The sequence below is a fragment of the Paenibacillus sp. FSL M7-0420 genome, from assembly GCF_038002345.1.
Classification (GTDB): domain Bacteria; phylum Bacillota; class Bacilli; order Paenibacillales; family Paenibacillaceae; genus Paenibacillus_AQ.
Window position 1 is genome coordinate 2,018,116 of the sequence record NZ_JBBOCJ010000001.1, and the last position, 115,343, is coordinate 2,133,458.

Below are 115,343 nucleotides of genomic sequence, written 5' to 3' on the forward strand. Positions count from 1 at the left end.
CTGAGCTGAGGGGCCGCGAGGCGGAGGCCCGGTGTGCGTATCCTGAGGCACACGGGTCGCAGTGGAGCTGGGATGCTGTGAAAGGCAGCTTGACCGTTACGCTGCCCGCAGGCAAGATTGCCAGGCTCTTTGAGCTTCGTTCATAGGGCCGGCTTCGCACACCTAGAAGAGGCTGAACAGCTGGTACGGAGTGATTCGCATACAAACAGGGGTATTTCTGCACCGGAGAATGGCTGCTGAAATACCCCTTTTTTGCTACTTGTTTAGGAAATTATGATTTTCTTCTGATGTGGATAAGTGGCACATAGGCGCATGGCCCGAATGTATGCGAAAAACAGCATACATTTGCTGGCACGCAGGCGCATGGCCCGAATGTATGCGAAAAACAGCATACATTTGCTGGCACGCAGGCCATGAGGCCCGAATGTATGCGAAAAACAGCATACATTTGCTGGCGCGCAGGCATGTGGCCCGAATGTATGCGAAAAACAGCATACATTTGCTGGCGCGCAGGCATGTGGCCCGAATGTATGCGGAAAACAGCATACATTTGCTGGCGCGCAGGCAAGTGGCCCGAATGTATGCGAAAAACAGCATACATTTGCTGACGCGCAGGCTTGTGGCCCGAATGTATGCGAAAAACAGCATACATTTGCTGGCACGCAGGCCATGAGGTTCGAATGTATGCGAAAAACAGCATACATTTGCTGGCGCGCAGGCAAGTGGCCCGAATGTATGCGAAAAACAGCATACATTTGCTGGCGCGCAGGCATGAGGCCCGAATGTATGTGAAAAACAGCATACATTTGCTGGTACGCAGGCATGTGGCCCGAATGTATGCGAAAAACAGCATACATTTGCTGGCGCGCAAGTAATCTCATTCACCCGTAAGGGAGATTTGCTACCTGATGAAGCTTAGGCTTTTCAGCAGCAAACGGCGGGTGTAATAAAAGGATAAGAGAAGGAGGAAAGCCAGAACTAGGCTGAAGGGCAAGCTGAGAAAGACCGGGACCGAATAGGACGGGGTCAGATTCATCCCTATGGCACTGACTCCGAAGGTCCGCAGCAAGCCGGCTATCGGAGCGATGATGGCACAGATGAGGCTCCCGGCGACCCAGACGCCCAGCACGGGCAATGCAAAGAGGATGACGAATCCTTTTGCCAGATAGTTCAGCAGTATAGGCATTGCACCAGAAGAAGAAGATTTCATGTCGTGTACCTCCAACGTTATGTATTCATCTGAATAATCTTGCCTACCTGGGAATGTGGATGAATCGTCAGCGTCTCCCGGTAACGGATCTCCCGGATGGAGCATCCCGGCCCGAGCGTAACCTTCTGTCCGCACACAAGGTCTGCCTGCGTCCGGTATAGGGTGAGGTCAGCCCCCTCAATGATCCCGCAGCGCAGCTTGCGGAAAGGGCTCAGCGGAATAGGGAGCAGCCTGGAGGAGGGCGACACGATAATATCACCTTCTGAGGTCATGTGCCTGATCTTGCACAAGGCCCCCGGCTTGATGCGGATGGTTCCCGTGCAGGACAAGCGGTCTATACGTACGCAGCCCTCAGCTTCGAATTCTTCTGCGGCAACCTCACCCGTAACAGACAGGTATCCATTGGCTGTGATGCTCACGCCCCTGAGTTCAGGAACGCGCAGACTGCCGAAGCTGCTCAGCTCCTGCGTATTGCAAGATAACCCTATGGAGCATTCTCCTCTAAGCCTCAGGCGTGCTGTGGTCAAGCTCCCGCTGACATGCAGGTGGCCCAGCACCTCCACATGGGAGGCATCCAAATCCCCCCGGCAGATCCGGGAGCCGTTGATTTTAAGAGGTTTATTGGCCGCAGGTGTCGGGTTCAGTGCAGGCATAGATTCAATCACCACCGTTATATATTATTTAAGTAACTATAATATATATTAAATGAAATGCTTAATCAATATATGTTCTTTAACAAAAAAACTGCACTCCCCGATGGGAAATGCAGTCTGTGCTTATAGGATAGCCGTTGATGCTACTGTAACATTCCGCCCATCAGCTCATCGATACTCTGCAGTGCTGCCGATATTTTGTCAAGGTCAGTCAATGCAAAGGTGTCGAAGAGAGAAAGGATGTGCTGCTTGCCTGATCCGGTGAGAACAATATTGACGACTCTGCGGTCTTCCTTCGTGCGCACTCTCTCGATGTATCCCAGATCCTCCAGCTTATCGCACATGAACGAAGCGGCTCCCGGCGTAATGACTAGTCGCTCTGAAATATCCGTAATATTAAGAGAGCCGGTGAGCTGCAGCAGGAACATCAGCATGATCTGGTTCTGCGAGAGTGACCCTTTTTTCGTAATCCGGTCTATGAACGCCTGTGACTTTTGCTGCACGCTGGCCATATGCTCCATGACGGTATAGACGGCTTGCTCTTTCTCAGCTTCTTTGCTCATGGAAACACTCCAATATAGTATATTACGTAAAATATATAGATTGTATATCTTTCTTGTCAAGTAAAGGAAGAGCATAGTTCCTAAGGAGCAGCCGTAAGTTAAGGGGAGAACTGCTTCAACCATACCCCTACAGTATTTCGGGCAAAAATTGAATGAAAAGAATAAAATGGATATAAAACGCTTTCGGTTATAGATTTGTCGAAAAAACTCTAAACTTTGTCGAATTTTTTGTCGATAAATATCAAAAGATGTAGAAATAAAATTGACAGGAAAGAAATAGCACTTTACAATGCAATTATAGAGTAATCATTTCTACTTATTAGAAGCTTTGATAGCTTTTAACACCGAATGATGATCCAAGTGTTATTTCAAGGGAGGATGCATAATGATGAAAGCAACTGGCATAGTAAGAAAAGTAGATGAACTGGGACGTATTGTGATTCCGATTGAGCTGCGCAGAACAATGGGAATTGACATAAAGGATCCGCTCGAAATTTTTGTGGACGGCGAAAAGATCATTCTCAGAAAATATGAACCTACTTGCATCTTCTCCGGAAGTTCCGAGAACCTGATCAACTTCAAGGGTAAAATGGTCAGCAAAGATGTTCTTGATGAACTGATCTCAAGCTTCGACAACGTATAATTTAAGATTCTGAGGCAGCAGGCAGTATGAACAGAAGGGATCGCAGTGTAAGCACTCCATGTGTTTGCACTGCGGTCCCTTTCTGTAATTAGGGGTTCGTAGACAACATCTGCTGCTTCCTATATCATTAGGGCGTGTGACCGAAGAACAATTGGAAGGGATGATTCACCTCATGAGCAACGAAGAACAGACACAGGCGGGGAACAGACCGCTGCCGAACTTAAACCAGCCGGAAGCCATCGTATTTGATATGGATGGTACGCTGTTCCAGACAGAAAGCCTGTTATTGCCCGCCTATCATAAAATGTTTGATATCCTGCGGGAAGAAGGCCTGCATTCCGGCCCGACTCCGCCGGAGGAGCGCATCCTGGGCAGTCTAGGCATGCTGCTTGCGGATATCTGGAAGAACGTAATGCCGGAAGCGGATGAGGCGGTACACCGCCGGGCGGATGAACTGCTCCTGCAGCTTGAGATTGAGGGGCTGGAGGCCGGAGGGACGGTACTGTACCCTAAGGTAGTCGAGACGCTGAGTGCGCTTCACGCACGCGGAGTGAAGCTGTTCGTCGCCAGCAACGGGCTGGAGGATTATATCCATAGCATCGTAGTCGTACACGAGCTGAAGGACCTGTTCGAGGGGCTGTACAGCGCGGGCGGCTCGGGCACGGCAACGAAGACCGAGCTGCTCGGCCTTCTGCTGGACAATCACAAGATCGGCAGTGCCTGGATGGTCGGGGACCGTTCCTCCGATGTACAGGCGGGCAAGGGCAACGGACAGACCGTGATCGGTTGCGCCTACGCCGGCTTCGGACGGCAGGATGAGCTGAAGGGCTCGGATGTCATTATCTCATCATTCGATGAATTGATTGCGCTGTATGATAACAGCACAGCGCAAAGCCTGTAATCAGCCAGGCCAGAAGCGGGCTGTGTATATACAAGCAAGCAGAACCGGATGTCATTTCAGCCGTACTACAGGCGTGAAGGGCATCCGGTTTTATATCTTGCGGAGCGGAAGCGGATACATCTCGAAATTTCATACCTTTTCTCGAATGAGGACCGTTTCATTGCAGGTGCTCAAATTTTATACTGGTACTGTAAGCGTTTCACCAGGAATGAGCCTCAGAAGCTTGGCGAAGCGCAGCGGCGGCCAGATACTGTATTTGGAGGGATAGGGTTGCACAAGCTGTTTCTGGTTGAGGATGAAGCCCTGATCCGTACGGGCCTCAAGCATTTGATTGAGGAGGTCATCGGCGGCTTTCAGGTGGTGGGTGAGGCAGAGAACGGAAGACTTGCACTGGAGGCACTCAAGAGTGTGAAGCCTGATGTCCTGATCTCGGATATACGGATGAATGAAATGAACGGGCTGGAGATGATCCGGCGGGTCCGTGACCAGTACCCTGAATTGTATATCCTGATTCTGAGCGGGTATGCCGATTTCGAATATGCAAAGCAGGCCATCAAATACGGCATCAGCGATTATCTCCTGAAGCCGGTTGACCGCACGGAGCTGGCCCAGGCCTTAGGGGAGTTCAAGCGCAAGCATGGAGCCTGGAATGCTCTGCCGGGCCAGCCGGAAGAGGGGGAGACCGACCAGAAGGGCAGGCAACTGATCCGCAAAGTGAAAGAACTGGTTGCCCAGCGGCTGGATCAGGAAATTTCGCTGCAATATATGGCGGAGCAGGTGCATCTGAATCATCAGTACCTGTCGGTGCTGTTCAAGACGGAGACCGGACAGAACTTCACGGATTATGTCTCCCGGTGCCGGATGAACCGGGCCAAGCAGCTGCTGAAGGAGACGAATCTCAAAATCTATGAGGTTGCCAAATTATCCGGCTACCTAAGCTCGAAGCATTTCATGGCGGTATTCAAGGACTATACCGGCTGCACCCCAACGCAATACAGGGAGCAGCAGTAATTTAACCGTTCACTTTAGAAGAAGAAGGAGGAGCAAGGATGCGGAAATATGAAGTGGTTGTGGCGGGAGGCGGGGTGTCCGGCTCCATCGCGGCTATCGCAGCAGCAAGAGCAGGCGCCCGGACGCTGATTATCGAGGCGGGGGGGTTCCTGGGCGGGACCCTGACTGCTGCGGGCGTAGGACCGATGATGACTTTTCACGCGGGGGATAAGCAGGCTATCCAGGGAATCACCGATGAGCTGATTCAGCGGCTCCGGGCGCTCGGCAAATCGCCGGGGCATATCCCGGATGCGACGAATTACACCTATTCGGTGACACCGTTCGATGCCGAAGCGATGAAATACGAGCTGGATCTGATGCTGCAGGAGAGCGGAGGCGAGGTGCTGTATCATACGATGCTGGCCGGTGCTGAAGTCTCCGGCAGACGCATTACATCGCTTACCTTGTGCAATAAAGCCGGGCTTAGCAGGATCTCGGCGGATGTATTCATTGATGCTACGGGGGATGGCGATCTGGCGGCCTGGTCCGGCGTCCCGTTCACCAAAGGGCGCGAATCCGACGAGCAGTCGCAGCCGATGACCCTAAAGATGAAGATGAGGGGAGTAGACACGGAGAAGATCAAGGCGTATATCCGCGAGCACCGTGAGGACTTTCCGCGCATGAATCTGGATATTACGGTGATGGACTCGGCGGCCAGACTCTCTGTCGTCGGCTTCGACAAGCAATTCCGTGAAGCGAAGGCGCGCGGCGAGATCAGTATTCCGAGAGAGGATGTGCTATTCTTCGAGACGAGCAATCCCGGTGAGATTATCATGAATACAACGCGCATTCTCGGCAAGGACAGCACAGACCCGTGGAGCCTCAGCGAGGCCGAGATTGAAGGCCGCAAGCAGTGCCGGGAGCTGGAGCTTTTTCTGAAAAAGTATATTCCCGGGTTCGAAGATTCAGTGGTCGTCTCCACAGGCCCGTCTATCGGCGTACGCGGCTCCCGCCAGATCAAAGGAGTGTATACACTGACTGCGCAGGATATTCTCTCCGTGAAGCCCTTCGAGGATGTGATTGCCCACTCCGGGTATCCGATTGATATTCACAGCCCGGACGGCGAGGGAACGGCAACGGATCATCTGGAGTGGGGCGCGATGTACGGCATCCCTTACCGCTGTCTGATCACCAGCGAGATCGACAACCTGATCGTGGTCGGACGATGCCTCTCGGCTACCTTTGAAGCCCAGGCGGCTGTGCGGACAACGCCAACGGTAGGGGCCATCGGGCAAGCTGGCGGTACGGCGGCAGCGCTGGCTGTCAAAGAGAGAGTACCTGTGCAGCAGGTGGATTATAAGAGCTTGCAGGAGATGCTTGTGGCCAATGGCGCTTATCTGGAGGTGTAAATTAATTCGTATAACAACGATAATCAGAGTAATTGTATCAGGGAATATTCATTGATTTAGGATGTATCACTCACACGATTTTAGGAGGAATTGGTTTGGAAACCGTGCAAATTATCGGGATTTTACTTGTATTCATTGTGTTTGTGGGTCTGATGATGACCCGCAAGCTGACCACGCTGCTGGCTTTGCCGATGATGGCAATTCTGCTGGCGGCGATCGCGGGTATCCCGCTCCTGTCTGATAACCCGGATACCTTCACCATCACGAAGGGTGTGCTTGCAGGTGGAGCCATGAAGCTGTCTACTGCCATCGCCGGACTGATCTTCGGCGCCTGGTTCGGCCAGATTCTCAGCAAGGTCGGCATCACGAAGACCATTATCCGCAAGGCAGCAGAACTGGCGGGGGATAAGCCGCTGGCGATTGCCATTATCTTTTTCCTCGCCGCCTCTGTAATCTTCTCGGCTGCGAATGGCCTGGGTATGGTTATTCTGGTCGGGACCATCGCTATCCCTATTATGCTGACAGCCGGGCTTAAGCCCTTTGTAAGCGGCCTGGTAGTATTGCTGGCCAATGCGGTCGGCGTGGTGTTCAACGTCTCCACCTGGGCGATCTATACCGATGTGCTTAAGGTACCGACGAACACGATTGCTTCTTATTCGCTGGTCTGTGCTGTCCCGCTGATTGTGATTGCCCTGATTATGATCGTCTATTATACCCGCAAAGACGGCAAGGTCCGCCGTGCCTGGGCGATGCCGCTCAAGCCGGAATTCCAGGCTCAGGACAACAAGAATGTAAGAGCGGTTGCGCTCATCAGTCCGCTTGTTCCGGTGCTGCTCGTGTTTTTCCTGAAGGTGGATATTGTCTCGGCGGTCTTCATGGGGGCTCTGGTCACCCTGCTGCTCGCCACCCCTAAGCGTCCATTCCATGTGTTGTCGAGTGCGCTGGTAGAAGGCATTCAGGATGTAGCCGGTGCGCTGGGTCTGATGATCGGCATCGGGATGCTGCTCAGTGCGGTAACCGCACCTCAAGTGGCTTCATTGATTCAGCCGCTGATCGAAGGCATCATTCCAACCAGTCCGCTGATGTATATTCTCATCTTCACACTGTTGTCTCCGCTGGCGATTTACCGTGGACCGCTCAACGTATGGGGACTGGGCAGCGGTATCGCGGCATTGATCGTGGCTGGTGGTATGGCCCCTGTGGCAGCGATGCTCGCACTGCGTATTGTGAGCAATCTGCAGGCCGTCAGTGATCCGACCAACTCGCATAATGTCTGGATCGCCGATTACACGAAGACGGATATTATTGAAACGCTGCGCAAGACGCTGCCATGGATGTTCGTTGCGGTGATGATCTCGATGATTATTGCGGGAATGATTGCCTTTTAGAGACTCTTAGAGACCTAAGCTTCATGGAGAGGAGAACCTGCTATGAGCAATAAACAAATCAGAATCGGCATCGATGTCGGAGGAACCTTCACGGATGCCGTGGCGATAGATAACGAGACCTTTGAGGTGCTGTCCAAGGTCAAAATGCCCACCACGCACCACGATAAACGCGGGGTAGCCAGCGGGATTGTCCAGATTATCCAGCGGATTATGAGCGAGAACGGGATTCTTCCCGGCGATATCAAGTTCATCGCCCACGGGACGACGCAGGCCACCAATGCGCTGCTCGAAGGCGATGTTGCCCGTGTCGGCATCGTAGGGATGGGGACGGGGCTGGATGCCCGCAGTGCCCGCTCGGAGACCAATGTGGCGGATATCGAATTGGCCACGGGCAAATTTCTGAAGACGTATCACAAGTTCATCGACTCCAAAGAACTTACCGCAGAAGCCATTGATGATGCCATTGATCAGCTGCTGGCCCAGGGGGCAGAGGTTATTGTAGCCTCGGAAGCTTACAGCGTCGATGATCCGGCCAATGAGCTGAGAGTGATGGAAGCGGCGCGCAGCCGGGGCGTGTACGCCACCGGCGGACATGAAATCTCCCAGCTCTACGGGCTGAAGACCCGCACCCGCACAGCGGTCGTCAATGCGAGCCTGATTCCGAAGATGATGGAGACGGCTAATATGACCGAGCAGGCGGTCAAAGAAGCGGGAATTACCTCCCAGCTGATGATCATGCGCTGTGACGGCGGGGTCATGAGCATCGACGAGGTGCGCAAGCGCCCGATCCTGACCATGCTGTCGGGGCTGGCGGCCGGCGTGGCTGGTGCCCTGATGTATGAGAAGATCTCGGACGGCATCTTCTTCGAGGTCGGAGGCACCAGTGTAGATATTTCTGTGATCAAGAACGGAAAGGTCATGATTGAGAACGCCCAGGTCGGCGGGCACAAGACGTATCTGCGCTCGCTGGATGTGCGGACGCTGGCCGTTGCCGGGGGCAGCATGATCCAGATCGGCGGGGGCAAGATTACGGATGTCGGACCACGCAGTGCGCATATTGCCGGACTGGAATACGAATGCTTCACCGGCAAGGAGAATCTGGAGCAGCCGTCTATCGGCCTTGTCCGTCCGCGCGAGGGAGACCCGGATTATGTCACGGTCCGCAGCGCCGGAGGACAGGAATATGCACTGACACTGGCGGGAGCGGCGAATCTGCTGAACCATGTGCCGGAGACGGATTATGCGCGCGGGAATCTGGAGAGCACCCGGATCGCCTGGCAGGCACTGGGTTCCCATCTCGGGATGTCAGCGGAAGAGGCGGCCAAGGCAGCGATGGATATTGCCACCCGTAAGGTAATGGCTGTGGTAAACCAGATGATCAGCGATTATGAGCTGGACACCGGCTTCATTACGCTGGTGGGCGGCGGCGGAAGCGGAGCGGTTCTGGTCCCGGCCATGGCGGCGAAGGAGGGCTTCAAGCACCAGATTGCGAATAACGCACCGTATATCTCCACGATTGGCGTCGGAATGGCCATGGTCCGCGAGCAGATCGAGAAGACCGTCGTGGGTGCCACCGAGCATGACATCAAGCTGATCCGGGCAGAGATTATGGAGAAGATCGTCCAGTCAGGGGCGAATGAAGCCACAGTCGATGTCACGATCGAGATTGACTCCCAGCGCAATATTCTGCGGGCGATCGCCACCGGCTCCACCGAGCTGCGCTCGAAGGATCTGGCCAGCCGTGAGGTGCCGGTGAACGAGCTGATGCAGACGGCAGCGGAGGCGCTGGGACAGCCCGCGGACAAGACGGAGCTGAAGGCGGCCTCCGGCAGATGGTATCTGTTCGAATCCAGCGAGATTAAGAAGTCGATGTTCGGGCTGGTGAAGAAGAAGCTCAGCCATGTCGGTGTGCTGGACCGCGAGGGTGTGGTGCGCTTCAAGAAGAGCAATGCGTATCATCTGGCTTTTTTGAAGAAGAATATGGCCGACCGGTTCGCCTCCTTCCTGGAGGAGAATACGATCTATTCGGACGCCAATGCCACGATCCCCAAGACCTTCATCTTCTATAAGGAAAAAATGCTCGATCTGACCGGGATGCAGACCAAGGAGCAGCTGTTCTCCATTCTTGAAGTGGAGACGCAATTGCTTGAGGACAACAGCGAATTGCTCGCCGTCGTCTATCAGTAGGAGGTGGACAGGAGGATGAAGACGGCTGTAAAGACAGTGCCCGGCGATCATGTACTGGGGTATGCCGAGCTGAAGAACGACCTGTTGTTTCACAGAATACCGCACAGCAAACGGCGTTATTATGTGGAGCAGCCGCTTGCCATTGGCAGGGAGCAGGCACTGGCCTTCAAGGCCCGTTATGGCACGGATGTCGGAGCCATCTGCAGGGACAGGGGCATCCAGGTGAACCTCAATGAACGGCAGGGCACCATCGGGCAGATCCGCTTCCGCGCCCAGATTGAGCTGTCGGCCAAGGAACGCGTCATTACGCTGTACCGCTCCTCCATGGAGGAGCTGCGGCAATGTGCCGGTGTGCTGCTTCCCGGCAGTTCCTTCAGCCTCAAGGAGGTTACAGACATTCATCTTGCCCATGAGCTGTTCCATGATCTGGAGTTCACGGAGCTGGGCTACACCAATAAGCGGCTGGATGACATCAGCAGCCTCTCCCTGGGGCCGCTGCGCATCTGGGCGGGCGTAACGAAGACCTCGGAGATCGCCGCGCATGCGTTCAGCCGTTATCTGCTGGACCTGCCCTGCTTGCCGAATCTGCTGGATTACGCATATATGATTCACAGCGGGACACTGACAGCCGCCGAATTCTGGAGGCAGACGGAGGTCTGGTCAAGCGAGCTTGAGAATAGCTGAGCCGGAATCTCCGGGCAGCTGCCTTTTGCCAGTAAATACCCATGGTGAACTCCTCTGACTTGATACTCAAATTATGCTATCTTTGTGTAAGAAACCAGAGTCCGGGAGGCTGTTCCGCATGTTATCCGGTAAAAGATTCAACCGGTCCGCTTATGTGCCGCTGCGCACGAAGTTTATCATTTTATTCTGCCTGCTGATTACCATTCCGTTCCTGATCATCGGCACTATCAGCTATAAGAAATATATTGCCGGAGTAGAACGCAGCACGGTGGAGCTGTCCAATCAGGTTGTCAGCCAGATTAATATTAATCTGGAGCATTATATTAAAGAGCTGGACCGTCTGACGCTTGCACCTCTGTATGATGAGGATATGATGCACATTCTCCGCAAGCACAGGGACCCGGAGAAGCCCGGCACCTATCTGAGCACGGATGAGACGCTGAAGATGAACCTGTTTATCTCTTCGCTGGCTTTTGACAGGGGGGAAATCGAGAGCATTCTGGTATTCACCAATGACGGCGGCATCTTCAGCAATCTGGACCAGAGTGTAAGGAAGCGGTGGGACCGCAGCATGGCAGACTGGATGGATACCGTAGAACGGGAGGACGGGGGCCTGACCATCCTTCCGCCGCATGCCGCAGCCTATTATACAGAACGGAAGCAGGGAATTATCTCTGTGGCCAGGGTTATCCGTGAGCCGTACACCAATGCAATGCTGGGAATCGTCAAAGTGGATCTGACGGCGCGGGGCTTCGGGTCTATTGTATCAACGGTACGTTCCAGCGGGAGCGGCCTGCTGCAGATTACGGGCAAAGATCAGGTGGTCCTGTACTCGGAAGCGGACAAGCTTCCCGACTCGCGGGAGTCTTACATTACGGCTTCTGCGCAATCTTCGTACACGGGACTTAAGGTGACCTCGCTGATGCCGCGGGCGCAGCTCCGGGAGGATGCCCGTGAATTAACCAACTCTACGCTGGTGGTGTCCATTATTGCCTTGATGGCGGCTTATGCGGCAGCTATTCTGCTGTCCAGCCGCCTGATTAAGCCGATTGCCCATCTCCAGTCGAAGATGAGGCAGGTGAAGCGGGGGCTGTTCCTGGAACGTGCGACAGTCACCACCAGCGATGAAATCGGGCAGCTGACCGAAGGGTTCAATACGATGATCGGCGAGATCGACCGTCTGGTCAAAGAGGTCTATGAGACCCGGCTGAAAGAGCGGGAGGCAGAGCTGCTGGCGCTGCAGAGCCAGATTCATCCGCATTTTCTGTACAATACGCTGGAGATGGTGAACATGCTGGCCCTTCAGGGCAATACCCGGGAGCTCTCTGGTGTGGTAACTAGTCTCGGCAAGCTGCTGCGTTATACCGTAGGCCACCGGGAACAGATGGTGTATGTGCTGGATGAGGTGAAATTCGTGGAAGCGTACCTGCGCATTCAGGGCATGCGCCTGGGGGACAAGCTGCAAGCTGTAATTCACATTGATTCTTCCTTCGATTACTGTATGGTGCCGAAGCTGATTCTGCAGCCGTTGATCGAGAATGTCATTGAACATGCGATGGGACCGGATACGCTGCATCTTACCTTGGCCGCTTCTGTGGACGAAGAGGATCTGGTCCTGTCGGTCAAGGATGACGGCCTTGGCATCGACGGCGCACGGATGCTGGAGCTTGAAGAACAGCTATATGGCCGTCAGCCCCGGGCCGCAGCCGATGCGGAGCAGGGAGGATTTGGCCGGATACTCAAGGGGTTCGCGCTGCGCAATGTCCATCAGCGGCTGCGGCTGCTCTATGGAGAGCCTTACGGCCTGACACTGGATAACACGGCAGAGCGCGGTGTAACGGTCTCGCTGCGGCTGCCTATGAACTGGGAAGCGATGAACAATACCGGCCCTGACGGGGACAGACAGGAGGAGGCATAAGGATGCGGACAAGGCTGCTAGGTCTGATTGCTGCAGTGCTGCTGGCTACAGGGTGCTCCTCAGGTGCAGGGAGCGGAGCGGCTGACGGGAAAGCGGGGGATGGAGAAGGAGGGACGGTGACGGCTGCTGTGCAGGAGCCTGTGAAGCTGAAGTTCAGCATCTGGGGCAATGATGCGCAGAAGGCGATGGTCCAGGAGCTGGTGGATGAATTTGAACAGCTTCATTCCGGGATAGAGGTGGAGATCATGACGATTCCTTTTGCTGACTACCAGCAAAAGCTGTCGATTATGATGGCCTCCCGTACCGCGCCGGATGCCGGCTGGCTGGCGGAGCGGATGATTCCGCAGCTCCTGGAATCGGGCCAGCTGGTGGATATTGCAGCGGAGGTGAAGGAAGACGCCGGATATCAGTATGAGGATATCTATCCTTCTACGCTCGACATCTTCAAGCGTGGAGACCAGTTATACGGCATCCCGTTCTCCACGCCCCCGGTGCTGATCTATTACAATAAGGATCTGTTCCTGAAGAACGGCCTGAAGACGCCAACGGAGCTGTACGAGGAAGGGAAATGGAATTATGAGGAGTTCCTCAAGGCGGCGCGAAGCCTCACCGACCCGCAGCGCGGCATCTACGGCGTGAAGCTGGTCCGCGACTGGAACAATTGGTCGGATGCGCTGCTGCCGCTGCTCTGGTCGCATGGTGCAGAGCTGTTCGACAGCAGCGGAGCATCGTTTGCGCTGAATTCCCCCGCAGGGAAGGAAGCGCTGCAGCTCTATAGCGATATGATGTTCAAGAACAAGGTTCACCCGCTGCCCGGGGATGAGATTGCCTTCGACAGCGGCCGGCTTGGCATGTATACGGACCGTTACAGCTATACGTCGAAGGCCCGCGCAGTTACCGATTTCGCCTGGGACATCGCTCCGATGCCGTCAGGCATTAAGGGGACAGGGACTTCCCTCGGCTATGCGGGAGTGTCTGTCTTCGAGACCAGTCATCCGGCAGAGGCTGCAGAATTCCTCAAGTTCATCACCAATGCTGAGTCGATGAGCATCACCGCGCAATATTTCGTCCCGTCACGCAAGTCTGTTCTGGAATCCGATGTCTTCCTGCGGGCAGCCTCCGAGCCTTCACCGGAGAGCATTCAGCGGGCGGTTCTCGATCAGATCGCCACGGCGCGGATCGCGCCCGGGCATAAGAACTGGCAGCAGATAGATACGAAGATCCAGCTGTTAATGGACGGTCTCTACACGCAAACGTCCACCGTTGACGAGTTGCTCGGGCAAATGGAGCTTGAAGTTACCCCGCTTATGAAATAAGCGGGGTGTTCCTCTGTGCTGGTGCTTGTAACTATTCGCTGAGCCATCCCCTGCTGTTTTGGAGGTGGAGGCGGCAGCGCAATTACAATTCCTGCACATAATGCAACATTGCCTCTCATTAAGGATCCATAATCAGAAAATGTTGCACAAAAAGCAGGAATACTCCGCACTTAAGTAACTTCACGTTAAGATTCCTGCATTTCCTGCAACAATTCTCCCGCATACCCCAGTATCTAGATAGCTAAGTTGCAATATCTGCAACATTATTAAGGCTGCTAGCCTGTCAAACCGCTACAATCCCCGCCAAATTGCATACTGTAGATTTACTCATGAAGCTTACCTATGCTCAGAGCGGTTCACCCAAGACTAGTCATCAGCACTTACTGATACAAATCAGGCAATCCCTGCACAGGCTCATAATAACAAATGTATCTGTTTTGTATGACCGGGCGCAGCAGTCCTTTATGGACCAGCTCCTGAAGCTGTTTGCGTGCTGTCCTAAAGCTCATATTGTACTGGAGCATCAGATCTTTGGGCCGTAACCCCTTTTTTTGACTCAAGGAGAGTCTGACAATCTCTCTTTCCCTCGGTGAAAGTGAGGGTCCTGTCGGAACACGGAGCAAAGAAGGGGAAATGACCATTTGCAGCAGCATGCGGCAGATTTCCGGACGATTCTGCACATCATCGAAGGAGAAATGTATAATCCTCCAGCCCAGTCCGTTCAGATAATTCTCCCGATTCAGCGAGTAGCTGAACCTTTCACGGTCCATATCCTTCACATGGCTCTGGTAACCGTCACATTCCAGGCCGAATTTTCCGTACGACGGAAGAAAAGCAACATCCAGAAATTGCGATTTACGGTTCCAGTCGTAGACCTCATACTCCGGATGCAGATCATCCAGATTGCCAAACAGCGGCCACCAGACATTACGCAGAAGCAGCTTCTCTGCATACTGATGCCCCCGTGACAGCCGGCCTCTGCGCTCTCCTGTTCTGATCGACAAATGATGGTCCAAGAGCAGCTGATGCGCTTTTTCAAAATCCATTTCCATTCCCTCCATCTCTCCTTTACGCAAAAAAAAGAACGCCCCTCTGCCAGCGATGGCTTGGGACGTTCTTCGTCTGAGCTAATTATACGCCAGCACACGGGCGAGCGGCAATAAATGGTTTATCGATGTCCGTACATTAACCATTTGTATGTAATCTATAGCAGCCGCCAAGAGGATATTTCCTCCCAGATCGTTTATACTGAGTTTACATACATAACGTAATTTAGTATCTGCACAAGCAAGTGTAGAGATGGAGGTTTGTCCGATTGGAATTATTTGAGTATATTTTGTTGATGCTGGCAGCCGTGTCGCTGTCAAATCTGGTGAACCGGTTCATCCCCTCGCTCTCCGTGCCGATCATTCAGATTGCACTGGGGATGGCCTTGACCTGGCTGCCCCTGCATTTCGAGCTGGAGCTGAACCCGGAGCTGTTCCTGCTGTTATTCATTGCTCCCTTGCTGTTCAATGACGGCAGGCTTGCCGATAAAGTGGCCTTATGGAAGCTGAAAAAGCCGATTTTGCTGTTGGCGTTGGGACTGGTTTTTCTAACGGTAGGGGTGCTGGGCTATTTCCTGCACTGGCTGCTACCGGTACTGCCTCTGGCGGCTGCGTTTGCGCTGGCGGCGGCACTGGCCCCTACGGATGCGATCGCTGTAGGCGCACTGGAGCAAAAGGTGAAAATTCCCCATCAGACGATGCAAATTCTCGAAGGAGAATCTTTGATTAACGACGCATCGGGTCTGGTATCCTTTCAATTTGCAGTCGCAGCTATGGTCACAGGCGCATTCTCTTTCAAAACGGCCAGTCTGAGCTTTATCTCCATTTCTCTTGGCGGTGTGGTGCTGGGTCTTGTGCTGACATTCATTAAATACGGGATCGTCCGCTGGCTGCGCAGGCTAGGGATGGAGAATGTGACGCTACATATGCTGATTGAGATCCTGACGCCGTTTGCTATTTTTATGGCCGCCGAGGAATTGGGGGTCAATGGAATTCTGGCGGTTGTGAGCGCCGGGATTGCCCATTCCTTCGGATATAAGCAGATGAATCCTGAGGTAGCCAAGCTGAATATCGTATCCAAAAGCACCTGGTCCGTCATTATCTTCGTCCTGAACGGACTGGTCTTCCTGCTGCTGGGCACCCAATTGCCGGAGATCATACAAACGGTCTGGAACAACCCGGAAATAGGGAATGTCCAGGTTATCCTGTATACCCTCCTCTTAACCGCTGCTGTCCTCGGTCTGAGGCTGATCTGGATGCTGGTTATGGATATCCCCGAAGGGGAGGAGCCGCGCGGACCCTGGAAGCTGGAGTTCAAGAAGGCACTGATTCTCACACTGTCAGGAGTGCGCGGTACGATTACCCTGGCGAGTACGATGTCACTGCCGTTTTTCCTGGATGACGGCTCTTACTTTCCGGCGAGGGACCTGATTATTTTCCTGGCGGCGGGTGTCATTCTGTGGACCCTGCTGGCGTCTAACTTTCTGCTGCCGCTGCTGCTTGGCTCAGATCATGAAGCGGAGCATAGCGCCGAGGAAGCCCAGGCCCGGATCGAAATTCTGCGCAGCGTGGTTGCGGGGCTAAATGAGCAGGCTACAGACCAGTCCCGCCTGGCTTTGAACCATCTAACCGGCATCTATAACACACGAATCCGCATGCTGAAGAAGAATGAAGAGGCCGAGGAAATGGAACGAAAGCTTGGAGTGAAGGCGCTCAAGTGGCAGAGGGAATACACGATGCTTGCGCTTAAGCAGCACGAGGTGAACCCGTATACGGCATACCGTTATCTGAACCGGCTGAACCGGCAGTTGTTCATCTACACCCGTGATCCGCAGTACAAGAATGATCTGATTCCGTTCAAAAGCTGGGAAGAAATCACCGGTGTCATCCAGCAGGTCCGCTTAAGCGCGCAGGAGCGGCGTGAGGAATCGAACCGGCTGCAATCCGGGATTTTCGCTTACGTTCTTGAGAAGCTGAGAGAGCTGCAAAATACGGGGGAGATGGAGCCTGAAGTGATCAGCGCCCTGATTCTGCGCTATGAGCGGGGAAGAATGCGGTTAACCCGTCCGGAGTCCATCTCTGCTACGAAGCGGGAGTTCGAAGAGTCGCTGCATGAGCTGTCCCGCGCGGGCATTCAGCTAGAGCGTGATAACATTCAACTTATGTTCGAAGCCGGACGGATCTCTAGAGCTAGCATGAAGGAAATGAAACGTGATATCCTGTTCATGGAACATGATTTGCGGGAAGAGATGGGCTATTGAGCCCTATTCTATATGAAGCATTACATTCCATAAGGAGATGAATATTCGGAGTATGAGAAAACAAATCGTGGCGGGTACCTGTGCAGTCATTGCGGCAGTCGGAATCTTTTGGTATGCAGGAAACGAGGGGCGTAAGACGGCTGATCACCGGGAAGTAGCGGTCAGCACCCAGCCGGACACTCAGGCAGCATCCAGTCAAAATATCAAGCAAATGGTGGCAGATTACAGCTCGCGCACCTTGACGGCAGATTCCGCTTCGATTACCTCCACACAGCTAATCGTGGACAGCGGAGGTCCAAACGAAGCAGCTTATGAGCTTCCGGAGGATGAATTCTTCCTGTCGGTTGCTCCATATGTGCAAAATACGCATCCCTGCGCAACGCACAGCCTGACGGGCTGCCAGGGGGAGCTGACGGACCAGGAATTTGACGTATACATCGAAGACGCCGAAGGCAAGGAAGTGATGAACAAGTCCGTGAAATCCCAGTCCAACGGCTTCATCGACCTCTGGCTCCCGCGCGACCGGAAGTACCGGATGACAATCTCCCAAGAGGGCAGAACGGCCCAGTCCGAGATTTCTACCTTTGAGAGCGATGATACTTGCCTGACTACTATGCAATTAACAGCTAATTAGTGCACATTTAGTTATCCTATATAGACTGTGATATAAGGAGAAGATAGTAGTAAATAAAATAAAAATCACATGGATTGTACTTTGCGGCAGGCACCCTGCATATGCAGGAGTACCCCCTTTGCCCGCCAATCTAAGAGAGGGTGAAGGTTGTCTCACGCTGAAGCTTGGAAATCCTGCACATATTGCAACATTCTACTCATTAAAAGAGCCGTAATCCGGAAATGTTGTACAAAAGTCAATATTTCACCCTCATCCAAGCGGCTGTGCAAGTAGATTCTTGCATTTCCTGCAACATTTCTCCCGTACCCCCAAGTCTCTATGAACCAAAGTTGCAAAATCTGCAATATTACGGGTATGCCTTGACCCTTTGGAAGCAGCGGAGGATGAAACCGTACATGGTCTACCGTTATTTGCAGCGGCTGACCATGCAGCTTACTGCAAATTAAGCTGAATCCACTTGTGAGCCCAGGGACGCGTGCCTGAAATGAAAAATCCGGAAGAACTTCCATACAGGGGAGCCTTCCGGATTTTTTTATACATTAATTCAAATACTAATACTGTCCGAAGTCCTGAAAATCATAGTTGATAGCGTTGTTAACGTTCCATTCACACTACTCTGATAATCTCTATAAGTGTTAGGCGGAGGAAAATTATATATAAGATGATGCGGAGGGTAATCATGTTAACACCTAAGAAAAAATGGCGGGACGCTGCTCTGGCAATATTGGCTGTGATGGGATTAAGTGCGGGCCTTATATTTCCCGGGAAACATGCCAGTGCGGAGACAGGGCAAGCCGCTTCACCGGATTCCCGGATTGAATCTCCTGCCAAGCTTGAGGATACGGCAAGTCTGACAGCCTTCGTGGATGGAATGATGGAAGAGTATATGAACCGGCTGCAAATTCCCGGCGCGGTGATCTCCATCGTCAAGGATGGCAAAATCATTCTGGGCAAAGGGTATGGCAGCTCGAATCTGGAGCAAGCGGCTCCGGTTGACCCTGCAACCAGCATGTTCCGAATCGCTTCAACGACCAAGCTGTTTACCTGGACAGCTGTGATGCAATTGGTGGAGCAGGGCAAGATTGATCTGGACACGGACATTAACACCTACCTGAAATCTGTGAAGATTCCTGCCACTTATCCTGAACCCATCACCATGCGCCATTTGATGACCCATACCGCAGGCTTTGAAGAGGGCGGAGTTGGTTATCAGATCGTTACTGATCCTGCCGGATTGCCCGGTTCCATCTCGGAGACACTCAATAAACATATGCTGGCACGGATCAGACCGCCAGGTGAGATGAGTGCCTATTCTAATTATGGAGCAACGCTTGCAGGTATGATCGTGGAGGATGTCAGCGGTATTCCTTATAATGATTATATTCAGATGTATATCTTCGATCCGCTGGACATGAAGCATTCAACGGTAGTTGAGCCTTTGCCGGAGTCATTCATCCCTTACCAGGTGGTAGGGTATAATAGCGGGAACGGCAGCTTTATTCCTGGCACACCTACATTCGAGGGCGGATTTCGTCCTGCCGGCTCGGGTACTGTATCTGCAATAGACATGGCACATTTCATGATCGCGCATCTGCAGAACGGGAAATATGGCAACGGGCAGATTCTGAAGCCTGAGACGGCTGCATTCATGCATTCAACGGCATTCCAGCTCGATAAGCGCCTGCCGGGAGTAGCTCTCGGATTCGCAGAGAAGCGGGTGAACGGGGTGAGATTAATCTCTCATGGCGGCTCCGATCCCATGTTTAATACGGAATTGTATCTCGCACCAGCCAAGCAACTGGGGATTTTCTTATCCTACAATGGCGGTCAAGGCAGCGAAGCTGCGACCCATCTGGTCCAGGCCTTGTTCAACCGGTACTATCCCGCTCCTGAAGTGAAGCAGCCGGAGTTCTCCGCTTCCGCGGAATCCGTACAGAAATATGCCGGCTCCTATCAATTTACACGCCGCAACATAAGTGATATTGACAAGTTCTTTAACTTTTTTGCCCAACTGAATGTTACGATTGTGGATAACAAAATATCCTTGGGAAGCGGCAGTGAACAACAGCTGTACAGAGCAGTCGCTCCTAACCTGTTTCAGCTGGAGGAAGGGACCGATCAGATCGGCTTCCTTACGGATGAGTCCGGCACAGTAACACATATGCTCCTGGACATGGCTCCGGAGATGCCGCTGGAGCGTACGCCGCTTTTGGATCAGAGTAAGTTTTGGCTTATCCTCCTTGGTGTCTCAGGATTCATTTTCATCACGGCTTTGCCCGGCCCCCTCTTCTTCAGACGCAGGTTCAAGGCGATGACGCTCCCGGAAAAGCGGGCTATCCGATTATCTGCGGGAACTGCCGTTTGGGCGCTGTTATCTTTTATGACTCTGTTTATGGTTATTATGTCCATGGACATTATGCAGAAGCTCAGCAGTATCAGCCCTTTACTGTCTGTCAGCTTGGTTATGCCAATCATTATGGCGGGCTTGACCTTAGCAATGCTGGTCTCGGCTATACTGGTATGGAAGAATAAATATTGGACCGCCCTCAGGCGGGTGCATTACACATTAGTGACGCTTTCGGCTGCCCAACTGACGTTCTTCTTCTACTATTGGAATCTGCTCGGCTGGCAGTTTGGATAACGCTTAAGAGAGAAGGATGATCGTGGCTACTATACTGATCGCGGATGATGATGACAATATCCGGAAGCTGATGTCTCTATATCTGCGCAAGGAAGGGTTCGGCCTCGAAGAAGCCGGGGATGGTACCAAGGCGATGTCCATCATTGAGAACTCACATGTCGATCTTGTGATTCTGGATATTATGATGCCGGGACTGAACGGCTGGGAGCTGTGCCGGGAAATCCGGCGTTCGGATGCCAACCTGCCCCTTCTCATGGTGACGGCCAAAGCGGAATCGGCCCACAAAGTGAAAGGATTTCAGCTCGGAACGGACGATTATCTGACCAAGCCCTTTGATCCGGTTGAGCTGGTTATGCGGGTAAAAGCGCTGCTCAAACGCTCACTGGTTGTCACTTCCCAGTCCGTACAGCTTGGCAATGTGGTGCTTAACCGCCGGACTTTTCAGGTTACACGCGGTGGAATGCCGGTCACGTTACCTTTGAAGGAATTTGATCTTCTGTTTTTGCTGGTCAGCCACCCCAGGCAGATCTTCACCAGAGAACAGCTGATCCAGCAAATCTGGGGTTTGAATTATGAAGGGGACGGCAGGACTGTGGATGTGCATGTCAGCCGGCTGAGAGAGAAGTTCAGCGGCAATGGCGAGGGTTTTCATATCGAAACCGCCCGCGGTCTGGGCTACCGCCTGATTCCTGAGTCATGATCAAGACACTGTATGTTCGGGTCATTCTCACATTTCTCGGCATTATTGTCTTTAGTCTGATCTGTTCCTTTTTCATCGGCTTGTATGTATTTCAGAAGCAAATAAGCTATGAGGGACAGAACGAGATGATTACAGTGGGCAGGGAGATCATTCACCGCTATGATGACGCCAGGCCTGAAGATACGGATGAGTTCCTGAATAGTATGGTTAAGGTATCGGCGCATCCTATCCATTTGTACGACCAGTCGGGGGAACATACTTTTTACGGGCTCGCGGATAGTCCGGCTGTTACCATCACTCCCGGGGCTGTCCGGCAAGTGTTGCAGGGGAAGGTCTATCGTTCTTCCACGGAAGATAATGATACGTTTATTGGAATGCCCTTTATGCTCAAGGGAGAGTGGCGTGCGATGTTCCTGCAGTACTCGGCCGAGAACGAACATATTGTCAACCGTCTGGTACTCTTTGTGCTGCTGCTCGTGCTTGTGCTGGGAAGCGGTTGTATTGTTGTGGCTGCCAGATACCTGGTGGAGCCGATCAAGGCTTTGACTAATGCCACCAGAAGATTGGCCAAGGGTGACTTTGAGGTAGATCTTAAGATGAACCGTGTAGACGAGATCGGAGAGCTGACACAGAGCTATGTGGAGATGGCGGGGGAATTGAAGCAGCTGGAGCAGATGAGGCAGGATTTCGTCTCTAATGTCTCCCATGAAATCCAGACACCGCTTACCTCCATTTCGGGTTTTGCCAAGGCACTGCAGAACAATGATTTGATTGCGGAAGAGGAGCGTAAGGACTATCTGGATATCATCATTGCGGAGAGTGGACGTCTGTCACGGCTGAGTGATAATCTGCTGAAGCTGGCTTCCCTGGATTCCGAGCATCACCCCTTCTCGGCAGTCTCCTTCCGGCTTGATGAGCAGATTAGAACCATCGTGGTGACCTGTGAGCCGCAATGGGCAGCCCGAAGCATCGTTATCGATCTGGAGCTGCCGGAAGCGGTCTATATCATTGGCGATGAGGATCAGCTGAAGCAGGTGTGGATGAATCTGCTGGGCAACAGCATCAAGTTCACGCCTGAAGGCGGGAAGATCCGCATCCGTATAGACCACAGTGCAGCAGAAGTTGCGGTCACGATCAGCGATAATGGCATCGGGATCTCCCCGGAAGAGTGGGGTGCGGTATTCCAAAGATTCTATACCATAGACAAGTCGCGGAATGGAAGGAATAACGGGAACGGTCTGGGACTGGCCATTGTCTCAAAAATCGTCTCCCTGCATCAGGGCAGTATTGAGCTGGACGGTGCGGCAAAAGAGGGAACAACGATTATCGTCAGATTGCCCGCACGCCAGCCATAATGAAATCCTTGAATTGCCGGTCCGCTGCCCGGTCTTCCTCCGTAACGGAACCGCCCCGCTGATGAGACAGAATAACGGCTTTTTGTAAATACATGAAATACAGGTGGGTGGACTTCTGCAGAAGATCCAGCCACTTTTTTTGATACTCTGGAGCCACCGCTACTGTCTCAAGGTTTATGTACCGGGAATACCAGACCTCCATAGCTCTCTTGAAATCAGGCAGCTCCGCCGGATTCTTGGACAGGGTGCTGTAGTAGACTCCAAAAATGGCATCATAATAGATCAGTGCCTCGTGATGATCTTTTAATGCCAGATATTGATCCAGAATCTTCTCCAGGGATTGTACAGGCTGGGCAAAATCAAAATCAAACAGCAGCCTGCCAAACATCCGCTCCAGATTATCCACATAGAGCTTAGCAGCTAAGTCTTCCTTGTCCTTATAATGAAGGTACAACGTGCGGCGGGAGACACCGGCTTGTCCGGCGATCTGTGCCATATCCGTGCGTTCGATCCCCTGAGTACAGAATAGGCCCAGCGCGGCCTCCTTAATGAGCTCTTTGGTCATTTGCATTTGCTTTTCACGTAAATTCAATGATCTTCTCTCCTGTCTTCCTGCGAAAATACCGCTGCTGCAGGAGCTACTCCTGAGCAGGTGCTGACGTCCCCAAGAACTTGCTGCCTACCGAATAGCGCTTCTGCTGATTGACCGCATCCCCCAGCCACTTCACAAGCTTCACACCATCCTGCTCTGCCTGATAGAAGGTCTCCCGGGTGGAAAAAGTGTGCGGGGTTGTCCCGTTCTCAGCGTTCAGCCCGTAATCAGTCAGATAGTAATAATAATTAGGAACTGTGGCCGCTAGAGCTGCTATCGATTGCCGCATTTCCTCTGACCATTCCTTAATGAGCTTCTGGTCCAGTGGCCCGTTGTAATCGTTAATCTTGTTCTGGAAGTGGATCAGAATCTCATCATATACCGAGTAGGCTTGTAAAAGCACCGTACCTGCAGGCAGCAGCCGGCCATTCGCCCGAAAGGCAGCCCCGATGATATCTGCCTCCGGCGCATAACCGAAGTTTGCAGTGAAATCCGAGTCCCATTCCTGCTTCATCACCTGCGGCCACTTGTCTGACTTCAGGAAGGAGCTGTCCGCATATTGGAAAATCTCAGAATCCCGGTAATGTGAAGCAATCTCGGGCGCCCAGAAGGCGGACCCGAATCCCCCGGCGCTCTCGCCTGCAATCAGCAGCTTCCCGGGCTTAGCCACGTTCGCATAGATCCAGTCAAGGCTGCTGCGCACATTAGTACGCCCGTTATACCGCATGGTGAAGGTGCTGCCGTCCTCTCGCGGATACGTAGCGGTGCGGTTCCCAATGTGGAAGTCACCTGTTGAATAAGGGAGGTAGACCACATTCCAGCCGTGAAAAGGATTATCCGGGTTGTCTGTATCCATCATCCCGCCCAGCAAAGTCAGCATATAAAACGGAATGTCAGCGAAATAGTTGCCTGTATCTCCACCTTTAATAAAGTTCATGAGCTTAATAGGATGTGCAGCGCTCCGGGCATCCCAGCTGACCCCGCCGCCGGAAAAAAAGATGATCCAGTTGTTGCTCTCACCAGTCTTAGTCCATATGAAATACTCTGATCCATCACTGGAAAGGGTATTCCCGCCCAGCTTGACCTTATTCCACTCGTAGGGCTTCACTTCCGTGATTACGGGAGTAGAGGTCACCGGCCGTTGGATTACGAAGGCGTAGACCGCAACAATGGCAATGACAACAACGCTCAACAATCCAATACCCGTAAATATCGTGATTTTCTTCATTCTGCTCATCTCATCGCCCCCTTAATAGAAGTATACGTCTAGTTAACTCATTGCACAAGGTGTATACTTTTTCCCCTGGCGTAATTCAACTTACTCCTTAATTTTTGGTTTTTCATAAATTACGATATAATTATCCCTAAGATTACCAGTGGAATGATAAGGACCTGGAGGGATTGTATGACACTATCCAAATGCCTCAAGTTTTCAGTCACATTGTTATTTCTCTTAATGTTCAGTACAGCCTGCCAAAGTCATAAGGAGCTAGGAACAAGCGGCTATATTTCGTTAAATGAATTAGAGAGCTTAGTGGATAATGCAGCCGCACTGAATTGGAGCGATTTTGACAAGTATCCGTATGAGGATATCGGTTCAGGAGTGTATATCAGAAAGTACCAGATCGAAGGGGAAGGACAGTTGTTAGTTAGGGGAAAAAGTCTGGAAAATCCGCCTGAGCAAATTTCTGTGGTTGATGCAGAGGGTAAAGAGCGGGAATTTAATCCTGAGAATTTGAGTGAATCCCTTAAGTAAGTGAAAAGCTCAACGAAGGGCGATGAAAGATGAAAGCGTTACAAACGATACTCCAAGCCATTCTCTACGTACTGCTGGTTATTGGACTACACTTAATCCTAATTTATTTTTTAGAGATAAGAATGGAGAGATGGGGAACAGCGAAGATTTTCTCTGAAACCAACCGCGTATTGGTTCCTAATGGAATGGCCAGGATATCCTCGGCAAATATTTTAAGGTAACAACCCAATACGGTTTGAAAATGATATTGTCATACAATCGGCTGCGCCGCTCATTTTATATTTGGCCTCCTATTTTTAGCGAAGACCAGTTACATATCCTGACCGACAGGTTCAATGAACTCTGCGATTATCTACAAGGGACTCTTGAACGTTCGGGAGCACTGCGTATCACCAATCGAAATGTTTTATTTCAATATCAAAGAGTTTAAGGTCTTCACCATTAGACGAAGTGGGTTTCATTAGTTCAATCATAGTAGCAAAATTCTTCGAAACATATCCCATATTCAACATCTGGAGCGGATGTTTTGAATACTCCAGATTCAGGAATGGTAAAAATATTTCTCCCATTACATTCCATAAATGCGGTAAGGGATGAAACTGCATTCGTAGCGAAAAACAGGGGTAAGTGTATTCTTGCAGGAACAGTCTACGCACCGATTAAAAGCATAGTACTTAAACTTGGTTTGCAATATAAACGAGAGTATCAATTTTCACCTCAAATTAATCTAGAGTAGGCCTATGCGTTTATCATCGAATTCACATGACAAAGTGGGTGTCAACAAATGAATTTTCTAAAGTTTCGCCTTTTATATGGGATAATTATGCTGTCTTTAATCTTTTCTGGCTGTACTTATGCGAAAAAAGAGAAGGTTGCTGAAGGTGTGGTTGGAAAGCTAGTTGCGACAAATGAGATAAATAATGTTCACTCCACTATTACATCACGTGAATATATTCTAAAGGACAGCTCGAACTCGGTGCTTACACCGGAAAATATCGGCAGTCTTGATAACCGTATTATGGAGTTTGCGCGCAACGAGATATTTGCAAGGCATGGGTATGTATTCAAGCGGAAGGATTTGCAGGACTATTTTGCCGCCAAGCCTTGGTATCAGCCAGACGCTACTTATAAGGAGCATCTTAACCCGGCGGAGAAACAGAACGTTGCGTTACTCCATGACTACGAAGCCAAATACGCTGACTATAAGCTTGAATCTGCCCATAAAGATGACGTCCATTTACGGAGTTACATAGGCGATTCGAGCTTTAAACAGAAGAAGATGAAAGTGGATCTGAACGGAGATGGCCATGAAGAAGAGATTAAGTTAATCCCTCCTGAAACGGAATTAGGGGCTTTCAAGTTGAAGGTGAAGGACATCACGATGGAGTTGGGCAGTGAGCTGCTTCCTTATCTGGATATTGTCGATTTGAATATTGACGATCCATATTTCGAGATTGCACTTCAAATGGATTCGCAAATGGATTTTCTACGATCAACATCTTTCTATGTCTATGACGGTGAAACGCTCAAGCGGATAGGTGAACTTCCCGGTTTCTCGGCACACAGCTTGATGTTTGATGGCCATGGGCGAGTGGTCAGCGCAAAAGGAAGCAAGGATTTTCAAACCTGGTTCCGTGATTTGGTTTTTCGTCTAAATATCGATCATTCTCTTCAGGAAGAGCACGAGGATTTTTATCCGATGGACCCCCCCAACGCTTTTAACGATTAAAAAGGAAATTACTGTGCAGTTTCATATTGATGATACGGACGAAGCCTTTTCGCTGGAACCCGGAGACAAAGTGAAATTTATGGGTGATGATAAACTCGGCCATATAAAGTTTCAGACCAGCACGGGTAAGGAAGTCTGGTACACAATGGGCGATGAAGATGTAGACTATAGTGATTTTTTTGATGGGTTGATTTTATATGATTAGACGGAGGATGACGTTATGGACCTGTTGTAAAAAGTCGGTTTGAACACTTATTTATTCTCACAGGTGGTAGAATCAACGAGTTAACAATCGTTTTACTAAAGAGGAGCTTTAATACAATAATACGGCAGTCTAGGACTTTTTCAGTTTAAGGCTGTTTTTTATTGGAGTCCATATACTGTTTTTTCTCAGGTTATGATAGTTCTATTATTCATAAATCCGTATAGGTCAGCAACATCAGTCATTAACTTTTCTCCGAACAGAATATATCTGAACATGTTTAAGAAATTCACGAAATGTAACGAAACTATCCAAGGTGCTGTAGTCGGACCAATAATTGGTATTGCTGTAGTAACGGTAATAATAATTATTATTGGACAAAAACGTGCTTAACGTCTGAAGAAGTCAGGGATTGCCGACATAGAAAAGATGGAAGGAGTTCAATTCGAGAGATACTTATGCCAATTATTCCGAACTCAAGGTTATAAGGCCGAAGTAACAAAGGCTACTGGAGATTATGGGGCGGATCTGATTATCCAGAAGGATAATAAAAAGATTTTTATTCAAGCTAAACGCTACAGCAAAAGTGTTGGCATCAAGGCTGTGCAAGAGACGCAGGCATCTATTGCTCACTATGGAGCATCAGAAGCTTGGGTTGTATCCAACAGTGATTATACAACGGCTGCTTATAATCTGGCGAAATCCAACAGGGTAAGCTAATTAATCGCGAAACCCTGATTGAAATGATTCTTGCCATGAATCCGGGAGCAGTACCTTCGCCAAAAGCAGCAATTGCTGAGGTGCCGGTAGATGAATATAATTGTCCAAAGTGTGGTAGTAAACTTGTTCTAAGAAATAGCTCTAAAGGACAATTTTATGGCTGCAGTAGCTTTCCAAAATGTCGTCATATTAAACCAATCGAAGTAGTGCTTTAATTCAATTAATAAGCAGTATATCTAATTAGAAAATAAATTAATCTTCTAAAGATGCTCTCAACTGAGGGTGTCTTTTTTGAGTTGATTTCATATTAGGTCTTGACAGAGTTAAAAACTGTAATAAAACAGAGGTTTTGTCGAATATGTTTGAAAATTGCTTAATTGTGGTTATTAAAATTCAAAATTAAGGAAAGGAGCAGACTCTAATCATTCAAGGTACAGACAATCAAATACAACATATTTAGGAGGAATAGCATGCAGCGTAAGAAGGTAGTTTCATTTTTGCTGGCATTTTTCTTGACCCTTCAGGTATTATCAGGCTCATTGTTTGCTGCAGAGAATGAAACGTTCAGAACAGACTGGTCCAAAGCTGCAGCACTTCCTATGACAAAACTGCTTAGCAAGAGTAATGATCTGGTGAGACCTTCGGATGATTTCTCAACTGTAGCCGATAAGTTGAATGATTTGAGTTCTGGTGTTGCTCCATCAGTAGCTTCAGATTCAGCCTTACCCCCTTCAGTTATCGAAAATGTCCATCTCAAACAACCACTACCAGAGAAGCCTTCACCCTCCCTTGAGTTAATAGACGAACGAACCCCTAATAGTAAAACCTACCAGCTTGAAGACGGTACCTATGAGACCGTAATTAGTACCGAAGCCCTTCATTATCAGGACAGAATAGGGAATTGGCAGGATATCGAGCTGATGCTTACGGATGAGGCGGATATTGCCAAACAGTCCGAAATTCCGTTGTCCAATGACGCGCTTCCGGAGTTGAATCTTCCCCTCGCTAAAGACAGTGCTGCCCGGCTTAATCTGGCTAAGCAATTGGCTAAGCTTCCTAAGGACGCCTACCGCGCTCTTCAAGCGCCATTTGATGTGCGGATCGGCAAGCAATTTACCCAAGGTTATGAAATTGGTAAAGGAGCTGACAGGCTGTCTTTCATTCCCGTTGATGCTAACCCCAGCAAAGCAGTTGTTAAGCAGGATGTGTATGGCAGCTCACTAATTCGTTACCCATCGGCTTGGGAGTCTACTTATGTAGACCTGCAACTTCTGACAGATGGAATCAAAGAGACGATTGTGCTGGACTCCCCATCCGCGCCTTCAACGTTCAGCTACGAGGTTACTGGTGAAATATCCAAGGACCTGAGATTAGGCGACTTGCAAATTGAACCCGCTTGGCTGGTGGATGCTGCCGGAACGTATCGGGAAGTTAGCCAAACCTTGCGCAGCACGGGCGGCACAACCTTTCTTGATCTGCAGCCGGATCTTGGTGGGCTAGAATATCCAGTGACTATAGATCCTACTGTAGTGTTGTGGCCCGAGAATAATAATGATATGAAAGATACCACGCTCAATGCGCATGAGCCAAACCGCAATTATAATTCAGATCCACGTCTGTATACAGGTAAAGATACGAACGGAAATCAGTTCCGTACCCTGCTTTATTTTAACTTGGGTTATCTGCCCCCAGGCGAATATAATGTGCTGGATGCCTATATAACCTTGAATCAGACGGCCGAGAATCAGTACAATTCGAACACGCAGGTTCAAGTGCAGCGGATTACAAACTCCTGGGACGCTAGTACGGTAACCTGGAATACACAACCTTCGTATAGCTCGAATGTAGAGGGCAACCCTTACGGTGCAGCTTATGTTTCAGGTGAAGGTGTACAGATCTTTTATCTTAAAGGACTTGTGTCGGAGTGGGTGAACGGATTGTATCCGAACTATGGGGTGGAATTGCATGCTGACAGTGTTACTGCACCTAATGTGAAAAAATTCGTATCCTCCAACACCAGTATTCCTGCCAACCATCCATCCATTACTTTGCGGTATACGATGCCCAACCAGACCTGGAACGGGACAAGCTCCAGTGTAGATGCATTGACTTCCTTCAATCAAAAGAAACTTGACTATACCTCAGACGGCTATAAATGGCTATTGGTAAGAGACGGAGGCGATTTTAGGCTGGATGGCATGAAGCCTGATGACAGCTCCTGGTTCCACTCAGGTACAAAGCGTCTGGATGCTGAAAATGGCTCCATGTATATTGATCAGGACAACTATCTCCATTTGGCCTATAAGGCAGTAGGTGGAGGAATTAAATATGTTCGAGGGACGTACAATTCGGTCACACACCGCTGGAATCTGAGTACTCCTGTTGTCGTTTCAACGGATGCAACAGTAAATTATCCCGATCTGGTAGCACATCGCGCCTTATCTGGCGGAGGATGGAACGTTCATATTGTAAGCTCTAAGCATAGTGAGCCTGCGGGAACGAACGGGACACTGTACAACCAGATTGATATCTCTTCTTCTGGGGTGGTAGGTGCTCCGGGTACAACCGCAGTATTAGACAGTGGAACTACAGGAGTTCCTACCTGGCCCTCCATTGATTTCCGCCATACTCCATCCTCGGTTTCAAACGGCAAGGAAATTAAAGACAATTCACCAGCTTTGTATGTTTCTTGGAATGCGGGGGCTGCTGGCGCGGGCCTTGGAATCCGTTATATGGAAGCAGCTTACAGTGCAGGAAGTTGGACTTGGGCGGCCGAACAAGCCGTAGATGAGAATCAGTACACAACTTCGCAACGCGACTGGTTCCTCAGTGTGTACGATGGCAGCAGAGCAGTCGTATTCGGTTCCTTACGTAACCTTGCCGATCACAAAAGTATACTTGCATACACAATGCAGTCCGGGAGCAAACGGCTGGATATGTTCTATAGCAATCTGCCGGTCGGCAAACAGGTGCTTTTCGGTTCTGGAAGTTATGACGCACAGGGCAATCTGTATTTCGGCGGAAATGGCGGAGCAGCCAGTGACATCAATAACAATCCAATAACCTTTAAGTGGAGCCGGGCTACCAAGGCCCTTTCTCTTCCTACAATGCTAAACTACCGCCTGCGTGATACATTCCTGACTATGAAGCGCGGTGACAGTTATAACAAAATTGAACTGGCTACCAGTACACAGTCTTGGACTAATGATGCTGTGTATGAAATCGAGCATAGTCTGATCCTGGATACCATTGAACGGCAGTTTACACAATATTCCTATGATGCCGCATCCAGGCTGAAATACATCCGGATGCAGAGTGGGGATGGTATTGAATTTACTTATGATACCGCAGGGAACCTTACTCGCAGAGAGCTTGATCCGCAGCCGGATACCAATGGAACCAATCTTCTAATTAATGGAGGGTTTGAGGTTACGGAGCATACCCCTGGAGTAGAAACGGGGGCACCAGATCCAAATTACGGATGGCAAACGCACTTGAATCCGGACACCTCTTTTTCTGACTATACGCCAGTATCTTCCCCTTCACCTGTCAGCAGAGGAAACTCAGCCTATAAGCTTAGGTCACATTGGTTTACAAGTCCGGAATATATTTATCAGACTATAGAAGTAAACGATAACCGTCCATTTTCTCTTTCAGGAAAAATATTCAGAGCGAAAATGACCGAATCTTCAGCTGTCTTAGGAGTTGAGTTTCTTTCAGAAGATAATACATCTCTTGGAAGCTACGACATAAATGTCGAGAATAGCATGACAACCTACACAACCCTTATGAAAAAAGGCTGGATTCCCAAGGGGACCGTGAACGCAAAAGTACACGTAAAGTTAAATCCTTTAGGGGAATATGCATCAACTGAAATCTTCGCAGATGAAATCAAGCTGGAGTATGCGGAGAGTAACGAACTGTGGAATCCGGGCTTTGAACGTACAAAAAACGGACAGACCATTGACTGGAACACCTATGTTCCAGGGGGGGCGACTTCAACCTTCCTTCCAGTCAGCGAGGCGTACGAAGGAGCTTATGGATTAAAAGTGACGGCATCCGGACTGGCATCCGGCGCATACACGTTTGTTCATCAAACCCAGGGTATTGGAGCAGGTGAAAGCTATAACGTCAGTACCGCATATATGACGGATAATCTCTCCGGTGCAGTGGGCGTGCTGGCTCTGCAGTTCTTCAATGAGAGTGGAGCAAGTGTTGGATGGGTGGAACAGACGGGAACGGGCACCGGTTCATACAACAACCTCAGTCTCAGCGGCATCGCACCTTCGAATGCAGTCTATATCAAGGTTATGGCCGGACTAAAAGGAACTGCTGCAGGCGGGCAGGGCAACGTATATGTGGATGACGTAAACCTTAAAATTACGCAGTAGTAATTATCTGCTGTGAGCCTTACTCAAAGCAAGAATCACCGATACTATTAACCGATAAAGCGAGGGGAAGCTTTTGAAAAAAGAATCTCGAAAATATTCCGGCCTGCACCGCTTGCTTGTTATCCTGCTGTCTGCAGTGCTGTTGGTTCCAACTTTTACACCTGAACCTGAACGGGTATATGCCGATTCGGTTAATAACTCCACAGCACTGAGTAATATCGACACGACCAAGTCCATTTACAATATTAATGCGAATACACTGTCCGGCGATGATGAAGTCTCTGATCTCACCGGTGTACTTCGCTTGACGGCAACGGATCTTGTGTTTCCGGGGCGAAACGGGCTGGATCTGTCGATAACACGGATTTACAGCTCACGGGACAGCAATCTCGCGAATCCGAAGGCGGTCACCACGAATACAGCAAGCCCCTTTTACTATACCAATGACTCTACCACAGATAAGAATACGCATAACGAGAAACGGTATAACTTGGGAGCAGGCTGGTCCTTCGCCTTTCCCTCGGTGGAGATCCGCGGTACTGATCCGTTCCTGCATTTTGCAGACGGCAGCGTCTACCGGATTACAGGAAGCGGAAGTACCCGCACCATTGAAGGCTACCCCCTGCAGAATGTAGTTTTTGCCACTACCACAACAACGATTGGAGGACTTGCGGCTGCCTATCAGCTGACTGACCTGAATCGGACCGTCCAGTATTTTGACAGTACCGGGAAATGGATCGGAACCAGGGACGCCTACAATAATGAGATTTCGGTGGCGTATGTCAACCAGCCTATTTTCGGCGGAACTAGTATTCCAGTCATCCAGTCGATTACAAGTACCGGCAACCGTGTGATCAACTTTGCATACCCGGATGCAAACACGGTCACTGTAACCTACCCAATCGACGGCACCAAGACCGGCAAGCTGGTCTATAATAAGACAGCCATCTCCGGGCAGACCAATGAAATGCAGCTGTCTTCCGTAGACTCTTTCATCTATATTGACACAGCGAATAGCGCAAACAACCAGAAGCTGACGACAGCCTACACGTATACGTCAAAGACTGCTGCTTTTGATTACGAAACAGCAGATACGAGCAAACCAAACGGTTCACTAACCTACCAGCTGCTGACTAAGGTCACCTATCCGACCGGTGCATCCAGTAATTATGTGTATGAAGCTGCCGCGCAGAAAAAGTTCCTTGGGGCAAGCGGATATCTGGAGTTTTACCGGATCGCTGAACGATATGACAGCCTGAAAGGGCCGACCGGAACGGTTCAGAAGACGCAGTATACCAAATACACTTATGAAGCAGGCAAGAACTTCTCTGGCTATGGCACAGCGGGCGAGAGCAATCCAGATAGCCTGACTGCCGGGTTTACTGTGACGAACAGTATGCGAACTTTCACAGACCCGGATACGGCAACGCCTTCTCAGGACCGGCTGGTGGAAAGTAAGACATATAACAACAAGCTTTTACTAACTACCTTCACAGCAGAGAAGCAGGGTGAATACAAAGAAAGTACGGCTTACACCTATGATTCTGCACTTGAGCTTCCCCTGTCTGTTCGCCAGAGCTATTACAGTATAGATGGCAGCGAGGCCTCTTCCTATACGGATGAGTTCTATACCTATGATACGTATGGCAATGTGCTGACCTATACCAATCCCAAGAACTATAAATCGACCTACACGTATCACAGTACATTCCGTAGCATTCCAGTTACGAAAGAGACCACCTATGGACTGGCCACGGGCAGCCCGGTCACGGAAAAATTCGTGCAGACCGTCTCCTCCACCAAACCGGAGGTCTCCAAATCCGAACAGAAATATAAGAATAAACCGGTAGATCTGGCTGAACAGACGGATATCACAGAATACACCTATGATACCTATGGCAATGTTCTGACCGTGAAGCTTCTGCTGGAAAACAGCCGCAATCAGCTGACCACTTACACATATGACAGCAACAGCCTATTTCCAATCAGTGTAAAGCAGAATGTGACCAAGAATGGCACTACGCGTACTGTGGAAGAAAAGTATGAATATACTTCCGGGACAGGCTGGGAAAAAGCCTATCTTGATCCGAATGCAGTCAAAGCTGGTACAAGTACTGCCGCCAGCCGTAAGTACGAAACGGAATACGATCTGATTGGCCGAGTAACCAAAATCAAATCCTCCATGATCGCCGGGGAATCTGCTAAGCCGGAACGGACGTTCACGTATACGTATAACGCTACCGATCAGACCTACACTACGCAAGGCGTGGACGAGGAAGGCAACAAAACTATCAGTCTCTATGACGGTCTCGGCCGCATCCGTGAAGTGAAAGCTCCAGCGGCCAATACCGTCATGGATAGTAATACAGCGACACATACACCGGTGACGAAGCAATCGTACACATATAACGGGCTAGGTGAAGTCATTGGAGTGAAGGATGCTCTGAACCGGACAACCAGCTATGATTATGACAATGTAGGACGTGTCAAATCCACTACTTCACCTATGAATATTGAATTCGGCGCTTCCTATAATGATATGCTACGCTCCGTAACGACGACTTCACCGATCACACTGACCAGCAATGCGACCATGGAAGCGCAGAGTGATGAACTGGGCCGGATGACCAGCACCAAGCAGTTGAACAGCGATCCGACCCAAAGCGATATTTTGCAGCGTTCAGCCGCATATGAAGTTGGATCAGACCCATTCAAGGCCCAAACAACGGATGGTAATGGGAACGAGACATCCTTTCAAGGCAACGGCTTAGGATTGCTCAGTGATCTGACACAGACGGTGAATGGATTACAGCAGACCTCAACGTATGGTTACAACAAGCTGAGGAAGCTTACCAACAAATCCGTCGACGGCCAGATTCAGACCTCCTATGATTACGATGAACTTGGACAGCGTACTTCAAAGGTAGACTCTACGAACGGAACCGAAACGTATGGGTACGATGACAACGGCAATCTGGTCGAAGGAACCGACAGACTGGGCAATCCGGCGGAGCATACCTACGATGAACGCAATCAGCTGACGGCCTGGAATTACGGTTCTACAACAAGTTCTGTAACCGCCAGTTTTACGTATTTCAAGAATGGGCTTCGTAAATCTATGACAGACGAGACTGGAACGACACAATATCAATATAACCGGGACTCTACCCTGCGAAAAGTTACCTATCCGGACGGGAAAACGGTCAGCTATGAATACAATGAGAGCGGTACTCGCAAGAATATGACTGATCCATTCGGAGCGATTACTTTATACACCTATGACAACGATGATCGTCTGACCAAAGTATCGCTCAAAGAAAACAGCACGGCTACAGAAGCTACACAAGCCCAATACACGTATGCCGGAAGTGTGTTGGACAAGATCACTTATGGAAATGGACTGGTCAGCCAATATCTGTATGAGGACGGCTTCGGACGCTTAACTGGACTGAAGCATATGAAAAGCAGCACCCTTCTGAACCAGTACAGCTACACGTACGATAAGAACGGCAACATTACGCAGAGAGATTCGAACGGTCAGAGTGTAACGTTTGGCTACGACGAGCTGAACCGGATTATCTCCAGCAGTGAAGCCAATGAGCAATACAGTTATGACAAGAAGGGCAACCGACTGACCCTGCTGTCCACGGCACCGGATCTTCACACCGATACCATGGAGTACACCTACGACAAAGCTAACCAGCTGAAATCCGTCACCCGCAACAGTACATCAACCACCTATAAATACGACGGCGACGGCCTGATGCGCGAACGGAACAACGGCAGCACCACCCGCTTCTACTACGACGGGCAGAACCTCATCGCGGAAGGCAGCGTATCTGGCAGCAATGTCAGCTTCAAAGCCCGATATGTGCGCGGCTATCAGCTTCTCAGCATGAAGAACCAATGGGGAACCGTAGGTTACTACCTTGAGAACGGTCACGGTGATGTGGTTAATCTCTACAAGCAAGACCAGTCACTCCTGAATACCTACGATTATGACATCTGGGGCAACCCTACAGTGACGGAGGAAGCAGACCAATACGGGAATCCGTTCCGCTATGCCGGAGAGTACTTGGATGAAGGCACCGGCTTGCAGAACCTGCGAGCACGATGGTACGATCCAAGTATCGGAAGGTTCATCACCGAGGATACTTGGGAAGGACGGGTGAACCACCCCGACAGCCAGAATCCGTATATTTATGTCATCAATAATCCGCTGATTTATGTGGATCCGAGTGGCCATTTCGTGGAAACAATAGTGGATATTGCATCTTTTGCATACGATGCATATGAATTTGTGAAGGACCCGAGTTGGTCCAATGCTGGATATGTAGCTTTAGATGTAGCTTCAGCGGCTATTCCATTTGTGCCTAGCGGCAGTTCGGCGATTCGGGCAACGAGTAAAGTGGCTAGCAAAGCGGACGATGTTTCGGATGCAGTGTCTTCTGCTGTTAAGGGTGGGGATGAAGCATTAGTTGTTCGAGGTGGCGAAAGTAGTTCTGAAAATTTACTGAAAAATCAGGCTAAAGATTCTCGAGGACATATTTCATGCAATACTGGATGCAGTGATTTAGATGTATTAGCTACATCGCCGACACCTTTCCAGAATGGTAAAATTTCAGTTACTACTATTGATGATATTAAGAAGTTAGGGCCTGGATGGGATGTCATTCCAGACCCCACAAAAGGTAACCCCTATCACGGTTCAATAATTCCACCAAATAATCCTATGACCAAAGCGGAATCTGAAGCGTTGTCTAAAACATTTAATACCCAACCGAATAAATGGAAACAATAAAGGGGTGATTTCATAAATATAGTTTTGATTTATGGGTATAACTCCCCGCAGTTACCTGCGGGGAGTTTCATTTCTCTTGATCAAGTATGCTCGTATTATCTCAGAGGAAACAGCATATAAAATTAAATATAAAAGAATATGTAAAGAGTCATAATATTATAAGATGAAGCATTATGTGAAATGCTAAATCGAGTTTTGAGGTGAACCTATGAAGAGAGAAAATCCAGTAGATGAGTTTCAACGAGTATATTTTATTACTGATTGGTGGGACGGTCCCAAAAACGGATTTGCTGATTTTAATGGTACTGTTCATTGTTTTGGACGATCATTTGATGACCTGAACGATGAATGGTCAGATTTGTATTTGCTAAGACCTGTTTCAATTGAGGAATACTCATTACAGATTGAATCCTATAAATTATTTTTAAATTGGAAAAATGATAAGGATACAACAAGAACACATCCTTCTTCAGACATGGAGAACAAAAGGTATCATGAAATAGAGCACCTTTTATCTCAATTTAAACATCAATTTTATAGTGAAAAGTACATCGGAGAATTCATATCAATAGCTAAAGATGAAAAAGGAAATGCAAGCATGATACATGACTTCAATTATAAGGTGAAGTGGAAAAGGGCTAATATAGGAGGAATTCAGGAGCGCTGAAAGTTTGCATATTCTGAAAATCTACTTTGACGAATATATAGAATTCTGCCCGCTTTAGGAGATCAGGCAGAATTCTATTCTTTAAGATTTAGCCTTTATGTCAATTCGCACTGAATACCCATATTCTTTAAAAAGGTGCATTAAATTTGAACCATCTAATAATGTGATGGGTTTATCCTTCACGAATTCTCTCGAATCATTACCGAAGTGACTGGTAGTCACTAAGATACCTTTTACTGCACCTTCATTGATCATGGTTCCATAGAGATCGCGGACAGCAGATACCCCAACTACATTATTGTATCGCTTAGCCTGTATTACATATTTTCCTCCACGAATAGGATCAGGGTCAAAGGCAATAGCATCTACGCCCCCATCACGACTTGCCCTCGTAACATTTACCTCTCCCCCTTCTTTTGAGAATATTTTGGAAAATAGTTCCCTGACTAAATGCTCAAAATCTTCCCAGGGCATTTCAGCCAAATTATCTGTGGAGTTTAAATCGGCTAATACTGACTTGGATTCAACAAACCGAGTATCTTCCTTATTAATTTGCATTATTGGTTTTACTGGAGCCATTTGAGATAAACTTCCTGCAGTGAGTCCTTTTAACTTGCGTACACACTCTTTGGGGGAGACACGGGATAGGGTAAGGTCTGCAAATTCTGCGTTATTTGTCTGTAAGGATATAATGCAGGAGGTAAAGTCATTTCCTGTTGACTTATCTATACCTTTTACCCACCCATTAAATATGATAGATTGGAATTCTTCAATATAAACATTAGTGAAGATTTCGTAGATGGTCCTTAATGCTAGTTGATAAATAGTATCTTCGTAAAATTGGTTAAGCTCTTTAACCTTCATATCAATGGAAGTGATTACTTTTCGAGTAGCGATGTATTTGTATTCTATGACTTTTGGGATTTCATCGATATTTGGTAAGAAATAATCAATAACTGCTATTCCTGAATGCTGGTCATATTGGATTTCAAATGTTTTATTTAGCTCGTTTGGCAAGTTTGAATTATCTAAAATAATGCCAAGATATTGAGTTACTGCATCAGGCAAATTATTTTCGAAATCCCTTTTGAAGGTATCAATATTTCGGTTATGCTCAATTTTATCTTTTTCGAATTCCTCCTTTTTAAGTAGATAATTACTGTAAGCTTTGTTCTTGCTTGAATTAAAGGATTGCAATGCATTTTCGAAATTTTCTATTGATTTTTGAACGTTGTCTTCATGTTTTTGTAAATCTAAATCAAAGGCGTCTCTGGCAATCTGGTGTTGCTTAATTAACTTATTCTTATAATATGGAAAGAGCTTATGCTTCAGACTTTCTTTAGGTACAGAATATTTTATAAGGTAGAATTGAAAGTCCGGAGCAGGTTCTTTATAGCTGAAGGTTTTGAAGTTTGGTTCGGTATCTGGGAATGAAAAATCAATGAAGACATCAGTGTTATACATTAAGTCCCAGTTAAAAAGAGGTCCTTTTTCAAGAGCAGAATTTAATAGGGACCGAAAACTCTCTATTACTGTAATCGCCTCTGACGTTAGAATCTCCGCTTTCAGTTTCAAGTTCGCCTGACGTTCTCTTGACCGGGCTTTTTTCTCCTGTTCTTTCCATCTATTAAGCTGATTTTCTACTTTAATCCTTACATCAAAAGGACTGCTTCCTTTAATTTCCTTACTGCATCCCAAATAAGAATTCTCTATGTATTTTGAATAATTATAACGAGTCAATTGTCTTCACCTAATCTAGATTCTCCATCGGATGGAGTAGTTGCTGTATAACTTGTGTAAAGAACTTAAGTCCTTATTTGATTAACCATTCTCATTTTAACACATTCCCTCAATCGCTTGAACAGCCAGCCTCAAAGCCTTAATTCTCCGCTCCAAAAGCGTTCTTTGTGGACTGCCCGCCTTTGACTTGGCATAACTGTTCTCCACTGAAGGGGTTAAACCAGTGAGAACCTTGCCGGCCTCAGCTAAATCTTCATGTGTATATGAATACATTTTCCATGTGTGCACTATCCTTTCTTTGCTTCTGAATTTATAATTCATGCCAGTTTTTATTTCATATGCTCATCGTGATAACTCGGACTATTAACCGACTCGCCGTCGCCTATAGGGTGAACGTGGATCATTGGATAGACATCTATTTTTTGTTGTGTGTGTTTCCCATTAACCTGCTTGAACGAACATTCCCGAAAGATGTGCTTGCGAAGGACGTAACGTCACAGTCTAATATAGACATCATGAATGAGATCTTATTTATACAAACCAAAGGAGGGCAAGGGTTGGAGCTTACAATAGGGAAATTTGCCAGCGCAGTCAATACAACGATTAGGACACGTAGACATTATGAGCAACTTGAACTGCTTGTTCCGGGTAAGCGAAATGAATTAAATTGACTTAACTACTGAAGATCTTATGTTACTTATGAATGCTATCCGGTTAGAAGAAGATCAAAGAGTGATATTAAATCAATATTTCTCAGCAAACACGGTAGATACTATAATGCCAAAAGGTAAATCTCAACAATCCGAATTAGATAGGTTGAATATGAGGCTGTTATCTTTTTTCCAAGCAGCAATCCAAAATGAACTACCCCCCGAAAGTCACGAAGTACAGAGAGAATTAAAAGAACTGTTAGAAAGGGTACCTGTATCTATAGATGAGCTGTCTGATTCAAAACAGTACCTGGAACAAAAGCTGGACATCTATAAAAGCTTATTGCCTGTTGATGTGGTGGAGTTTGCAGGACAAGCGATCCAAGTGTTTTATAAAAAGGGTAATGAATAAAGGGGTGACTTTAGGTATGAGTTCGTTAAGTTCGAGACAGCATTATAAGCTATTGCTGCAAATCTTGCTGGGATTAACACCATTTTTAATATTGGGTCTGATCCTTATTGGGATTTTTAGGTGGGGAGAGATCATGCCCTTTATGGTTTCGCTGTTTGTCCCGGATGAGTTCTCTTATCTTTCAGTCACCTTACTGGGCTTGATCGTCGGTACGACTATAGTATTAATTAGCATAGGTCTCATCATAAAAACAAACACAGAGCTTCCTCCATCGCAAGGTGCGGAAATGATCAATAAATTATTGAAGACTCCAAGCGGTATTGCCGTTAGTTCACTGGGGGGAAGCTTTTTTGAAGAGTTTTTCTTCAGGGGTGTATTAATAGGGTTGTTTATTGGTTATAGCCCGATCATCGACGGAGTCGTCATTCTTATAAGCTCCTTTCTATTCTGGATCATACACGTACCGCAATATAAAGGCATTTATGTAGCCTACGCTATCGTATTTATTAATGGGCTGGTCTGTGCTTTATTGTTTTATTATACAGGTTCCTTGATTCCTGCCATCCTTGTACATGCGATTTACAATCTTGGAATAGGGATTTATTTTATAAAAAGAAGCTATTAGGTTTACCATTCATTCTCCTCTTCAAATTCCCTTTGATTACATTAAAAGGATGTTTAGTAGGGTTAGAGATTAAATAATCCATTACATAAAAGAAACACATTTATAATTTAGAAGGGCAGGTGAATTAATGCGGAACCTCATATGCTCATTGCCGGAAGCAGAGTATGATCTTGAAAGAACGCTTTTTGATACTATTCTCGAAAGGTGCCGTGCAGATTAATGAACAGGGATGAATTATTTTCTCATGTCCAAAAATTTTCTGAAGACCAATACTCCAATGAACACCGCTTGAATGCAAGAATACAGTTGTATCAGTATTGTGAACATAAGAGGGATTGGCATGAATGGGTATTTGAGCATTTGGGACTTACCGAGGGTCTGAAGATTGCAGAAATCGGTTGTGGGACCGGTGTGTTGTGGGAAAAAAACATGAGTAAATTACCATCCAAATCGGAAATTGTCTTGACTGATGCTTCAAGAGGAATGGTAGTGACGGCAAAAGGGAGTATCAATGATCCCCTAAATCGGTTTCACTATGAAGTCGTTGATGCTGAGAAGATGCCTTGGCCGGATCATTCATTTGAGGTTTTGATTGCGAACCACCTGCTGTACCATTTTCAGGACCACAGGAAGATTTTCTCTGAAATCAACCGCGTATTGGTTCCTAATGGAACGGCGTACGCCTCAACTGTAAGCGCGAACAATTATAGAGAACTATTGCAGCTCATACTGAAGTTTGACGGCAGACTGTCTTTTTTTAATGAAGCCGTTAAGAACTTCAACCTGGAGAATGGCCAGGATATCCTCGGCAAATATTTTAAGGTAACAGCCCAATACGTATTGCAAAATGATATTGTCATACATTCGGCTGCGCCGCTCATTTTATATGTGGCCTCCTATTTTAGCGAAGACCAATTACATATTCTGACCGACAGGTTCAATGAACTCTGCGATTATTTACAAGGGACTCTTGAACGTTCGGGAGCACTGCGTATCACCAATCGAAATGTTTTATTTCAATATCAAAGAGTTTCAACAGGATAGTCAGGATTAGGAGTGTTTTTAAGCTCAGCTTCTGTTCCTACGAAAAAGCTCTGCACCGTAGGTCCCTCGATTGTACCGGAACTACTAACCGACTCGCCGTCGCCTATAGTATGACCATGGATCATTTGATCGACATCTAATTTTTGCTGCTTATTTTGTTCATCATAGTAATAAAATTCTTCGAAAGATATCCCATATTCAACATCTGGAGTGGATGTTTTTAATACTCCAGATTCAGGAATGGTAAAAATGTTTCTCCCATGATCCTGTTTGATAGCGTTAAACCCCTCTTGATTATAAATAATCTGTACCCAGCCCACATAATTATTTGGAATAAGATATGTATTTAGTTTGCTTTTATTAGAGTTGCAGGATGCAAGGAGCAGCACCAAAGGAACGAATAGTAATAGTAACTTTTTCATGTACTATAACCTCCGTGAATTTGAATTGAAATATGTAGCCTGCGAAGGATGTAACATCACAATACAATATAGATATCATAAGGGGGTCAAATTATAAAAAAGTAAAGTCGGGTGTTGACTGGAACTAGAGAAATGAGCTGCTCCGGATGCCGCATCAGTATAGTAGGGCTCAATATTCCAGTACGAATCGTCAAGTTGATAGCGGAAAAGACAGCCGCTCTCCACAAGGCAGGGACGACTGTCTTATCTAGATATTAACCTACTCCTCAACCACCTTAGAAGAACTAGGCGTGTTCTTATTCTTATACACCCACATCGCGTACTCCAGCGGGCGGACCAGCGCTTTGCGGTAGGTGCTGTTGTCGCCGGAGCGGGCGAAGACCTCGCGGGCGGGCTTAGGGTTGACTTCCAGCACGTAGATCCGGCCCTCGCGGTCGATGGCGAGATCCAGGGCCAGCTCGCAGAGGGCGCCGAAGCTGTCTTCAAGATAGGCGGCTGCCTCGATCCCCAGCTTCTCGGCAGCGCGCATGGCCTTGTCGGCCCGATCTTCGCTGCCGAGCCACTGCTTCAGCAGCGTCTCGGCCTTCATGGCATGCCCGCCGCCATGAAGGTTCGAGGTGACGCTGCGGGCGGCGCCCACCCGGCCGGCCATGCCGGTGAACTCCCAGTCGCCCTGGCCGTTCTTCTGCACCAGCATCCGGTAATCGTGGAACCGGCCGCTGGGCAACCGCAGCGGGATGCCCTGCTGCACGAGGAATTTACCGCTGATGCACCACTGGCGGACGATGGTCTCCAGCCGGTTCAGCGACACCTTGCGCGGGGCGATGATCTGGCGGCTCTGGCGGCGTCCCTGGATATCGAAGAGGGACTTGCCTTCACGCTGGCGTTCGATCCGCAGGATGCCGCGCCCCCCGGTGCCGTTAATCGGCTTGACGTAGACGACGGGGCTTACTTTCAGCATCCGGTGCAGATCGGCAGAGGACTGGTAGAGCAGCGTCTCCGGCATATGGGTCCGGAAGCGGCTCCGCTGGGAGAAGGTCTGATGCACCGTCCATTTATTGCGCAGCGGACGGTTCAGGAAGGTCAGATGGTCGTACCGCGCACGGAAGCGCAGCAGCTGCTGGAAGCGCTGGCTGCGCTGAATCCGGCAGCGGTCATAGATCATATTCGGGAAGGAGCGCCATTTGCGCGACCATACTCCGCTTTTGACATCATAGACCATGGCATTGATCAGGTCCTTGCTGACATGTACATCTGCCGGGGTGAACACAAAGACATCCAATCCAATCCGGCTGCCTTCGATAATCATCCTCCGGTATACACTTTTCTCTTCGAGCTGCTTGGCGTCGTTCATATACAGGGTGAGGATGCCTAGGACGGGCTCTGGCACAGGAGTTCACCTCCTTGCGGGAGAATGGCGGGATCAACTTCGCTCCTCGGGGAACGCAAGAGCAGGGTGGGCTTGCCTGTAGGTCCGGTGACCAGATCAACAGCGGAAAGGCCGATGTTGAAGCACATCTTGAGGCTGGCTGCATTGTCGCAGGCGACTTGGCATTCCAGCTGCCCGAGGCGCTCCAGCTGTGCAGCAAGCAGGGCTGTGCCCGTATGCCTGTTCCGGTACAGGGGATGGACGGCGACTACACAGGCCTCCTTGCCGAAGCCGGACACGAAGCTGACGCCTGCGAGCTGGCGGCCGTTCTGACCCCGCACCGTGGCAACGAGCAGGGAGACCCCCGGCAGGGCGAGCTGATCCGTTGTCAGCCGGGCCAGCCTCCTGCATCCGCGAAGTGTAATCCGCTGCTCCCCATACTCCCTCAGGAACTCAAGCAATCCGTTTCGCCTGGATTCCCACTGTACGGGATTGCTGTCGTAGAGTGAGGATATCTGCATGGTGTCACTTCCTTTGACGGGTAATGGATTATTTGGATTGTCGGGACAGATGATTGCCGTATTGGAAAATGCGTTCGAGCGACAGCTTGCGGATGGCCGGCTCGTCGAATTTCATCGGGCGGGAATTGGCTTCAAAAAACCATACTCCGCCTTCTTCATCGACCCCGAGGTCCATCGACATCTCGCCCAGCATGCTGGATGAAGCCCGCTCAATCTGCCGGGCCACCAGCAGCGCCGTGGTAGAGACATTCTTCAGGATAACCTCTGCCTGCTCGGGCCCGAAGGTTCCCTCCAGCATGCTGGAGGGGTCTTCAATGCTGCCGCCGCGCGGCACATGGGTGGTGATGCTGCGGGCCCCGGCCAGCCGGGCGCCGATGCCGGTTACCGCCCAGGCGCCCCGGCCGTTCTTCTGCAGCAGCACCCGCAGATCGAAGGGGCGGCCGCGGTGTCCGGCAAGCACGATGGCTTGCTGGACAATATAGCGGGCGGACCCTTTTTCCCGGCCGATCCGGGCCCATAGCCGTTCGACAGACGCGGCTTTGTAGGTGGTGTTTTTTTTGCCGCTCTGAATCTGCAGCCGGTAGGGAAGGAGAGTGTCCGGCCGGTATCCCAGCCGCATGATGCCTTTGCCCGCCTTGCCCTTCTCCGGCTTGAGATAGAGGCTCTCGTGATTCTTCAGCATCGCGGTAAGGGTCGCTGCGCTGCGCAGGCGCCGGGTTTTGGGCACATGCCTCGAGGTTGCTTTGGATTCCTTGAGCCACTCGAAGAGATTCCATTTATTGAAGAAGCTCGGATTGTACAGTGAGATTTCGGGATGCTCCAGACACTCGGCAATTTTGCGCGCGACCGGTGCCTTCTCCTCCTCCTCGCGGTTGGGAATCCGGTTATAGATGACCTGCGGCAGCGGAACAGGAATGGCATACCAGAGCCTTCCGCTGGCGGAGGGCACGTAGCCGGTCACGGTCTGTTCATTCAGCTTCAGGTCACGGACCGTGATGACATAGACCATATAGCCCATTTCTCTGCCGGTACGGATAATGTCGCGAAAGTTATTGCGGTTACCGCGGAACTGCTTAAGCCGGTCACTGGTGGTCAGAATGGCGATTACGGGCTTGCTGGGATCGGGTATCCGGCTGTTCACAAGTCATCCCTCCTGCGGAATTTGCTGAGATACAGACAATGCTCCAGGATGTGCTCAATGGAAGCTTTGCCCTCAGCGCGCAGGGAGGGGTGGCGGAAGATAGAGCGTCCCGGTTTGGCATTGGCCTCGAACATCCAGATATCCTCATCCTGGTCAATGCCGAGGTCGAACCCGATCTCGCCGAGCAGATGGCGGTGCTGGATCTCCAAAGATTCTGCCAGCTTGACGGCAGTGGTCTTGGCGCGCTGGAGGACTTCATCTGATCTGGCCCCGAACACACGGCCGAGGGCCTGCTGCGGGGTCAATAGCGCTCCGCCGTTCTTCAGATGAGTGGTGACACTGCCCCGTCCGGCTTTTTTGGCCCCGATTCCGACGACGACCCATTGATTGCTGCCGTTCTTGTGCATGTGGAAGCGGAAATCAATCGGGCAGTTGTCAATCTCAATAAGGCGGATACCCTGCTGGACCACATAGTTCTGCATGCTCTGCCCATGGCGTCCCCGCAGCATACGCATCAGGCTGTCGAAGCTGGTGAAGCGCAGCAGCACATTCTTGCCGTTCCTGCGGTACCGGGCGAAATACCCTTTCTTCGGCAGGTAGGTCAGGCGGTAGATGCCGTGTCCCAGGCTGCCGGCCGAGGGTTTGTAATAGACGAAGTGGTGACGGTCGAGCATATCCCGCATTTGTTCGGAGCTGGGGTTACTGTGCGTTTCAGGCACGAAGCGGTTCGCTGCCCCGTCATTCTCCAGCAGCCGGTAGACATCCGATTTGTTGAAGAAGCTCCAGTTGAAGTACGGAATCTTCTTGCGTCCGAAGCGCTCGCGCAGCTGGTTGATGTAAGGGGAGGTCTCAGCTCTGCGGCTGGGCAGGCGGTTATAGACTACATCCGGCAGGGGCACCAGCTTGCGCTCGAAGCGGCCGGTTGCCGTCAGGAAATATCCGTTGACCTGTTCCTGCTGCCAGTCGATATCGCGCGGCATGAAGGCGAAAATGTAGCATTTGTTGCTGCCTTCGCGCAGCAGCTGCTTGATGAAGCCGGTGCGGGAGCCGAAGGGCTGCGCAGCAGAAGAGGGTCCGTCTGAGAGCACACCGACCAGCGGTCCGAGCTGCACCTCGTCATTCTGCAGATTGCGCAGGTAGATGCCGCCGGACTTCGGGACCTTGATGGCGCTTTTGACGCCCGAGGCCAGGAAGAGGTGCTTGCCGGCACGCTTGATCGGTTTGATCGTGGCCGGAATGGCATCTTTTCCGAGGCGCAGGCGGATATTTTTCTTGCCGGATAATTTCAGGCTTCTCATCAGTTCACCCGAGACATATACTACTCGATCAGGCTGCTTGGTGAAATGTACATTGCAAAAAGTGAGACCCATTTATGAATCCTCCTTTGGAACCATAGATATCATTCTCCCGTGTGAACGGAGCTGCCCGGGAGGCAGCTTGTGATGGCTGCTTGAGGTAAGCAGCAGATGGCGCGCATAGCGCAGCGGGTTCTCGGCGGCGAGTCTAGCAGCCCGGCGGTCGCCCGTCAGCCGGAACACCGTGCGCCCTGGCTTGGAATTGGCTTCCAGCAGATAGATTCTCCCTCCGGCATCGATGCCAAAATCCAGGCCCAGCTCTCCGAGTCTGCCGCAGGATTCTTCCAGCAGCGGAGGCAGGAGCGCAGACGCCAGGGTCAGCTCCTCCAGCAGGTCTCTTCCTCCCGCGCCGTATTCGTCCAGCAGGAAGGGGAGAGCAGGAACGGCCGTGCCTCCGCCGTGCAGATTGGAGGTCAGTGATCCCCGGGTGCCGAGCCGGACGGCCATGCCGGTCAGGGTCCAGGCACCCGTGCCGTTCTTCTGCATCAGAACACGTACATCGAACGGCTGTCCTCCGCTGCCGGTGAGATGCAGGTAAGGCTGTATGATATAGCGGTGCTGGCCGATGAAGCGGCCGATCCATTCCAGACCTTCGTCCAGCGTACCGAAAACATATTGAAAAGGTTTGTTATCCCGGTCTCTGCCCCGCACCTTCACTCCGCCGCCTTCGCTTCTGCCGAGCAGTACGGCGTGCAGGGTGCGCTTGCCGTGGGAGCCGGTCCGGGGCTTCAGAAAGACGCCGTATTCCCTTCCGGCGAGCATATTGCCAAGCGCTTCGCGGTTGCTGTATAGCTCAGTTTCCGGCAGCAGGGGGGCGGCAGCGGGGCTGCGCCGCAGAATCTCGTAGACTCCCCATTTATCAGGAAGCCCGCGTGACCAGGGCAGACAGCGGGTCAATACAGACAGGGCAGCCGCTGCTGCTCTTTTCTCCTCCGGTGTCCGGTAGAAGCAGCGGTTATAGAGAATGTCGGGCGCCGGAGCCTGCACAGGCTCCCATTGTCCGTTCTGCCACTCATATCCGCGGACATAGGAGCCGTCTGCAGCCACACCCTCCGGATGAAAGATCAGGACCTTCAACTCATACAGCGGGGCCGCACGGCAGAGATGACTGCAGAACTCCGGCTCTGCGATGGGAGGAATCCCGTGGCGACGGCCTGTCATAATGCCAAGGAACCCCATTGCTGTTGTGGTCATGATGTCCTCCTTATAACCCGGCCAGATAACGGCAGTATAGAATCATTTGTTTGACTGAGGGTCTGATTTTCTGATCATTCAGGGGGGTGTTGTCGTTCTTGGACGGCTTGGAGTTGACCTCCAGCAGCCAGATCCGGCCGGATTGGTCAAGTGCGAGGTCGATGCCGAGTTCCCCGAAATGGGCGGGAATGTAGGTCTCAACCCCTCTTGCAATGGCCAGCGCTGCTCTGGGCAGCTGAATCTGGGTGCTCTCTTTGACACCGGCCGGAAGACTGCTTTTGCTGACGGCCTCCTTGACTGTACTGAGCGTACCGCCACGGGCAAGATTGGATACGAAATGATTACTTCCGGCGGTCCGGGCCACGATGGAGGTGACGCCCCATTTGCCGGTGCCGTTCTTCTGTACCAGTGCCCGGAAATCGACCGGCCGCCGTCCAAGCTCCATCAGGGAGAGACCCTGCTGGATCTGGAAGCGGGTGGTTTTCATCTTGGGGGCAATGGACTGAAATAGCTTCGCCAGGCTGGAATAGCTCTGCTTGCGTGTACCCATCGGAGTGGTGGACAGCAGCCGGTAGCCGCCGCCTTCCTCCTTGGAAATGCGCAGAATGCCCTTGCCCAGGCTGCCGCGTACCGGCTTCAGGAACACGCTGGGGTAGCTGCTGCACATTTTTTTGAGTATGGCGAAGCCGTTCAGGGCATGCGATTCGGGCAAGTACCGCTGCAGGGCGGGGTCTAGAGCCAGCGCCTCGAATACCTCCGTCTTGTCTAGGAACTTTTCGTTGAAGAAGTGAGTTCCGTAGCGGGATTTTACATCTGCCAAAAAATGCTGTACGCTAGGTTTATTCTCTACCTTTCGCGTGGTCAGCCGATTGTTGATCACATCGGCAACAGGAAGACTCAGCTTCCGCCAGCCCTCATCGTAGACCCAGCCCTGGATGGTAGTGGTGCGTGATTCCAGCGCTTCCGGGGTGAAGAAATAGACATAAGCGCCTTGTGCATGGCAGGCATGAGTCAGCTCCCGGCAGAACATGGTGATCTGGCCGAAGACCCGCTCCGGCTGTTCGGGATGGTCCCGGCTCACCAGGACGCCAATCATCGGCCCCAGACGCAGAATGCGGCTGCCGGTGCTGTAGGAAGCGTTAAGCGTCAAGCGCTGTCTTAAGCCAAGCCGCCGGGCGAGTGCCTCGCTAACGCGCAGACTGTCGGATTTGGGAACAGGAATTACGGTAACCTCCTGCCGGAAAGAGCCGAAGTTCAGCTGAATGGTTCCGTGCGCCGGTATTTTGAGCCTCTTCATGGATTTGTCGCCTAGCATTACAGCATTTTCCTGCAGGATGCCCGAGTGGACCGTTTGAACCGGGATCTTTAGCTTAGACATCGTGAATCTCCTTCCGGTAGGCAAGCATGGTGCCGGCAATATGAATCTTGAGGGTTACATATCATTCATCATATGGAGACATCTGACCCTTGGTGATTGACCTATTCCCGAAAAAGCCGTGCCGGGCGGATTAATATCGCCGGCATCCAGGGGGCTGGCAGGCGCGCCCTGGACCGGAGGGCGGGAGCACAGAAGGAAGTAGGCTTGCCTGGTTGGAACTTGCGCGGCTGTCAAATTTGGGCGCAGACAGCCCCTGGGCTGGCTGCTGAACAGGCATAGATCCGCTGCCTGCTGAATGAGCGGGGGCTTTGGAAGCGAAGCAGAGACGAACATTATTTGGAGGAGGAAATAGAATGAACGTGATTGACAAGGCGCATGAATTGGCGCGTGCCATTAAAGACAGCAGTGAGGTATCTGATATTACCAGTGCAATGAAGGTGATCGAAGCAGATCCGGAGAGCAAGGCGATGCTCGACAACTTCCGCCAGAGCCAGATTGAGCTGCAGCAGCGGATGATGAGCGGGGACATGCCTCCACAGGAGGACATGGAGAAGATGGAGAAGCTCTTTGAGGTGCTTAACCTGAACCTGGGCATCCGCCGTCTGTTCGACGCAGAACGCCGCCTCAGTGTAGTCATCGAAGATGTGAACAAAATCATCACAGACAGCCTGTCCCAAATGTACGGCGCACAATAAGCACCGGCAGCGCATCGGGGATACTCTCTGATACAGAAAAAGGGTGATTTCAGGGCCATACGGCTCTGGAATCACCCTTTTATTAACACTTCGTTAATCCTGCTTGCCCTCTACCAGACACAGTAGAATAGTAGCGGCCATCCCGAGACGGCGGTCCAGCTTGCCGTGGGTGTCCTTTGAGAAATCGGCAGTGATTTTGGTGACAAACGGGTTGAAGCTGTACCGGAAGGCAGGAATCACCATTCCCCCGATCTCCAAGTTATATTTCAGCGGAATGATGGCAACCGCACGGCGCAGCAAAGCGAGCAAGGCGTTATCCTCCTTAATGGTGCCTATCTCGTTATCCTGCGTGTCCAGGATGGCCCATTCGTCCTTGATGAGAGACTTCAGGCCTTTGCGGCGGAGTGCGCCCACCGTTTCACCGGTCTCCATATCATACACATCATAGGTTGAGCTGATATCAAGAATCTTGCGCGCTTTGATCCGCAGCAGCTCCCTCCCCATTGTCTCGTCTGGGTACAGCGTAATGTCCTCCCTCAGCCGGAACGCTTTCATTTCCGAGAACAGCAGCAGCTCCCCCGAATCACCCAAGATATGTAGCTTTCCGCCCGGCGCAGAGAATATTTTTTTGCGGGCGATGTACCGGGTCTGGTTATAAATGGGATTCAAGATCATTCACTCCTTTGCTATATAACATCTCATACCCGAGCCATGCAGGATAGAATCTGCTAACAAGGTGTGATCAGCCTGCTGAAAAATTACGCAGCTTGTCTCATATTTCAGGCCGCAGGTTCATAGAATAGAGATATAGATTCATTCTAACAATCCTGTAGAGCGAAGGAGCGGTCCTGCAATGAGAAAAAGAAGTAAATTCAAACATTCCGTGTATCTGCTGGTTGCCCTGGCCATGCTGTTATACGCGCTGCCGAAGCTGTCTTTTCAGAATGGTTCCGGCTGGGTGCTGGGCTTCGGTCTTGTCTGGTGTGTCTTCGCGTTCCTGGTTATTGCCTCACATCTGCATTTTATTATCGGAGTGGATGAAGAGAAGCAGAAGCGCCTGGATGCCGTCCGCAAGGCCAAGCTTGCACAGTGGCAGGGCCAGTGGAACGAAGAAGGCCGGGTATCGCAGAGATCATAGTTCCGGGATTAAGCTAACGGTGCAAAAGTACCCCCTGTTTGCCTGTGCGGCGGACTGGGGGTTACCTGTGCATGCCACTCCTGCCGGAAGTAAGGTGTGCGGTGTTATATATATATTCCCGGCTGTACTCATTGATGTCAATCCTGGGAAGGCCCGTTCTTTCCGCATATCTCCCATACATTTATAGCTGCTTGTCATAGAGCTGTCATAACTTTTGAAAGATACAGTGTAACCTGTTGTACTCCGGTGTGCCCAGCATGTATAATGGGTACAGAATAGTACAGATCGGGGTATGGGGGTGTAACAGTTGGAAGGTCAAGGCGATAATATCACAAAGCATGAACAACTGCTGCAGCACATTGAAAGTCTGAAGGTGGGAACCAAGATCTCCGTCCGCAAGCTGGCGAAGGAGATGGGGGTCAGCGAAGGTACGGCTTACCGTGCAGTGAAGGAAGCGGAGAACCTGGGAATCGTCATCACCAAGGAACGGATTGGCACGGTCCGGGTGGAGAAGAAGCCGCGCAATATTTCCGAACAGCTTACCTTCGCGGATGTGGTGGATATCGTCGAGGGGCATGTGCTTGGCGGAGCAGAGGGGCTGAACAAGCATCTTCATAAATATGTGATCGGTGCGATGAAGGTCGATGCCATGATTCGGTACATCGATGCGGACAGTCTGCTGATCGTAGGGAACCGCGATGATGTGCACTCGCTTGCACTGGAGCAGGGGGCAGGCGTCCTTGTAACGGGGGGCTTCGGCACCAGCCGCGAGGTCAAAGCGCTGGCTGATGCGCTGGACCTGCCGGTCATCTCGTCCAGGCATGATACATTTACGGTGGCTTCGATGATTAACCGCGCGATCTTTGACCGGCTGATCAAGAAGAAGATTATGCTGGTCGAGGATATCGTGGAGGGCAAGCTGCGCCTGAATACACTCAAAATCTCCAGCACCGTAGGAGAGCTGCGTGAACTGTCGCAGGCCAGCGGCGAGCAGCGGTTCCCGGTCACGGATGAGTGGAACCGGGTCATCGGGATAATAGGCCGGCGTGATGTGGAGGATCTCAGCGAAGGGCAAATTATTGAAAAGGCGATGGTGCGCAGTCCGGTCACCGCTGCACTCCAGACCTCGCTGGCTTCGGCGGCGCAGATTATGATGTGGGAGGGGATCGATTTTCTGCCCATTGTGGACCGCAACCGCAAGCTGGTAGGGTCGGTCACCCGGCGTGAAGTGTTGCAGAGCCTGCGCGACGCCAGCAATCAGCCGCAGCTTGGAGAGACGTTCGATCATCTGATCTGGAACGGGTTCGCGGATGAGCGGGATGAGGAGGGAAGATTATTCTTCCACGGCTTCATTACCCCGCAGATGGCAACTGATCTGGGGACGATCTCGGAAGGGGTTCTGTCCACCCTGATGACCCTGTCCGCCTTCAAAGCAGCCAAGGACATCACCGGGAACGACTATGTACTGGACAATATGTCCACCTATTTCATCCGTCCGGTACAGATCGAGCATTCCATCACCGTCATGCCGAAGCTGCTGGAGATCAGCCGCCGCACCTGCAAGCTGGAGATCGAGATCAGCTATATGGATACCATTGTAGCCAAGGCTGTTCTGATGCTCCAGTCGATTGACCATGGGTAGCGGGATAAGCGGGTAATGCTGGGTGAATAACGATGAGAGTGACGATGAACGAGGATTCATTTTCGGAAAAATATTAATTAGACCAGGGCTGTCCTGCAGGCGATCAGGAGGGGCAACTGGTCTATTTGTATGGGCGGCGGCTGAACCCTCAGCTTCCGCTGCGCATCCGGCTGTAGTAGCTGAAGCTGCGCAGTCCCGAGAAGATATTGAACAGGCCCAGCAGCAGAAAAGCAGCCTCAATGACCACGTTAAGCGTCGAGCCGCGGAAGATGAACATCGACATGAGTGAAAGCGTGACCAGCATTCCGCCCAGCAGCATATTCATGATCGAGCGTCTGGTGCCTTGTATGAGCGGGTCGGCGGTTCTGCGGGAAGAGATGCTGTACGCGGCGGCGCATACCATGAAGATAACGAGCAGGGCAAACAGCAGATACTTAATGAACATAATCATGAACGGACAGCTCCTTTGTGGAAGACCGGGCAGTCAGCGTAGCCTCAGCCGGGCACTCTGTATCCTGTGATTGTGATTTGTCCACTATTGTATCATGATTTGCGCCTCAGCTGCGCTTATAAGGGCTGATTTCCACCCAGATTTGCAGCACGCCCTCCATCACCAGCATGGTGCGGATTTTGACGGTGTATTCCTTCTCGCGGGCCAGATAGATTTTGCTGTCCAGCAGCAGGCGCGCCAGCTTGCCGTCGGAATCGATATCGAACATGCTGCGCCCGCGCAGCGGCTCCAGATCGCCCGACAGCTTGCTGAGGACCTCCTTGGCTATCACCGGGTCCAGTGTCGCCGTATTGTCCTTGACCTTGCTGCCCTCGGTACGCACCTTAATCTCACGGATGACGGTGGAGGTGTTGTTGTATTTTTTGAGCGTCAGAATGTCTTTCCGGTTCTGTTCAATCTCCAGCCGTAGAGCCTGGTTATTGACCCAGAGTATGTTATAGCCCATATGATAAATGGCGTTGTACAGGGCGGCTCCCACAATCATCCCCAGCACAAACACAGCAGCAATCTGCGAGAAACGGCGGTAGCGGTCAAACGGCGGAAGTCGCATGTATCTTTTCACCCCTTGATCTATAGGCATTTGGTTGGAGGCGTGATGGTTCTACTTGCCGCATACCCACTTGACCAGCTCGCTGCCCATATGAGCGCCCAGGAAGGCGAACACCAGATAGAGAATCTGCTTGATCGCCGGGGAGAGATTGCCTCCCAGCATATTGCTCTCAATGACCCGCATCGGGTCAATGGTTCCGCCTACAGCAGCAGCTAGTGCCCATATCTTAATCCGGTCTGCGATTTCCACCATGGTATCGGTTGGCGGCTGAAGAGAGACGACGGCGCCGATTCCGCCCAGCATCGCTCCGCCCAGCACTATGCCGAAGGCGATGAAGAAGTCGAGGACGGCCTTGCTTAAGAAAATATCCATAAAAAGCTCCCTCCTTAGATCAGGCGGCGGCCTGGCTTTTGCCTGTCCATATGCTCTTAATCCATTCTATGGGCGGCTCCCCCTCTAATATGATAAAATAGTTTCATCTTATGTTTTGATTTGGAGCTGAAGGGAAGTGGGGAATATGAGCCCATTCGTGCATTTGCATGTGCACAGCGAATACAGTTTACTGGACGGGGCGGCGCGCATTACAGATCTCGTGCGCCGGGCCGGCGAATACGGCATGACATCGCTGGCGCTGACGGATCATGGTGTGATGTACGGGGCCATCCCTTTCTATAAAGCCTGCCGGGCGCAGGGAATCAAGCCGATTATCGGCTGTGAGGCTTATTTGACCGCAGGCTCGCGCCGTGAGCGGGGGAGCCGTAAGGATCAGCCGATCTATCATCTGATTCTGCTGGCGAAGAATATGACCGGCTACCGGAATCTGATGAAGCTGATCTCCATCGGCCATCTGGAGGGCCAGCATTACAAGCCGCGTATTGATATGGAGGCGCTGGCAGCACATGCCGAAGGCATTATCTGCCTCAGTGCCTGCCTGGGCGGTGAAGTACCGCAGCGCCTGCTGCACGGCCGGGAGGATGAGGCGCGTAAGGCGGCGCTGCGGTATAAGGAGATTTTTGGAAGCGACTTCTATCTGGAGCTGCAGGATCACGGGATTGCCGAGCAGAAGCGGGTGAATCCGCAGCTGATAGCACTTGCTGAAGAGCTCGATATTCCGCTGGTGGTGACCAATGATGTCCACTATATGGACAAGGAGGATGCCGAGGTCCAGGATGTGCTGATCTGCATCGGCACGGGCAAATCCGTAGACGATGAGGACCGGCTGAAGATCGGAACGGACCAGCTGTTCTTCAAAAGCGGAGAGCAGATGGCTGCGCTGTTTCCGCATGTGCCGCAGGCGATAGAGAACACGCAGCGGATCGCCGAAGCGTGCAATCTGGAGCTGACGTTCGGCCATCATATTCTCCCGGAATTCTCGCCTCTGCCGGAAGGGCTGGATGCCGCTGCTTATCTGCGCGAGCTGTGCCGCAGCGGGCTTGCGCAGCGCTACGCGGATACTCCGCTCTGGGAGTCGCCGGAGCAGAAGGAGACGGCCGAGAAGCGGCTCGACTATGAGCTGGGAGTCATTGAGAGCATGGGGTTCAGCGATTACTTCCTAATCGTGTGGGATTTTATCGCTTTTTGTCACCGCAGCGGTATTGTTACAGGTCCGGGCCGTGGTTCCTCCGCAGGGAGTCTTACCGCGTACACGCTGAAGATTACCGATGTGGACCCGCTGAAATATAATCTGCTGTTCGAGCGGTTCCTGAACCCTGAGCGGGTCACGATGCCCGATATTGATATCGACTTCAGCGACGAACGCCGCGATGAGGTGATTGCATATGTGGTGGACAAGTACGGTAAGGAGCATGTGGCGCAGATCATCACCTTCGGTACGATGGCGGCCAGGGCTGCTGTCCGTGATGTGGGCCGGGCGCTGAATCTGCCGTATAACGAGGTGGACAAGGCAGCGAAGCTGATTCCGGGCCAGCTCGGCATCAGCATCACCCGGGCGCTGGAGAGTACGCCTGAGCTGAGGGCGCTGTATGAGAGTAATCCGAAGACCAGAACGCTGCTGGATACGGCCATGAAGGTGGAGGGCATGCCGCGCCATGCTTCAACACATGCGGCTGGCGTGGTCATCTCCAAGGGGCCGCTGACCGACGCGGTTCCGCTACAGGCGGGTAATGAGAGCACGGCGCTGACGCAGTACTCCATGGAGCATCTGGAGAGCGTAGGCCTGCTCAAGATGGACTTCCTCGGGCTGCGGACCTTGTCGATTATTGAACGCTGCATGAAATGGGTGAAGGAGATGACCGGGAGCGTGCCGGATTTCCGCTTCATCCCGGATCATGATCCGCTCACCTATGAGATGCTGGGAGCAGGTGAGACCACCGGCGTATTCCAGCTGGAATCGGCAGGCGTACGGCGGGTGCTGAAGGACCTGAAGCCGAGCGGGTTCGAGGATATTGTCTCGGTGGTAGCGCTATACCGTCCGGGTCCGATGGAATTCATCCCGAAATTCATCGGGGGCAAGCACGGGGAGTTCGAGGTCGTCTATCCGCATGCGGATCTGCAGCCGATTCTGGCCGATACGTACGGCATTATCGTCTACCAGGAGCAGATCATGCAGATTGCCTCCCTGATGGCCGGCTTCTCGCTTGGCGAAGCAGATCTGCTGCGCCGTGCAGTATCCAAGAAGAAGCGGGAGACACTGGATCAGGAGCGCAGCCACTTCGTGGAGGGCAGTCTGAAGCAGGGCTACAGCGAAGCGGATGCCCATGCGGTCTATGATATGATCGTGCGGTTCGCGAACTACGGCTTCCCGCGCGCGCATGCGGCTGCTTACGGGGTGCTGGCCTTCCAGACCGCTTATCTTAAGGCGCATTATCCGGTGCAGTTCATGGCCGCGATGCTGACTGCTGTGATGGGGAGCCACCGCAAGGTGGCGGAATATGTTCTGGAATGCCGCCGGTCCGGGATTGGCGTACTGCCGCCGGATGTTAACGAGAGCGGGGTGCTGTTCACTCCTGTGCCCGGTGAAGGCCGGGGGCATATCCGCTTCGGGCTGGCTGCGGTGAAGAATGTCGGCACACAGGCTGTAGAGAATATTATAGCAGTCCGCAAGGAGCGGCCGTTCGACAGTCTGCTCGATTTCTGCCGCCGGGTCGATCTGCGGGTCTGCAACAAGCGCGTGATCGAATCGCTGCTGCAGACCGGAGCGTTCGATGCGCTGCCCGGACACCGGGCGCAGCTGCTGGCGATGCTGGATGAGACGGTGGATGCGGCGGCCAAATGGCGCAAGGAGCGCGATGAGCTGCAGATCCAGCTGTTCGATGACCTCATTGAGACGCCGAACTGGGAGATCCGCTACCCGGATATTCCGAGGTTCAGCGGAACCCAGCAGCTGGAGCTGGAGCGAGAGCTGCTCGGGCTCTATCTCTCCGGCCACCCGCTGGATGACCATGCGGGGCTGCTGGAGGAGCCGGGAGTTCAGAAGCTGATGGATCTTGGCGAAGCAGCGGATGAGAGTATGACCGTGACGGCCGGTATGGTCGTGTCGCTGAAGGAGATCACGACCAAAGCCGGTAAGGCGATGGCTTTTGTGGAGTGGGAAGACCAGATCGAGCGCTGCGAGGTCGTACTCTTCCCGGAGGTGTGGAAACGCAGCCGCGCCCTGATTGAGAAGGGCGCGCTGCTGGCCCTGCGCGCCAAGGTGCAGCAGGAGGACGAGGGCTTCAAGCTGCTGGCCGAGGAGGTAGCTCCGCTCACCTCGGACAGCGTGCGCGGCCTGCTGCAGCGCCGCAGCGCCGGGTCCCGGCCCGCCTACGGCGCGGGCCGCAGTGCCCCCGCAGGAGCGCCTGCGGCCGCTCCTGCAGCCCGCACGGGCGCCGGTGGCCCCGGCGCCCGGCCCGGCGGTGCAGCTGGCGCCGCCGCTGCACCGGGCACGCGCACACCGGCGGCACAGCCGCCCGGTGCGCGCGCTTCTGCGGCCGCTGCAGACGCGCGGCCGGGCAGCCCTGCCCCGCTGCGGACGGGGCAGGACCCAGCCGCTGAGCGCGATGCAGGCTCAGCGCAGAGCGCCCAACGTGTCTTCATCAAGATCACGCCGGGCGCTGAGCTGAAGGGTCTGCTGCCGCGCCTCCAGGCGCTGCTGCAGACACATCCGGGACCCGCAGCGACGCTGCTGTTCTACGAGCGTAACCAGAAGGTGCTGGCGCTGAGCGACAGCTACCGGATCGAGCCCTCGGAGGAGCTGTTCGCAGCCATTGAAGAGATGCTGGGTGCCGGAACCGTCCGCCTCAGATAGGAGCAGCCTGACTAGCCTAGTGCAACGTCAGAATTTAATTTATATGGGTTGGATTAGTAAAACGATACCACCTACAAATGTGTTCGGTTTTCCGCATACATTTGTCCCAAGCAATGCACTCTTTTAGTCGTTCAGGCCTCATCATGCCGACCCGCTATTTTTAATCTGATGCGCTACAGGAGCTTGTTCGAAGTGAACATTCACATAGATGTATTATGTGCAATTAAAAACCGTGAGCAGGACGGCTTTCCTCTCCTAACTGTAGTCTGTACAACTAAATCTGCCCGAATGGGTCAGAACCCGCATATAGAGGCAGTTTAATTGTATCAATTCCAGCTAAAAGTATATTCGGCGGTAAATCAGACGATCTAGTTGTACAGATTGCACTTAAGCATACCCTTCGCACCATAATCGGGGCATGGCAACACTGATCTTTTTAGCACATTTGCCCCCTCTTCCGCATACATTAGGGAACCAATAGAGTGAACTTATGAATCTGTCAGGCTTCACTCTCAAGTTCAGCTAAATCATAGCGGGGCATTGTCCCGTGCGGAAGGGGAATGACATCATGTCCTATCAAATGGCGGAGGATCTGCTGGAGCGCCGGGGAGTATCACTGGATTCGATCGCAGAGATCGTCTATATCCTGCAATCGGTCTATTATCCCAGCTTAACGCAGGAGGAGTGCCTGAGCAGCGTCAAGTCGGTCCTGAACAAAAGAGAGGTCCAGTATACGCTTATGACGGGGATTGCGCTGGATGAGCTGGCCGAGAAGAAGCTGCTGCCCCAGCCGTTTCAGGCGGTAATGGAAGCGGATGAGTCGCTCTATGGGGCGGACGAGACTCTGGCGCTGGGCATCACGAGCGTGTATGGAATGATCGGTCTGACCAGCTTCGGCTACCTCGATAAAATAAAGCTTGGAATTATCGGCAAATTGAATGATGATAAGGGGAGCATTCATGTATTTCTGGATGATCTTGTAGCCGGAATTGCGGCTGCAGCTTCAGCCCGGATCGCCCACGGGCATGAGGGTGCGAAGGTTTATCCCCATGTGACCGGGACCGAATAACGGCTGCTCCTGATGCGCTGCGATCGGCCTCCCGGGCCTGAGTCCTTCCTGCCGGGCTTGCTTGCGGGAAAAAAGAAAACTGTGTTATCATAATTTCATTATATTCAGGATACGGCTGGATTCGAGATTAGGGAGGCCTTGCAGGGCATGTGGACGGTAATCTATATAGCGCCGACCGCCAAAGTGGCGGAGATGATCGAGAGGAAGCTTACGGAAGAAGGATTTCTGATTAAATGCCGTCCCATCAATATGTCCAAGCAGCAGTTTGAGATTCTGGTTCCTTCGGGAGAGCTTGAAGAAGTGCAGGAGGTCCTCAATCTGATTCTGCATCCCTGAAGAGTATGGCGTAGAGATTCAAGAGCATTCATGACAGCGGCAAGCTGCTATTTACGCAAATAAACGGCTGAAGAGGTGCGACCCTTGTTCAAAGATTTATTTCAGAAAAAACGGAAGTACGCGACTATTCCTTCAGAGCGTCTGGAGCGAAGCGGCGGACCGGCAGAAGGCGAGCGCCCCAAGCGGGAGATTCCCGAAGGCCTAATGAGCAAGTGTGCCAAATGCGGAACGATCCAGTACAGCAAGGAACTGGAGAAGAATTTGAAAGTATGCCCGTCCTGCGGCTATCATATGCGTCTGAATGCAACCGAACGTATTGCGATGATCCTGGATCCGGAAGGTTTCATTGAGTTCGACAGCGAGATGGCGTCCATTGATCCGCTGAAGTTCCCCGGCTATGCCTCCAAGCTGGAACAGCAGCAGTCCAAAACCGGACAGGTTGAGGCTGTAATCACCGGCCAGGGCAGCATCGGCGGACATGCGGTTATTGTAGCCGTGATGAACTTTGAGTTCTTCACCGGCAGTATGGGGTCCGTGGTTGGCGAGAAAATTACAAGAGCGGTGGAAGAAGCGACAGAGCGGGGACTGCCGATGCTGATCTTCTCTACCTCCGGCGGAGCCAGGATGCAGGAGAGCATTCTCAGTCTTATGCAAATGGCGAAGACAAGTGCCGCGCTGGCCCGGTTCAGTGAAGCGGGCGGCCTGTACATCTCCGTCATTACTGATCCGACCACCGGCGGGGTATCGGCGAGCTTTGCCAGCCTGGGCGATATTATTATTGCCGAGCCCGGAGCGGTCTTCGGCTTTGCCGGACGGATTGTCATCGAGCAGACGATCCGCCAGAAGCTGCCGGAGGATTTCCAGACGGCAGAGTTCAATCTGCAGCACGGACAGCTGGATCTGGTCGTGCACCGTAAGGAAATGCGCTCCACACTCACGAAGCTGCTGGAGCTGCATGATGTGAAAGGGGGATTTTAGGTTGGCAGGAGAGTTGCCTTTTGAAATGCCTCTGGTAGAAATGCGCAAAAAAATCGCCGAGCTCAAGCAGTTCGGCGAAGAGAAGGGCATTGATTTCAGCGATGAGGTAGCCCGGCTTGAGGAGCGCTACAGCGAGCTGGAGAATGAGATCTATTCCAATATATCCCCGGCCCAGAAGATGCATCTGGCCCGGCATCACGTACGCCCGACCTCGCTGGATCTGATCGGGCTTATCTTCACGGACTTTATCGAGCTGCATGGTGACCGCCTGTACGGTGACGATCTTGCTGTAGTCGGCGGAATCGCCAAGCTGAACGGCCGGCCTGTAACTGTCATCGGTCAACAGCGCGGCAAGGATACGAAGGAGAATATTCTGCGCTTCTTCGGCAGCGCCCATCCGGAAGGCTTCCGCAAGTCACTGCGCCTGATGAAGCAGGCGGAGAAGTTCGGCCGTCCGATCATCACCTTTGTGGACACCAAGGGGGCTTACCCCGGCAATACCGCAGAGGAACGCGGACAATCGGAAGCGATTGCCCGCAATTTGTTCGAGATGTCCCAACTGGCCGTGCCGGTCATCTGCGTGATTATCGGCGAGGGCGGCAGCGGCGGAGCTTTAGCGATGGCCGTGGGCAACCGTGTGCTGATGCTGGAGAATGCGATCTATTCGGCGATCTCTCCTAACGGTGCAGCTTCTATTCTGTGGAAGGATGCCACCAAGGCGGAGCAGGCCGCAGAGGCCATGAAGATCACGGCCACCGATCTGCTGGAGATGGAAGTGATCGAGGAGATTATTCCGGAGCCCAGAGGCGGTGCGCACCGGGATTACGAGGCTGCGGCGGAGGCGGTTAAGGACACAGTCTGGCGTCACCTGCAGGAGCTGTCCGGCATGGATGCAGCAGCGCTGAAGGAAGACCGTTACCTGAAATTCCGCAAAATCGGCGAGTTTTCCGAGTCGGTACTGGAGCAGGATGCCGATCAGGATGAAGCGCAAATTGTGGAGTAAGCGGGAGATTCTCTCCGGGGAATTAGCGGCAATGCCGGTACCGCCGGTTTGCACTTTTTAGCATATTCCAGCTGATTCCAGGCCGCGAACTGGACAAGACCCATAATACATTTATTCCCATTCTAATCATCCCGCAAGAAGTGCGGGATGGTTTTTCTTTTATCGGCCATCCTATATTATTCGACTTTAATTTACAGCAAAAACAGGCACTAACATTGATTTTGTGTTCAACATGCAGTAATATTCATAAGGGCGCAATAAAACGTGCATGTCTTTACATGTGATAAAGTTCCTATACAAAGAGCAAGCCTTATAGTAGATTTTGTAGTTGGAAAAGATGAGACAGAGAGAACGAAAAAACGGAGGAAAACCTAATGCGGAAAAGTAAAATTGTATGTACGATCGGACCTGCAAGTGAATCGTTGGAGAATATCAAAAAATTGATTTTGGCTGGTATGAATGTGGCCCGTCTGAACTTCTCCCACGGCGATTTTGATGAGCATGGAGCCCGGATCAACACGATCCGTCAAGCATCCAAGGAACTTGGCAAGACTGTTGCCATCCTGCTCGACACCAAAGGACCGGAGATTCGTACAGGCAAGCTGGAAGTAGAACCGATTGAACTGGTTCAGGATGAGTATCTGACATTGACTACGGAAGAGATCCTTGGCGACCACAACCGTATTTCCATCACTTACAACAACCTGCCTAACGATGTTCAAGTAGGATCGACGATCCTGATCGACGACGGCCTGATCGGCCTTACAGTTGTCGACATTCAAGGCACCGAAATCAAGACCCGTATTGTTAACGGCGGTACGATCAAGAGCAAGAAGGGTGTTAACGTACCAGGAGTATCCATCTCCCTGCCGGGTATTACGGAAAAAGATACCAATGATATCATTTTTGGGATCGGACAGGACATTGATTTTATTGCCGCTTCTTTCGTACGCAAAGCCAGCGACGTTCAGGAAATCCGTGAACTGCTTGCGAAGCATGATGCTTCCCACATCCAGATCATCTCCAAGATCGAGAACCAGGAAGGTGTCGATAACCTGGATGAAATCCTGGCAGTATCCGACGGCCTGATGGTTGCCCGTGGCGACCTTGGTGTAGAAATCCCTGCTGAAGATGTACCTTTGGCACAGAAGCTGATGATTCAGAAATGTAACATCGCCGGCAAACCGGTAATCACAGCTACCCAAATGCTGGATTCCATGCAGCGCAACCCGCGCCCAACCCGCGCTGAAGCAAGTGACGTAGCGAACGCAATCTTCGACGGAACCGATGCAATCATGCTGTCCGGTGAGACTGCTGCCGGGAAATATCCGGTTGAATCCGTACTGACTATGTCCCGTATTGCTGAGAAAGCAGAATCTGCTCTGAATCACCGTGAGATCTTCATGAAGCAGCAGATTGCTCAAGAAACTACTGTAACTGAAGCGATCAGCCAATCCGTAGCGATCTCCGCTCTGGATCTGAATGCTAAAGCGATCATTTCTTCAACGGTAACTGGCCACACTGCACGCGTGGTTTCCAAATATCGTCCTAAATCACAGATCATTGCTGTTACCACCCAGGAAAGAACCATGCGTCAGCTGGCGCTGGTATGGGGCGTAACTCCTGTATTCGGCCCTGAAGCTCATTCTACTGACGAATTGCTGGAAACAGCTCTTAACGGCGGTAAGGCTTCCGGTCTGGTTAAAGCCGGCGATCTTGTAGTCATCACTGCAGGTATCCCGCTTGGACGTTCCGGTTCCACTAACCTGGTGAAGGTAGATACGATTCCAGCCGACTAGGATTTGGAAGAGCTTCTGCAGCACGAATAAGATATAATGATAAGAGCAGTGGCGCTTGATTGCCGCTGCTCTTTTTTGATATCGATCATGCAAATGGATATATTGGACCTGAGTGTCTGGAACAGGACGGCAGGTCAGGGAGTCGTATAAATAGGGTTTCTGGAATACACAGCAGGAGGACTTTTATGATAGATTCGTCTGACCGAAAAGGCGCTTCCGCAAGAGCGCGGAGGAGAAGGCACGGCCAGCAGCTTCTTATTCTGGATCATAATGCCGCCGTCTGAGACCTTTAGTCTGGGGCTGCGTCCATTGACTTGGCAACAAGTGAAGCAGACTGTGGAAAACTTGGACAGCGGAGCGATATCGAACCCCACCTGCGGCGCTTCGACAATCCATTCGGCCGAGCTTTGCGGTCCGTTATAGCGCTGTACGGTACGGAAGACCCAGCATTTGCTGAGATTGCGCAGGGTGATGCACCATTTGCCGGGACTCAGCTTCACGATGGAAGCACGCATATGGTTGCCGGGAGAGACGGGAAGAGGAATTACGGTTTCGGAGGCGGGGAGAATCTCCCACCAGGCATAATACCGGACTTTTCCGTTCACCGACTCATGGCCGGTGCCCGTCTGAATCAGGCTGCTGTTCTTGAAGCCGTCGATGCCGATCCAGGCCGAGGAGAACGTAGGTTTTACCGTAGGCTTTACATAAGGGACGATCCAGTCGGCAGATATCTGCCGGTAGCTGCCTTTTTTGCCGGAAATGGCATAACCGCTCCAGTTGCTTGATGTCCAGCCGAAGCCTGAACTGGCGGCTCTGCCCGTATTAAGTTTATCCTTCAGACAGGGTTTGCTTCGTGTTAATCTATTGACTTGGCCCACTTGTCCACCGCCTCATAATAGGTTGTGCTCTATTTAATGCAGCAGGCGGCTATGAAGGTTGGGTATTCTGTTAAAAAGAATGAGAGAGGACTTGTAATCCCCATGGAAAAAATAACAAAGCTGCGCGGGTTCTATCTGTTTCTGGGACTGGCCGGGGGCTCCTTCGGCTCCTACCTCTCGCTGCTGCTGAAATCGAACGGACTTGAAGTCAGCCAGATCGGCGTGCTGATGGCTATGGGTACGCTGATCGCGATCTGTGTCCAGCCCTTATGGGGAATGGTCTCCGACCGGTATAACCAGGCGCGGCTGGTGCTGATTCTGAGCGTGGCGGTTCCGGCGGTGCTTGCGGTTCTGTACCGTTCGGAATATTTCATCGTGCTGATGCTGGTGTATACCGTGTCCACGATCTTCTCCTCTACACAGGCGCCTATAGCCGACTCGTACGCCATAGCGGCTGCGAACAGGGCCGGAGCCACTTACGGCAGCATCCGCATGATGATGAGCATAGGCGCCGCCGTAGGGGCCATTGCGGGGGGGCAGTATGTATCCAAGTTCTCTGTATCGACCATCTGGCTGCCGTTTCTGCTGCTGAATAGCGTCGCTGTAGTGATTGCTTTCACCCTTCCCAAGCAGGCGGAGGAGAATCATATGATGAGCCAGTCTTTCTCCCAGGGGATCAAAAAACTGCTCGGCAACCGCATCTTCCTGGCCTTCTTAGGCGGAAGCTTTCTGGTCAACCAGACGATGACGGCCTTCGGGACCTATTTTGTCATTGCCTTCCAGTCGGTGGGCGGATCGACCGGCACTGCCGGAATTGCCCTGTTCCTGGCCTCGATTACCAATGTGCCTTCTATGTTCTTCGCCTCTAAGGTGATACGCAGAATGGGGATGGAGCGGACGCTGCTGCTCGGTGCGCTAATCTATGTGCTGCGCTGGGGCATCCAGGTGGCCTTCCCGTACCCTTCCGTCATGATCGGCGTACAGGTGCTTCACGGCCTCTCCTTCGGGTTCTTTTATATCGCTGCGGTTGAATATGTATCGAAGATTACCTCAGCGGAGATGCAGGCGACCGGACAAAGTGTGTTTAACATCGTATTCTCCGGGTTAGCCGGGATTCTGGGCAATTTGTTGAACGGGATGCTGCTCAATCAGGGCGGGGTCGGACTGATGAACCTCTCCTGTATGATTAGTGCAGCTGCGGGCGCAGCCCTTCTGTTCTATGTTGCCCGAAGCTCCCGCCGTAAGCTGCCGCTGAAGTCTGCTTCCGGCGGTGTTGGCGCGTAGCGGACTGCTGGCTGCCGGGCAGACTGTATTTTAGAAAGGAGCATGAATATGAATATGAATCCGCATCAACCGGGATGGGCCAGCCGCTGGCATAGTACCTCTATCCGTGTACGTTATCAGGAGACCGACCAGATGGGCGTCGTCTATCATGCCAACTATTTGATCTGGTTTGAGTGCGGCCGTACGGAGATGTTCCGTGAGCTGGGCTTCGACTACAAGAGGCTGGAGGGCCTTGGTCTGCTGCTGCCGGTAACCTCTGCAGATTTGCAATTTAAAAGCCCCGCGCGATATGATGATCTTATTACCGTGTATGCGCGGTTAACCACCTTCTCGGCTCTGAGGGTTGTGTATGAATATGAAATCCGCCGGATGGCGGGGGGTCAGGAAGGGCAGGAGCGGACCGCAGGCGAGCTTCTGGTCAGCGGCTCGACGAGTCATGTCTGGCTGAACGGGGAATGGAGGCCGGTGCGGATCGACAGGGCACAGCCTGAGCTGTTCCATGCCATCCTGGCTGCGCTGAAGGAAGAAGAATAGCGTTAACGTAAAGAAGAAGGAGGAGCAGTATGATCAGGAACAAATGGCTGTGGGCCGCCCTATTCGCAGTCCCGGCCGTGGAATTATTCGGTTTCATCTATGTCTCAAGTTTTCTTGGAGCGCCCAAGACGCTGCTGATCATGCTGGCTACTTCAGTCATCGGTTTGCTAATGATGCGGTTCGAAGGCAAGAAAGTGCTGCAGGACAGCAGAACACATATGCAGGAGGGCCGGGTGCCCGGACGGACCATGCTGGACGGCTTATGTATTTTCTTCGGCGGTCTGCTGCTGATTCTGCCGGGGTTTGTCACGGATCTGATCGGCTTTACTCTGGTATTTCCGCTGACCCGGCCGCTTTACCGGGTTTTTCTGCTGAAATGGATCGAGAAGAAGATGAAGAACGGCACGTTCACCTTTTACCGCAGGTAAGCGGGTAGAGATGCAGAGCAGGCGGGCGGTTGCTGGCGTTAATAAGGAGTTGTAAGGATCGCTTAGGAGTACTATGGAGTAATCAGGCTTGCCAAAGGTGTTCAGTTGCAGGGTGCTGCGGCTGGATGCCTTTTTGGTGTTAGGGAGTGGTGTGGAGCAAAGTTGTTTCGGACGCCCCTAATGCAGCCTGCCGCTGAGGATATAAGTGCGCAGGGCGCGGAATACGCCGGCGCGGGCGAACGCGTCGAGAATAACGAGCAGCACCGGGCCGAGGATCAGGCCGAGCATGCCCATTAGCTGAAGGCCGGCGAACATGCCGATCAGCATGGCGAGCGGATCGACGCCGATGCTGCTGGCGAGTACCTTGGGCTCCAGTACCTGGCGGGTGATCAGGATGATGCCGTAGAGCACCAGCAGCCCGATGGCCAGCGCCATGTTCCCGGTCATGTATGAATACAAGGCCCAGGGCAGAATGACGATACCGACACCCAGATAAGGAATCAGATCGACAATGCCGATGGTCAGACCGATGGCGAAGGCTGAGCTGACCCCCAGCAGCAGCAGGCCGATGATCACAATTACCGCCGTTACGGAGATCAGCACCAGCTGGGCGCGGATGTAGCCGAACAGCGCCTTGCGGAGATCCTTCCAGATCTCCGACACCGGTCTCAGCAGCGGGGCCGGGAGCAGGGCGGTCAGCTTGGCATTATGCCGTTCCCAGCCGGTGCTGAGGAAGAAGGCGGCCAATACGATGACAATCAGAATGGTGCCAAGGCTCGGCAGTGAAGAGATCAGCTTCAGGATGATATTGAAGAATCCGGTGATCATCTGCGTCACGGCTTGGCCGACCGTTTCAGTGGTCCGGTTGATATTGCTGTCAATGGTGGCGTGATAGCCCGGGTTGTCGTGGTAAAACTGGTTGATTTGGTTAATAATATTCTGAATGCTGGCATTGCGGCTCAGGGACAGCAGCAGCTCCCGCCACTGACCGGTATGAATATCGAAGGTCTGGAGCAATCCGATCAGCTCTTTGACCAGCCGCGTGATAAGGGCAGTCAGTACAAGTGCGATGCCTCCGATGTAGAACAGCAGCGAGAGGGATACAGCGAGCCAGCCGGGGAGCTTCATCCCCTTCAGGATCAGTACCAGCGGATGCATAAGATAAGCCAGCAGCCAGGCGATCAGCAAGGGGTATAGAAGCGGCAGCAGTACATATACAGCCAGCAGAATCAGGGCGGCGGCAAGCACGACCCAGAGGCCGCGCAGCATTCTTTTAACTACAAGGGTATCGATCTTGGGTCCCTCCTACTCTGGCAGATTCCAGAAATAACGGCTCGTCTTATATATATTCATAGGGGGTGTGAAAAGACTAGCAGCGCCAGAAAAGGGCAGACAGCGGGCATATCCATAACCTGGAAGCGTGTTCATGAATCAGGTTTTGCGTTCGTTTTTTTCTATCCCTCCGATAAAATCATTTGATGTCCTGTAAAGCTTCCACGTTGTTCACATAACCGTCAAAATCCGGTATGATAATTAAAGGTTAAAGAGCAGAAATTTAGTTGCAATCTTCTGAGCCGGTCCTGAAGCTTTTTTCAGAGAGAGTTGAAATACTTGGAAATGTAAATGTTTACATGAGATTTGAAGCGGCACTATACACTCTTGTTGGCAAAGGAGAGAGATACTATGACAGCTACTAAAGGACTTGAAGGCATTGTTGCAACGACCTCCTCAATCAGCTCTATCGTAGATGGAGTGCTCACTTACCGCGGCTATGATATTGACGATCTTGCGGACCATGCCACATTTGAGGAGACCGCTTATTTGCTGTGGTTCGGCAGTCTGCCGACGGTGCCGGAGCTTGGAGCTCTGCGGCGCGACCTCAGCGCTCACGCTCCGATCCCGGAGCAGGTGCTCACTCAAATGAAGCTGTATCCCAAGGAAGCCAACACCATGGCCGCTTTGCGCTCTGCCGTATCAAGTCTGGCGCTGTACGATGAAGCCGCCGATGATATGAGCAAGGAAGCGAATCAGACCAAGGCGCTGAAGCTGCAGGCGCAGATTCCGACCGTAGTTGCCGCACTGGCACGCATCCGCAAAGGCCTGGAGCCGGTAGCTCCCAAGGAAGGCTTGACCATCGCCGAGAACTTCCTCTACATGCTGTGGGGAAAAGAGCCGGATGCGGTATCCGTCAAGGCGCTGGATACGGCGCTGGTGCTGCATGCCGACCATGAGCTGAATGCTTCGACTTTTGCCGGACGGGTAACGGTTGCGACCTTGTCTGATATCTATTCCGGTGTGACCTCAGCGATCGGGGCGCTTAAGGGGCCGCTGCATGGCGGGGCGAATGAAGCTGTAATGAAGATGCTTGAGGAGATCGGCAGCCTGGACGCGGTGGAGCCGTATATCCAGGGCAAGCTGGAGCGCCGCGAGAAGATTATGGGCTTCGGACACCGTGTCTACAAGAACGGCGACCCGCGCGCCAAGCACCTGATGAAGATGTCCAGCGAGCTGGGCACGATGAAGAATGACACCAGTCTCTATGACATGTCGGTCAAGGTGGAAGAGCTGATCACCAGCCAAAAGGGGCTGAAACCAAACGTCGACTTCTATTCGGCATCGGTCTACACACAGCTGGGGATTGAACGGGAGCTGTTCACCCCGATCTTCGCGATCAGCCGCACTTCGGGCTGGACGGCGCACATTCTGGAGCAGTATGAAGACAACCGTATCATCCGTCCGCGTGCGGAATATACAGGTATGTCCGACATGAAGTACGTCCCTGTAGACGAGCGATAACAGGACGGCAGGGAGGGCGGCCCTTGCGGGCTGCTCTACCCCTTTAGTACAATGAATGATATGAATGCTTATACATCATACTTTTAGGAGGAATATCTACCAATGTTGAAACTGGAACAATACGATCTGCCCACAGAAGGCGAACAAATTACAATCGAAGACGGCAAGCTGCTGGTTCCGGATCAGCCGATCATTCCATTCATCGAGGGTGACGGGACAGGCCGTGACATTTGGAAAGCCTCCAAGCGGGTGCTGGATGCAGCTGTAGAGAAAGCCTACGGTGGTGAGAAAAAAATTGCGTGGTACGAAGTGTTTGCCGGCGAGAAGGCCTTCAATACATATGGTGAATGGCTGCCGAAAGACACGCTGGAAGCGATCCGTGAGTACATTGTGGCCATCAAGGGCCCGCTGACCACTCCGATTGGAGGAGGTATCCGCTCCCTGAACGTAGCGCTGCGCCAGGAGCTTGACCTGTACGTATGTCTGCGCCCTGTGCGCTACTTCGACGGCGTTCCTTCTCCGGTGAAGCATCCTGAGCTGGTGGATATGGTTATTTTCCGTGAGAATACTGAGGATATCTATGCCGGTATTGAATATCAGGAAGGCTCTGCCGAAGTGAAAAAGGTAATCGAATTCCTGCAGAAGGAAATGGGCGTGAACAAAATCCGCTTCCCGGAAACCTCCGGTATCGGTATTAAGCCTGTATCCGAGGAAGGCTCGAAACGCCTTGTTCGTTCAGCAGTAGAGTATGCGATCAAGCACGGACGCAAGAGCGTGACCCTGGTACACAAAGGCAACATCATGAAGTTCACCGAAGGAGCCTTTAAGAACTGGGGCTATGAAGTGGCTGAACAGGAGTTCGGCGATAAGGTCTTCACCTGGAACCAGTACGATGTCATCAAGGAACGCGACGGTGAAGCGGCTGCGAATGCTGCCCAGAAGGAAGCCGAAGCAGCAGGCAAGATCATCGTGAAGGATGCCATTGCCGACATTGCGCTCCAGCAGGTATTGACACGCCCGACAGACTTCGATGTCATTGCGACGCTGAACCTGAACGGTGACTATCTCTCCGACGCACTGGCTGCCCAGATTGGCGGCATCGGTATCGCTCCGGGAGCGAATATTAACTATATTACGGGACATGCTATTTTCGAAGCTACACATGGTACGGCACCTAAGTATGCTGACAAGGATGTAGTGAATCCGGGCTCTGTTATTCTCTCCGGCGTTATGCTGCTTGAGCATCTGGGCTGGCAGGAAGCGGCTGACCTGATCTACCAGGGAATGAGTACGGCGATTAACAACAAGACGGTTACTTACGATTTTGCCCGCCAGATGGAAGGCGCGACTGAGCTGAAATGCTCTGCTTTTGCTGACGAGATCATCAACCATCTGTAAGCAGGCCGGGCCGGTAAATACTACAGATATAAGCTGCACATCCGTGTAGCTTATATCTATGTAGGCCGCCTTCAGACTATCATCAGGTTAGGAGGGCTACCGTGGCGATCAAACGTTCAAAAATCACTGTCGTAGGTGCCGGATTCACCGGCGCGACCACGGCGCTTATGCTTGCCCAGAAGGAGCTTGGCAATGTAGTGCTGCTTGACATTCCTCAGCTTGAGAATCCGACCAAGGGCAAGGTGCTGGATATGCTCCAAGCGGGACCCGTGCAGAATTTCGATGCTCAAATTACCGGAACCTCCAGCTATGAGGACGCAGCGGATTCTGACATTGTGATTATTACCGCAGGGATTGCCCGTAAGCCCGGCATGAGCCGTGAGGATCTTGTCAATACCAATGCGAACATCGTCAGATCGGTCTGTGAGAATGTGAAGCGCGTGGCTCCAGAGTCCATTGTGATCATACTGAGCAATCCGGTGGATGCCATGACATACGTGGCCTATCATGCGCTTGGCTTCCCCAAGAACCGCGTCATCGGGCAATCCGGGGTGCTGGATACGGCCCGCTACTGCACCTTCATCGCTCAGGAGCTGAATGTATCGGTAGAGGATGTGCGCGGCTTCGTGCTGGGCGGCCATGGCGACGATATGGTGCCGTTAGTGCGTTATTCCAGCGTAGGCGGTATTCCGATCGAGACGCTTATCCCGGCAGAGCGCATCGCAGAGATTGTGCAGCGTACCCGTGTCGGCGGCGGTGAGATTGTCGGCCTGCTTGGGAACGGCAGCGCGTATTATGCTCCGGCAGCATCCCTGGTTCAGATGGCGGAGGCTATTCTCAAGGACAAGAAACGGATCATACCGGTAATCGCTCTGCTTGAGGGTGAATACGGCTATGAGAACCTGTTCATGGGAGTTCCTGCGCTTTTGGGAGCGGAGGGCATTGAGCGGATTTTTGAACTGGAGCTTACGGCGGAGGAACAGGCGGCGCTTGACCAGTCCGCTGATTCGGTCCGGGCGGTGACTTCTTCGGTAACTATGTAACCCCGGCAATCTGCCGGAGCCCCGCAAATTGAAATTGGAGGAGATTATGATGGGTCATGTTTTCTTTTTTCTGCATATGATCGGGACACTGGCACTTGGCTTCTATCTGGTGCTGCCGTTTATCTTAAGCGGGACGGCTAAGCTGTCCTCCCCGGCGAAGGAAGGCACGCTCAGTGCAATCGGCGGATTCAACCGTTTTGCCCAATACGGGCTGGTAATTCAGCTGCTGACCGGCGGCTACATGATGACTAAGGGTGAGTATTCTGTACCCTGGATGATCATTGTTACGGTGCTTCTGCTGGCTATGTTCGCGTTCGGCGGGATTATGACCAAGCCTCTGCGCCTTGCTGCGGCAGGCATGAGAGAGAACCGCGATGTCTCTGCCGAGACTGCCAAGATTCGTACCATGAGTCTGCTGCTGATGGTCTCGCTGGTCGTCATGATCTTTTTCATGGTCTACAACACAATTATCTAAATAACCTGCTGCCGGATGGGCAGTATGATAACAGCTCTGGAAGCCTCAGCCTCCAGGGCTGTTTCGCATGTCAGGATGCACATGGTTGGATATTGTTCCCAACGGCTATGTATTCCGCTACACTATGGTTAGGTGCTTGGTTCATTTGGCATCACATACATACTTAGGAGTGAGCGCAGTAATGATAGGAAGAAAATTAGTAACGGTCGGGCTGAGTCTGGGCTTGCTGCTGGGTTCAGCCGGGCATATGTCTGCGGCAGCCGATTATGAAGGACACTGGGCGCAGAAGCAGATGAGCCGCTGGCTGGAACAGGGATGGCTGAAGGGATTCGCGGACGGGTCAGTCCGGCCGGATCAGGCGATCACTAGAGCGGAATTTATCGCGTTAATCAACCAGTTGGCCGGGCTGACGGCTGAGAGCAAGGTGAAGGCTGATTTCAGCGATCTGCCTAAGACGAGCTGGGCATACGAAGAAATCTCGAAAGCGCTGGAAGTGGGCATCATCAAGGGTTACGGAGGCACGATTCGTCCGGGCGATCCCGTTATGCGCCAGGAGGCGGCGATTATGGTGAGCAGAATGATGTATTTTGAGACGGGAAGCACGGAGGTATTATCCATGTTCAGCGATAAGGATCAGATCGCAGGCTGGAGTGAAGCCGATGTCGCTGCACTGATCAATGACGGAGGAATGAAGGGGTACCCGGACGGGCGGTTTGCTCCAGAACAGGCGATGACCCGGGCCGAAGCGATTGCACTGCTGGATTACTACAATGTCACAAGCGGCGGCTTGCAGAGTGTAACTATCAGCCATTCTGAGGGGCTTGGAAGCTTTGAACCAGGAGCCATCAAATACTATAACAATGTCACTGTATCCGGCTATGATGTGCTGCTGCAGAATCTGAAGATTTTTGGAGACCTGGTCCTGGAGGAAGGAATCGGCAACGGAGAGGTGAACTTGGATAGTGTAGAAGTACTAGGCAAGGTCATCATACAGGGCAGCGGAGATCCCTCAGTGCTAAAGAACACAACCATGAACCAAGTGATTGTGCAGAAGAATAGTGGAACTGCCCGCCTGGTCACCGAAGGTACAACCTGGGTGAAGGCATTGTCGGTACAGTCCAGTGTGATTCTGGATGAGGGGGAGGGTACCGGAGAAGGGTTCACAGATATTGATCTGCCATCCGGCCTTGCAGCCGGGATCGTAGTGACGCTTAACGGCAATTTCGGAGATGTGAACATTGAAGCCAAAGGACCCGTCCTCCACCTGCAAAAAGGCTCCATACGCACGCTTAAGACCGCTGCCTCTGCAACAGGGGTTAAGATAGAGCTAGATGAAGGGACAACGGTGACGCAGGCGATTCTGAATATGTCAACAAAGGTTAGGGGTGCGGGTAAGGTTCAGGATGCAATTGTGAAGGAAGATGAATAGAATTCTGAATGAAGGGCTGCTCTCTTCTAAGGGGCGTCATGAGGAGCATTGGGATCAGCATTGCTGTCTGTATAGATCTATATCCCTTTACGCCCCAGGTACTCCCGGTCCAATATCGCATAAAAGTATTGGTCGACCCACTGGTTGTTCCAGTATATTTCTTCCCGGAATACGCCTTCGCGGGTCAGGCCTAAGCGTTCCAGTACCTTGATAGATGAGGTATTGTATTCATTGCACATAGCCACAACTCTGTGGGCCTTCCATTCTTCAAAAGCAAGCTTCAAGGCCAGCTGCGCTGCTTCAGTGCAGTAGCCTTGCCCCCGGTATTCAGGGAAAAGACTGTAGCCCAGCTCCCAGCTCTCGCGCTCTTTCACATACCAGTGTATATGCACTTCCCCTACAGGGGTTGCCTCCGGGGAGGCGAGCCGGATCACGAATTGTTTGTGCCAGTCGCTATAGATTCGTTCCGCCACAGTCTTCCGGACGGCCTCCTTGTCGGTTGGAATCATATCCTCGAAGGGCCAGAGTGAAACGCTCATTTCCAGATCTGTGATGAAATCGATATCGTCCGGGGTGACCGGAGATAAGGTTATTCTTGCATTCATTGTGCCATAGCCTCCTGCTAGTATGATTTCGATACGATCTTGCCGTCTTTCATTACCCAGCTGACCTGACGCAGGTTGCTAATATCCGCCAGCGGATCTCCCCCGACGACCAACAGATCGGCCCTCTTGCCTGTCTCAATGGTACCGAGTTCATGATCCAGATTACAGATTTTGGAACCGGATGAAGTGGCAGCCATAATAATCTGCATCGGAGAGAGGCCGGCCTGGCCTAACAGCTGGATCTCCTTCCACGGCATGCCGGCTCTGTACCACGGAAGAGCTTCTTCGATAAAATCGTCCCCCAGTCCAATCTCCCCGCCTGCCTGAATAAATCTCCGGACATTATCCAGCCCTTGTTCCAGCAGCGGCGCACCGAATTTGTCCTGGAACATCTGGAGTACGGTGAGTGTGGGGACGATACGGATGCTCCCGCTCACCATTTGCCGGATCAATTGATCGTCCAGCCGGTCGTAAATCATATGCGCAGCATCGCTGATCCCAGCATCCACCAGAATCTGAAGATTGCGCGCACTTGTAACATGAGCAGATACGTAAGTGCCCATGCTCCGGGCCTCCCGGCAGATCGCTTCGAGAATCTCCTGATTCAGCTGGGGCAGTCCGGCGGTAGCAGGATCGTAGCCGTCTTCCAGCGCTGTTTTGATGAAATGTATTCCTTGTTCCAGGACTTCACGGACCTTAAGCCGCGCCTCATCCACACTCTCTACGCCGATAGGTTCCTGACCACCGTAACCGCCTGGAGCTGTGAAGACCTTGCCAGACGTAAGAATTCTGGGAAAAGCACCGCTCTCCAGCTGCCGCGTATGTGTGACTACATCGTCAATCGATGCTGCCGTAGTCATTCCCTCATCGCGGATCGTAGTAATTCCTTCTGCAAGGCACGCGGCCAAATATTCCGTATGATATCCGTGCAGCGGCTCATTCTGTATGTACTTGAAGCTGGTATGGGCATGGGTGTGAATGAACCCCGGCAAAACGAACAGACCCTCTAGGTCGATCACTTTAGTTGCGGAGTCAGGCCCGGATCTCCCGTTAATGTCACTTTGCTGTGTTATGGTGCCGAAGCGGCCATTAACAATCTCAATGTTTGTATGATGCAGCGGCGGCCGTCCGGTTCCATCGATTACCGTTCCGTTCACCAGCAAGATGCGCTCATTTCCCATGGTGGAAGCGTCCTCTCCGTTAAGGTAGTTGTCTTTCCTCACAAAGTATAGGGCTTTCCCCCTAGCGGATATAGATAATATTCTTTTTGGAAACGTTCCTTACTTACTGACTATCGTTCTGCTATAGGTATCGTTGAATGAAGATTACTTGTTTGGGCGGCTGTCAAGTGTGGTAAGTAACATAACGTAGAGCCAAGCAGGCACACTGCCTGATGCATAAACACCAGACCTTAAGCCATGCTAACATGATTGATCAACAATACTGTGGACAGCGAAAGGAGAATGGATTATGCCAGACACTAGCAAGCAACCTGTCAAAACTTTACCACCGCAGGTGCAGGATCAGCGCCCCGGAATTGAGAGTGAGATGAACCCGCTTCCGGAGTTTGAGACACCGGCGTACAAGGCAGCAGGCAAGCTGCTGGGAAAGGCTGCGCTCATTACGGGAGGCGACAGCGGGATCGGGCGTGCGGTTGCCGTTCATTTTGCCAAGGAGGGTGCGGATGTGGTGATCTCCTACTTGAACGAGCATGAGGATGCGGAAGAGACCAAGCGCCAGGTGGAGCAGGAGGGCAGAACGTGTATTCTGATCGCCGGGGATATCGGGGACGAATGCTTCTGTCAGAGCTTGATACGTCAAACCGTTGAAGGACTCGGCAAGCTTGACATCCTGATTAACAATGCGGCGGAGCAGCATCCGCAGGATCATATTGAGGACATTACGGCGGAGCAGCTGGAGCGTACGTTCCGGACGAATATTTTCTCCATGTTCTATCTGACCAAGGCCGCTATGCCTCATCTTAAAAAAGGCGCTACGATCATTAACACCACCTCCATCACGGCGTATCGCGGCAGCCCGCAGCTGCTGGACTATTCGTCCACCAAGGGAGCCATTCTCAGCTTCACCCGGTCACTGTCGATGAATCTGGCGGATAAGGGCATCCGCGTGAATGCGGTAGCGCCCGGACCGATCTGGACCCCGCTGATCCCGTCAACCTTTGACGCTAAGAAGGTCAGTGAGTTCGGCGGCACCCAGCCGATGAAGCGCCCGGGACAGCCTGAAGAGCTGGCACCGGCGTATGTGTACCTGGCCTCGGACGATTCCTCCTATGTGAGCGGACAGGTGATGCATGTGAACGGCGGCGAGGTTGTGAACGGATAAGAAGCAGTGTAACCATACGTATTACACAATTTGCTCAGCAAATGTGGAGAAGCCAGCCGGGAGGCTGGCTTTTGTGAGACGAGATAGGTATAGCCCTAACAGAAATAATATGCTAATATACAACAAGCAAGACGAAACAACCGCATAGAACGATCACTAGGGGTGCCGCAAGGCTGAGACGGGCGTAGTTGTCCGGACCCTTTGAACCTGATCTGGTTTATACCAGCGTAGGGAAGTGGAGAACGAATAATGCAGCGGGGGTATACGGCTAATCCCGGTATTCCTGCTTCTATTCCAGACTGCTTCCTTTACGGGGAGCGGTCTTTTTTGTGTTGCGGGGTGGTGCAGAGCGGGCTTGGAGCAGACGGGAGGGGAAAGAGTGTTGTATGAGATTCATGCGGTCTCGGACGGGCGGCTGCCGCCTGAAGCGCTCGCCGAATGGGCCGTGGCGGTACATTCTATAGTGGATTATATCCACCTCCGGGAAAAAGCCATGCCCGCCCGCGAACTGCTGGCAGCGGCGCAGCAGATGCTTCAGGCCGGGGTTCCGCCTTCGAAGCTGGTCATTAATGACCGGATCGATGTTGCCCTGGCCGCCGGGGCAGGCGGTGTAGAGTTAGCCTGGCACAGTCTACCTCCAGCCGCAGCACGCGGACTTGCACCGGGCCTGCGGATCGGCAGATCGGTACACTCGCGGGAAGAGGCGGCGGAGGCTGGAAGGCAGGGAGCCGACTTCTGCCTCTACGGGCATGTGTTCCCTACGGCATGCAAGTCCGGACAGCAGGCACGCGGACTTGCGCAGCTGGCAGAGGCTGTCCGCTGGAGCCGCATCCCGCTGATTGCGCTTGGAGGGATTACCCCGGGGAATGCCGGGGCGGTGTTAGCCCAAGGGGCGGCAGGCATTGCCGTCATGTCGGGGATCTGCGGAGCCCCGGACCCGGTGGCAGCGGCCCGGGCGTACAGGGCAGCGGTTCACAGGGCAGCAGAGCTGGCTGAAACGCTGGATATGGCTCAAGCACAGGGCACAGCAGGAGGTGAACAGGCATGAATGTGACCGTTAACGGGAAGACGCAAAGGCTCGGGGAGAGCTGCCGGACACTGGAGGATCTGCTGTCCCGGCCCGAGTGGGCCGGTAAGCTGGTGATTGTCGAGCTGAACGGTGAGCTTGCCGGCAGAGAGGTTTATGGAGAGACACTGCTCAGCGAGGGGGACCGGGTGGAGCTGGTTCATTTTGTAGGCGGAGGTTAAACAAGAAGACTTATTCCAGGAGGCGTTAACATGCAAGACTCATTGATGATTGGCGGAGTGACTCTAACCAGCAGACTGTTCATTGGCACCGGAAAATACAGCCGCAACACCCTCATTCCCGAGGTGATTACGCGATCAGGCTCACAGGTCATTACCGTTGCTCTGCGCCGGGTGGACCCGGAGAGCAGTGACAATATTGTCAGCCATATTCCTTCCCATATGACCTTGCTGCCTAATACCTCCGGTGCGCGCACCGCAGAGGAAGCAGTACGGATTGCCCGGCTGGCGAGATCGGCGGGGCTGGGGAACTGGGTGAAGATTGAGGTCATCAACGACCAGAAATATCTGCTGCCGGATAATACCGAGACCATCCGGGCGACCGAGATTCTTGCAGCTGAGGGCTTCGTGGTGCTGCCGTATATGAGTCCTGACCTGTCCGCTGCCCTGCGGCTGAAGGCAGCGGGGGCTGCGGCCGTGATGCCGCTGGGAGCGCCGATCGGGTCCAACCGCGGACTGCAGACCAAGGAACTGATCCGCATTCTGATCTCCGAGACGGAGCTGCCGGTGATCGTGGATGCCGGAATCGGCAGACCGTCCGAGGCGGCTGAGGCGATGGAGATGGGGGCCGCAGCGGTGCTGCTTAATACAGCGATTGCCACCGCCTCAGATCCGCTGCTGATGGCAGAAGCCTTCCGTGACGCGGTAGCTGCAGGGCGCAAGGCTTATCTCGCTGGACTAGGGCCTGTAGAGGAGACGGCGGCAGCCTCTTCACCGTTGACCGGGTTCTTGGCCTGACAGATGGAATAGGGAGGAGAGAACGGTTATGAGCTTTTATGAGACGATGACCCGGCTGGAGCAGCTTCCTTACGGAACGCTATGGAGCCGCTATACGGCAGAGGATGTGAAGCGTGCGCTTCGTGCAGAGCGGATCGATGAAGAGGGGCTGATGGCCCTGCTGTCACCGGCAGCGGAGCCTTATCTGGAGGAGATGGCGCAGAAGGCGCACCGGTTAACGCGTACGCATTTCGGCCATGTGATGCAGCTGTTTACACCGATGTACCTGGCTGATTTTTGTGTGAATCACTGCACGTATTGCAGCTTCAGTTCTATCTATGATTTTCCGCGCAAAAAGCTGTCGCTGGAGCAGGTCGCCCGGGAAGCAGAGATCATCGCAGCCACGGGCCTGCGCCACATTCTGATCCTGACCGGAGAATCCCGGAGTGACAGTCCGGCCGGTTATGTGAGGGACTGCGTGAATGTGTTGCGCCGCTATTTTGCCTCCGTCAGCATTGAAGTGAATCCGCTCTCGACAGCCGAATATGCTGAGCTCAGAGAAGCCGGGGTGGACGGTCTGACGCTCTATCAGGAGGTCTACCATCAGGAGACTTATCGTGCGTTGCATGTAAAAGGACCCAAACGTGTCTACCGCAACCGGCTGGATGCTCCCGAGCGGGGCTGTCAGGCGGGCTTCCGTTCGGTAAATATCGGGGCTCTGCTCGGCATGTACGAATGGCGCCAGGAGGCGCTGGCAACTGCGCTGCATGCGAGGTATTTACAGGACAAGTACCCGGAATGCGAAATAGGGCTGTCGACTCCCCGATTCCGGCCTTACTTAGGCGAATTCAACCCGGCAAGCGATGTTACCGACCGTGCGTTGGTGCAGATCATCCTGGCGTACCGCCTGTTCCTGCCGCGCTCCGGCATCTCATTGTCCACACGCGAGCCTGCCGCTCTGCGCGATCATCTGGTCCAGCTCGGCATCACGAAGATGTCCGCCGGGGTATCCACCGAAGTGGGAGGACATTCCCTGGAAGGGGGAACGCCGCAGTTTGAAATCTCGGACAACCGCAGCGTGAACGAGATGGCCGAGATGCTGCGCTCGCAAGGACTCCAGCCGGTATTCAAGGACTGGGATATCCTGTCCGAGCCGCTTGGGTTGAGGTAGGCTGATTGGATCTCGCCTAACTTGATGTAGTTAAACCGAGCCTAACTTAAGCTGACCAAACTAACCTAATTTAACCCGGCCATATGCAAACAACCCGCCTTATGGCGGGTTTGTTTGCATTATATAAGGTACAGGCTTCACGCGCTGACTTCTCCTTTTATCAGGAAAGCGCATGGCCGGATGTATGCGAAAAACTAAACACAATGTGCTGCGCGAAGGCTGATGGGCCAAATGTATGTGTGTACTCTATCTACTCTATAGATTCAGGCTGTCCGGCAGACTGTCCCTGACTCGCACTGGAAGTCAGCTCGTCCAGCGACATCTCGAAGCCCGGAGCCATGTGTTTAAGGAAATACTCCATCTCAGGCATCTCCAGTACATGCAGCTTCGCGGCAGTCTGCTCCCTGGCAGCGGCGAATTCGCGGTTGCCTGCGGCGACCTCCCAGACGCATTTCAGGTAAGCGTCCAGCACATCCGCTGCCTTGACGTAGCGGAGCAGTCCGGCATCCTCGGAGCCGGGCGGGCTGGTGTGCGGCTGCAGGAGCGGCGCATAGACTGCGCTCAGCTCCGGCGGGATCATGGCCGCCAGCCGGTCGGCGGCCACCTGCTCCATCTCGCGGAAGCTGGACAGCAGACGCGAGTTGTTATGCTTCACCGGCGTAGCGATGTCGCCGGTGAAGACCTCGGTGGCGTCGTGGAACAGCGCCATCGTGGATGCGCGGTCGGCGTTCAGCGACCGGCCGAAATGGGCATTGCCGATGGTGCACAGCATGTGCGCCAGCAGGGCGACCTGGAACGAATGCTGCGCCACGTTCTCCGGGGCGGTGCTGCGCATGAGGCTCCAGCGCTGGATATATTGCAGCCGGTAGAGATAGGCGGAGAAATGGTAGTTCAATTTTGAAGTAACCCCTTTCATGAGCAGCTTAATGTGCTATTATAGTAACTAATTGTACCAGAGTTAGGGCCGCTTGAACCAGATGGAGAGGAGACTGAATGAAGATGCAGCATTTTGAAGAGAGCATTTATAATTTGATTGTAGAGACCTCCACGAACCTGCCGGGCGATGTGCGCCGGGCAGTGGCCAGAGGGCGGGCGCTGGAAGACCGGGCGACACGCTCCGGACTGGCACTAACCACGATAGCGCAGAATATCGGAATGGCGGAGCAGCAAATATCGCCGATCTGCCAGGATACGGGGATGCCGACTTTTATAATTCATACGCCGGTGGGCGTGAATCAGATAGAGATGAAGAAGGATATTCACAGCGCAATTACCCGCGCTACGAAGAACGGGAAGCTGCGGCCCAATTCCGTAGATTCGCTAACCGGCGAGAACAGCGGGGATAATCTGGGGGCAGGGACTCCGGTGATTCACTTCGAGCAGTGGGAGGAAGAGAGCATTGACGTCCGGCTGATCCTGAAGGGCGGCGGCTGCGAGAATAAGAACATCCAGTACAGCCTTCCGGCAGAGCTGGAGGGACTCGGCAAAGCCGGACGCGACCTCGACGGTATCCGCAAGTGCATCCTGCATTCCGTGTACCAGGCGCAGGGCCAGGGCTGTAGCGCAGGATTCATTGGTGTAGGCATTGGCGGCGACCGTACCACGGGCTATGAGCTGGCGAAGAAGCAGCTGTTCCGCAAGGTTGAGGATGTGAATCCTAATGAAGATTTGGGCAAGCTGGAGCATTACATTATGGAGAATGCCAACAAGCTCGGAATCGGCACGATGGGCTTCGGCGGTGAAGTGACGCTGCTGGGCTGCAAAATCGGAGTAATGAACAGGCTGCCTGCCAGCTTCTTTGTCTCCGTAGCCTACAACTGCTGGGCCTTCCGCCGCCAGGGCATTCTGGTTCATCCGGCTACCGGTGACATTCAGGATTGGCTGTATGAGAGCGGCACCGGGATATCTGTTGAGGGGGAAGCTGCACCGCAGCCTGTTGCTGAACCTGTGGGTGTAGCTGCGGCAGAACGGACAGCTTCCGGCGTGGTGCCAGAGGATGCTACGATTCCTGCGGCACCGGCTATTGTATCCGGGACGGGTGAAGCAGCTTCGGATGCGGCCGTCTCAGGGAATGGGGCAGCATCCGAACCGGCTGCGGTAGCTTCCGCCGGCTCAGGCGGCTCGCGCGAGATCCGCCTGACCACACCGATCAGTGAGGAGGATATCCGCAGCCTGCGCGTCGGCGATGTGGTGATCCTCTCCGGCGAGATGCACACCGGCCGCGATGCCCTGCACAAATACCTCATGGATCACGATACCCCTGTCGATCTCAACGGTGCTGTCATCTATCACTGTGGCCCGGTCATGCTGAAGGATGATGAAGGCTGGCATGTGAAGGCGGCTGGCCCGACGACCAGTATCCGCGAGGAGCCGTATCAGGGCGATATTATCAAGAAGTTCGGTATCCGCGCCGTAATCGGCAAAGGCGGTATGGGACCCAAGACCCTTAAGGCCTTAGGGGAGCACGGCGCGGTCTACCTCAATGCCATCGGCGGTGCAGCGCAGTATTACGCAGAATGTATCAAGAAGGTCAACGCGGTAGACTTCATGGAATTCGGTATTCCTGAAGCGATGTGGCATTTACAGGTGGACGGCTTCGCAGCGATAGTGACTATGGATGCGCACGGCAACAGCCTGCATGCCGATGTCGAGAAGGATTCCGCCGCCAAGCTGGCCCAGTTCCGGGAACCGGTGTTTAAGTAACCCATAAAAAGAAACAGCGGCAGTTAAGGACGAGAAATTGAAGTCCGGACTGCCGCTTTTTTTTATTGAATGAATGCTCTGCACCGTCCTAAAGGGCATTTTGTTCAATCTCAAAGCCCAAGTCCTCAATCATTTGATGATCAGCCGGTATATCTTGGCCTGTTGTCGTTAGATAATCACCTACAAAGAGTGAATTTGCAGCGAACAGAGATAAAGGCTGCAGCGTACGGAGGCTGATCTCCCGGCCGCCAGCCACGCGGATTTCTTTAGACGGACAAATGAAACGGAACAGGGCGAGTACCTTCAACGCTTTAGTCGACGGCGTGCGGCCAGCGTGCTGCAAGGGGGTTCCCGGTATGGAATTCAGGAAATTGATTGGAATCGAATCCGCATCCAGTTCGCGGAGCGCATAGGCCATTTCAACAATTTCTTGATTGGTTTCGCCCATACCGATAATGACACCAGAGCAGGGGGACATGCCGTGTGCTTTTACCTTCTCCACAGTTTCAATGCGTTGCTCAAAGGTATGGGTCGTCGTGATGGCAGGATAGTTGGCTTTACTGGTGTTCAAGTTGTGGTTGTACCGATGTACGCCGGCTTCAGCAAGACGTCTGGCTTGATCATCCCTGAGAATGCCTAGACATGCGCAAATTTTTAGCGGCATTGTCTGGCGGATTTCTCTAACCGCGTCCGCCACTTGGTCTAGCTCCTTGTCTGTCGGCCCTTTTCCGGATGCTACAATGCAATAGGTCCCGGCTTTGCGTGCCATAGCTTCACGTGCGCCTGAGAGCAAGGTGTCTTTATCTAGCAAGGGGTATTTTTTAACCGGAGCCGTCGACACAATAGATTGCGAGCAGTAGCCGCAGTCCTCGGGGCAAAGGCCGCTTTTAGCGTTGATGATCATATTGAGCTTGACTTTTTTACTGTAAAAATGCTTTCGCACCTTAAACGCTGCATGCATGAGCAGAAGCAGCTCATCGTCGTTGGCTTCGAGTACAGCATGTCCTTCCTCTAATGTTAAACATTCTCCACGTAGTGCTTTATCGGCAAGCAGTTGCCATTCCATCTCCGCTCCCATTGTGGTCATTTCAATCATCCTCCCATAGGTTGAATAGCCAATTAAGCTCGAATTGTATTGTTTTTGGTACGCTGAAGTATTAGAGCGCCGTATATTTCTATTGTAGACCTAATAACTAATTTAGGTTTACAATTAGCTTTGGATATTTTAGCAGACCTGAACATCTCTGTAAAGGGAATTTTAAGAGCTGTGCTGAATAATGATTTTTTCATGTTTTGCAGAGTCGGCAGCCCATATAGGAACCCGCTTGCGGAAGTCATAAATTATTATGTCTTGACAGCGCATACAGGGACATGTTAATTTTTAGTGGGGAAACCGGTTTCCCCAACGTTTAGTTAGACTCAAGTTATTGACGGCAAGAGTATCCGCTGGCTCCAAAGTGTTGCATTCGGTTTTACATGAGAGGGAGATGAGGAATGAAAAGAAAACGTAACCGCCTGCTTGTTCCCGTTCTAATCACATCCATTGTATTGTCGGTCATGGTGAATCTGTTTGTCCTGCCGCAAGCTAAGGTGGAAGCAGCCAGTATTGGCACCGTAACCGAGAATGACACGATTTATCAGATTATGGTTGACCGCTTCCATGATGGGGATTCTTCCAATAATGCAACAGGTGCGGCTATCCGCTTCGGGGAGAACTCCGAGGAGGACTTCCGTTATATGAAGGGCGGCGACTGGCAGGGGGTCATTGACAAGCTCCCGTATATTCACAATATGGGCTATACCGCGATCTGGATCTCACCGGTAGCCGAGCCGCAGATGACTAACCGCGAGAACAACGGCACAGGCAAGAACACGGCCTACCACGGCTACAATGTCAAAGATCCGAACAAGGCCAACCCTTACTTCGGCACCAAAGAAAAGCTGAAAGAGCTCGTAGACTCCGCGCATGCGCTCGGAATTAAGGTGATCATCGATGTCGTTCCCAACCACATCGGCGATTACATGCTGGGCACCCAGGCTTATTATGATATCCCTTCCTTGCAGCCTGCCGCTCCATTCAATAATCCGGCCTGGTATCACCATAACGGTGACATTAACTGGTCGCTTGCCGATGGACGCTACGATCAGTGGGCCCAGGATTATCTGGAGAATCATGATCTGGGCGGTCTGGATGATATCGACTTCGATGTTCCTGCTGCCAAGCAGGCCATCTTCAGCTCAATTAAGGGCTGGTTTGATTATACGGGGGCAGACGGCGCCCGGGTCGATGCGGCCAAGCTGATGAAGCCGACCGATATCGGCGAGCTGCAAAATTTGCTGGGCGTGAATACTTTTGGGGAGAATTTCGACGGCAATGCCGAATTCGTCTCCCGCTGGGTCGGTACCAATAAGGAGTGGGGGATGCTCGACTTCCCGTTGTTCTTTTCCGTGCTGAACAGCTTCGCGTACGGGCAGTCTTTTGACGCGAATATTAAAGGCACCCTGGCTCAAGATTCCTACTACGGCGGCAACGCTAACCATATGGTAACCTTCATCGACAATCATGACCGCAACCGCTTCCTGACCGAGGCCGGGGGCAGTGTTGAGAAGCTGCAGAATGCTTTGTCCTTTATCTTCACCGTGCGCGGAACGCCTGTGGTCTTCCAGGGAACCGAGCAGAACAAGGGCAACGGCAACGGGCAGATTATGACGGGCGGAATCGCGGATACGTGGAACCGCTGGTCGATGGTGAAGCGGGATGCAAACGGCAATGTACTGGAGAATTATTTCAATGAGAATGCCAGTACCTTCAAGCATGTAGCCAAGCTGAACGAGATCCGTAAAAACAACCCGGCCCTGCGCACCGGCACCCAGCGCGAAATGTGGTCCGCACAGAATCTGTACGCCTTCTCCCGGCGGATTGATACAGGCACGAATGTCGGCCAGGAGGTCATCTCAGCATTCAGTAATGCATCCGGCGGATCACAGACGGTGACGCTGCCGCTGCGCGCCGAAAGCACGCTTACCGCAGGTACGGTTCTGGTGAATCAGCTGAACCCATCTGATACTGTGACCGTGCAGGCAGGCGGTGTTACCGGTAAGCAAATTACAGTTACCCTGGGCGCCAATTCGGCCAAAATCTACTCCAAAACCCAGCCGGTAACCGATACGCAAGCACCAAGTGTTCCGGGAAATGTAACAGCCACCGTACAGAATGCCTCCAGCGCGTTGGTATCCTGGTCTGCATCCACCGATAATGTCGGGGTTACCGGCTACGAGATTTACCGCAACGGGGTGAAGATCGGGACTTCGGCAACGACCTCTTTTACAGATAACGGACTTGTAGGCAGCACTAATTATTCTTATACGGTAAAAGCGTATGACGCCGCCATGAATCTGTCGGCCTTCAGCGCAGCCGCGCTGATCGTTACCCCGGCCGGTAACAGTGTGACGATCTACTACAAGCAGGGTTACACCAATCCATATATTCATTACCGCCCGGTGGGCGGGACTTGGACGACATCTCCGGGGGTAGCCATTCCAGCCGCCGAAGTAGCAGGCTATAACAAAATCACGATTAACATTGGCGCAGCCACCCAGCTCGAAGCCTGCTTCAATAACGGCAGCGGCACCTGGGACAGCAACGGCGGCAGCAATTACCTGTTCGGCACAGGCACTTGGACCTATACGCCTACAGGCAATATCCAGGCAGGTGGTCCAGTGACGCCAACGGCTACGCCGACCGCGACACCGACCGCGACACCGACGGTAGCACCTACAGCGACACCAACCGTGACGCCAACACCAACCGTAGCACCAACAGCGTCACCAACTGTAGCGCCGACGGCAACACCTACACCGACTGTAGCGCCAACGGCGACACCTGTGCCAACCGCCACTCCGGCGGGCAACACGGCGACGATCTATTACAAGAATACGGCCTTCAGCAATTCGTATATCCATTACAAGCTGGACGGGGCAACCACCTGGACGACTTCACCGGGAGTGCCTATGCAGGCCTCAACCTTCAGCGGCTACAAGTCCATTACCATTCCGCTCGGCACTGCCACAGGCCTAACCGCAGCCTTCAATAACGGCAGCGGCACCTGGGATAACAATGGCGGGAATAACTATCATTTTGATACCGGCAGCTCTAGTCTGGTAGGAGGAAGCTTGACGACTGGTGAACCTCAGGCGGATAGCGTAACCTTCCGGGTGAGCGTTCCGGGTTCCACTCCAGCGAATGCTCCGGTCTATCTGACGGGTTCGTTCAATAGCTGGAATGCAGCAGATCCGGCCTATCAGCTGACCCGCAGCAGTGACGGCGTCTATTCCGTCACCTTGAGCCTTCCGGCAGGCAGCGCCGTGACGTATAAGCTGACGCGCGGGAGCTGGGCCACGGTAGAGACCGCGTCCAACGGTACAGATATCGCGAACCGGACGCTTACACCGGCAGGCGGAGCACAGACAGTGACGCTGACCGTGCAGCGCTGGAAGGATCAGTAAGCAGCTTGAGGGGGTGAAGGATGGATGTCCGCCGCCCCCGTTTTTTTTGACGAAGAAGAATGAACCCGATCAGAAGGAGTTGACCAATGACCAAGCAATCCAGGTACCTGCGCAAAATTACAGCCCTGCTCCTGGGCGGGCTTCTAACCGTTCCGGCATTAGTGTCCCCTGTCTCGGCAGATATTGCCGCTACGCATGTCTATCATAATCATATGCCGAATTTCTGGGCTTACTATGATCTGAACACTTATAATTCCACGCCTGTAGGCAGCCCGATCCGTTATACCTACGATGGCGAAGTCATCCAGCTGAAGCAGAATCCGCCTACGGGATATCCCTATTATCTGCCGAATGGATCTCCCATGCCCCACGATGACCTGGTCTCTTACTATTCCCATCACGCCAAGACAGGTGCGTATTTAACCTGGCCCTGGAGTGTGGCGAACACGCTGCACAGCAATCATCCCCAGGCACAGATGCATGTCACCATGTCGGGGTCAGTAGTGAACAATGTGAACAGTATTATACAACAAGGAAATGTAAGCGGATACAATAATCCGGCCTGGGGAACCCCTTGGAAGAACGCTGTGAATCAGCTTCGGACCACAGGCGGGGACAACATGCTCGACCTGATTCATTTCTCCGGACACCATTCTATGGGACCTCTGGTCGGCAACGATTATTTGCTCAAGGATATGATCTATCATGGAGCTACAATGGCTCAGCCTTATTTCCTGGGCAGCAGCTATAAGTCATCGAAGGGATTTTTTCCGACAGAGCTGGGGTTCTCAGAGCGGATCATCCCGGTGCTGAATAAGCTCGGCATCCAGTGGTCCGTGATCGGCAACAACCATTTCTCCCGCACACTTAAGGATTATCCGCTGCTGGACAGTCCAGGCACAGATACGATGATCTCACCGCCCAACCGCAGCGATCTGCAGAATGTAAGCACGGCCGGGGCCTGGGTGAGTGAACCGATGTTCAATGAACAGCAGGTGGTTCACAATAAATATCCTTTTGCCTCAACGGCCCATTGGGTCCGTTATGTGGACCCGGCAACCGGGGTTGAATCGAGAGTGGTTGGCGTGCCTGTTGCCCAGGCGCAGTCCTGGGAAGAGGGGTATCTCGGCCAGGTAAAAGCAGATGTGCTTAAGCCGTATGAGAATCTGGTTGCGCAGAAGCAGATTTTTGTCGTGGCCCATGACGGGGATAATTCTTCGGGCCGGGCCGGCTCCGAGGAGACCTGGCGTAATGCCGGGAATGTCACCTATGCCAGCAGCGGTGTGACTGGAATGGGGATCGATGAGTATCTGCGCAGCAATACACCGGCCGCTTCCGATGTGGTCCATGTGCAGGACGGCTCCTGGATCGATACCCGGGATTCGTCCTCCGATCCAACCTGGTACCACTGGCATCTGCCGTTTGGGATCTGGAAAGGCCAGTTCGCGGCCTTCAATCAGGTGAACGGGGCTGCTTACGCCCCGAAGAAGAATCTGGCGGGTGCCGAGGAAGGCATGACGGTATCCTTCGAGAAGGGCTATCATTATCTGGAGCGTAATTTCGCGTTATTACAAGCTTCCCTGAACTATGCCAAGACCGCCGAGCAGATCTGGCTGGAGGAGCATCCGAATTACTGGAAGCCGGCGAACCCGCTGGACCGTGAGGTGACCTACGAAGGCAACCAATTGAATCCGTGGATGCTTTCTTATCCTGTGAAGGGGAACGCTGCGAATGATTACGCCGGAGGTGCCAATCCCGCTGAGCTGGCCTGGTATTTCCTGCTGCCTGCGATGGACTCGGGGTTCGGTTATTACGATGAGAATGTGGATGACAGTGTGAAGCCGGCGTTGTCCTTCAATCAATCGCTGTATTTCTCGAAGCCCTATGTGTCGCAAAAGCTGGCCAAAGACAAAACCGGCCCCTCCGTCTGGTGGCCCCAGCGTTACCCGTACAATCCGGGCAGCGCCAATGTCAGCAAGGCAGAGGGCTGGACCCTGCAGCATTACAATAATGCTTTTGCCATCTATACGTATGCCTTCGACACCAGCGGAATCAGCGAGATCAAGGTAAAGGTCCGGCCACACCGCGATAAGACGGCAGACGCAGCGGATAATTCGTTCAAAGTATATGATCCCGCAGGTCTGGCCGCAGCAGGAGTACCTGATATTGATCCCGCCAAGGTTGGTGCGTGGACAGAATACCCGATGAATGTCCGTGACCTGAGCGCCGATATTAACGGTGTCGACTGGCAGCCGAGCAGCAAGACGATTATGCAGAAGGTTCCGGCCACGGATATCGGGAACCTGTATTTCTCCTACATCTCCGATTACCGGGATCAGCTGTTAGACTACTATATTGAAGCCAAGGATGCTAAAGGCAATGTGACCAAAAGCGATATCCAGCAGGTCTATGTCGGCGCCGGCAAATATAAGCTGGAGAACGGCAAATATAAGGAGAGCATGCAAGGTACTATTGAAGGAACGCATCCGTTCATCACAGATGTGCCCGCTGTCCCGGATACTGAAGCTCCGGCTGTTCCAGGTAATTTTCAGGCCACGGTAATTAATGCTTCTTCTATCGGGCTGACCTGGAATGCCGCTACAGATAATATCCGTGTCACCGGCTATGAGATCTACCGCAATGGCGTCCGAATCGGAACAACAACTTCCACCTCATATACAGACAGCGGCTTGTCAGCCAATACAGCATATGAATACAGAGTTAAAGCCTATGATGCCTCCGGCAATCTCTCCGGCTTCAGTGCGGCAGCAACTACCACCACACCGGCGGGCAATAATGTAACGCTCTATTATAAGCAGGGTTATTCGACTCCGTACATCCATTACCGCCCGGTTGGGGGGACCTGGACGACAGCCCCTGGCGTAGCGATTCCGGCGGCGCAAGTGGCAGGCTATCACAAAATCACCATTAATATCGGCGCAGCCACCCAACTCGAAGCCTGCTTCAACAACGGCAGCGGCACCTGGGACAGTAACGGCGGCAGCAATTATCTGTTCGGCACCGGTACCTGGACCTACACCGGGTCTGGCAAAATCCAGCCGGGCCCCCCGGCTGAGCCAACGGCAACGCCGACAGTTACGCCCACTGTAGCTCCGACAGCTACACCAACTGTATCGCCGACCGCCACACCGACTGTAGCACCAACGGTAGCACCGAGCGCAACACCAACCATAGCACCAACACCGACCCCTGTGCCAACCGCCACTCCGGCGGGCAACACCGCGACGATCTATTACAAGAATACGGCATTCAGTAACTCATACATTCATTACAAGCTGGATGGAGCAACTACCTGGACTACTTCACCAGGTGTGCAGATGCAGGCCTCAACCTTCAGCGGCTATAAGTCCATTATCATTCCGCTCGGCAACGCCACAGGCCTAACCGCAGCCTTCAATAATGGCAGCGGGACCTGGGATAACAATGGCGGGAATAACTATCATTTTGGTACCGGCAGCTCCAGTCTGACGGGAGGCCACCTGATTACCAGCGAACCGCAGGCCGACAGCGTCACCTTCCGGGTCAGCGTTCCCGGGTCCACTCCGGCGAATGCTCCGGTCTATCTGACGGGTTCATTCAATAGCTGGAATGCGGCAGATCCGGCCTACCTGCTGACCCGTGGCAGTGACGGCGTCCATTCCATCACCTTGAGCCTTCCGGCAGGCAGCGTCGTGACGTATAAGCTGACGCGCGGAAGCTGGGGCACGGTAGAGACCACATCCAGTGGAGCGGATATTGCGAACCGTACGCTTACGCCGGCAGGCGGAGCACAGACAGTGACGCTAAGCGTGCAGCGCTGGAAGGACCAATAGCGCTTGTAGCTTGTAAGTAACTAGCAGTAACGCCTTTTCTAAATGGTGCGGTCGCCATTTAGGAGGGCGTTTTCTGGTTGGTGAGGTAAGCGGATCAAATGTAATCGAAAAACCGATTACAATGCGCCTGTTGGGGGTAAGCGAGCCAAATGTAATCGGAAAACCGATTACAATGCTCCGGTCTGGGGTAAGCGAGCCAAATGTAATCGAAAAACCGATTACAATGAGCCGGTCTGGGGTAAGCGAGCCAAATGTAATCGAAAAACCGATTACAATGAGCCGGTCGGGGGTGTGCGAGCCAAATGTAATCGGAAAACCGATTACAATGCGCCGGTCGGGGGTGTGCGTGCCAAATGTAATCGAAAAACCGATTACAATGCGCAGCGTCGGGGTAAGCGAGCCAAATGTAATCGGAAAACCGATTACAATGCGCAGCGGCGAGGTAAGCGGATCAAATGTAATCGAAAAACCGATTACAATGCGCAGCGGCAGGGTGAGTGGACCCAATGTAATCGGAAAACCGATTACATTGCTCAGCGGCAGGGTGAGCGGATCAAATGTAATCGAGAAACCGATTACAATGCGCTGGAGCGAGGATGCACGAGCTAAATGTATGCGGGGGTTTGAGGTATACAAGGTTTACTGTAACTCCCACTCTCAAACAGCGTAGCGGGCGGACTGATTGTGGAGAAGCGGTAGCGTTCGCCTTTGTTCACGGATTTTTACCGCTGAGTCCATTCTAATTAAATCCGGGAACAACAGCGATCGGAACAACGGTCCGTTTGCGGAGCGTCCATTAAAGCTCCCACATCGCTCCTCCCTCGCCTCAGGCTCTTGAATCAAACACCGCTCCTCCCTCGACTTAATATCCCAATCTTCCCTGGCGCTTCCTCCCAGCCCCCGCATCCCGCTGAGCGCACATTTTACACCCCGTTGATAATCGCCGCCGGAACTGGTATTTTGCCGAAAATGCAGGTAGAGTGTTCTCATGGACATAAACACGAGGGAAGAGGACCGCCGCAGATGAAACCATTCCGCATTCGACTTACCATCATACTTATGGCACTGATAGGAATATCAATGACCGGGGCCGGGATCACCATGGCTCAGCTGTTCAAGGATTCGCATATTTCCGTGCTGGAAGAGAACATGTCCCGGGAAATAAAGCTGCTCTCCGGCACCTTCTCATTCATGGATACCAGCAGCCCGGATGCCCTGAACTACTATACAGAACAGGCAGAGAGGATATCCGTCTTGACCGGGTCACGCGTCACCTTCATTACGAAGCAAGGCCGGGTCATTGGGGACTCGGAGAAGAATCCGCGTGATATGGACAACCACTCTACCCGCGAAGAGGAGCTGCTGGCCGCGAAGGAAGGGATTGGCCGGGCGATCCGTTACAGCGATACATTAGACCGTGAAATGATGTATGTGGCGGGTTCCGTGTCCTCGGATCAGGGCTTTGACGGGTATATCCGGCTGTCGATGGGGCTGGATACCGTATCCGAAGGACTGAACCGGGCGTGGATGATCATGGCAGGCGGGCTGGTGCTGCTGTTCATTGCCGCAACCTTGGTGAGCTACAAGGTGGCTTCCAGTATGACCTCACCGCTGGAGCAGATCACCAGAGTGGCGCGGCGGATTACCGATCTCGATTACGATGCCCGGGTGCCCATGAAGCGCAAGGATGAGATCGGCCAGCTGGCAACAGCCATCAACGCGATGGCCGACAGTCTCCAGGCCCAGCTGAAGACCATCCGCGACAATGAGGACCTGCTGCAGAGCGTACTCGACAATATGACCGGCGGGATCGTGATGATTAACGCTGAAGGGGAGATTGCCCTGCTTAACCGGGCCGCCGAACGGCTGCTCGATGTGAAGCACAGCGAGATGACTGGACATTCCTATAAGGAGATTAAGCATCATTATGAGCTTACCCGGCTGATTGATGATGGAGTGTCCGCAGGTGTACCTATTCACGAGGAGCGCAGCATTTATAATCCGGTGGAGCGGATTGTGCGTCTGGACGGGGTGCCGATGATTCAGGACGGCTGCTCCCGGGGCATGCTGTTCCTGCTTCAGGAGGTTACAGAGATTCGTAGGCTTGAGAAAATGCGCAGCGAATTCGTCGCCAATGTCTCCCACGAGCTGAAGACCCCTGTCGCTGCGGTAAAAGGCTTCGCCGAGACCCTCCTCGGGGGTGGCGTTACGGATGAGAAGACGGCGCGTTCGTTCCTGCAGATTATTTACGATGAGAACGAACGGCTGAACCGCCTGATCGGCGACATTCTGGAGCTGTCCAAAATCGAATCCAAACGCGTTCAGCTGGAATGCTCCCCGGTTCATCTCATCGAGTTCTTCGACTCCGTGCTGGAAACGCTCAGCAAGGTAGCGGAGAAGAAGAAGATTACGCTCAGCTCGGATGTGCCTGCAGAGCTATTCATTGAGGGAGATGAAGACAAGCTGCGCCAGATCTTCATGAATCTGCTCTCCAATGCGATCAACTACACCCAGGACGGGGGCAATGTCAGAGTCACCGCAGTGAGCATCCAGAAGAAGGATGGCACCGAGAGCGTGCGCTTTACAGTCAGTGATACGGGGATGGGAATTCCGCGCAAGGATCTGCCCCGGATCTTTGAACGCTTTTACCGGGTGGACAAAGCCCGCTCCAGAAGCTCCGGCGGAACCGGCCTCGGTCTATCCATCGTGAAGCATCTGGTCGAGCTGCACCGCGGGTCCATTAACGTTGAGAGCGATCTGGGCATCGGCAGCTCGTTCATCCTTGAACTGCCGCTGCTGCAGGAAGAGAATCTATAACCCTACTGATCACAGCGGATCATCATAGAGAATAAATTTATGATTTTACACCAAGTTAACATTGTGGTGCTATGATGTGCATGTGTGCAGTTTTGTAAAATTAATAACCTATGAAAAGACGGGGGAACCTATGGCACAACGATTGCTTGTCATTGAAGACGAACCGACACTGGCCCGGCTGCTGTCTTACAACCTGACACAGGAAGGCTACGAGGTGACGGTGGAGGATCATGGAACGGCAGGATATGACCGTGCGACTAGAGAACCTTTTGACTTGATCGTACTGGATCTGATGCTGCCCGGCATGAACGGCATTGACATTCTGGATAAATTGCGTGGACAAGGCATCCGCACACCGGTAATAGTGCTGACGGCCAAGAATGCGGAAGAGGATGTCGTCCGCGGACTGAAGTCCGGGGCGGATGACTATATTACGAAGCCCTTCGGCGTATCCGAGCTGCTGGCCCGGGTCAGCGCTGTACTGCGGAGGATCTCAGGTATTGCCGAAGAAGCTCCGCCCGAGACGGCGGTGTCTGCATCGACGATTATTCTTGGACAGCTGGAGATCTACCCCGAGCGTTATGAAGTCTCGCTGGGCGGGCAGAGCATCAATCTGCGGCCGAAGGAATTTGAAGTGCTGCTGTATCTGGCCCGCAAGCCGGGCGTCGTCCTGACACGGGACGATCTGATGAATGCGGTCTGGGGCTTCGACTATATCGGAGGCCAGCGTACCGTCGATGTGCATGTCAGCTCCCTGCGCAAGAAGCTGGAGCTTGACCCTGAATCCGTGCATATTGATTCCATCCGCGGCGTGGGCTACAAGCTGGTCGTCAACAAGAAGAGAACACCGGTCATTTAACATGACGGTGTTCTTTTCTCACAAGATAAGCATCTTCTCCTCCGGCATTGTCTAACTGTACAAGGATTTTTACACTGCGTTAACAATTCTCTGGAGCTCTATTTACACTGAAAGCTTATCATGGGGAACGAAGATGATGAGAAGGAGACAACAGAAACTAATGAAATCCATCATTGACATAGAGAAGCTAGATCTCTACTATGAGTCATTCCATGCCCTGAAGAAGGTGGATTTGCAGATTCCGGAGAAGCAGGTGACTGCGTTTATCGGACCCTCTGGCTGCGGGAAATCCACACTGCTGCGTACCCTTAACCGTATGAACGACATGATTCCCGGCACACGTATTGAAGGTAAAGTGAACATCGGCGGCAAAAACATCTACAGCGACGAGATCGAAGTGGAGAGTCTGCGCAAGCAGGTGGGGATGGTGTTCCAGCAGCCCAATCCTTTTCCCAAGTCGATCTATGATAACGTGGCTTATGGTCCGCGCCTGCACGGTGTGAAGAGCAAAGCCGAGCTGGATGTCCTGGTAGAGCAAAGCCTGCGCCAGTCAGCACTCTGGGAGGAAGTGAAGGATTTCCTCAAGAAGTCTGCCTTAAGTCTGTCCGGAGGCCAGCAGCAGCGTCTCTGTATTGCCAGAGCCCTTGCCGTACAGCCGGATATTCTGCTGATGGATGAGGCGACTTCAGCGCTCGACCCGGTGTCCACACTCAAGATTGAAGAGCTGGTCCAGGAGCTGCGGGATAAGTATACCATTGTAATGGTCACGCATAATATGCATCAGGCCGCCCGGGTATCGGGACGCACTGTATTTTTCCTGAACGGTGTTATTGTGGAGGCTGCGGACACGGAGCTGCTGTTCTCGAACCCTAAGGATTCCCGCACAGAAGACTATATTTCCGGCCGCTTCGGCTAAGAATGGCTGATTCGTAAGTCTAAGGTTCACTCTTGTTCACCCGATATGACCAAATGTTTGTGAGGAGGATCACTTTCGATATGATTCGCAGAAAAGAATTCGATAAAGATCTGGAAGAACTGCGCTCCCTGCTGCAGCAGATGGGCGAGCATGTAACGGATGCACTCGACGGTGCGATACTGGCCCTGCAGACCCTTGATACGGTACGGGCGCAGGAGATTGTTAAAGCGGACCTGCGGCTGAACGCCATGGAAGACCGGATTATGGAGATCGGCTCACGGCTGATCATCACCCAGCAGCCGGTGGCGAAGGATCTGCGCCGCATTATTGTAGCCTTCAAAATCTCCAGCGATCTGGAGCGGATGGGCGATCTGGCACTGGACGTAGCCAAGGTAACGATGCGCATCCAGGGACAGCAGCTGATTAAGCCGCTTGTGGATATTCCGCGCATGGCTGAGCTTGTCACGATCATGACCACAGAGGCTATTCAGTCTTATCTGGACGAGAATACGGATCTGGCCTACAAAATGGCGCAGGATGACGATCAGGTCGATGGCCTGTACAGCGCGATGATTAACGAACTGTACACTTATATGGTTCAGAAGCCTGAAACAGTGAATCAGGCGATGCTGCTCACACTGGTTGGCCGTTACATTGAGCGGATTGCCGATCATGCCACGAATATTGGCGAGAGTGTAGTGTATCTGGTTACAGGTAAACGTCCGGATTTGAACCAATAAAAGCACAGCGTACGACAGCAAGCCTTCATTCCCGGGGGCTTGCTTTTTTTTGTGCAAGGCGATTTCAACTTGGTGCGGAGCATATGTTACTATGTAAGGAGAAAGCAAGAAAAAGGCGAGGTGCTAGTGTGGACAAGCTGATACTCATTGATGGAAATAATATCATTTACCGGGCGTTCTTCGCCATGCCGCCGCTGACGAATACAGCGGGACAGCAGACGAATGCGGTATACGGTTTCACGACGATGCTGCTGCGTCTGCTGGAGGAGCATAAACCGACACATATGATTGTGGCCTTCGACGCGGGGAAGATTACCTTCCGGCATGAAGGCTATGAGGAGTATAAGGGCGGGCGCCAGAAGACCCCGCCGGAGCTGTCCGAGCAGTTTCCGCTGCTCAAGGAGCTGCTGAAGGGCCTGGGGGTTCCGCAATTCGAGATTGCCGGCTACGAGGCTGACGATATTATCGGCACCATCTCCAGGGAAGCGGATGCCGCCGGCCGTCAGGTGATGATTGTGTCCGGGGATAAGGATATGCTGCAGCTGGCTTCCGAGCATACCACCATAGCGCTGGTGCGCAAGGGAGTTACGGAAGTGGAGCTCTACGGACCTAAGCAGATCCGTGACAAATATGATCTTACCCCTGAGCAGATCATTGATCTGAAGGGGCTGATGGGCGATGCCAGCGACAATATTCCCGGGGTGCCGGGAGTCGGAGAGAAGACAGCGCTTAAGCTGCTCCAGCAGTTCGGATCGGTGGAGGGCGTGCTGGCCGGAACCGGTGAGCTGAAGGGGAAGATGAAGGAGAAGCTGGAAGAGCACGCGGACAGCGCCGTCATGAGCAAAAAGCTGGCGACGATCTACCGCGAGGTTCCGCTTGAGCATACGTGGGAGGACATGGTATTCAGCGGGATTAACACGGACACGGCTGGGCCTGCGCTCGCCAAGCTGGAATTCCGCTCGCTGCTGGAACGCCTGTCGCTGAGCGCCTATTCGCATGCGGCGGACGGCGGTCTGTCCGGCCCCGCAGCGGTGGAAGCGGCAGAGCTTACGATTACGATCGTTGACGAAGCCGGAATAGGCGGGCTGGTTCAGGCACTGCCGGGCATCTCCGCCCTGCATGTGGAATCTAACGGAGAGAACCCGCACCGTGCCGAAGTGATCGGCCTCGGGCTGTCTTCGCCGGAGCAGCATTATTTTGTGCCTTTTGCCCTGCTGAAGAGTAAGGCTGCGGCACCTCTGCTGGACTGGCTCGGTGACGAGCAGGCGCCGAAGAGCGGGTATGATCTGCACCGTGCCGATCTGGCGCTGCATTGGCAGGGGATTGCTTTTGCCGGAGCCGCTAACGATGTTCAGCTTGCCGCTTACCTGCTGGACCCGACCGAAGCGAGCCAGAATCTGAATGACCTGACCACGAAATACGGCCTGCCCCGCTTGTCGCCGGATGAGGATGTCTTCGGCAAAGGGGCCAAATATAGAATTCCTGAGCCTAAGATTCTCGGTGAGCATGTCGCCCGTAAGAGTGCGACCGTGCTAGGCATTGTGCAGAAGCAGCAGGAGGAGCTGGACAAGACGGGCATGACCGGTCTGTTCCAGGACCTGGAGATGCCGCTGTCACGGATTCTCGCCGATATGGAGAAGCAGGGCATTGCTGTAAACAAGGATGATCTCGTCCAGCTCGGTAAGGAATTTGAAGCCCAGATCTCCCGGCTGGTCACTGAGATCTACTCTGCCTGCGGAACCGAATTCAATCTTAATTCTCCGAAGCAGCTGGGTGAGGTTCTGTTCGTGAAGCTGGGTCTGCCGGTCGTGAAGAAGACGAAGACCGGTTATTCGACGGATGCCGAGGTATTGGAAAAGCTTGCGCCTTATCATGACGCCGTGCGCCTGATCCTGCAATACCGATCCATTGCCAAGCTGCAATCCACGTATGTGGAAGGTCTGATGAAGGAAATCTCGCCGGAGACCGGCAAGGTACACACCTTCTACCGGCAGACGATTGCCGCCACGGGCCGGCTAAGCAGCCAGTTCCCGAACCTGCAGAATATTCCGATCCGGCTCGAAGAGGGCCGCAAGATCCGTAAGGTATTCGTCCCCTCCGAGCCGGGCTGGTCGATTCTGGCGGCGGATTACTCGCAGATCGAGCTGCGTGTGCTGGCGCATATCTCGGGTGATGAGCGGATGAAGGAAGCTTTTGTAGAGGATATGGATATCCATACCAAGACAGCTATGGACGTATTCGGCGTCCCTGCGGAGAGTGTGGACAGTAATATGCGCCGCTCCGCCAAAGCGGTTAACTTCGGGATTGTGTACGGCATCAGCGATTACGGGCTGTCTCAGAACCTGAACATTCCGCGTAAGGAAGCGGCCCGGTTCATTGAGCAGTATTTCGAGGTGTTCCAGGGTGTGCGCCGTTACATGGATGATATTGTGGTCGAGGCCCGGAAGCAGGGGTATGTGACTACGCTGCTGGAACGCCGCCGTTATCTGCCGGAGATCAATGCGAAGAACTTCAATCTGCGGTCCTTCGCAGAACGTACGGCGATGAATACGCCGATTCAGGGAACCGCTGCGGATATTATCAAGCTGGCCATGGTTCATATGGACAAGGCGCTGCATGAGCGCGGCCTGAAGAGCCGAATGCTGCTCCAGGTACACGATGAGTTAGTGTTCGAGGTGCCGGAGGAGGAGCTGGAGAAAATGAAGCAGCTTCTGCCCGAGGTGATGGCCGGAGCGCTGCAGCTGTCTGTTCCGCTCAAGGCAGAGGTAAGTTATGGCAGCAACTGGTACGAAGCGAAATAGGCTCCCCGCACATGGCAGATATCCGGTATAATGGAGTGGAGGTGAGCCATGATGCCGGAATTGCCGGAAGTCGAAACAGTCAGAAGAACACTTAATGAGTTAATTACAGGCAAGCAGATAGAGCATGTCACCGTCCGGCTGCCGCGGATAATTCAGCGCCCGGATGATATTCAGGCCTTTGCCCATATGCTGGCAGGCCATACAGTGGTAACGGTTGAGCGCAGAGGCAAGTTCCTGCGTTTCGTCTTTGACGGGCTGGTGATGGTCTCCCATCTGCGGATGGAGGGCCGTTACGGGGTGTACCGTGAGGGCGAGCTGCTGGACAAGCATACACATGTTATTTTCCATTTCACAGATGGGACGGAGCTGCGTTATACGGATGTGCGCCAATTCGGGACGATGCATCTGTTCCAGCCGGGAGAGGATCTGCAGCTGAAGCCGCTGAACAAGCTGGGGCAGGAGCCGCTGGATGCCGATTTCACGCTGGAGCGGTTCAAGGAGATTGTCTCGAAGCGGAGCACCAAGATCAAGCCGCTGCTGCTCAATCAGGAATATATAGTAGGTATCGGCAATATTTATGTAGATGAGTCCCTGCACCGTGCAGGCATCCACCCGGAGGAGACCGCGAAATCCCTCACGGAGGATCAGTTGGCCAGACTGCACCATGCTATCGTCGCAACGCTGACGGAAGCGGTGAATGCCGGAGGCTCCTCGGTGAAGTCGTATGTCAACGGCCAGGGGGAGAGCGGAAGCTACCAGGATCAGCACAAGATCTACGGACGCAAGGATCAGCCGTGTGCCACCTGCGGCACGCTGATTGAGAAGAGCGTGGTCGGCGGACGGGGGACGCATTATTGTCCCCGCTGCCAGCCGGTACCTGTATTGATTCTATGATTTTTATTTAGAGTCAGCGCTGCATTTACAGCCCGTTTCCGGATTAGTTACACTTGAGTTACAACCGTTATGTATTAAGGCAGGCACTTCCTGCCCGTCCCGCCCATATAATGTGTGAAGATTGCTGATTATGGCGAAACGGAGACCGGCTTGGATAGTTAATCCACCGGCTCCGGTTCTTCACGGGAGGGATTGCGGGTGCTTAGCCCATTGTTGTCACTGCTGTTGCTTGCGTTTGCGCTTAGTCTGGATGGATTTGGTGTAGGCATTACATATGGACTGCGTAAAATGAAAATTCCCCTGCTCTCCATTATCATTATCTCGCTCTGTTCAGGGGTCGTCATTTATGGTTCTATGCAGGTCGGCGTGCTGCTGGCCAAGGTAGTCTCCCCGAATGCCGCTTCCAGTGTCGGAGCGGTTATTCTCGTCTTAATGGGCTGCTGGTCCCTGTTCCAGATGCTGACGCAGAAGGAGAAGGAGCAGGAAGAGCCTGCGCCGGCAGCCGATAAAGGCTATTCGGGGCAGGAGACCAGGCAGGAGACGGCTGCTGCCGCACAACTTGCTGAGACAGAGCTGAAGCCGGCCGTATTCTCGCTGGAGCTTCGCCATCTGGGCGTGGTTATACAGATTCTCCGCACACCATCTTCTGCGGATATGGATGCCTCGGGGAGCATCTCCTCCATGGAAGCCATGATTCTGGGGATCGCGTTGTCGCTGGATGCCTTCGGAGCCGGTCTTGGTGCGGCACTGCTCGGATTCAGCCCGTGGTCCACCTCGCTGATGATCGCTGTATTCAGCGGAACCTTTCTGCTGATGGGGATGAAGACAGGACTGAGATTATCAGGCAGCTACTGGATGAAGCATGCCGCTGCGCTGCCCGCGATATTATTAATTGTAATGGGTATAATGAAGTTATTATGAGGTGAGTACATGATTATAGGCTTAACCGGAGGCATCGCTTCGGGAAAAAGCACCGTGTCTGCACTGTTTGTCCGCAAGGGAGCTGCGCTGGTGGATGCTGATGTCATCGCCCGAGAGGTGATGCTCCCCGGACACCCGGTGCTGGCGGCAGCGGTGGAGGCTTTTGGAGACCGCATCCTGCTGCCTGACGGTTCGCTGGACCGGGCAGGTCTTGGCGAGATTGTCTTCCGGGACCCGGAGGCGCTTAAGACACTGAATAACCTGACCCATCCGGCAATCCGCAGGGAGATCAAGGACAGGATGTATGCGCTTGAACAGGAGAATCCGCAACGTCTCGTCATTGTGGACATTCCGCTGCTCTACGAATCAGAGCTGGATTCCTTGTTTGATCAGATTATTGTGGTCTATGTTCCGAGGAGGGTGCAGTTAGCCCGCCTCATGGAGCGCAGCGGAATGAAGCTGGAACAGGCGGAGGACCGGCTGCGGTCCCAGATGGATATTGAACTGAAGCGCAGGAAAGCGAATTATGTGATCGACAATAGCGGTGATCTGGAGTCTGCAGAGCTTCAGGTTGCCCGGCTGTGGGACAGGCTGGGCCTGATATGATGAAGTGGCTGCGTAAAAAAAGAGTTCTGCTGCTGCTGTTCATCGGCTTCACCGCGATCCTGTTTCTTGGCTCCAACTGGATGTCATGGTTTTATCCTATTCATTATAAAGCAGAGATCCGCCAGCACAGCCAGACGTATGAGATGGACCCGTTCCTGGTGGCGTCCATCATCCGTGTGGAGACCAATTATAAGACCGGCCGCGAATCCAAAAAAGGCGCACTGGGGCTCATGCAGCTCATGCCGGATACCGCCAAGTGGGCGCTCGAAAAGGCCAAGCTCCCCGACGTGTCGCTGGAGCGGCTGAAGCAAGAGCCCTCCTCCAATATTGAACTGGGCACCTGGTATTTGTCTACGCTGTCCAAGCAGTTCGACGGCAACCGTATAGCGGTCATAGCCGCCTATAATGCCGGGCCCGGTAAGGTGCAGAGCTGGTTGGATGAAGGGCAATGGGACGGAACAGAAGCCTCTGTGAAGGACATTCCGTTCGGTGAGACGCGTCACTACGTGCAGCGTGTAATTTATTATTATGATCAATATACCGAGCTCTATAGTGAGTTCTAGGGTGCTTGTTACTTCTGCTGCTGTTATGTAAAAAGAAGCATCAAACGGCCGGAGGCCGTTCGATACTTCTTAGGCAAGCTTATGTCGCGCTTAGCAGGTTATTATTTGTACTGACCTGCCAACTGCTGCTCAGCCAGGGTTACAAGACGTTTAGTGATGTAACCACCGATCGAACCGTTTTCGTAAGAAGTTTTATTGCCTTGGTATCCGTCTGGGGAGAGGGTGATACCTAGTTCCTGGGCAACTTCATATTTCAGTTGTTCCAAGGCACCGCGTGAGTTTGGAGCTACCAGGTTATTGGAGTTGTTATTTTGGCTCATTGCTGTTCACCTCCTATCGGTTGGTAACTGTATTATGTGCCGGACATGTCAGATTCATAACAACAAATAAACGGTGTTTTCTGGAAATTAAATTAAGCCCGCATAGCCCTTGTGTATCAAGGGGCGGGGCCTGACCATTCTAATGATGAGGAAGTGAAGAAGCTTATGAAATGTCCTTACTGCGACCACACCAATACCAAAGTCCTGGACTCGCGCCCGGCCAATGAGAATAAGTCCATCCGCCGCAGGCGGGAATGCGAGCTGTGCAGCCGCCGTTTCACCACCTTCGAGATGATTGAAGAGACCCCCCTGATTGTGATCAAAAAAGGCGGCAGCCGTGAAGAGTTCAGCCGTGACAAAATCCTCCGCGGCCTGATCCGTGCCTGCGAGAAGCGTCCGGTCCCTGTTGAGCGCCTGGAGGTCATCGTATCCGAGGTGGAGAAAAGCCTGCGCGGCATCGCCCTCGCCGAGATCGAGAGCCGCCAGATCGGCGAGCTGGTCATGGAGCAGCTCTACCCTGTCGACGAGGTAGCCTACGTCCGCTTCGCGTCCGTGTACCGCCAGTTCAAGGACATTAACATGTTCATGAAGGAACTGAAGGGACTGCTGTCCAAGAACACGGAGGAGCTGGACGGGCTGTAGGTGGAGGGAGTAGAGGGGTTTGATTGGGGTAGCGGGGCTGGCTCTGGGGTTATAGGGCCAGTTCCCGGATAGGGCGTTTGTCCTCAAAAATAATTTCGAAAAAGTGTTGACACTGAAAGCAGATTTCTGTATTATATAGAAGTCGCCTACGAAACACATTGATGAATAAGCGGCTTGAGCTTATCACTAAGATTAGATTTTAGAATACATAATGTAATTCTAAATTGGCAAAATTGTAAAAATATGGGGCCATAGCTCAGCTGGGAGAGCGCATCGCTGGCAGCGATGAGGTCAGGGGTTCGATCCCCCTTGGCTCCACCAATTTCATACGGACTCTTAGCTCAGTTGGTAGAGCAGTAGACTCTTAATCTATTTGTCCAGGGTTCGAGCCCCTGAGAGTCCATCACATGAAGAACGGCAGAGATGTCGTTCTTTTGCTGTTTCAGGGGATGCGGATGATTAAGTGGGGGAACAGCAAGGGCTTGAGATCCATTCCCGAACCGTGAACCCCTGAACCCCAACTGCGAAATATGATTTCCGTTGATATCCTTCGGTTCTAAATGTGTCTAAAGGACTGCTACGGACCCCACAGCCCTTATTTTCTCTATTCAACATAATTAAAAGGGCTAACGGACCTTATCGCGCTTATTGTTTCATCACCATCCATATATGAGATGAAATCTAGTAAATAGCGCCATCTGAGTCCGTCAGCTTCGTGAAATTGTGCTTTTTATAGAAATAGGCGCGCCTCGGTCCGTTACAGCTGATTGATACCTCTACTTCTCACGCTCACAGCCACGGAATTCAAGTGTTTTTACCATATCAGCTTTATAATTATGCTCCTAAACATACGTTACACTCTAAGCTGATATGTCCGGTTGCGCTGCTGTCCTCCAGCGACATCCAGTAACTGTTGTTCGACCAAATGATGCAGAATTCGTCGGAGTGCCTGTCCGTTACCCTGAGATGCTTAGCAAGCTCCAAAGGTGTGAATGCCCTGAGCAGACGTCTTGCGTAACGAAGGGTCTCCGCTTCGAGCCAAGTTAAGGTGGAAGCAACATCCGTCGCAATGAATTTGCCGATAAAAGACAACACCAACTGTTGACATTGCTTGGGTTCTTCGATAATCGAAGCCTTGAATCTCAATCCCGCCTTTTGCACCTCCAGGCATATAAGCTAAGTCCAGATAGCGGTACCCGTTATTGAAATCACGCACTTCCCATTCTGGAAACAAATGATCGAAATTGCCTATTGCCGGAAACCATACCTTGCGGAGAAATTCAACTGTTCCGTGGCCTAATCCTTTGCCAAGTAGCTCCTTTCGCCTGTGGTTGCTCTCATTCTTTAGATTGCTAACTAACCATTCCTCGTACTGCTGCTCAAATCGCGGCATCCGTACTCCTCCTCGAACGCTCAACTTAGTGTTTATTTTTCCCGCAAAAAAGCCGCCTCAATACTCAACCCTCTCCAAGAAACTAACTCGGAAGGGGCAAAGCATTACAAGCGGCGTGTGCTTCACAACCTATGTTTCTTATTATAGCGCTACAAATCCAGGAATCAATAAGTTATACTACCCTTAAGTCCTCATAGGAGGCTGAAATCAGACATGCTTGTGCCAAAAAGAATGGAAAAACAAACAACTAATGGGCTAGCTGAAGATGACTATTCAATTGACGATATTCTTGAATCTGAAGGTATACTGACGCCTAATGAAGCAAAAGAACTGTACAATGAGATTCGGAGAATGCGTGAGGAAGAGTGGAATTGATAAAAGGGGAGAGTCTGATGACTAAGAATGAACAAGCCAGATTATTCAAAGTAACCTTAAGCGACTGGAACGGTGCGGTGCGTGGACGGCCTACCCGGAGGATTGCAATATCTGCAAAGGCATCGCTGTAGGATCTTGCGGCAGTTACGAATACCCCCAAACATAAGCTGCTCCTCTTATTCGATTATGGCGATGAGTGGAGAATGATTGTTCAATATCTGGGAGAGACAGAAGTGAAGCCGGGACAGAAGCTGCCTATGATTACGGAGATCGAGGGAGAGGCACCGGATCAATATGGAGATTTTGATGATGCTGAAGACGAAGAGGATGAAGAGGCATAACTGGATATAAGATCCAGATCGGACAGGTATTAAAATCACGGGTGCGGGAGCCGGAGGAATGATGGAGGAATTAATCCACGTTATCCGGAACATTCCGAGCCTTTTTTTATTTACACACTAATTTACAAACCAACGGTCGGTATGTATAATCAATAGTAATCATATTCTAATTTAATCTAATCTTAACTATGCCAGGCAGAAGAGGAGAATAGCGATGAAGAACGCAGACCGGCGGGAGCAGACGATCCGGCAGCTGCTGGAGGCTACCAAGCAACTGCTGCGGGATAAGAGCTGTCATGCCATCACTTTGAAGGACATTATGGAGCAATCGCAATTGTCGAAGGGGGCTATATTTCATTACGTGAAGAGTAAGGATGAGATTTTTGCCTGGGTGCTGGAGGAGCGGCTTGACGCTGTGAATAATCGTTTTGAGGAGGAGGTGGCAGGCAGTCCGGATAAAGCTTTTGACGGGCCGATGCTGGCCATTGCCAGAAGTCTGGCTGGTCTTGAGGACAGCCATGAAGCGACCAACAAGGTGCTCCTATATCTGCTGGGCAAGGAGAATGAACCGGCGGTAGCGGAGGTACTTGAGCATTTTCATGAGCGGTCGGTGTCAGTCTCCAGACAGTGGATTATCACAGGGCAAAAGTACGGCGTGATCAAAGACAGCGTTAATCCTGATGAGACGGCGGAGCTGTTCGTCCTGCTGTCGCTGGGTCTGCGGGTACGCACCTCCATGCGCGCCTCTTCCGAGTCCCTGTCAGCGAAAGAGGTAGCCGGCTTTATGGCGGGTATCCTGAAGAATTAATGGTGAAGGAGGAGTGTACAATGGTTCCTTTTATCGCGCTTATCGCATCCTTTTTGCTGTTCCGGGGGATGGGTCTCCTGGGCTTGACATATTGGAATGACTGGCAAACCGCCCTTCAGTGGGCCGTAGCCATTATGCTGCTTCTGGGTGCTTCGGCTCACTGGGGACGGCGGCGGGCTGATCTGGTCAGAATGGTACCGCCCCTTTTTCCAAGGAAGGAATGGATTGTTACGGTTACCGGAATGCTGGAGATCGCCGGGGCTATTGGATTATTGCTGCCAGCTGTTTCCTTGGCCGCTGCCGTGTGCCTGATTGTGCTGCTGATTGCCATGCTCCCCGCCAATATCTATGCAGCACGCACTCAGTTGACGATTGGCGGCAAGCCGGTCCCGAAATTACCGGTCCGCATAGGGATTCAGCTCGTTTTTATCACTGCAGTGCTGCTCGCATCCCCGTTACTCTACCTGCCTTAATCGTGGACAGGACTCCAGCTCCTCTTTTACAAATTGCATTAAAAGCTTCTTGGATGAGGAATGATACTCAACATTGCGTGATTGCAGCAGGCCAACGGGAATGGAGGCGTTCTTCAGCTCAATATGAAGTCTTACGACATTCGGAGGTAATGGCGTAGATTCGAGGACGGCTCCGATAGAAGGGATTTGCCGGACGAAGCCCGCAATGGCGGAGATTTGACTTACTGTATGCAGAAAAGGAGTGTCGGTGTACCGGGAGAAATGCTTCGCTAATTGGGAATGATATAGACAGGTAGCTCCCCCGGCAATGATTGGATAACCAAGCAATTCCTCGAAAGTGATCTCATCTTTTGCGGCCAAAGGGTGGTTGTTCCCTGCGATAAAAGATATCCGCTCCTGATACAAGGGTTCGAAGTGATACGAAGATAGGTCAACAGGCTCTCCACAGATGGCAAAATCCAATTGATTCTGAAGCAGTGCATGCGAGAGCGAAGCGGTGTTACCGATCACAAAATGGCAGGATACATTAGGCTTATGCTCCATGAAGCGAAGAAGCGACTTTGGCAGTACATGCTCCGTCAACATTTCCAGCCCGCCGATACTAAGCGTACCGATCTCTTCTTTTTGCAGAGCCTTGGCCTGACCCGCAACATAGGTCCAATGCCGAATCAGACTATCGATCTCAGCGGCAAATATCCGCCCCGAAGCTGTAAGCTCAGAGTCCCAGCCCCGTTTGAACAGCTTGATGCCCAGTTCCTTCTCCAGACGTTGAACCTGATTGGTGATTGTGGACTGCGCGTAGTTCAGTTTGGCGGCGGCTTTAGAGAAGTTTCCTTCTTGCAGGATAGTTTGAAATGTAGTTAGTTCTTTTAGGTCCATTAGCAGATATCTCCATCGGATAAATTGAATTATTATATCATTTAATTCAATTATACAGAATAAGAGGCGGAGAGTACAATGAAGTTACACCAGTAAAGGAGTGAAGTGACATGCCTTTTGTCAGAGTCAGTTACTTGGAGAACAAATATGATGACCAACAGCTGCCCATCATTAGCCGTGAAATTATGAGTGCTCTCGTGGAGCATTTTAACGTGCCGCCAGATGATTTCTTTCAGGTATTTCATGCCCATAAAGCAAGCGGATTTTATTACAGCCCGAATTACTTAAACATAGAGCGGAGTGATGGGTTGCTCTTTATTCAAATTACGCTGAAATCCGGGAGAAGCAAGGAGCAGAAAAAGGGCTTTTACAGCAAACTGGCCGAAATGTTGTCGAGCACCCTGGGCATCAGGAAAGAAGACGTCTTCGTCGTACTGGTCGATACAGAATTCGAGGATTGGACGTTTGGCAATGGCATCGCTCAGATGATTGAATGAATGATACTTGAAGGAAATGGAGGTTTTGGAATGAAGCATCGGAAAATTGCATCGAATGCCCATGAGGCCTTCGGAGATATTGCTCCTTCGTTCGCGCGTTATTCGGAGGAGGTGCTCTTCGGGGAGGTATGGAGAAGGGAACAGTTATCGCTTCGGGAACGCAGTCTCCTGACGATATCGGCCCTGGTTGCCGGCGGGCTTACCGAACAGTTACCCTTTCATATCCGTCTGGCCCTGGACAACGGTCTATCCGAGGAAGAATTGATCGAGGCCATGACTCATCTCGCCTTTTATGCAGGCTGGCCGCGTGCCGCATCGGCGATACTGGTTGCCAAGGGGATTTTCGAGGAGATATAACCACAATTGCGCATGTGAGCGAAAGCTCCGTGCGCTTTTTTTTGGTTTAGACAATTTTTTTGATAAGTGGTTAGAAAATCGCTGTTTTTTCATTTTTTTTAGAGCTATACCCCGATTAGGTCCTGGTGAATCGGTTTTTGTCGAGAATTGTTAAGAGTTTGTTTAGAGCTGTCTGCTAGAATGAAGCCCAGATATGAATTTTCTAAGGGGGCAGGTGCTACACTCCAGCAGAATTTGCAATATAGCACAGGATGAATGAACAAGGGGGAGCGATACATTGTTTAAGGGTAAGGGATTGAAAAAATATTTCTCGTTGTTACTCGTGATCAGCTTAGTTTGGACCGGAGCCTTTCCGGTATATGCGGGTTCGACAGACAATGGTGCGGCAAGCTGGTTGTCTCTCGATACGGCGCCAGGCGGAATTACATTAAATGCAGTAGCAATAGGCACCGGTACAGTAATGGTGGGCAATGGAGGAGAAATTGGTGCATTAAGCAGCTCCATGACCTGGACAGACCGCGAATCAGGTGTGACCGAGAATTTGAACGATATTATCCATACGGGTACAGATGGCGAATATGTTGCAGTCGGTGACAATGGGATAGTCCTAACGTCAACAGATGGCGTGTCCTGGACACCATCCGATGGTTCCTTCGGTATGAACTGGAATGGAGTCAGTTACGGCGATGAAAAATTAGTTCTAGTCGGCGATTCAGGATTTATCATGATAAAAAATGACAACGGCACTGACTGGGAAATAGTATACTCAGACCCTGCTACGAATCTGAACGCTGTGGCTTACGGCAACGGTACGTTTGTAGCAGTGGGCGATAACGGTACGGTGGTAATTTCCAAGGATGGACTTGAGTGGACCCCGGTAACACGTAAAACAACCGAAAATTTAAAGGGCATCAGCTTCGGCGGTGGCATGTTCATGGCTGTCGGGGCGTCGGGAACCATTATTATCTCTCCGGAAAGTAAAAAAGGCGTTGAGCAGACCCTGGATTCTAAAGTGAATCTGAACGGAGTGGCTTCCGGGAACGGGGTATTTATGGCCGCAGGAGACGGCGGTAAGGTTTTCTCTACTAGTGATATGGGGCAGAATTGGAAGCCTGAAAATACAGGTGTGACTACAACCCTTAATGGAATCGCATTTAATCAGAACCATAACCGCTTTATCGCTGTGGGTGTAACTGGTGGGATCATTGAGTCCAATGCCGTTCCAAACATTCCGCGGGTGCTCAGTCTGACTCCGGGAAATGATGAGACCGATGTAGCAGTAGATGCAAACCTGGAGCTGATGTTTAATCAGCCGGTGACGGCAGCCACTGGAGACGACTTTAATATTAAAATATTCAAGGCTGCGGATCTGTCCGCTCCGGTTGAAATCATCCCGGCGGATGACACCAGCAGAGTAACGGTAAATCCAGCTACCAATACGGTCACGGTTAATCCGGGTAAGAATTTCGATCAAGGTACGAAATATGCTGTAACAATTGACGCGGATGCTTTCACTAACGGTGGAAGCGGCAATGCAGCTATCGCAGCGGGTGATTGGAGCTTCACGACACTAGCTGGACCAGGAGATGAGACCGCTCCAACCGTTATGGATTATTCTCCTGTGCCAGGGGCGACAGGAGTTGATATTGAATCGAATCTGACGCTTACATTCGATGAACCTGTAACGAAGGATAGCGGCAGCATTCTGATTTACAAAAGTACGGATGAAGTTAATCCGGTAGAAGTCATTCAGCTTGATGATGTTACGGTTCTTGATAAGGTGGTAACGATTGATCCTTATGCAAAACTGGAATATGGTACAACCTACTATGTAATCATTAGTGACGGAGCTTTCAAAGATCTGGCAGAAAACTCTAACTCTTATACAGGTATCTCGGATAAGGACACTTGGAGATTCACAACCGCCGAAGCGCCTGATACAACACCGCCGGTGGCAAGCGGGTTTACTCCTGAGAATGGAGCAAAGAATGTAGAGATTGGCACCAATCTGAGCTTTATTTTCAACGAGGATGTACAGAGATCGGAAGGCAGTATTAAAATTTACAACAGCACGAACAGCAGTGCTCCACCGGTCACGATTCCTGCCGATTCTATGCAAGTCATTATTGACGCCAACGTAGTAACGATCAATCTGGAGGCTGACCTTGATTACAGTACAACCTACTATGTACAGATTGAGAACAATGCATTTGCGGATATGGCGGGCAACAGCTATGCGGGTATCACTAACGATACAACCTGGCGGTTTACTACTACCAGCGAACCCGATAAGACGGCACCCATCGTAAGCACATACTCGCCTGAGAATGGGGCAACAGAGGTAGCTATCGGAGCTAACCTGGAGCTTGCTTTCAGCGAGAATGTAGTGGCAGGGGAAGGCAGCATTAAGATCTACAGCCCTGACTCCGACAAAGCGGTAGCTACTATTGCTGCCAGTGATGCAATCATTCTGAACAATAAAGCAACAATCCATCTGGCTCAACATCTGGAGTATGGTACAAGCTACTATGTGTTGATTACTGAAGATGCGTTTGCAGATTTATCTGGAAATTTCTTTGCGGGAATCTTGGACAGCACAACCTGGCAGTTCACCACCCCGGCTGCGCCGGATACAACTGCACCTGTGTTAAACGCTTACTCACCTGCGAATGGTGCAACGGGTGTAACTATTGGAGCTAATCTGGAGCTTACCTTCAGCGAGAATGTAAAAGCAGGGGAAGGCAATATCGTAATCTACAATAGTGCGAATCATGCACCGGCAGCGACGATTCCTGCGGCTTCCGGAAATGTAAGCATCCAGAGCAATGTAGTGACGATTAATCCTACGGATGATCTGAAGTACGGTGCGAGCTACTATGTACAGATTGGAGCCGGGGCATTTACTGATCTCGCAGGCAACAGCTATGCCGGCAATGCGGAGAGCACAATCTGGCAATTCACAACCACAGATGCACCGGATCGGATCTCGCCTACGGTGATTACGTATTCGCCGGAGCCGTGGGCCACCGAAGTGGCAGTGAAAGCGAATCTGGTCCTGACCTTCAGCGAAAATGTACGGGCGGCAGCGGGTACCATTGAGATTTTCCGCAGCACCGATGACATTCATCCGGTCGTGACGATTCCTGCCCTTTCGGACATGATAACGATCCTGAACAATGTCGTAACCATCAATCCGGCGGATAACCTGGAGCATGGGACGAGTTACTTTGTACGTATTTCCGAAGGAGCATTTACAGATCTCGCAGGCAACAGCTATACCGGCATTGCAGGCATTAACGCCTGGCGGTTTGTGACCACCAGTGCGCCAGATACAGCAGCCCCGGTAGTAACATCTTACAGTCCGGCAGGTAATGCAACACATGTACCTGTATCTACTGCACTCATATTGACCTTTAACGAGAATGTGTTAGCTGGAAATGCCAATATTGAGCTTGTTAATGCAGAGAATGGTGAGGTCGTTAAGTCGATTAAAGCGGACGATAAGACGCTAGTTTCGATTGCGAACTCAACCGTCAGCATCAACACGAACGGCCTGCTTAAGCAGGGCGGCAGCTATTATGTGTTGATTCAGGCAGGTGCTTTTACAGATGAATCAGGTAACAGCTATGCAGGACTTGCGGATAGTAAGGTCTGGAGCTTCTCGGCAGTTCCTGTTCCGGTCACGCCAACTGATCCTCCTACACCGGCACCGGGCGGCGGCTCAGGATCAGGGGGAGGAGCACCGGCTCCGGTTCCAACACCCAGTCCTCAGACAGAAAGTATTAACGCAAACGTTGAAAACGGGGCTGCTCAAGGCTCCATGGTATCCTCCGTTGTCATTACCCGCACCAAGGATGCGAACGGTGTGAAGAGTGATACCCTTACGTTCACATTGGAACAAGCCATCCGCGCGGTTAATGAGCTTAAGGCTGCCGGGTCGAATATTGCCAGAATCATCGTACCGGATCAGAAGGATGAGGTCGCCGGAACCAGATTGACCATTCCGGCAGCTTCCAGCAAGCAATTTGCTGATAATCAGATCACGCTGGATCTATTCACAGTGAATGCTGAGGTGAAGGTGCCAGGCAGCTCGATGGCTGGAGTTGGTACAGATATTTATTTCAACCTCGTTCCACTGAAGACATCGCAGCAGAGCGCAGAGGTAGAAGCGCTTGCCAAAGCACAGGTGCAGAGTGTATCCCGCGGTGCTACAGTTACGCTGGTAAGCCGTCCGGTAACGATTGAGACCAATCTGCAGAGCCGTCCGGTTACCCTGGTATTGCCGCTTAGCAACAGTTCGTTAACAGCGGAGCAACTGAAGGCACTGGCGGTCTTTATCCAGCACAGCGACGGCACCAAAGAATTGGTCAAGGGTGAGATCGTACCTTTCGGCCAGACCGGAAAGTCAGGTATTCAATTCAGTATCAGCAAATTCAGTACATTTACAGTTGTTCTTGCGCAAGATCCAGCGGCACAACTGAAGGCGTATATGACGGGGTATACCGATGGCACCTTCAAGCCGGGGAATAGCATCACCCGGGCAGAAGCGGCCAGCATCATTGCCCGCACCTTCAGCCAGTCCGCAGTCACTGCTGGTGTTGCGTATTCCGATGTTCCTGCCGGACACTGGGCTGCAGATGCAATCGGTCAAGTGACGCGAAGCGGCATCATGAAAGGTTATGGGGGCGGCAGCTTCAAGCCTAACCAGACGATTACAAGAGCTGAAATGGCGACGATCTTGTCCCGCTTGATTACAAGCGCTCAAACCCAAGCGGCCGGCTTCAGTGATATTGCCGGACACTGGGCTCAGGCAGCTGTTGAGCAGATGTCCCAGGCAGGCATCATCACCGGCTACGAAGACGGCACGTTCCGCCCAGACCAGACGTTAACGCGTGCGGAAGCCGTAACCATCGTTAACCGTGCCCTTGGGATCGCTCCGCTGACCAGCGCAGTCCAGAAATGGACAGATGTTCCGGCTGGCTACTGGGCATTCGGCAGCATTCAGGCAGCTTCTGTAGATCATTCTGCAGAATAAAATAATTACAGCAAAACAGCCCTTCCATCCGTCTTTGACGGGGAAGGGCTGTTTTGCGTGCGGCTGAGGCTATAGGCTGCCACGAGAGCAAGTGGGTCCAATGTAATCGAAAAACCGACCACATTGGGCCAGTGGTCATACCCCTGTCAAGTAGACAGATGAAAAAAGCTAAGCAGCCAGCGCGTGTCGATACTCAATCGGCGCGCGCTGTTTCAGTTTCGCCTGAAAACGTTGGTAATTGTAAAAGTAGATATACTCCTCAACGGCTTGATGAATCTCTGCTTCTGACTTACACTGGTGAAGGTACAACTTTTCTGTCTTCAGATGCGAAAAGAAGGATTCGATGCAGGCGTTATCCAGGCAGGTTGCTTTGCGAGAGTGGCTGCCCTTGACGCTGAATGCCTCTAATCGTGTGTTGTACGCCTGAGACGTGTACTGAAAGCCTTGGTCCGAATGGAGCACGGCCTCAGACACGTCTCTTTTCCGTGTCCACTGTTCAACCGTATCCAAGACGAGGTTTACGTCGTTTCGCTCCGAGATCTGCCAAGCTACAATTTCATTGTTGAAGAGGTCCTGAATCGCAGACAGATAATAAAAACGGGTGCCGTCTGAGATATACGTAATGTCCGTTACTAGCTTCTGCTGAGGTGCTGTCGCATGAAACTTACGCTTTAATCGGTTCGGGTAGACCACGGAAGGAGTAGAGCCCGCACGACGCCTTTTCTTGCGAATGACAGACTGGATCGATAGCTCTTTCATGAGCCGCCATACCTTCTTGTGGTTGACGAGGTAGCCTGCCTCCCGCAGGGCTGCCTGCATTCGAGGGTACCCGAAATAGGGATGAACCAGGTGAATCGCCACCATATGCTCTTTCATGGCGTGCTCTTGCTCATGGGCATCCATTCGTCGAACCTCTGCACCTCGCCACTTGTAGTAATTTGCCCGCGATACCTCTGCAATGGCTAATAGGCGGGTGATGCCATGTTGGTCACGTAGTTCTTCAATTACGGCGTATTTGTCATGCAGTCCAAGCTTCCCTCCCTTTACAGATTTGGATACCGCTTTTTTAAGTAGTCCACCTGTGCCTTTAAGTAATCTCGTTCTTCTTCTATACTGGCAAATGTAGAACGTGGACGTCCTTTTAAAGGGCTTGTTGCCCCTTTTGGTGTATGGAGTGGCTCCCCATTCCGATATTTCTTTACCCATACTTTAAGCTGGGTACAGTTCACAATCCCCAACCTGTCGGAGACGACCTTATAGCTCTCCCCTCCTGTAAAATAGGCTTGAATAGCCTCTTTCTTGAATGCCTCCGTGTACGATTGAAACACTTGTCCCTTTTTGGCCATACCAAAATCCCCTCCCAGTTCACTCATTTCCTCATGTTAACACATGAGGTTTTTTCGAGTGTCTACTTAAAGGGGATAATACCACAGCGTGGAGCGAGTGGGCGGAATGTAATCGAAAAACCGACCACATTGGTCTGGCGTGGAGCGAGTGGGCGGAATGTAATCGAAAAACCGACCACATTGGGCCAGCGTGGGGCGAGTGAGCCCAACGTAATCGAAAAACCGACCACATTGGGCTGGCAGAAGGTGGCTCAGCGCTATCGGCGGTAACACCCGCCCGCCAGGGGACGTTGTTCCTGATCATGCTGGCCGCTACTTACTCCCTACTTGCTGCCGGCCTCCCACCGCAGATTCCAGTGGTAATGCTGGTCCAGCTCCTCGTGCCCGCTGAAATACTCTACAAGCCGTTCCACGCTGAAGCTGCCGTCCTGCTGGCTGCGAAGCATGGCGATGGCGCACATTCCCTTATCGTTGTTATGCTCGTCCAGCTGCACCTTGATCTCCGGCCCGCCCTGCTGGCTGATGGTTATAACGGCGCCGGCTTGTGACCAGTTCGTAACGCCTTCATAGATAAAAGCAAAGATGACGATCCGGTTGATCTCGGACAGGTGATGGCCGTTAATCCGCAGATTCTCGCCTGTAGCGATGGAGCCGGTGCGGTCATCCCCGTCCAGCGAGATGTAGGGCGGCCGGTTCAAGCTGCCGAACGATTCGCCGAGTGCCTGGACCGTACCCTTAAGGCCGTTCTTCAGCTCGAACAGACAGCCGAGGTCCAGGTCAATGCCTCTGCTTCCGAACCACCCGGAGGATGGAGTCTGAAGCCAGTTAAGATTGATAAGAATCTCTCCCGAAGTTCCTACTCCCTGCTGGAGACGGAGGGTCTCCCCGTGCCGCTTGAGAACGATGGTGTCCGGGTTCAAGGGCGAAGCGGAAGGAGCGGGTGGTGCTGCGGGAGGCAATGAATCGACCGGCTTAGGCCGTGACCGCAGCTCCGGAAGAACAAAGGGGGAGTTGCGGGCGGGTTCGGGTGCTCTGGAAGCTTGAACAACAGGCAGGATGTCCTTGACCTGTATTCCGTAGCTGTGGCAGAGCGCGGCTAAACCTCCCGCATAACCGGAGCCGACCGCGCTGAATTTC

At 52.1% G+C, this 115,343-nt stretch carries 98 protein-coding genes, 2 tRNA genes, 1 pseudogene and 1 riboswitch (2 of these 102 only partly in view); of the genes and pseudogenes, 70 read left to right on the top strand and 31 right to left on the bottom strand.

Annotation, left to right across the window (positions count from 1 at the left end):
* Positions 1–146: the 3' end of a glycoside hydrolase family 36 protein gene (locus MKX51_RS08475; protein WP_340992047.1), read on the top strand. 1,951 nt of this gene lie to the left of the window's left edge; 146 of the gene's 2,097 nt are visible here — the last part of the coding sequence; its start codon lies off the left edge, out of view; the stop codon is at positions 144–146.
* Positions 147–901: 755 nt separating this feature from the next.
* On the opposite strand, the gene MKX51_RS08480 is transcribed toward MKX51_RS08475, so the two are convergent.
* The 3 genes from MKX51_RS08480 to MKX51_RS08490 all read right to left on the bottom strand — a co-directional run bounded on the left by MKX51_RS08480 (position 902) and on the right by MKX51_RS08490 (position 2,426).
* Entirely contained in the window at positions 902–1,210 is a 309-nt protein-coding gene (locus tag MKX51_RS08480; RefSeq protein ID WP_340992048.1) for a hypothetical protein, read from the bottom strand.
* Positions 1,211–1,227: 17 nt separating this feature from the next.
* Positions 1,228–1,863, bottom strand: a complete 636-nt coding sequence (locus MKX51_RS08485; protein ID WP_340992049.1) for a hypothetical protein — start codon at positions 1,861–1,863, stop codon at positions 1,228–1,230.
* 143 nt (positions 1,864–2,006) lie between these two features.
* Positions 2,007–2,426 carry a MarR family winged helix-turn-helix transcriptional regulator gene (locus tag MKX51_RS08490; protein WP_340992050.1) on the bottom strand — a complete coding sequence of 140 codons (420 nt, stop codon included), beginning with the start codon at positions 2,424–2,426 and terminating at the stop codon, positions 2,007–2,009.
* 385 nt (positions 2,427–2,811) lie between these two features.
* On the opposite strand from MKX51_RS08490, the gene MKX51_RS08495 reads away from it, so the two are divergent.
* The 9 genes from MKX51_RS08495 (at position 2,812) to MKX51_RS08535 (ending at position 13,862) form a co-directional block, all read left to right on the top strand.
* Positions 2,812–3,069: an AbrB/MazE/SpoVT family DNA-binding domain-containing protein gene (locus MKX51_RS08495; protein ID WP_036721536.1), complete on the top strand. Its 258-nt coding sequence runs from the start codon at positions 2,812–2,814 to the stop codon at positions 3,067–3,069.
* A 172-nt stretch (positions 3,070–3,241) separates the two neighbouring features.
* Positions 3,242–3,970, top strand: a complete 729-nt coding sequence (locus MKX51_RS08500) for an HAD family hydrolase (protein ID WP_340992051.1) — start codon at positions 3,242–3,244, stop codon at positions 3,968–3,970.
* A 270-nt stretch (positions 3,971–4,240) separates the two neighbouring features.
* Positions 4,241–4,981: a response regulator transcription factor gene (locus tag MKX51_RS08505; RefSeq protein ID WP_340992052.1), complete on the top strand. Its 741-nt coding sequence runs from the start codon at positions 4,241–4,243 to the stop codon at positions 4,979–4,981.
* Positions 4,982–5,019: 38 nt separating this feature from the next.
* Positions 5,020–6,369, top strand: coding sequence for an FAD-dependent oxidoreductase (locus tag MKX51_RS08510; RefSeq protein WP_340992053.1), 1,350 nt, complete (start codon positions 5,020–5,022; stop codon positions 6,367–6,369).
* 104 nt (positions 6,370–6,473) lie between these two features.
* On the top strand, positions 6,474–7,757 hold the full coding sequence (locus MKX51_RS08515; protein ID WP_340944638.1) for a citrate transporter: 1,284 nt from the start codon (positions 6,474–6,476) through the stop codon (positions 7,755–7,757).
* Between the two features lie 42 nt (positions 7,758–7,799).
* Complete coding sequence (locus MKX51_RS08520) at positions 7,800–9,944, top strand: hydantoinase/oxoprolinase family protein (RefSeq protein ID WP_340992054.1); 2,145 nt, start codon at positions 7,800–7,802, stop codon at positions 9,942–9,944.
* Positions 9,945–9,959: 15 nt separating this feature from the next.
* A complete protein-coding gene (locus MKX51_RS08525; protein ID WP_340992055.1) occupies positions 9,960–10,628 on the top strand; it encodes a hypothetical protein in 669 nt (222 codons plus the stop codon).
* Positions 10,629–10,746: 118 nt separating this feature from the next.
* A complete protein-coding gene (locus MKX51_RS08530) occupies positions 10,747–12,546 on the top strand; it encodes a sensor histidine kinase (protein WP_340992057.1) in 1,800 nt (599 codons plus the stop codon).
* A gap of 2 nt (positions 12,547–12,548) precedes the next feature.
* Entirely contained in the window at positions 12,549–13,862 is a 1,314-nt protein-coding gene (locus MKX51_RS08535) for an ABC transporter substrate-binding protein (RefSeq protein ID WP_340992058.1), read from the top strand.
* A 380-nt stretch (positions 13,863–14,242) separates the two neighbouring features.
* Here MKX51_RS08535 and MKX51_RS08540 read toward each other — a convergent pair whose 3' ends face one another.
* The gene (locus MKX51_RS08540; protein WP_076079130.1) at positions 14,243–14,908 is read right to left on the bottom strand and encodes a hypothetical protein; all 666 of its coding nucleotides are present in this window, start codon (positions 14,906–14,908) and stop codon (positions 14,243–14,245) included.
* A gap of 269 nt (positions 14,909–15,177) precedes the next feature.
* Between MKX51_RS08540 and MKX51_RS08545 the strand changes: the two genes are divergently transcribed.
* The 5 genes from MKX51_RS08545 to MKX51_RS08565 all read left to right on the top strand — a co-directional run bounded on the left by MKX51_RS08545 (position 15,178) and on the right by MKX51_RS08565 (position 22,499).
* Positions 15,178–17,169, top strand: a complete 1,992-nt coding sequence (locus MKX51_RS08545; protein WP_340992059.1) for a Na+/H+ antiporter — start codon at positions 15,178–15,180, stop codon at positions 17,167–17,169.
* 52 nt (positions 17,170–17,221) lie between these two features.
* Positions 17,222–17,803 (top strand): CueP family metal-binding protein, encoded by a 582-nt coding sequence (locus MKX51_RS08550; RefSeq protein ID WP_340992060.1) that lies wholly within the window; start codon positions 17,222–17,224, stop codon positions 17,801–17,803.
* A 679-nt stretch (positions 17,804–18,482) separates the two neighbouring features.
* Positions 18,483–20,444, top strand: coding sequence for a serine hydrolase domain-containing protein (locus MKX51_RS08555; protein WP_340992061.1), 1,962 nt, complete (start codon positions 18,483–18,485; stop codon positions 20,442–20,444).
* Between the two features lie 22 nt (positions 20,445–20,466).
* Complete coding sequence (locus tag MKX51_RS08560; protein WP_340992062.1) at positions 20,467–21,144, top strand: response regulator transcription factor; 678 nt, start codon at positions 20,467–20,469, stop codon at positions 21,142–21,144.
* Positions 21,141–22,499 carry a HAMP domain-containing sensor histidine kinase gene (locus tag MKX51_RS08565; protein WP_340942279.1) on the top strand — a complete coding sequence of 453 codons (1,359 nt, stop codon included), beginning with the start codon at positions 21,141–21,143 and terminating at the stop codon, positions 22,497–22,499. The genes MKX51_RS08560 and MKX51_RS08565 overlap by 4 nt, the downstream gene beginning before the upstream one ends.
* Here the strand turns inward: MKX51_RS08565 and MKX51_RS08570 are convergent.
* Positions 22,474–23,091: a TetR/AcrR family transcriptional regulator gene (locus tag MKX51_RS08570; protein WP_340992063.1), complete on the bottom strand. Its 618-nt coding sequence runs from the start codon at positions 23,089–23,091 to the stop codon at positions 22,474–22,476. The genes MKX51_RS08565 and MKX51_RS08570 overlap by 26 nt on opposite strands.
* 46 nt (positions 23,092–23,137) lie before the next feature.
* Positions 23,138–24,328, bottom strand: coding sequence for a pectin acetylesterase-family hydrolase (locus MKX51_RS08575; protein ID WP_340992064.1), 1,191 nt, complete (start codon positions 24,326–24,328; stop codon positions 23,138–23,140).
* Positions 24,329–24,496: 168 nt separating this feature from the next.
* Here MKX51_RS08575 and MKX51_RS08580 point away from each other — a divergent pair, with 168 nt between their 5' ends.
* The 8 genes from MKX51_RS08580 to MKX51_RS08615 all read left to right on the top strand — a co-directional run bounded on the left by MKX51_RS08580 (position 24,497) and on the right by MKX51_RS08615 (position 37,357).
* The gene (locus tag MKX51_RS08580) at positions 24,497–24,847 is read left to right on the top strand and encodes a hypothetical protein (RefSeq protein WP_340992065.1); all 351 of its coding nucleotides are present in this window, start codon (positions 24,497–24,499) and stop codon (positions 24,845–24,847) included.
* A gap of 784 nt (positions 24,848–25,631) precedes the next feature.
* Positions 25,632–26,576: a YARHG domain-containing protein gene (locus MKX51_RS08585; protein ID WP_340992066.1), complete on the top strand. Its 945-nt coding sequence runs from the start codon at positions 25,632–25,634 to the stop codon at positions 26,574–26,576.
* Positions 26,577–26,589: 13 nt separating this feature from the next.
* Entirely contained in the window at positions 26,590–26,781 is a 192-nt protein-coding gene (locus tag MKX51_RS08590; protein WP_340992067.1) for a hypothetical protein, read from the top strand.
* Between the two features lie 426 nt (positions 26,782–27,207).
* The gene (locus tag MKX51_RS08595) at positions 27,208–27,498 is read left to right on the top strand and encodes a restriction endonuclease (protein ID WP_340992068.1); all 291 of its coding nucleotides are present in this window, start codon (positions 27,208–27,210) and stop codon (positions 27,496–27,498) included.
* 35 nt (positions 27,499–27,533) lie between these two features.
* The gene (locus tag MKX51_RS08600) at positions 27,534–27,713 is read left to right on the top strand and encodes a topoisomerase DNA-binding C4 zinc finger domain-containing protein (RefSeq protein WP_340992069.1); all 180 of its coding nucleotides are present in this window, start codon (positions 27,534–27,536) and stop codon (positions 27,711–27,713) included.
* Positions 27,714–27,968: 255 nt separating this feature from the next.
* On the top strand, positions 27,969–31,889 hold the full coding sequence (locus MKX51_RS08605; protein WP_340992070.1) for a DNRLRE domain-containing protein: 3,921 nt from the start codon (positions 27,969–27,971) through the stop codon (positions 31,887–31,889).
* A 73-nt stretch (positions 31,890–31,962) separates the two neighbouring features.
* Positions 31,963–36,690, top strand: coding sequence for an RHS repeat-associated core domain-containing protein (locus tag MKX51_RS08610; protein ID WP_340992071.1), 4,728 nt, complete (start codon positions 31,963–31,965; stop codon positions 36,688–36,690).
* Positions 36,691–36,898: 208 nt separating this feature from the next.
* On the top strand, positions 36,899–37,357 hold the full coding sequence (locus MKX51_RS08615) for a hypothetical protein (protein ID WP_340992072.1): 459 nt from the start codon (positions 36,899–36,901) through the stop codon (positions 37,355–37,357).
* A gap of 81 nt (positions 37,358–37,438) precedes the next feature.
* Here MKX51_RS08615 and MKX51_RS08620 read toward each other — a convergent pair whose 3' ends face one another.
* Positions 37,439–39,097, bottom strand: a complete 1,659-nt coding sequence (locus MKX51_RS08620) for a restriction endonuclease (protein WP_340992073.1) — start codon at positions 39,095–39,097, stop codon at positions 37,439–37,441.
* A 699-nt stretch (positions 39,098–39,796) separates the two neighbouring features.
* Between MKX51_RS08620 and MKX51_RS08625 the strand changes: the two genes are divergently transcribed.
* The 3 genes from MKX51_RS08625 to MKX51_RS08635 all read left to right on the top strand — a co-directional run bounded on the left by MKX51_RS08625 (position 39,797) and on the right by MKX51_RS08635 (position 41,828).
* Positions 39,797–40,159 carry a hypothetical protein gene (locus MKX51_RS08625; RefSeq protein WP_340992074.1) on the top strand — a complete coding sequence of 121 codons (363 nt, stop codon included), beginning with the start codon at positions 39,797–39,799 and terminating at the stop codon, positions 40,157–40,159.
* A gap of 16 nt (positions 40,160–40,175) precedes the next feature.
* Positions 40,176–40,784, top strand: coding sequence for a CPBP family intramembrane glutamic endopeptidase (locus MKX51_RS08630; protein WP_340992075.1), 609 nt, complete (start codon positions 40,176–40,178; stop codon positions 40,782–40,784).
* A 219-nt stretch (positions 40,785–41,003) separates the two neighbouring features.
* Positions 41,004–41,828, top strand: coding sequence for a class I SAM-dependent methyltransferase (locus tag MKX51_RS08635; protein WP_340992076.1), 825 nt, complete (start codon positions 41,004–41,006; stop codon positions 41,826–41,828).
* Here the strand turns inward: MKX51_RS08635 and MKX51_RS08640 are convergent.
* From MKX51_RS08640 to MKX51_RS08670, 7 genes are all read right to left on the bottom strand, one after another.
* Entirely contained in the window at positions 41,807–42,250 is a 444-nt protein-coding gene (locus tag MKX51_RS08640; protein ID WP_340992077.1) for a DUF6843 domain-containing protein, read from the bottom strand. The two genes, MKX51_RS08635 and MKX51_RS08640, sit on opposite strands and share 22 nt — an antisense overlap.
* 259 nt (positions 42,251–42,509) lie before the next feature.
* Positions 42,510–43,640 (bottom strand): YheC/YheD family endospore coat-associated protein, encoded by a 1,131-nt coding sequence (locus MKX51_RS08645; RefSeq protein WP_340942266.1) that lies wholly within the window; start codon positions 43,638–43,640, stop codon positions 42,510–42,512.
* Positions 43,622–44,140: an N-acetyltransferase gene (locus tag MKX51_RS08650; protein ID WP_340942265.1), complete on the bottom strand. Its 519-nt coding sequence runs from the start codon at positions 44,138–44,140 to the stop codon at positions 43,622–43,624. Before MKX51_RS08650 ends, MKX51_RS08645 begins: the two co-directional genes overlap by 19 nt.
* Positions 44,141–44,168: 28 nt before the next feature.
* Entirely contained in the window at positions 44,169–45,281 is a 1,113-nt protein-coding gene (locus tag MKX51_RS08655) for a YheC/YheD family endospore coat-associated protein (protein ID WP_340942264.1), read from the bottom strand.
* Positions 45,278–46,651, bottom strand: a complete 1,374-nt coding sequence (locus MKX51_RS08660) for a YheC/YheD family endospore coat-associated protein (RefSeq protein ID WP_340942263.1) — start codon at positions 46,649–46,651, stop codon at positions 45,278–45,280. Before MKX51_RS08660 ends, MKX51_RS08655 begins: the two co-directional genes overlap by 4 nt.
* Positions 46,652–47,830: a YheC/YheD family endospore coat-associated protein gene (locus MKX51_RS08665; RefSeq protein ID WP_340992078.1), complete on the bottom strand. Its 1,179-nt coding sequence runs from the start codon at positions 47,828–47,830 to the stop codon at positions 46,652–46,654.
* Between the two features lie 10 nt (positions 47,831–47,840).
* Positions 47,841–49,208, bottom strand: coding sequence for a YheC/YheD family endospore coat-associated protein (locus tag MKX51_RS08670; protein ID WP_340942261.1), 1,368 nt, complete (start codon positions 49,206–49,208; stop codon positions 47,841–47,843).
* A 353-nt stretch (positions 49,209–49,561) separates the two neighbouring features.
* Here MKX51_RS08670 and MKX51_RS08675 point away from each other — a divergent pair, with 353 nt between their 5' ends.
* A complete protein-coding gene (locus MKX51_RS08675; protein WP_340942260.1) occupies positions 49,562–49,903 on the top strand; it encodes a YlbF family regulator in 342 nt (113 codons plus the stop codon).
* 93 nt (positions 49,904–49,996) lie between these two features.
* Here the strand turns inward: MKX51_RS08675 and MKX51_RS08680 are convergent, their stop codons facing one another.
* A complete protein-coding gene (locus tag MKX51_RS08680; RefSeq protein WP_340992079.1) occupies positions 49,997–50,572 on the bottom strand; it encodes a hypothetical protein in 576 nt (191 codons plus the stop codon).
* Positions 50,573–50,756: 184 nt separating this feature from the next.
* On the opposite strand from MKX51_RS08680, the gene MKX51_RS08685 reads away from it, so the two are divergent.
* On the top strand, positions 50,757–51,041 hold the full coding sequence (locus MKX51_RS08685) for a hypothetical protein (protein WP_036721603.1): 285 nt from the start codon (positions 50,757–50,759) through the stop codon (positions 51,039–51,041).
* A gap of 307 nt (positions 51,042–51,348) precedes the next feature.
* The gene (locus tag MKX51_RS08690) at positions 51,349–52,683 is read left to right on the top strand and encodes a DRTGG domain-containing protein (protein ID WP_340942257.1); all 1,335 of its coding nucleotides are present in this window, start codon (positions 51,349–51,351) and stop codon (positions 52,681–52,683) included.
* A 148-nt stretch (positions 52,684–52,831) separates the two neighbouring features.
* Here MKX51_RS08690 and MKX51_RS08695 read toward each other — a convergent pair whose 3' ends face one another.
* From MKX51_RS08695 to MKX51_RS08705, 3 genes are all read right to left on the bottom strand, one after another.
* The gene (locus tag MKX51_RS08695; protein ID WP_076082940.1) at positions 52,832–53,134 is read right to left on the bottom strand and encodes a YtpI family protein; all 303 of its coding nucleotides are present in this window, start codon (positions 53,132–53,134) and stop codon (positions 52,832–52,834) included.
* A gap of 106 nt (positions 53,135–53,240) precedes the next feature.
* On the bottom strand, positions 53,241–53,744 hold the full coding sequence (locus MKX51_RS08700) for a hypothetical protein (protein WP_340942256.1): 504 nt from the start codon (positions 53,742–53,744) through the stop codon (positions 53,241–53,243).
* A 51-nt stretch (positions 53,745–53,795) separates the two neighbouring features.
* Positions 53,796–54,116: a YtrH family sporulation protein gene (locus MKX51_RS08705; RefSeq protein ID WP_036721610.1), complete on the bottom strand. Its 321-nt coding sequence runs from the start codon at positions 54,114–54,116 to the stop codon at positions 53,796–53,798.
* Positions 54,117–54,261: 145 nt separating this feature from the next.
* Here MKX51_RS08705 and MKX51_RS08710 point away from each other — a divergent pair, with 145 nt between their 5' ends.
* The 6 genes from MKX51_RS08710 (at position 54,262) to pyk (ending at position 63,175) form a co-directional block, all read left to right on the top strand.
* Positions 54,262–57,990, top strand: coding sequence for a DNA polymerase III subunit alpha (locus MKX51_RS08710; protein WP_340992080.1), 3,729 nt, complete (start codon positions 54,262–54,264; stop codon positions 57,988–57,990).
* A gap of 568 nt (positions 57,991–58,558) precedes the next feature.
* Positions 58,559–59,059, top strand: a complete 501-nt coding sequence (locus MKX51_RS08715) for a phosphatidylglycerophosphatase A family protein (protein WP_036725608.1) — start codon at positions 58,559–58,561, stop codon at positions 59,057–59,059.
* Between the two features lie 147 nt (positions 59,060–59,206).
* Positions 59,207–59,395 (top strand): hypothetical protein, encoded by a 189-nt coding sequence (locus MKX51_RS08720; protein WP_036725605.1) that lies wholly within the window; start codon positions 59,207–59,209, stop codon positions 59,393–59,395.
* 84 nt (positions 59,396–59,479) lie between these two features.
* Positions 59,480–60,373 (top strand): acetyl-CoA carboxylase, carboxyltransferase subunit beta, encoded by an 894-nt coding sequence (gene accD, locus MKX51_RS08725; RefSeq protein WP_036725603.1) that lies wholly within the window; start codon positions 59,480–59,482, stop codon positions 60,371–60,373.
* Between the two features lies 1 nt (position 60,374).
* The gene (locus tag MKX51_RS08730; RefSeq protein WP_340942250.1) at positions 60,375–61,376 is read left to right on the top strand and encodes an acetyl-CoA carboxylase carboxyltransferase subunit alpha; all 1,002 of its coding nucleotides are present in this window, start codon (positions 60,375–60,377) and stop codon (positions 61,374–61,376) included.
* A gap of 374 nt (positions 61,377–61,750) precedes the next feature.
* Positions 61,751–63,175, top strand: coding sequence for a pyruvate kinase (pyk, locus tag MKX51_RS08735; RefSeq protein ID WP_340942247.1), 1,425 nt, complete (start codon positions 61,751–61,753; stop codon positions 63,173–63,175).
* 134 nt (positions 63,176–63,309) lie between these two features.
* On the opposite strand, the gene MKX51_RS08740 is transcribed toward pyk, so the two are convergent.
* Positions 63,310–64,053: a G1 family glutamic endopeptidase gene (locus tag MKX51_RS08740; protein ID WP_340942245.1), complete on the bottom strand. Its 744-nt coding sequence runs from the start codon at positions 64,051–64,053 to the stop codon at positions 63,310–63,312.
* Positions 64,054–64,155: 102 nt separating this feature from the next.
* On the opposite strand from MKX51_RS08740, the gene MKX51_RS08745 reads away from it, so the two are divergent.
* Genes MKX51_RS08745 through MKX51_RS08755 form a run of 3 tightly spaced genes read left to right on the top strand, consistent with a single transcriptional unit; the run spans position 64,156 to position 66,299 of the window.
* On the top strand, positions 64,156–65,337 hold the full coding sequence (locus MKX51_RS08745) for an MFS transporter (RefSeq protein ID WP_340942243.1): 1,182 nt from the start codon (positions 64,156–64,158) through the stop codon (positions 65,335–65,337).
* A gap of 54 nt (positions 65,338–65,391) precedes the next feature.
* Positions 65,392–65,871: an acyl-CoA thioesterase gene (locus MKX51_RS08750; RefSeq protein ID WP_340995562.1), complete on the top strand. Its 480-nt coding sequence runs from the start codon at positions 65,392–65,394 to the stop codon at positions 65,869–65,871.
* Positions 65,872–65,900: 29 nt separating this feature from the next.
* On the top strand, positions 65,901–66,299 hold the full coding sequence (locus tag MKX51_RS08755; RefSeq protein ID WP_036695825.1) for an FxsA family protein: 399 nt from the start codon (positions 65,901–65,903) through the stop codon (positions 66,297–66,299).
* A 177-nt stretch (positions 66,300–66,476) separates the two neighbouring features.
* On the opposite strand, the gene ytvI is transcribed toward MKX51_RS08755, so the two are convergent.
* Positions 66,477–67,592: a sporulation integral membrane protein YtvI gene (gene ytvI, locus MKX51_RS08760; protein WP_340995564.1), complete on the bottom strand. Its 1,116-nt coding sequence runs from the start codon at positions 67,590–67,592 to the stop codon at positions 66,477–66,479.
* 390 nt (positions 67,593–67,982) lie between these two features.
* On the opposite strand from ytvI, the gene MKX51_RS08765 reads away from it, so the two are divergent.
* The 5 genes from MKX51_RS08765 to MKX51_RS08785 all read left to right on the top strand — a co-directional run bounded on the left by MKX51_RS08765 (position 67,983) and on the right by MKX51_RS08785 (position 73,440).
* Positions 67,983–69,095 carry a citrate/2-methylcitrate synthase gene (locus MKX51_RS08765; RefSeq protein ID WP_340992081.1) on the top strand — a complete coding sequence of 371 codons (1,113 nt, stop codon included), beginning with the start codon at positions 67,983–67,985 and terminating at the stop codon, positions 69,093–69,095.
* A 102-nt stretch (positions 69,096–69,197) separates the two neighbouring features.
* Positions 69,198–70,493, top strand: coding sequence for an NADP-dependent isocitrate dehydrogenase (gene icd / locus MKX51_RS08770; RefSeq protein WP_340992082.1), 1,296 nt, complete (start codon positions 69,198–69,200; stop codon positions 70,491–70,493).
* A 101-nt stretch (positions 70,494–70,594) separates the two neighbouring features.
* Complete coding sequence (gene mdh, locus MKX51_RS08775) at positions 70,595–71,536, top strand: malate dehydrogenase (RefSeq protein WP_340942236.1); 942 nt, start codon at positions 70,595–70,597, stop codon at positions 71,534–71,536.
* Between the two features lie 49 nt (positions 71,537–71,585).
* Entirely contained in the window at positions 71,586–72,011 is a 426-nt protein-coding gene (locus MKX51_RS08780; RefSeq protein WP_036695834.1) for a hypothetical protein, read from the top strand.
* A 181-nt stretch (positions 72,012–72,192) separates the two neighbouring features.
* Entirely contained in the window at positions 72,193–73,440 is a 1,248-nt protein-coding gene (locus MKX51_RS08785) for an S-layer homology domain-containing protein (protein WP_340992083.1), read from the top strand.
* 77 nt (positions 73,441–73,517) lie between these two features.
* Here the strand turns inward: MKX51_RS08785 and MKX51_RS08790 are convergent, their stop codons facing one another.
* Both MKX51_RS08790 and MKX51_RS08795 read right to left on the bottom strand, forming a co-directional pair.
* Positions 73,518–74,045 (bottom strand): GNAT family N-acetyltransferase, encoded by a 528-nt coding sequence (locus MKX51_RS08790; protein WP_340992084.1) that lies wholly within the window; start codon positions 74,043–74,045, stop codon positions 73,518–73,520.
* 17 nt (positions 74,046–74,062) lie between these two features.
* Positions 74,063–75,226, bottom strand: coding sequence for an amidohydrolase family protein (locus MKX51_RS08795; protein WP_340992085.1), 1,164 nt, complete (start codon positions 75,224–75,226; stop codon positions 74,063–74,065).
* Between the two features lie 289 nt (positions 75,227–75,515).
* On the opposite strand from MKX51_RS08795, the gene MKX51_RS08800 reads away from it, so the two are divergent.
* The 5 genes from MKX51_RS08800 (at position 75,516) to thiH (ending at position 79,581) form a co-directional block, all read left to right on the top strand.
* On the top strand, positions 75,516–76,388 hold the full coding sequence (locus tag MKX51_RS08800; protein WP_076082909.1) for an SDR family oxidoreductase: 873 nt from the start codon (positions 75,516–75,518) through the stop codon (positions 76,386–76,388).
* Between the two features lie 148 nt (positions 76,389–76,536).
* A riboswitch (TPP riboswitch) is annotated at positions 76,537–76,639 on the top strand.
* Positions 76,640–76,767: 128 nt separating this feature from the next.
* Positions 76,768–77,436: a thiamine phosphate synthase gene (locus tag MKX51_RS08805; protein ID WP_340992086.1), complete on the top strand. Its 669-nt coding sequence runs from the start codon at positions 76,768–76,770 to the stop codon at positions 77,434–77,436.
* A complete protein-coding gene (gene thiS / locus MKX51_RS08810) occupies positions 77,433–77,636 on the top strand; it encodes a sulfur carrier protein ThiS (protein ID WP_340992087.1) in 204 nt (67 codons plus the stop codon). The genes MKX51_RS08805 and thiS overlap by 4 nt, the downstream gene beginning before the upstream one ends.
* A gap of 30 nt (positions 77,637–77,666) precedes the next feature.
* Positions 77,667–78,431, top strand: coding sequence for a thiazole synthase (locus MKX51_RS08815; RefSeq protein WP_340942227.1), 765 nt, complete (start codon positions 77,667–77,669; stop codon positions 78,429–78,431).
* A 28-nt stretch (positions 78,432–78,459) separates the two neighbouring features.
* A complete protein-coding gene (gene thiH / locus MKX51_RS08820) occupies positions 78,460–79,581 on the top strand; it encodes a 2-iminoacetate synthase ThiH (RefSeq protein WP_340992088.1) in 1,122 nt (373 codons plus the stop codon).
* A 250-nt stretch (positions 79,582–79,831) separates the two neighbouring features.
* On the opposite strand, the gene yfbR is transcribed toward thiH, so the two are convergent.
* Positions 79,832–80,476, bottom strand: a complete 645-nt coding sequence (gene yfbR, locus MKX51_RS08825) for a 5'-deoxynucleotidase (RefSeq protein ID WP_340942224.1) — start codon at positions 80,474–80,476, stop codon at positions 79,832–79,834.
* Positions 80,477–80,580: 104 nt separating this feature from the next.
* Between yfbR and MKX51_RS08830 the strand changes: the two genes are divergently transcribed.
* Positions 80,581–82,284, top strand: a complete 1,704-nt coding sequence (locus MKX51_RS08830; RefSeq protein ID WP_340992089.1) for a fumarate hydratase — start codon at positions 80,581–80,583, stop codon at positions 82,282–82,284.
* A gap of 88 nt (positions 82,285–82,372) precedes the next feature.
* Here MKX51_RS08830 and bioB read toward each other — a convergent pair whose 3' ends face one another.
* Positions 82,373–83,371 (bottom strand): biotin synthase BioB, encoded by a 999-nt coding sequence (bioB, locus tag MKX51_RS08835; protein ID WP_445321991.1) that lies wholly within the window; start codon positions 83,369–83,371, stop codon positions 82,373–82,375.
* Between the two features lie 407 nt (positions 83,372–83,778).
* On the opposite strand from bioB, the gene MKX51_RS08840 reads away from it, so the two are divergent.
* Together MKX51_RS08840 and MKX51_RS08845 are read left to right on the top strand one after the other, a co-directional pair.
* On the top strand, positions 83,779–86,790 hold the full coding sequence (locus MKX51_RS08840) for a carbohydrate binding domain-containing protein (RefSeq protein ID WP_340942219.1): 3,012 nt from the start codon (positions 83,779–83,781) through the stop codon (positions 86,788–86,790).
* An 86-nt stretch (positions 86,791–86,876) separates the two neighbouring features.
* Positions 86,877–90,623 (top strand): carbohydrate binding domain-containing protein, encoded by a 3,747-nt coding sequence (locus MKX51_RS08845; RefSeq protein ID WP_340992090.1) that lies wholly within the window; start codon positions 86,877–86,879, stop codon positions 90,621–90,623.
* Here MKX51_RS08845 and MKX51_RS08850 read toward each other — a convergent pair.
* Entirely contained in the window at positions 90,594–91,259 is a 666-nt protein-coding gene (locus MKX51_RS08850) for a hypothetical protein (protein ID WP_340992091.1), read from the bottom strand. The two genes, MKX51_RS08845 and MKX51_RS08850, sit on opposite strands and share 30 nt — an antisense overlap.
* Before the next feature lie 387 nt (positions 91,260–91,646).
* Here MKX51_RS08850 and pnpS point away from each other — a divergent pair, with 387 nt between their 5' ends.
* The 9 genes from pnpS (at position 91,647) to MKX51_RS08895 (ending at position 101,740) form a co-directional block, all read left to right on the top strand.
* Complete coding sequence (gene pnpS, locus MKX51_RS08855; protein ID WP_340992092.1) at positions 91,647–93,440, top strand: two-component system histidine kinase PnpS; 1,794 nt, start codon at positions 91,647–91,649, stop codon at positions 93,438–93,440.
* A 130-nt stretch (positions 93,441–93,570) separates the two neighbouring features.
* The gene (locus MKX51_RS08860; RefSeq protein WP_076082862.1) at positions 93,571–94,299 is read left to right on the top strand and encodes a response regulator transcription factor; all 729 of its coding nucleotides are present in this window, start codon (positions 93,571–93,573) and stop codon (positions 94,297–94,299) included.
* A gap of 160 nt (positions 94,300–94,459) precedes the next feature.
* Positions 94,460–95,215, top strand: a complete 756-nt coding sequence (gene pstB, locus MKX51_RS08865) for a phosphate ABC transporter ATP-binding protein PstB (protein ID WP_036725565.1) — start codon at positions 94,460–94,462, stop codon at positions 95,213–95,215.
* A gap of 80 nt (positions 95,216–95,295) precedes the next feature.
* Positions 95,296–95,955, top strand: coding sequence for a phosphate signaling complex protein PhoU (gene phoU, locus MKX51_RS08870; RefSeq protein WP_076082856.1), 660 nt, complete (start codon positions 95,296–95,298; stop codon positions 95,953–95,955).
* Positions 95,956–96,083: 128 nt separating this feature from the next.
* The gene (gene polA / locus MKX51_RS08875) at positions 96,084–98,756 is read left to right on the top strand and encodes a DNA polymerase I (RefSeq protein WP_340992093.1); all 2,673 of its coding nucleotides are present in this window, start codon (positions 96,084–96,086) and stop codon (positions 98,754–98,756) included.
* A gap of 51 nt (positions 98,757–98,807) precedes the next feature.
* Positions 98,808–99,650: a DNA-formamidopyrimidine glycosylase gene (mutM, locus tag MKX51_RS08880; protein WP_340995567.1), complete on the top strand. Its 843-nt coding sequence runs from the start codon at positions 98,808–98,810 to the stop codon at positions 99,648–99,650.
* Positions 99,651–99,848: 198 nt separating this feature from the next.
* Positions 99,849–100,571 (top strand): manganese efflux pump, encoded by a 723-nt coding sequence (locus MKX51_RS08885; protein ID WP_340942212.1) that lies wholly within the window; start codon positions 99,849–99,851, stop codon positions 100,569–100,571.
* A 9-nt stretch (positions 100,572–100,580) separates the two neighbouring features.
* A complete protein-coding gene (coaE, locus tag MKX51_RS08890; RefSeq protein ID WP_340992094.1) occupies positions 100,581–101,177 on the top strand; it encodes a dephospho-CoA kinase in 597 nt (198 codons plus the stop codon).
* Positions 101,177–101,740 (top strand): lytic transglycosylase domain-containing protein, encoded by a 564-nt coding sequence (locus MKX51_RS08895; RefSeq protein WP_340995568.1) that lies wholly within the window; start codon positions 101,177–101,179, stop codon positions 101,738–101,740. The genes coaE and MKX51_RS08895 overlap by 1 nt, the downstream gene beginning before the upstream one ends.
* A gap of 101 nt (positions 101,741–101,841) precedes the next feature.
* Here MKX51_RS08895 and MKX51_RS08900 read toward each other — a convergent pair whose 3' ends face one another.
* Positions 101,842–102,060 (bottom strand): alpha/beta-type small acid-soluble spore protein, encoded by a 219-nt coding sequence (locus tag MKX51_RS08900; RefSeq protein WP_036695868.1) that lies wholly within the window; start codon positions 102,058–102,060, stop codon positions 101,842–101,844.
* A 165-nt stretch (positions 102,061–102,225) separates the two neighbouring features.
* On the opposite strand from MKX51_RS08900, the gene nrdR reads away from it, so the two are divergent.
* The 3 genes from nrdR to MKX51_RS08915 all read left to right on the top strand — a co-directional run bounded on the left by nrdR (position 102,226) and on the right by MKX51_RS08915 (position 103,105).
* Positions 102,226–102,702, top strand: a complete 477-nt coding sequence (gene nrdR, locus MKX51_RS08905) for a transcriptional regulator NrdR (RefSeq protein WP_036695870.1) — start codon at positions 102,226–102,228, stop codon at positions 102,700–102,702.
* A gap of 245 nt (positions 102,703–102,947) precedes the next feature.
* Positions 102,948–103,023 (top strand) — tRNA-Ala (locus MKX51_RS08910).
* 9 nt (positions 103,024–103,032) lie between these two features.
* Positions 103,033–103,105 (top strand) — tRNA-Lys (locus tag MKX51_RS08915).
* A gap of 450 nt (positions 103,106–103,555) precedes the next feature.
* Here the strand turns inward: MKX51_RS08915 and MKX51_RS08920 are convergent.
* Positions 103,556–104,095, bottom strand: a pseudogene (locus tag MKX51_RS08920) (transcriptional regulator).
* Between the two features lie 213 nt (positions 104,096–104,308).
* Here MKX51_RS08920 and MKX51_RS08925 point away from each other — a divergent pair.
* The 4 genes from MKX51_RS08925 (at position 104,309) to MKX51_RS08940 (ending at position 106,092) form a co-directional block, all read left to right on the top strand.
* On the top strand, positions 104,309–104,470 hold the full coding sequence (locus tag MKX51_RS08925) for a hypothetical protein (RefSeq protein ID WP_340992095.1): 162 nt from the start codon (positions 104,309–104,311) through the stop codon (positions 104,468–104,470).
* Between the two features lie 203 nt (positions 104,471–104,673).
* The gene (locus MKX51_RS08930) at positions 104,674–104,811 is read left to right on the top strand and encodes a hypothetical protein (RefSeq protein ID WP_340992096.1); all 138 of its coding nucleotides are present in this window, start codon (positions 104,674–104,676) and stop codon (positions 104,809–104,811) included.
* 214 nt (positions 104,812–105,025) lie between these two features.
* Positions 105,026–105,619, top strand: coding sequence for a TetR/AcrR family transcriptional regulator (locus MKX51_RS08935; RefSeq protein ID WP_076085127.1), 594 nt, complete (start codon positions 105,026–105,028; stop codon positions 105,617–105,619).
* A 20-nt stretch (positions 105,620–105,639) separates the two neighbouring features.
* Positions 105,640–106,092 carry a DoxX family protein gene (locus MKX51_RS08940; protein WP_340942198.1) on the top strand — a complete coding sequence of 151 codons (453 nt, stop codon included), beginning with the start codon at positions 105,640–105,642 and terminating at the stop codon, positions 106,090–106,092.
* Here the strand turns inward: MKX51_RS08940 and MKX51_RS08945 are convergent.
* On the bottom strand, positions 106,075–106,971 hold the full coding sequence (locus MKX51_RS08945) for a LysR family transcriptional regulator (RefSeq protein WP_340992097.1): 897 nt from the start codon (positions 106,969–106,971) through the stop codon (positions 106,075–106,077). The two genes, MKX51_RS08940 and MKX51_RS08945, sit on opposite strands and share 18 nt — an antisense overlap.
* A gap of 110 nt (positions 106,972–107,081) precedes the next feature.
* On the opposite strand from MKX51_RS08945, the gene MKX51_RS08950 reads away from it, so the two are divergent.
* From MKX51_RS08950 to MKX51_RS08960, 3 genes are all read left to right on the top strand, one after another.
* Positions 107,082–107,468 (top strand): tautomerase family protein, encoded by a 387-nt coding sequence (locus MKX51_RS08950; protein WP_340942192.1) that lies wholly within the window; start codon positions 107,082–107,084, stop codon positions 107,466–107,468.
* 30 nt (positions 107,469–107,498) lie between these two features.
* Positions 107,499–107,825 (top strand): carboxymuconolactone decarboxylase family protein, encoded by a 327-nt coding sequence (locus MKX51_RS08955; protein WP_340942190.1) that lies wholly within the window; start codon positions 107,499–107,501, stop codon positions 107,823–107,825.
* Positions 107,826–108,102: 277 nt separating this feature from the next.
* Positions 108,103–112,860 (top strand): Ig-like domain-containing protein, encoded by a 4,758-nt coding sequence (locus MKX51_RS08960; protein ID WP_340992098.1) that lies wholly within the window; start codon positions 108,103–108,105, stop codon positions 112,858–112,860.
* 168 nt (positions 112,861–113,028) lie between these two features.
* Here the strand turns inward: MKX51_RS08960 and MKX51_RS08965 are convergent, their stop codons facing one another.
* The 3 genes from MKX51_RS08965 to MKX51_RS08970 all read right to left on the bottom strand — a co-directional run.
* Entirely contained in the window at positions 113,029–113,982 is a 954-nt protein-coding gene (locus MKX51_RS08965) for an IS3 family transposase (protein WP_445322057.1), read from the bottom strand.
* Positions 113,904–114,206, bottom strand: coding sequence for a transposase (locus tag MKX51_RS33170; protein ID WP_445321984.1), 303 nt, complete (start codon positions 114,204–114,206; stop codon positions 113,904–113,906). The genes MKX51_RS08965 and MKX51_RS33170 overlap by 79 nt, the downstream gene beginning before the upstream one ends.
* A gap of 323 nt (positions 114,207–114,529) precedes the next feature.
* Positions 114,530–115,343, bottom strand: the 3' portion of a protein-coding gene (locus tag MKX51_RS08970) for a TerD family protein (protein WP_340992099.1). The gene runs 494 nt beyond the window's last position; only the last 814 of its 1,308 coding nucleotides appear in the window; its start codon lies beyond the right edge, outside the window — the gene reads right to left on this strand; its stop codon occupies positions 114,530–114,532.

Bases quoted from the DNA above. Each gene is read 5' to 3' on its own strand.
- MKX51_RS08755 (WP_036695825.1), top strand. From the start codon at position 65,901: ATGATCAGGAACAAATGGCTGTGGGCCGCCCTATTCGCAGTCCCGGCC.
- coaE (WP_340992094.1), top strand. From the start codon at position 100,581: ATGATTATAGGCTTAACCGGAGGCATCGCTTCGGGAAAAAGCACCGTG.
- MKX51_RS08800 (WP_076082909.1), top strand. From the start codon at position 75,516: ATGCCAGACACTAGCAAGCAACCTGTCAAAACTTTACCACCGCAGGTG.
- MKX51_RS08815 (WP_340942227.1), top strand. From the start codon at position 77,667: ATGCAAGACTCATTGATGATTGGCGGAGTGACTCTAACCAGCAGACTG.
- MKX51_RS08765 (WP_340992081.1), top strand. From the start codon at position 67,983: ATGACAGCTACTAAAGGACTTGAAGGCATTGTTGCAACGACCTCCTCA.
- MKX51_RS08695 (WP_076082940.1), bottom strand. From the start codon at position 53,134: ATGATTATGTTCATTAAGTATCTGCTGTTTGCCCTGCTCGTTATCTTC.
- pyk (WP_340942247.1), top strand. From the start codon at position 61,751: ATGCGGAAAAGTAAAATTGTATGTACGATCGGACCTGCAAGTGAATCG.
- MKX51_RS08670 (WP_340942261.1), bottom strand. From the start codon at position 49,208: ATGTCTAAGCTAAAGATCCCGGTTCAAACGGTCCACTCGGGCATCCTG.
- nrdR (WP_036695870.1), top strand. From the start codon at position 102,226: ATGAAATGTCCTTACTGCGACCACACCAATACCAAAGTCCTGGACTCG.
- MKX51_RS08530 (WP_340992057.1), top strand. From the start codon at position 10,747: ATGTTATCCGGTAAAAGATTCAACCGGTCCGCTTATGTGCCGCTGCGC.
- MKX51_RS08500 (WP_340992051.1), top strand. From the start codon at position 3,242: ATGAGCAACGAAGAACAGACACAGGCGGGGAACAGACCGCTGCCGAAC.
- MKX51_RS08700 (WP_340942256.1), bottom strand. From the start codon at position 53,744: ATGCGACTTCCGCCGTTTGACCGCTACCGCCGTTTCTCGCAGATTGCT.
- MKX51_RS08830 (WP_340992089.1), top strand. From the start codon at position 80,581: ATGCAGCATTTTGAAGAGAGCATTTATAATTTGATTGTAGAGACCTCC.
- MKX51_RS08720 (WP_036725605.1), top strand. From the start codon at position 59,207: ATGTGGACGGTAATCTATATAGCGCCGACCGCCAAAGTGGCGGAGATG.
- MKX51_RS08780 (WP_036695834.1), top strand. From the start codon at position 71,586: ATGGGTCATGTTTTCTTTTTTCTGCATATGATCGGGACACTGGCACTT.
- MKX51_RS08575 (WP_340992064.1), bottom strand. From the start codon at position 24,328: ATGAGCAGAATGAAGAAAATCACGATATTTACGGGTATTGGATTGTTG.
- MKX51_RS08860 (WP_076082862.1), top strand. From the start codon at position 93,571: ATGGCACAACGATTGCTTGTCATTGAAGACGAACCGACACTGGCCCGG.
- MKX51_RS08650 (WP_340942265.1), bottom strand. From the start codon at position 44,140: ATGCAGATATCCTCACTCTACGACAGCAATCCCGTACAGTGGGAATCC.
- MKX51_RS08745 (WP_340942243.1), top strand. From the start codon at position 64,156: ATGGAAAAAATAACAAAGCTGCGCGGGTTCTATCTGTTTCTGGGACTG.
- MKX51_RS08555 (WP_340992061.1), top strand. From the start codon at position 18,483: ATGTTAACACCTAAGAAAAAATGGCGGGACGCTGCTCTGGCAATATTG.
- MKX51_RS08940 (WP_340942198.1), top strand. From the start codon at position 105,640: ATGGTTCCTTTTATCGCGCTTATCGCATCCTTTTTGCTGTTCCGGGGG.
- pstB (WP_036725565.1), top strand. From the start codon at position 94,460: ATGAAATCCATCATTGACATAGAGAAGCTAGATCTCTACTATGAGTCA.
- MKX51_RS08685 (WP_036721603.1), top strand. From the start codon at position 50,757: ATGAGAAAAAGAAGTAAATTCAAACATTCCGTGTATCTGCTGGTTGCC.
- MKX51_RS08925 (WP_340992095.1), top strand. From the start codon at position 104,309: ATGCTTGTGCCAAAAAGAATGGAAAAACAAACAACTAATGGGCTAGCT.
- phoU (WP_076082856.1), top strand. From the start codon at position 95,296: ATGATTCGCAGAAAAGAATTCGATAAAGATCTGGAAGAACTGCGCTCC.
- MKX51_RS08955 (WP_340942190.1), top strand. From the start codon at position 107,499: ATGAAGCATCGGAAAATTGCATCGAATGCCCATGAGGCCTTCGGAGAT.
- MKX51_RS08930 (WP_340992096.1), top strand. From the start codon at position 104,674: ATGATTGTTCAATATCTGGGAGAGACAGAAGTGAAGCCGGGACAGAAG.
- mutM (WP_340995567.1), top strand. From the start codon at position 98,808: ATGCCGGAATTGCCGGAAGTCGAAACAGTCAGAAGAACACTTAATGAG.
- MKX51_RS08935 (WP_076085127.1), top strand. From the start codon at position 105,026: ATGAAGAACGCAGACCGGCGGGAGCAGACGATCCGGCAGCTGCTGGAG.
- MKX51_RS08630 (WP_340992075.1), top strand. From the start codon at position 40,176: ATGAGTTCGTTAAGTTCGAGACAGCATTATAAGCTATTGCTGCAAATC.
- MKX51_RS08710 (WP_340992080.1), top strand. From the start codon at position 54,262: ATGAGCCCATTCGTGCATTTGCATGTGCACAGCGAATACAGTTTACTG.
- MKX51_RS08640 (WP_340992077.1), bottom strand. From the start codon at position 42,250: ATGAAAAAGTTACTATTACTATTCGTTCCTTTGGTGCTGCTCCTTGCA.
- MKX51_RS08625 (WP_340992074.1), top strand. From the start codon at position 39,797: ATGAATGCTATCCGGTTAGAAGAAGATCAAAGAGTGATATTAAATCAA.
- MKX51_RS08665 (WP_340992078.1), bottom strand. From the start codon at position 47,830: ATGACCACAACAGCAATGGGGTTCCTTGGCATTATGACAGGCCGTCGC.
- MKX51_RS08635 (WP_340992076.1), top strand. From the start codon at position 41,004: ATGAACAGGGATGAATTATTTTCTCATGTCCAAAAATTTTCTGAAGAC.
- MKX51_RS08950 (WP_340942192.1), top strand. From the start codon at position 107,082: ATGCCTTTTGTCAGAGTCAGTTACTTGGAGAACAAATATGATGACCAA.
- MKX51_RS08480 (WP_340992048.1), bottom strand. From the start codon at position 1,210: ATGAAATCTTCTTCTTCTGGTGCAATGCCTATACTGCTGAACTATCTG.
- MKX51_RS08565 (WP_340942279.1), top strand. From the start codon at position 21,141: ATGATCAAGACACTGTATGTTCGGGTCATTCTCACATTTCTCGGCATT.
- MKX51_RS08550 (WP_340992060.1), top strand. From the start codon at position 17,222: ATGAGAAAACAAATCGTGGCGGGTACCTGTGCAGTCATTGCGGCAGTC.
- MKX51_RS08845 (WP_340992090.1), top strand. From the start codon at position 86,877: ATGACCAAGCAATCCAGGTACCTGCGCAAAATTACAGCCCTGCTCCTG.
- MKX51_RS08675 (WP_340942260.1), top strand. From the start codon at position 49,562: ATGAACGTGATTGACAAGGCGCATGAATTGGCGCGTGCCATTAAAGAC.
- MKX51_RS08615 (WP_340992072.1), top strand. From the start codon at position 36,899: ATGAAGAGAGAAAATCCAGTAGATGAGTTTCAACGAGTATATTTTATT.
- MKX51_RS08660 (WP_340942263.1), bottom strand. From the start codon at position 46,651: ATGGGTCTCACTTTTTGCAATGTACATTTCACCAAGCAGCCTGATCGA.
- MKX51_RS08600 (WP_340992069.1), top strand. From the start codon at position 27,534: ATGAATCCGGGAGCAGTACCTTCGCCAAAAGCAGCAATTGCTGAGGTG.
- pnpS (WP_340992092.1), top strand. From the start codon at position 91,647: ATGAAACCATTCCGCATTCGACTTACCATCATACTTATGGCACTGATA.
- MKX51_RS08540 (WP_076079130.1), bottom strand. From the start codon at position 14,908: ATGGATTTTGAAAAAGCGCATCAGCTGCTCTTGGACCATCATTTGTCG.
- MKX51_RS08485 (WP_340992049.1), bottom strand. From the start codon at position 1,863: ATGCCTGCACTGAACCCGACACCTGCGGCCAATAAACCTCTTAAAATC.
- bioB (WP_445321991.1), bottom strand. From the start codon at position 83,371: ATGACCACAATGGGAGCGGAGATGGAATGGCAACTGCTTGCCGATAAA.
- MKX51_RS08900 (WP_036695868.1), bottom strand. From the start codon at position 102,060: ATGAGCCAAAATAACAACTCCAATAACCTGGTAGCTCCAAACTCACGC.
- MKX51_RS08510 (WP_340992053.1), top strand. From the start codon at position 5,020: ATGCGGAAATATGAAGTGGTTGTGGCGGGAGGCGGGGTGTCCGGCTCC.
- MKX51_RS08525 (WP_340992055.1), top strand. From the start codon at position 9,960: ATGAAGACGGCTGTAAAGACAGTGCCCGGCGATCATGTACTGGGGTAT.
- MKX51_RS08595 (WP_340992068.1), top strand. From the start codon at position 27,208: ATGGAAGGAGTTCAATTCGAGAGATACTTATGCCAATTATTCCGAACT.
- MKX51_RS08795 (WP_340992085.1), bottom strand. From the start codon at position 75,226: ATGGGAAATGAGCGCATCTTGCTGGTGAACGGAACGGTAATCGATGGA.
- MKX51_RS08790 (WP_340992084.1), bottom strand. From the start codon at position 74,045: ATGAATGCAAGAATAACCTTATCTCCGGTCACCCCGGACGATATCGAT.
- MKX51_RS08750 (WP_340995562.1), top strand. From the start codon at position 65,392: ATGAATCCGCATCAACCGGGATGGGCCAGCCGCTGGCATAGTACCTCT.
- MKX51_RS08840 (WP_340942219.1), top strand. From the start codon at position 83,779: ATGAAAAGAAAACGTAACCGCCTGCTTGTTCCCGTTCTAATCACATCC.
- MKX51_RS08785 (WP_340992083.1), top strand. From the start codon at position 72,193: ATGATAGGAAGAAAATTAGTAACGGTCGGGCTGAGTCTGGGCTTGCTG.
- MKX51_RS08580 (WP_340992065.1), top strand. From the start codon at position 24,497: ATGACACTATCCAAATGCCTCAAGTTTTCAGTCACATTGTTATTTCTC.
- MKX51_RS08495 (WP_036721536.1), top strand. From the start codon at position 2,812: ATGATGAAAGCAACTGGCATAGTAAGAAAAGTAGATGAACTGGGACGT.
- MKX51_RS08705 (WP_036721610.1), bottom strand. From the start codon at position 54,116: ATGGATATTTTCTTAAGCAAGGCCGTCCTCGACTTCTTCATCGCCTTC.
- thiH (WP_340992088.1), top strand. From the start codon at position 78,460: ATGAGCTTTTATGAGACGATGACCCGGCTGGAGCAGCTTCCTTACGGA.
- MKX51_RS08715 (WP_036725608.1), top strand. From the start codon at position 58,559: ATGTCCTATCAAATGGCGGAGGATCTGCTGGAGCGCCGGGGAGTATCA.
- MKX51_RS08520 (WP_340992054.1), top strand. From the start codon at position 7,800: ATGAGCAATAAACAAATCAGAATCGGCATCGATGTCGGAGGAACCTTC.
- MKX51_RS33170 (WP_445321984.1), bottom strand. From the start codon at position 114,206: ATGGCCAAAAAGGGACAAGTGTTTCAATCGTACACGGAGGCATTCAAG.
- MKX51_RS08490 (WP_340992050.1), bottom strand. From the start codon at position 2,426: ATGAGCAAAGAAGCTGAGAAAGAGCAAGCCGTCTATACCGTCATGGAG.
- thiS (WP_340992087.1), top strand. From the start codon at position 77,433: ATGAATGTGACCGTTAACGGGAAGACGCAAAGGCTCGGGGAGAGCTGC.
- MKX51_RS08585 (WP_340992066.1), top strand. From the start codon at position 25,632: ATGAATTTTCTAAAGTTTCGCCTTTTATATGGGATAATTATGCTGTCT.
- MKX51_RS08895 (WP_340995568.1), top strand. From the start codon at position 101,177: ATGAAGTGGCTGCGTAAAAAAAGAGTTCTGCTGCTGCTGTTCATCGGC.
- MKX51_RS08535 (WP_340992058.1), top strand. From the start codon at position 12,549: ATGCGGACAAGGCTGCTAGGTCTGATTGCTGCAGTGCTGCTGGCTACA.
- MKX51_RS08945 (WP_340992097.1), bottom strand. From the start codon at position 106,971: ATGGACCTAAAAGAACTAACTACATTTCAAACTATCCTGCAAGAAGGA.
- icd (WP_340992082.1), top strand. From the start codon at position 69,198: ATGTTGAAACTGGAACAATACGATCTGCCCACAGAAGGCGAACAAATT.
- MKX51_RS08605 (WP_340992070.1), top strand. From the start codon at position 27,969: ATGCAGCGTAAGAAGGTAGTTTCATTTTTGCTGGCATTTTTCTTGACC.